Annotated in this window: 63 protein-coding genes, 5 tRNA genes and 2 pseudogenes; 40 read left to right on the top strand and 30 right to left on the bottom strand. The window is 60.4% G+C overall.

The window, feature by feature from the left end:
* Both ACIP66_RS10130 and ACIP66_RS10125 read left to right on the top strand, forming a co-directional pair.
* Positions 1-353 (top strand): hypothetical protein (locus ACIP66_RS10130; RefSeq protein ID WP_400647610.1); only part of this gene is annotated, 353 nt, incomplete at its 5' end.
* A gap of 784 nt (positions 354-1137) precedes the next feature.
* Complete coding sequence (locus ACIP66_RS10125) at positions 1138-1494, top strand: DUF6124 family protein (protein ID WP_400647607.1); 357 nt, start codon at positions 1138-1140, stop codon at positions 1492-1494.
* 71 nt (positions 1495-1565) lie between these two features.
* Here ACIP66_RS10125 and ACIP66_RS10120 read toward each other — a convergent pair whose 3' ends face one another.
* The 4 genes from ACIP66_RS10120 to inhA form a co-directional block, all read right to left on the bottom strand.
* Positions 1566-2069: a hypothetical protein gene (locus tag ACIP66_RS10120; protein WP_400647605.1), complete on the bottom strand. Its 504-nt coding sequence runs from the start codon at positions 2067-2069 to the stop codon at positions 1566-1568.
* Between the two features lie 376 nt (positions 2070-2445).
* Complete coding sequence (locus ACIP66_RS10115) at positions 2446-4011, bottom strand: methyl-accepting chemotaxis protein (protein WP_400647602.1); 1566 nt, start codon at positions 4009-4011, stop codon at positions 2446-2448.
* A gap of 102 nt (positions 4012-4113) precedes the next feature.
* Positions 4114-4905, bottom strand: a complete 792-nt coding sequence (locus ACIP66_RS10110; protein ID WP_400647599.1) for a lysostaphin resistance A-like protein — start codon at positions 4903-4905, stop codon at positions 4114-4116.
* Between the two features lie 202 nt (positions 4906-5107).
* On the bottom strand, positions 5108-5794 hold the full coding sequence (gene inhA / locus ACIP66_RS10105) for an isonitrile hydratase (protein WP_053118816.1): 687 nt from the start codon (positions 5792-5794) through the stop codon (positions 5108-5110).
* 89 nt (positions 5795-5883) lie between these two features.
* On the opposite strand from inhA, the gene ACIP66_RS10100 reads away from it, so the two are divergent.
* A complete protein-coding gene (locus tag ACIP66_RS10100; protein ID WP_400647595.1) occupies positions 5884-6867 on the top strand; it encodes a GlxA family transcriptional regulator in 984 nt (327 codons plus the stop codon).
* On the opposite strand, the gene ACIP66_RS10095 is transcribed toward ACIP66_RS10100, so the two are convergent.
* The 6 genes and pseudogenes from ACIP66_RS10095 to ACIP66_RS10070 all read right to left on the bottom strand — a co-directional run bounded on the left by ACIP66_RS10095 (position 6836) and on the right by ACIP66_RS10070 (position 12426).
* Positions 6836-7735: an alpha/beta fold hydrolase gene (locus ACIP66_RS10095; RefSeq protein ID WP_400647592.1), complete on the bottom strand. Its 900-nt coding sequence runs from the start codon at positions 7733-7735 to the stop codon at positions 6836-6838. The genes ACIP66_RS10100 and ACIP66_RS10095 overlap by 32 nt on opposite strands.
* Before the next feature lie 70 nt (positions 7736-7805).
* Positions 7806-7892 (bottom strand): annotated as a pseudogene (locus ACIP66_RS10090) (NAD-dependent DNA ligase); the annotation flags it as partial.
* Between the two features lie 12 nt (positions 7893-7904).
* Positions 7905-8294 carry a hypothetical protein gene (locus tag ACIP66_RS10085; protein ID WP_400647589.1) on the bottom strand — a complete coding sequence of 130 codons (390 nt, stop codon included), beginning with the start codon at positions 8292-8294 and terminating at the stop codon, positions 7905-7907.
* A gap of 383 nt (positions 8295-8677) precedes the next feature.
* Positions 8678-10504, bottom strand: coding sequence for a glycoside hydrolase family 15 protein (locus ACIP66_RS10080; protein ID WP_400647587.1), 1827 nt, complete (start codon positions 10502-10504; stop codon positions 8678-8680).
* Complete coding sequence (locus ACIP66_RS10075) at positions 10497-11297, bottom strand: glucose 1-dehydrogenase (protein ID WP_400647584.1); 801 nt, start codon at positions 11295-11297, stop codon at positions 10497-10499. Before ACIP66_RS10075 ends, ACIP66_RS10080 begins: the two co-directional genes overlap by 8 nt.
* Before the next feature lie 118 nt (positions 11298-11415).
* The gene (locus tag ACIP66_RS10070) at positions 11416-12426 is read right to left on the bottom strand and encodes a hypothetical protein (protein WP_400647582.1); all 1011 of its coding nucleotides are present in this window, start codon (positions 12424-12426) and stop codon (positions 11416-11418) included.
* A 243-nt stretch (positions 12427-12669) separates the two neighbouring features.
* Here ACIP66_RS10070 and ACIP66_RS10065 point away from each other — a divergent pair, with 243 nt between their 5' ends.
* On the top strand, positions 12670-13842 hold the full coding sequence (locus ACIP66_RS10065) for an MFS transporter (RefSeq protein ID WP_400647579.1): 1173 nt from the start codon (positions 12670-12672) through the stop codon (positions 13840-13842).
* 195 nt (positions 13843-14037) lie between these two features.
* Here the strand turns inward: ACIP66_RS10065 and ACIP66_RS10060 are convergent, their stop codons facing one another.
* Positions 14038-15174, bottom strand: coding sequence for a cupin-like domain-containing protein (locus ACIP66_RS10060; protein WP_400647577.1), 1137 nt, complete (start codon positions 15172-15174; stop codon positions 14038-14040).
* A 132-nt stretch (positions 15175-15306) separates the two neighbouring features.
* Between ACIP66_RS10060 and ACIP66_RS10055 the strand changes: the two genes are divergently transcribed.
* The 4 genes and pseudogenes from ACIP66_RS10055 to ACIP66_RS10040 all read left to right on the top strand — a co-directional run bounded on the left by ACIP66_RS10055 (position 15307) and on the right by ACIP66_RS10040 (position 53347).
* Positions 15307-16041: a thioesterase II family protein gene (locus tag ACIP66_RS10055; protein ID WP_400647574.1), complete on the top strand. Its 735-nt coding sequence runs from the start codon at positions 15307-15309 to the stop codon at positions 16039-16041.
* 227 nt (positions 16042-16268) lie between these two features.
* Positions 16269-28718, top strand: a complete 12450-nt coding sequence (locus ACIP66_RS10050; protein WP_400647572.1) for a non-ribosomal peptide synthase/polyketide synthase — start codon at positions 16269-16271, stop codon at positions 28716-28718.
* Positions 28719-28720: 2 nt separating this feature from the next.
* Positions 28721-52122: pseudogene (locus tag ACIP66_RS10045) on the top strand (non-ribosomal peptide synthase/polyketide synthase).
* A 262-nt stretch (positions 52123-52384) separates the two neighbouring features.
* Positions 52385-53347: an alpha/beta hydrolase gene (locus ACIP66_RS10040; protein WP_400647569.1), complete on the top strand. Its 963-nt coding sequence runs from the start codon at positions 52385-52387 to the stop codon at positions 53345-53347.
* A 146-nt stretch (positions 53348-53493) separates the two neighbouring features.
* On the opposite strand, the gene ACIP66_RS10035 is transcribed toward ACIP66_RS10040, so the two are convergent.
* From ACIP66_RS10035 to pvdM, 5 genes are all read right to left on the bottom strand, one after another.
* Entirely contained in the window at positions 53494-55956 is a 2463-nt protein-coding gene (locus tag ACIP66_RS10035) for a TonB-dependent siderophore receptor (protein WP_082341413.1), read from the bottom strand.
* 98 nt (positions 55957-56054) lie between these two features.
* The gene (locus tag ACIP66_RS10030; protein WP_400647566.1) at positions 56055-57704 is read right to left on the bottom strand and encodes a cyclic peptide export ABC transporter; all 1650 of its coding nucleotides are present in this window, start codon (positions 57702-57704) and stop codon (positions 56055-56057) included.
* Positions 57705-57848: 144 nt separating this feature from the next.
* A complete protein-coding gene (locus tag ACIP66_RS10025) occupies positions 57849-58757 on the bottom strand; it encodes a formylglycine-generating enzyme family protein (RefSeq protein ID WP_212544384.1) in 909 nt (302 codons plus the stop codon).
* A gap of 35 nt (positions 58758-58792) precedes the next feature.
* On the bottom strand, positions 58793-60073 hold the full coding sequence (locus tag ACIP66_RS10020) for an aminotransferase class V-fold PLP-dependent enzyme (RefSeq protein ID WP_400647563.1): 1281 nt from the start codon (positions 60071-60073) through the stop codon (positions 58793-58795).
* Positions 60070-61440 (bottom strand): pyoverdine-tailoring dipeptidase-like protein PvdM, encoded by a 1371-nt coding sequence (gene pvdM / locus ACIP66_RS10015; protein ID WP_400647561.1) that lies wholly within the window; start codon positions 61438-61440, stop codon positions 60070-60072. Before pvdM ends, ACIP66_RS10020 begins: the two co-directional genes overlap by 4 nt.
* Before the next feature lie 252 nt (positions 61441-61692).
* On the opposite strand from pvdM, the gene ACIP66_RS10010 reads away from it, so the two are divergent.
* Positions 61693-63303: a PvdJ/PvdD/PvdP-like protein gene (locus ACIP66_RS10010; RefSeq protein ID WP_400647559.1), complete on the top strand. Its 1611-nt coding sequence runs from the start codon at positions 61693-61695 to the stop codon at positions 63301-63303.
* Positions 63304-63380: 77 nt separating this feature from the next.
* Here the strand turns inward: ACIP66_RS10010 and ACIP66_RS10005 are convergent, their stop codons facing one another.
* Genes ACIP66_RS10005 through ACIP66_RS09995 form a run of 3 tightly spaced genes read right to left on the bottom strand, consistent with a single transcriptional unit; the run spans position 63381 to position 67929 of the window.
* A complete protein-coding gene (locus ACIP66_RS10005; RefSeq protein WP_400647556.1) occupies positions 63381-64775 on the bottom strand; it encodes an efflux transporter outer membrane subunit in 1395 nt (464 codons plus the stop codon).
* 7 nt (positions 64776-64782) lie between these two features.
* Positions 64783-66756, bottom strand: coding sequence for a MacB family efflux pump subunit (locus tag ACIP66_RS10000; RefSeq protein WP_400647553.1), 1974 nt, complete (start codon positions 66754-66756; stop codon positions 64783-64785).
* A complete protein-coding gene (locus ACIP66_RS09995) occupies positions 66757-67929 on the bottom strand; it encodes an efflux RND transporter periplasmic adaptor subunit (RefSeq protein WP_400647551.1) in 1173 nt (390 codons plus the stop codon).
* A gap of 323 nt (positions 67930-68252) precedes the next feature.
* On the opposite strand from ACIP66_RS09995, the gene ACIP66_RS09990 reads away from it, so the two are divergent.
* From ACIP66_RS09990 to ACIP66_RS09960, 7 genes are all read left to right on the top strand, one after another.
* Positions 68253-68735: a sigma-70 family RNA polymerase sigma factor gene (locus ACIP66_RS09990; protein ID WP_400647548.1), complete on the top strand. Its 483-nt coding sequence runs from the start codon at positions 68253-68255 to the stop codon at positions 68733-68735.
* Between the two features lie 134 nt (positions 68736-68869).
* Positions 68870-70204 (top strand): lysine N(6)-hydroxylase/L-ornithine N(5)-oxygenase family protein, encoded by a 1335-nt coding sequence (locus tag ACIP66_RS09985; RefSeq protein WP_053118867.1) that lies wholly within the window; start codon positions 68870-68872, stop codon positions 70202-70204.
* Between the two features lie 688 nt (positions 70205-70892).
* The gene (gene mgtA, locus ACIP66_RS09980; protein WP_400647545.1) at positions 70893-73592 is read left to right on the top strand and encodes a magnesium-translocating P-type ATPase; all 2700 of its coding nucleotides are present in this window, start codon (positions 70893-70895) and stop codon (positions 73590-73592) included.
* A gap of 162 nt (positions 73593-73754) precedes the next feature.
* Positions 73755-74471 (top strand): MgtC/SapB family protein, encoded by a 717-nt coding sequence (locus ACIP66_RS09975; RefSeq protein ID WP_400647542.1) that lies wholly within the window; start codon positions 73755-73757, stop codon positions 74469-74471.
* Between the two features lie 148 nt (positions 74472-74619).
* Positions 74620-75054 (top strand): chemotaxis protein CheY, encoded by a 435-nt coding sequence (locus tag ACIP66_RS09970; protein ID WP_400647539.1) that lies wholly within the window; start codon positions 74620-74622, stop codon positions 75052-75054.
* A 142-nt stretch (positions 75055-75196) separates the two neighbouring features.
* Positions 75197-75823, top strand: coding sequence for a response regulator transcription factor (locus ACIP66_RS09965; RefSeq protein ID WP_282356674.1), 627 nt, complete (start codon positions 75197-75199; stop codon positions 75821-75823).
* A gap of 10 nt (positions 75824-75833) precedes the next feature.
* Entirely contained in the window at positions 75834-79052 is a 3219-nt protein-coding gene (locus ACIP66_RS09960) for a transporter substrate-binding domain-containing protein (protein WP_400647536.1), read from the top strand.
* A 4-nt stretch (positions 79053-79056) separates the two neighbouring features.
* On the opposite strand, the gene dkgB is transcribed toward ACIP66_RS09960, so the two are convergent.
* Positions 79057-79860, bottom strand: a complete 804-nt coding sequence (gene dkgB / locus ACIP66_RS09955) for a 2,5-didehydrogluconate reductase DkgB (RefSeq protein ID WP_400647533.1) — start codon at positions 79858-79860, stop codon at positions 79057-79059.
* Between the two features lie 246 nt (positions 79861-80106).
* Positions 80107-81015: a LysR substrate-binding domain-containing protein gene (locus ACIP66_RS09950; RefSeq protein ID WP_400647531.1), complete on the bottom strand. Its 909-nt coding sequence runs from the start codon at positions 81013-81015 to the stop codon at positions 80107-80109.
* 105 nt (positions 81016-81120) lie between these two features.
* Between ACIP66_RS09950 and ACIP66_RS09945 the strand changes: the two genes are divergently transcribed.
* The 4 genes from ACIP66_RS09945 (at position 81121) to ACIP66_RS09930 (ending at position 85080) form a co-directional block, all read left to right on the top strand.
* Positions 81121-81987 (top strand): pirin family protein, encoded by an 867-nt coding sequence (locus ACIP66_RS09945; RefSeq protein ID WP_158834735.1) that lies wholly within the window; start codon positions 81121-81123, stop codon positions 81985-81987.
* 86 nt (positions 81988-82073) lie between these two features.
* A complete protein-coding gene (locus ACIP66_RS09940; RefSeq protein WP_008084027.1) occupies positions 82074-82757 on the top strand; it encodes an isochorismatase family protein in 684 nt (227 codons plus the stop codon).
* Between the two features lie 56 nt (positions 82758-82813).
* Complete coding sequence (gene ycaC / locus ACIP66_RS09935; protein ID WP_053118885.1) at positions 82814-83440, top strand: isochorismate family cysteine hydrolase YcaC; 627 nt, start codon at positions 82814-82816, stop codon at positions 83438-83440.
* A 197-nt stretch (positions 83441-83637) separates the two neighbouring features.
* Positions 83638-85080, top strand: coding sequence for a mechanosensitive ion channel domain-containing protein (locus ACIP66_RS09930; RefSeq protein ID WP_400647526.1), 1443 nt, complete (start codon positions 83638-83640; stop codon positions 85078-85080).
* Positions 85081-85085: 5 nt separating this feature from the next.
* Here the strand turns inward: ACIP66_RS09930 and ACIP66_RS09925 are convergent, their stop codons facing one another.
* Entirely contained in the window at positions 85086-85667 is a 582-nt protein-coding gene (locus tag ACIP66_RS09925; RefSeq protein WP_400647524.1) for a GNAT family N-acetyltransferase, read from the bottom strand.
* Between the two features lie 129 nt (positions 85668-85796).
* Here ACIP66_RS09925 and ACIP66_RS09920 point away from each other — a divergent pair, with 129 nt between their 5' ends.
* Both ACIP66_RS09920 and ACIP66_RS09915 read left to right on the top strand, forming a co-directional pair.
* Positions 85797-86591: an exodeoxyribonuclease III gene (locus ACIP66_RS09920; RefSeq protein WP_282356664.1), complete on the top strand. Its 795-nt coding sequence runs from the start codon at positions 85797-85799 to the stop codon at positions 86589-86591.
* 101 nt (positions 86592-86692) lie between these two features.
* Positions 86693-87526, top strand: a complete 834-nt coding sequence (locus tag ACIP66_RS09915; protein WP_400647521.1) for an arylamine N-acetyltransferase — start codon at positions 86693-86695, stop codon at positions 87524-87526.
* Here ACIP66_RS09915 and ACIP66_RS09910 read toward each other — a convergent pair.
* Positions 87523-87843, bottom strand: a complete 321-nt coding sequence (locus ACIP66_RS09910) for a BrnA antitoxin family protein (protein ID WP_212550448.1) — start codon at positions 87841-87843, stop codon at positions 87523-87525. The genes ACIP66_RS09915 and ACIP66_RS09910 overlap by 4 nt on opposite strands.
* A gap of 289 nt (positions 87844-88132) precedes the next feature.
* Between ACIP66_RS09910 and ACIP66_RS09905 the strand changes: the two genes are divergently transcribed.
* The gene (locus tag ACIP66_RS09905; protein ID WP_053118894.1) at positions 88133-89656 is read left to right on the top strand and encodes a nucleobase:cation symporter-2 family protein; all 1524 of its coding nucleotides are present in this window, start codon (positions 88133-88135) and stop codon (positions 89654-89656) included.
* A gap of 209 nt (positions 89657-89865) precedes the next feature.
* Here the strand turns inward: ACIP66_RS09905 and ACIP66_RS09900 are convergent.
* A tRNA-Asn gene (locus ACIP66_RS09900) sits at positions 89866-89941 on the bottom strand.
* A 10-nt stretch (positions 89942-89951) separates the two neighbouring features.
* On the opposite strand from ACIP66_RS09900, the gene ACIP66_RS09895 reads away from it, so the two are divergent.
* The gene (locus ACIP66_RS09895) at positions 89952-90173 is read left to right on the top strand and encodes a hypothetical protein (RefSeq protein ID WP_172680095.1); all 222 of its coding nucleotides are present in this window, start codon (positions 89952-89954) and stop codon (positions 90171-90173) included.
* Complete coding sequence (locus ACIP66_RS09890; RefSeq protein ID WP_028624759.1) at positions 90170-90400, top strand: hypothetical protein; 231 nt, start codon at positions 90170-90172, stop codon at positions 90398-90400. Before ACIP66_RS09895 ends, ACIP66_RS09890 begins: the two co-directional genes overlap by 4 nt.
* Here the strand turns inward: ACIP66_RS09890 and ACIP66_RS09885 are convergent.
* Together ACIP66_RS09885 and ACIP66_RS09880 are read right to left on the bottom strand one after the other, a co-directional pair.
* A complete protein-coding gene (locus ACIP66_RS09885; RefSeq protein ID WP_053118898.1) occupies positions 90397-90597 on the bottom strand; it encodes a hypothetical protein in 201 nt (66 codons plus the stop codon). The genes ACIP66_RS09890 and ACIP66_RS09885 overlap by 4 nt on opposite strands.
* 228 nt (positions 90598-90825) lie before the next feature.
* Positions 90826-92022 carry an amino acid aminotransferase gene (locus ACIP66_RS09880; RefSeq protein WP_400647515.1) on the bottom strand — a complete coding sequence of 399 codons (1197 nt, stop codon included), beginning with the start codon at positions 92020-92022 and terminating at the stop codon, positions 90826-90828.
* Positions 92023-92359: 337 nt separating this feature from the next.
* On the opposite strand from ACIP66_RS09880, the gene uvrB reads away from it, so the two are divergent.
* Positions 92360-94375: an excinuclease ABC subunit UvrB gene (gene uvrB / locus ACIP66_RS09875; protein ID WP_008083013.1), complete on the top strand. Its 2016-nt coding sequence runs from the start codon at positions 92360-92362 to the stop codon at positions 94373-94375.
* Positions 94376-94495: 120 nt separating this feature from the next.
* Here uvrB and ACIP66_RS09870 read toward each other — a convergent pair whose 3' ends face one another.
* A complete protein-coding gene (locus tag ACIP66_RS09870) occupies positions 94496-95986 on the bottom strand; it encodes an MDR family MFS transporter (RefSeq protein WP_172680097.1) in 1491 nt (496 codons plus the stop codon).
* 49 nt (positions 95987-96035) lie between these two features.
* Positions 96036-97085, bottom strand: a complete 1050-nt coding sequence (locus ACIP66_RS09865) for an HlyD family secretion protein (RefSeq protein ID WP_159812937.1) — start codon at positions 97083-97085, stop codon at positions 96036-96038.
* A 229-nt stretch (positions 97086-97314) separates the two neighbouring features.
* Here ACIP66_RS09865 and gltX point away from each other — a divergent pair, with 229 nt between their 5' ends.
* The 10 genes from gltX (at position 97315) to ACIP66_RS09815 (ending at position 103323) form a co-directional block, all read left to right on the top strand.
* Positions 97315-98796 (top strand): glutamate--tRNA ligase, encoded by a 1482-nt coding sequence (gene gltX / locus ACIP66_RS09860; protein ID WP_159812938.1) that lies wholly within the window; start codon positions 97315-97317, stop codon positions 98794-98796.
* Positions 98797-99050: 254 nt separating this feature from the next.
* Positions 99051-99126: transfer RNA gene (locus ACIP66_RS09855), tRNA-Ala, on the top strand.
* A gap of 80 nt (positions 99127-99206) precedes the next feature.
* Positions 99207-99282: transfer RNA gene (locus ACIP66_RS09850), tRNA-Glu, on the top strand.
* A 52-nt stretch (positions 99283-99334) separates the two neighbouring features.
* A tRNA-Ala gene (locus tag ACIP66_RS09845) sits at positions 99335-99410 on the top strand.
* A gap of 79 nt (positions 99411-99489) precedes the next feature.
* A tRNA-Glu gene (locus ACIP66_RS09840) sits at positions 99490-99565 on the top strand.
* Between the two features lie 181 nt (positions 99566-99746).
* Complete coding sequence (locus ACIP66_RS09835; RefSeq protein ID WP_053118906.1) at positions 99747-100286, top strand: TetR/AcrR family transcriptional regulator; 540 nt, start codon at positions 99747-99749, stop codon at positions 100284-100286.
* Between the two features lie 30 nt (positions 100287-100316).
* Positions 100317-101150, top strand: a complete 834-nt coding sequence (locus ACIP66_RS09830; RefSeq protein ID WP_212544403.1) for an alpha/beta fold hydrolase — start codon at positions 100317-100319, stop codon at positions 101148-101150.
* 46 nt (positions 101151-101196) lie between these two features.
* Entirely contained in the window at positions 101197-101634 is a 438-nt protein-coding gene (locus ACIP66_RS09825) for an acyl-CoA thioesterase (protein ID WP_400647510.1), read from the top strand.
* Positions 101635-101797: 163 nt separating this feature from the next.
* Entirely contained in the window at positions 101798-102757 is a 960-nt protein-coding gene (locus ACIP66_RS09820) for a tRNA-dihydrouridine synthase (protein WP_116031011.1), read from the top strand.
* A 122-nt stretch (positions 102758-102879) separates the two neighbouring features.
* Positions 102880-103323, top strand: a complete 444-nt coding sequence (locus ACIP66_RS09815; protein ID WP_400647508.1) for an Hsp20 family protein — start codon at positions 102880-102882, stop codon at positions 103321-103323.
* A gap of 45 nt (positions 103324-103368) precedes the next feature.
* Here ACIP66_RS09815 and ACIP66_RS09810 read toward each other — a convergent pair whose 3' ends face one another.
* On the bottom strand, positions 103369-106647 hold the full coding sequence (locus tag ACIP66_RS09810; protein WP_400647506.1) for a PAS domain S-box protein: 3279 nt from the start codon (positions 106645-106647) through the stop codon (positions 103369-103371).
* Positions 106648-106716: 69 nt separating this feature from the next.
* Entirely contained in the window at positions 106717-107607 is an 891-nt protein-coding gene (locus tag ACIP66_RS09805; RefSeq protein ID WP_053118923.1) for a LysR family transcriptional regulator, read from the bottom strand.
* 147 nt (positions 107608-107754) lie between these two features.
* Here ACIP66_RS09805 and leuC point away from each other — a divergent pair, with 147 nt between their 5' ends.
* The 4 genes from leuC to leuB all read left to right on the top strand — a co-directional run bounded on the left by leuC (position 107755) and on the right by leuB (position 111867).
* Complete coding sequence (gene leuC, locus ACIP66_RS09800; protein ID WP_053118926.1) at positions 107755-109173, top strand: 3-isopropylmalate dehydratase large subunit; 1419 nt, start codon at positions 107755-107757, stop codon at positions 109171-109173.
* A 10-nt stretch (positions 109174-109183) separates the two neighbouring features.
* Positions 109184-109828: a 3-isopropylmalate dehydratase small subunit gene (leuD, locus tag ACIP66_RS09795; RefSeq protein WP_236428489.1), complete on the top strand. Its 645-nt coding sequence runs from the start codon at positions 109184-109186 to the stop codon at positions 109826-109828.
* Positions 109829-109962: 134 nt separating this feature from the next.
* The gene (locus tag ACIP66_RS09790) at positions 109963-110730 is read left to right on the top strand and encodes a class I SAM-dependent methyltransferase (RefSeq protein WP_400647502.1); all 768 of its coding nucleotides are present in this window, start codon (positions 109963-109965) and stop codon (positions 110728-110730) included.
* A gap of 54 nt (positions 110731-110784) precedes the next feature.
* Entirely contained in the window at positions 110785-111867 is a 1083-nt protein-coding gene (gene leuB, locus ACIP66_RS09785; protein WP_159812952.1) for a 3-isopropylmalate dehydrogenase, read from the top strand.
* Positions 111868-111932: the final 65 nt, after the last annotated feature.

Genomic DNA, 111932 nt, shown 5'->3' with positions numbered 1-111932 from the left:
ACAGTCTGTACTGGGCTAACAGTCAGAAGCTGGCTTTTGGTCCCACCCACCCCTTCGAGTCCTACCATACAAGCGGGCTTGCTCGCGAAAGCGGTCTGCCTGGCACTATCAATTTCAGCCAAGCAATAAAGAACCGGAAGCCTTCGCTGTGTGGTTCTTCAAAATCAAAAAAATCGCAGCCTGCCAGTAATCACAAATTTATCGAACACTTTCTGCCCATCACGCGCGGCTTGCCGAACATCAAGGAATGTCAGTTCATCACGGACATCTTTTTTGTTGGGTTTGTCGGTTTTTCGGGTGGTGGCCATCGGAGCCTCCGAAGGATGTGTATTCATGCTGACCAGCTTATGTGAATTAATTTTGAGCGGCAAACAGTAGAACCCTGCTCAGAGATGGGCAAGTCGGCGGATTCTGATCGAGTTGTAGGACATGGAGCGCAGATGTGTAGGCACTGGAATATCGTCCTTTGATGGCTGCGATGGCGCGGGATGCATTTTCAGGTTGAGCGATTTTGTTTAATCGTTTCAGAAAACGGGTTGAACATTTTTCGGCATTTCGCATTGTTAAACATGATTGCTGACAGATGTTTAAATTACACAAACCGTTACGCCACAAGCCCTACAACGCCTTGCGCCGTTACCTACGCGTACCTCAGAATCCGCCGGCATACACGACTATAGGCCGGGTTATATGGTTTCCCTGTCACTGAAAAACAGTGATCGGGTTTGGTAGCCCGTTTTGAGTTGTGGATATTGCGACACCTCCAATGCGGTCTCTTTTTTGAGCGTCGCTTTGTATGGTGGACATGCGTGGGGCTCATTCGTGAGCGCCGGGTTTCCCAATTCGACCGGTCTACCAACCCGCGCATGGCCGCCACCCGCCGTTTGGTAGCGAGGGTGATGGCTCTCATTTTTCGAATTGGAGTTTCATCCTCAGTGAGCTCATGGTCAATCGAGTCCTGGATGGTCGCCGCTTGCCGCACTAGCGATCCCGCCACGATCCCTTGTAGGAGCTGCCGCCGCAGGCTGCGATCTTTTGATCTGCTCTTTAACAATCAAAAGCCGATCAAAAGATCGCAGCCTGCGGCAGCTCCTACACGGTGTCATTTTTTCGCAGTGCTTCGAGGAGTTTCAGCTTATGTCCGAAACCACAAAACCGCCGGTCACAGATCCGGCTTCACCGTACGAATCGTTCGATTCAAGGAAGCTCCACGCCGCCGCCGAACGCGCCCTCGACCATTACCTCGCACCCGCGCAGATCATGGCCACGCCTTATAGTCCCAGCAGCATGTTCATGGTTAATCCGCAAACCGACACCGAATCCTTATTGGCGAATGCCTGTGAGTCATTGGCCTCGGCCACGGTCATGCTCGGTGACTTCGCCGGGATGTTGGAAGGCCCCAGCCGCAATACGCTGTTGGGCATTGCGCAGGTTGTGATGCTGGGGGAGTTGGCGGTCAATCAGGCACTTGAAAACGTTGTGCCACGCGATTAACTGTCGACAATCGCTGCGCAGGAGTATGACTTCTGCGCAGCGCTGTCCTCTAAACGCATCGCGGGCATTGGTTAAGTGTCTTGCGCGCGGATGTGAAGAAATTCCGGATGCAGCAGCGTCAATTCGAAGTGGCCACTGGGTGCCAAACGGTAACCTTCAGATTTAAAGGTGGCAACGAAGTCACCTGTCACCGTTCGTTTTGCTCGATTCAGTCTGATTGTCAGTTCCGCATTATCCGCCTTGACCACCCGGACACCGGAAAACCCGGGAGGCGCCGGAATCCAGTGACTGTGGGAAACATGAAATCTGTCGTCGGCGCCCAGTTTGTAGGTGTACTCCATAAGATCCTGATCGAGGTAGGGAACGCTCAAAAGAAAACTGAAGTAGTTCTTTTCCTCGTCCGAGCCGATGCTGGCGAAGAAAACCCAGCTTTCTTCGCCCGTCACTTCATATTTGCTGTAGTGAGCCACAGCGGCCTCTGCATAGATTGGTTCTGATCCCAGGCTCCAATGGAAGTCTTCAGTGGTTGCCACAATATTTTTTTGCTTCGGAATGAAAACGCTCTGTGCGCTCATAGTGAAATCCTTCTCGTGAACATGGATGAAAGACAGGCTGTTCAGCCTGCCTGTTCATGATGTTCTTCTGGTGCAAGGCGTCTACTGTAAGACCTGACAGCTAGACAAGGTCGCGAAGGTCTGAATCAACTGCTCGCTGTCTGTCATTTTTTGGACGCTGGCCATGACAGCCTTCACCCTAACCACTCCCCGAGGGAGAGGGGACTGACCGAGGTGAATGTGCGAGGTGCGCCGACTTGAGATGCCGAGCCGTACTCAAATTCAGAAATGCACACAGATCGGCTCCCTTTTCCATCGTCCTTTGGGGGGGGGGAATTCGACACAACAAAAAACCCGGAAGCTCTCGCCATCCGGGTTTTTGTTTTCAACCAATCAATCAGCGGTTAAACCGCTCCACCAACGAGTATTGCGTATTCGCCGTCTTCGTCAGCTCTTCACTCAACAATGCCGAGTTGTGCGCCTGTTCCGACGTCTGATCCGCCAGTTCCGAAATGTTGCTGATGTTGCGGCTGATCTCTTCCGCCACCGCACTTTGCTCTTCCGTCGCCGCTGCAATCTGCGTGGTCATGTCGGTGATGTTGGCCACCGCTTCACTGATCCCGACCAATGCCTGATCCGCTTCCAATACCCGCGCCACACCTTCTTCGGCCTGGCGATGCCCGGCTTCCATGGTTTGCACGGCGCTGGACGCGGTCTGCTGCAACTTGGCGATCAGGGCGTGAATCTGCCCGGTCGATTCGCTGGTGCGTTGCGCCAGTTGACGCACTTCGTCTGCCACCACGGCAAAACCACGGCCCATCTCACCAGCACGTGCGGCTTCAATCGCGGCGTTGAGCGCCAGCAGGTTGGTCTGATCGGCGATGCCTTTGATCACATCAACCACGCCGCCGATTTCGTCGCTGTCCTTGGCCAGTTGGGTGACGGTCAGGCCGGTTTCGCCGACAACTACCGACAAGCGCTGAATGGCTTCGCGGGTTTCCCCGGCGATGTCACGACCACGACCGGTCAGGCGATTGGCTTCCTGCGTCGCGTCAGCCGTGCGCTGCACGTGGCTCGCGACTTCTTGCGTGGTCGCGGCCATTTGGTTAACGGCGGTGGCGACTTGTTCGGTTTCCACGCGTTGACGTTCCAGACCGCTGGAGCTGTTGTGCGCGAGGACGTCGGACTGTTTGGCCTGATCGGTCAGGTGTTCGGCGGTGTCCTGCAAGCGGGTCAGGCAGGTTTTCAGACGTGCTTCCTGGCTGAGGATCGACATTTCCAGACGCGCCTGCGCGCCACGGCTGTCGGTGTACATCTGTGCGATCAGCGGGTCGGACGTGGTCTGTTCGGCCAGACGCAGCAGGCGCTTGAGCCCACGCTGCTGCCATTGCAGACCCATCAGGCCCAGCGGCACCGACAAACCGGCGGCGAGGGCGAAGCCCCAGTGCGAATTGAGGGTCGCGCCGATCACGAAGCTCAGTTGGCTGATCAGAATGAACGGCAACCAGTCTTGCAGCACCGGTAGCCATTTATCGCTGGAAGGAATCGCCGACTTGCCCTGGTTGATGCGTTGATAGAGTGCTTCGGCGCGGCGGATCTGTTCGGCGGTGGGTTTGATCCGCACCGACTCGTAACCGACCACCTGATTGCCGTCGAACACCGGTGTCACGTAGGCGTTAACCCAGTAATGGTCACCGGTCTTGCAGCGATTCTTGACAATGCCCATCCATGGCAAGCCTTGTTTCAATGTGCCCCACATGTGCGAAAACACCGCGGCCGGGACGTCGGGGTGACGGACCAGGTTGTGCGGCGCACGGATCAGTTCTTCACGCGAAAACCCGCTGATTTCAACGAAAGCGTCGTTGCAGTAGGTGATCACGCCCTTGGCGTCGGTTGTGGAAATCAACCGCTGCTGAGCCGGGAACGTCCGTTCGCGTTGTGTGATGGGCTGGTTATTACGCATGGCTTTTCAATCCGCAAGGCTTTGAAAGGTTGTCGGCGGTCGCGGCGTTTTATTGAAATTATTTTTCAGATTCAAGAATGGCGTCGCAAAACGGCCATTGCTTCAACCGGCGAGCATCGGATAGGTGAACAGCGCAAAGTGCAGCAGATTCAGGCCGAAATGCGTGGCAATCGCCGCGCCCAGTCCGCCGAAACGGTAGGCCAGGCCATAACCGACACCGGCCAGACTCGCGAGCAACACCCACTGCCAACCGGCACCCACATGCACCAGGCCGAAAATCAACGAGGCGAGCAGTAGGGCGAGGTTTTCGCCGTAAGGCAGGTTTTTGAAACGACGGCTGAGACCGCCCTGTATATAGCCGCGAAACAGCGCTTCCTCGACCAGCGTCACCAGCAGCAGATTGTTCAGCACCCATAGCCAGGCCTGATCGGGCCACTTCGGCGCCCACGCGATCACGCCGAGCAATACCGCGCCGCCGAGGGCGAGGATCACGCTCAAGGTCAGGGCGACGACGGTGGCGTAGACCGTCAGTCGCAACGAGCGTCGCGCGACAATCCACGGGCAGACCAGCAATAGCCAGAAACCAATCAGCGGTTTGTCGAGATTGAGGTACATCGCGAATGGCACGGCATCATCGGTGAAGCGTTGCGGATCGATAACCCGCGCGCTGGAGAAGCCCGGCAACCAGTGCAGCGCCAGCGCTAACGCCAGCACGATGAACAGACCGTGACCGAGAAACCGCCCGACCGGCACCTGTTGCTGGCGCACAGCGAAGCCCGCGAACATCAGTAGCCCAAGCGAGATCAACGCCAACCAGCCGAGCTGGCCGTGGCTCAACGCCAAACCGTAGCCGAGGCTGAGAAGGGCCAGATAGAGCCATGGCAAAGCCTTCATCGAAAGTCCTTGTGCACATTTTGTGGAAAGGCTTTCTACACGGGGGAGGGCGTGGGGACAAGTGAAGGTGTGGCGGCAAACCGGACACACAACCTGTAGGAGCTGCCGAAGGCTGCGATCTTTTGATTTTGGCTTTTCAAGATCAAGATCAAAAGATCGCAGCCTTCGGCAGCTCCTACAGGGATTAGTGTAGGGTTAGGGATCAGCGCAAGTTGAGTTTCGCCGCCGCACGCTCGGTAATTTCCGTGCGCAATTTCAACGAAGGCGCAGCACGCAGGCGGGCCTCATCGACAACAGCGCTCGGTGCCGTCTCCGGGCTGCCCGAGTCAAACGGCGGCGCCGGCGCATATTCCAGCTGCAACTGCACCAGTTGCGCGGTATCCGCACCCACCAGTTCCGCCGCCAACACCAAGGCAAAATCGATCCCCGCCGTAATGCCGCCGCCGGTAAACAAATTACCGTCACGCACCACGCGATCCTTCACCGCAATCGCCCCCAGCGTCGGCAGCAGATCGTGATACGCCCAGTGCGTGGTCGCGCGTTTACCCTTCAACAATCCCGCCGCCCCCAGCACCAGCGACCCGGTGCACACCGACGTGACGTATTTCGCCTGAGCAGCCTGTCGCTTGATGAAATCCAGCGTCGCTTCATCCTCCATCAACACGCCGACACCGCCACCACCCGGCACACAAATCACATCCAGATCCGGGCAATCTTCAAATGTCGTGGTCGGTTTCAGCAGCAAACCGGTGCTGGCGGTGACCGGCATCAGATCCTTCCAGATCAGATGCACCTGCACGTCCGGCAGCGAGGCGAGCACGTCATAAGGCCCGGTCAGGTCGAGTTGCTGAACCTGCGGAAACAACAGAAAACCGATCTGCAGCGTCATCGTTCTTGCTCCATGAAAAGGGGTGGACGGCTTCACTGTAGGCGCGTAGGTTCTGGCGCATACGCCAATAACCCCACGAATTACGCCAAATGCCCAAATCCATCCACGTACTCGCGTTTGCCAACATGCAGATCCTCGACGTTACCGGGCCTTTGCAAGTGTTCGCCTCGGCCAACGACATCGCCCGCCAGCGCGGCTTGCCGATTCCCTATGCACCAACGGTGATCGCCAGCGGCGGCGGGGCGGTGATGTCGTCGGCGGGGCTGGCGGTGTTGGCCGAACCATTGCCGCAAGAGGCGAGCGACACGTTGATCATCGCCGGTGGCTGGGGCATTTATCCTGCGGCCGAAGACGTGCCGCTGGTGGATTGGGTGCGCGAGCATGCGGCGAAATGCCGGCGGGTTGCCTCGGTATGTACCGGCGCGTTTCTGCTGGCGGCGAGTGGCTGGCTTGACGGTCGCCGCGTGGTTACGCACTGGACTCGTTGTGAACAATTGGCCCAGCAACATCCGAAACTGCAAGTCGAGGCCAATCCGATCTTCATCAACGACGGCCCCGTTTGGACGTCCGCCGGTGTCACCGCCGGCATCGACCTGGCACTGGCAATGGTCGAAGAAGATCTCGGTAGCGACATCGCCCTGGACGTCGCCCGGCATCTGGTGGTGTTCCTCAAACGACCCGGTGGGCAATCGCAATTCAGCGTGACCTTGTCGCTGCAAAATCAGGGCAATCGTTTTGATGAAATGCACGCGTGGATCGCCGAAAACCTCACCTGCGACCTCGGCATCCCGACCCTCGCCGAGCAAGCCGGGATGAGCGAACGCAGCTTCGTCCGCCACTACCGCGCCGACACCGGCCAGACCCCGGCGCGCGCGATCGAATTGATCCGCGTCGAGACGGCGCGGCGCTTGCTCAGTGACACCGGTTTGCCGGTCAAACGCATCGCCGCCAATTGCGGGTTTGGCAGTGAAGAGACATTGCGCCGCAGTTTCCTGCGCGCCATCGGCGTGACGCCGCAGGCCTATCGCGAGCGATTTTCGGTCAGTGCTGCAACAGATCCAGTAATGCCTTAAGGGTTTGTTCGGGGGCTTCTTCGGGAATGTTATGCCCGACACCGGACAACACGCGCCGCTCATAAAAACCAGAGAAATGCTCCGCGTCTTCATCCTCTTGTGGTGCAGGGCCGACACCGTCGTCGGCACCGCACAAAGAAATGCTCGGTACGCTAATGGCCGGTTGTCGAGTCAGCAAATCTTCCATCGACTCAAGCGCCGAATCTCCCGCGACATACATAAAGCGATGGCGATAGGAGTGGATCACCACGTCAACGAAATCAGGGTTGTCGAAGGTTGGCGCACTCAGGGGATAACGCTCGGCGCTGCGCGACCAGGTCGGTGACCACAGCTTCCATAGCAATTCACAAAACTCCCGACGATTTTGCTTCAGGCCTTCAACGCCACGTGGCGTGTGAAAGTAATACTGATACCAGAGCCGATGTTCGGTCTTGGGATCCAGCGGTCGAATCGAGTTGGGGATGTCCTGCAGGTTGTAGCCATCACCGGTCACTAGGCCGCGCACCCGTTCCGGAAATAACGCCGCGACGATGCATGCCGCGCGACCACCCCAGTCATAACCGCAGAGCGTGGCTTGTTCGATGGAGAGTGCATCCATCAAATCCAGCAAATCCTGAGCGAGTGCGGCTTGCTGGCCTGAGCGCAGTGTTTTTGCATCGTTGAAGCGAGTCGGCCCGTAACCGCGCAGGTACGGAACGATGACTCGGTAACCCTGAGCGGCGAGGAGCGGCGCGATCTCGTCGTAAGCGCGAGGGGAATAGGGGAAGCCGTGAAGCAGGATCACCGGTACACCGGTTTCCGGGCCATGCACCTCATAGGCAATGGTCAGGCTGGCGGTTTTGCACAACAGAATCGCTTTTCCACTCATCCCGGGCTCCTGTTATCCGAACAGCACCTTCTGCCAATGATCTTCACTGATGATGGCGATCGGCACGCCGCCCGGCCAGCGCATCCGCCGAACGCCTGTCGATCCGCGCTTCGTGAAAGAAACGGCTGTTTTGAAATTCCTGATGTAAATCGACCATCGATGCTTCTCCTTAAGCCTCAGTTTCCGCCACCTGATTGAAATACTTCGTCCGATCCGGCGTAAACGTCACCACCATTTTCGTCCGCGAGCACGTCAGTGCGCGTTCCTCACCCAGATCAATATCCAGATCCTCCCCACGCAAGCCTTGCCACTGTGCGAGGTATTTCAGTGAGCCGAATTTTTCGAGTTTTTTCAGGCTGCGGCTGACGCCTCCTTTCCAGCCGAGTACCGGCAGTTCGTTGGCGAGGCATTTGTCGGCGAGGTCGGGGAAGCGCGTGGCGCGCTGGCGGCCGATTTCCCAGCATTTGATCAGGCCTTTGTCGGCGTCTTCCCAGAGTTGGGTGCGGGTCAGGCCGCTGCGCAGCGGCGAGCTGATGGGGCGCTGGACGTGTTGGGTCATTCCGGTTCCTTGAAATTCGGGTTTTGTTGGACAGCTCCGCTGTGCCCGTTGGGTTTGATGGTAGGGGGGGATGTAACGGCTGGCAACAGGGTATTTCAGGGTGTGAGTGCGGTGTGTGGGGGAGGCAATGTTGAACGGCTGTAGTCCGTGGGCTGGCTCAAACTGTGGCGAGGGGATTTATCCCCGATGGGCTGCGCAGCAGCCCCAAAGTCAGGCAACTCGGTACTTCTGGGGGAATGAGTTGGAGGGTTTTGGGGCTGCTTTGCAGCCCATCGGGGATAAATCCCCTCGCCACAGGGGATTTGTATTGGCTGATTAAATGTCGGTATCAGTCCTACAAATCCGTGTGCTCGTGGGGTATTTCCTACAGCCCCCGTCGAACATCACGGCTGCCACTCACTCTTTTCCCCATTCAATTTGCGATCCAGAAAACTCGCCGCACTGATCAACGCCAGATGCGTCAGCGCTTGCGGCGTGTTGCCCAGATGCCGCCCGTGGCTGTCGAATTCTTCGGCGTACAGCCCCAACGGATTGGCGTATCTCAGCAATTGTTCAAATTCCAGGTGCGCCTTTTCCACCTGCCCGGCGCGGGCGAGGCATTCGACGTACCAGAATGAGCACGCGGCGAACGCGCCTTCGGTGCCGGACAGTCCATCAATATTGGCGTCATCGTTGCGATAGCGATAAACCATGCCGTCGCGCACCAGATGTTTTTCAATCGCTTCAAGGGTCGACAACCAGCGCGGATCCTTGGCACTGACGAAACGCACCAGCGGCATCAACAGCATCGAGCCGTCGAGCGCGGTGCCGCCCTTGTATTGGACAAAATGACCGCGCTCTTCGTCCCAGAAGTTGTCCCAGATGTCGGCGTAAATCGCCTGCCGGGTCTGATCCCATTGCGCGAACGGTGCCGGCAGCGAGCGTTTCGAGGCGAGACGAATTGCCCGATCCAGCGCCACCCAGCACATCAATCGTGAATGCAGAAAGTGGTGCTGTTCGCCGCGCATTTCCCAGATGCCGACATCGGTGGTCTGCCAGGTTTCGCAGACCTGATCGACCACTTCGCGCACATGCTTCCAGCCTTCGTGGGAAATCGCGTCACCGTACTTGTTAACCAGATACACCGCGTCCATCAGCTCGCCAAAGATGTCGAGCTGGATCTGATCGTAAGCGCCATTGCCGATACGCACCGGTTTTGCGCCGCCGTGCCCGGACAGATGATCCAGTTCGGTTTCCGGCAATTCCTGTTGCCCATCGATGGCATACAAAATGTTGAGTTTCATCGGTTGCCCGTGGCAATCGCTGACCCGTCCGCGCAGCCAGCCCATGTAGGCGTTGGCTTCGCCGACGAAGCCCAGTCGCATGAACGCGTAGACCGTAAACGAAGCATCGCGGATCCACGTGTAGCGGTAGTCCCAATTGCGCTCGCCGCCCGGTGTTTCCGGCAGGCCGAAGGTCGCAGCAGCGAGGATGGCGCCGTGTTTGCGCGAGGTCAGCAGCTTGAGCGCGAGGGCCGAGCGGTTGACTATTTCTCGCCAGCGCCCGCGATAGATCGACTGGCCAAGCCAGTCGCGCCAGAACTTCAGCGTGCGCTCCATGCACAGTTGCGCGGCGCCTTCCTCGAAGCGTGGATCGTCTTCGCCACCGAGCAGGAATGCGGCGGTTTGATCTTGCTTCAAGGTGAATGAAGCGACCGCTGCATTGGTGTCTATCTGCAGCGCTTGATCCGAGGCCAGGCGCAGTGACGGCTGACCTTCGGCGCTGAAAATCACCGTTTGCTCGTCCATCCGTGCACGCGTGTCGGCCCGCGCGTAATCGTGGCGCACCGCGCAGCGCACGTGAAAAGTCGCTTCGCCGCTGACTACGCGAACCCGACGGATAAGCACCGGTAAATCATCCTCGCTGTCACCCACCGGCAGCAGGTCGGTGACTTCAACCACCGCACGTTCGCTCAGCCAACGGGTTTGCAAAACGTTGGTGTCGGGCAGGTAAATTTGCTCGCGTCGCGCATCGGGCAAGTCCGGCGTGATCTGGAAAATCCCCGCTTCCGGCGTGTCCAGCAATGAACAGAAAATCGACGGACTGTCGAACTCCGGCCAGCAGAAAAAATCCACGCTGCCGCGATCGTTAACCAGCGCTGCACTGCGCATGTCGCCGATGATGCCGTGGGCGTCGATGGGGCTTTGTCGTTCTTGGTGATGCTCAGCCATTGCCGCGAAACTCCGGATAGAGGCTCATGCCGCCGTCGATAAACAGGGTGGTGCCAACGATGTAATCGGAGGCGTCGGACGCGAGGAAAACCACCGCGTTGGCGACGTCTTCGACATCACCGATACGGCCGTAAGGAATCAGTTTAAGCAGCTCTTGTTCAGCATCGCCGGTCGTCGCGGCGGCATTGATCGGCGTGCGAATCGCCCCCGGCGCGATGCCGTTGATGCGAATGCGTTGATGGCTGACTTCCTGCGCGAGGGTTTGCATCAACTGATCGACGCCACCCTTGGACGCCGCGTAATTGACGTGGCCGGCCCAAGGAATGCGTTGGTGCACCGAACTCATGTGGATGATCTTGCCGGCGGCGCGGGAGACCCCTTCGCGGACGCCCTGACGATTGAAAATCCGCAGCGCGGCGCGGGCGCAGAGGAACTGCCCGGTGAGGTTGACGCCAATCACCGCGTTCCAGTCGTCCAGCGACATATCCACCGCCGGCGCGTCTTTCTGCATCCCGGAGTTGGCGATCAGAATGTCCAGCGAGCCGAAGGCATCGAGGGTTTGGGCGAATAGTCGTTCGACATCGGCTTCCTTGGAAACATCAGCACCGATGGCCAGCGCCTGACCGCCGTCGGCGATGATCTGCCGGGCCAGTGCTTCAGCGGGCTCTGATTGACGGTTGTAATTGATGACCACCGCAGCACCGGCAGCGGCGAGGGCTTTGGCGGCAGCGTGGCCGATGCCGGAGCTGGCGCCGGTGATCAGGGCTACTTGTCCGGTGATGGAGATGTGCATGCGATGGCGCGCCTTGAGTGAGGGCCTATTTAGCTGACTGGTCTGGGGCGTTGAGAGTTCAGAGGCGAGATCAAAAGATCGCAGCGTGCCGCAGCTCCTACAGGACTTTTGACCTTCCTCACGCCTGAATACGATACCGCGCGCTGTGTTTATGCCATTCCTGGTTGCCCGCAATCCACGTGGTCAAACCTGTCAGGTAACGCCGCACTAAAGGGTCGGCTCCTTTCAGTAGCCGTTGTTCCAGCGCCACGTATTCGCGCATGACCGCATCATGAATATCCGCAGTTTTGTCGATGGCTTCCTGCAGCGAGCAGTCATGTTTGGCCGCCAGCAAGTAGGGCAGTTTGAAATCGCCCGTTTCGTTGAGGTGTTCTTTGTAAGCCGAATACAAGTCGTTGAGCAGCGTGGTGGCGAGGGACGCCAGTGCGCAAACGCGTTGCATCTCTGGCTTGGCGTAGACATTGGCCGGCACCTCATAGCCGCCGATGGGATCGATCAGCACCTGACAAGGCCAAAAACTGTTGACCTGCCGGCTGGCCAGATATTCGGCGATGGTTGGCTTTGTGCCATAGAGACGCCACGGCCCCTCGGCCGCCATGGCGACAAACATGGCGATGGTGATTTGTCGCACGCGGGCGACCTGCGAGGGTGTGCAGAAGTGTGCAACCCGCTTCATGTACGCGAGCAATCCTCTCAACACGGGATCGTTCCTTTGCTGTTGCAGGAGTTCTTTTTTGTAGGGGGGAGGCAAGTAGACCGGGTCTATTCCGGTGACGGCAAATGACAACTTCTCGGCGACTTTTTCGGGGCAGCCACCCAACGATTGATCGTCGCAATAATGATCGTCCACCGCGAACAACGCCGCGAAACATTGCGCTGCCAGTAGCAATCTGTCGGGATCATCGGTGTCTGCATGACACAACATTGCGTAGCGCCCAAAGTCGCTCGCGCAAATTTTTTCCTGTTTGCCGGCAAAGATACCTATGCGCTTTATCCATGCCATCAGACGCTTGTTGACGTCCCGGCCCAGCGCTTCATCAATGCGTGTCGGGGGCGGGCAAACAAGTGTGCGGACAACAAAGGGCGGTACGGCGGCGCGCGATAGAGCTGTGTTCGTGGACTGATTCATGGCGAACTCCTTCGGCGGTGAAAGCGATCAGTCGTTGTCATTGAGCAGCGTTTATAAAAGCGCTTTTTGCCCGAGAAGCGCACCTGTCAGACCTGACAGGTGCGCACGATTTTGCGACGAATGGTCGAGGTGCCAACGGCGCTCGGGATGAGCTGCAAAGCCTTCACATTCCACCAACAATTCCCCACTTCCACGCCACCCGACCCTATGGCAACTTGGCGGCCCTTGATGAGGCTGTAACCGATGGCAAACCCCTACCGCGAATTGTTCAACGCCCCCGGCGCTCGAAATTTTGTCCTGGCCGGGATGATCGCGCGCATGCCGATTTCCATGACGGGCATCGGCGTGATCACCATGCTTTCGCAGTTGAAGGGTGGTTATGCGCTGGCCGGTGGCGTGGCGGCGACGTTTGCCTTGGCCACGGCGTTTTGCGCGCCGCAGGTGTCGCGGCTGGTTGACCGTTTTGGTCAGCGGCGGATCCTGCCGGTGTCGGCGTTGATCGGTGGCGGGGCGCTTTTGTTGTTGTTGCTGTGCACGCGGTTGCAGGCGCCGGTCTGGACGCTGTTTGTGTTTGCCGCGCTGGCCGGTTGCATGCCGAGCATGTCGGCGATGGTGCGGGCGCGCTGGACCGAGATCTATCGCGGTCAGCCGCAATTGCAGACGGCGTACGCGCTGGAGTCGGTGCTGGATGAGGTGTGTTTTATCGTCGGTCCGCCGCTTTCAGTTGGTCTGTGCGTCGCGGTCTTCCCCGAGGCCGGTCCTTTGGCCGCGTTGTTGGCGCTGGCGATTGGTGTCACGGCGTTCGTCGCCCAGCGCAGCACTGAACCGGCGGTGCATCCGCGTGAGTTGCAGCATCAGGGTTCGATCATTCGCTCGACCGACATTCAATTGTTGCTGGCGCTGATGATCGCCATGGGCATCATCGTCGGCGTGGTCGATGTGGTCAGCGTCGCGTTTGCCCAGCAGCAGGGGCAGCCGGCGGCGGCGAGCATTGTCTTATCGGTGTACGCGATTGGCTCGTGCATGGCCGGCATCGCGTTTGGTGCGATGCGCTCGAAACTGCCGCTGCCACGCTTGTTTTTGTACGGCGGCGTGGCGACGGCGGTGACGACATTGCCGCTGTTGTTGGCGAGCAATATCGTCGGGCTGGCCATGGCGGTGTTTGTCGCTGGTTTGTTCTTCGCGCCGACATTGATTGTGGCGATGGCTTTGGTTGAACGCATCGTGCCGCCGGCCAAGTTGACCGAAGGCCTGACGTGGCTGGTGACGGGGTTGAGTATCGGCGTGGCGATTGGTGCGGCGGGTTCTGGCGCACTGGTGGATGCCTTTGGCGCGCGCAGCGGGTTCTGGCTGGCGATTGTCGCGGGCGCAGTGGTGCTTGGCTCAGCCGTGCAAAGTTATCGCCACCTTAAATAACCCCGCGATCTCTGGATGGTTGGGGGAGCCTTTGTGGCGAGGGGATTTATCCCCGTTGGGCTGCGCAGCAGCCCCGAAGTCAGAGGGCTCGGTACTTCTGGAAAAATGAGTTGCATGGATTAGGGGCTGCTTCGCAGCCCAACGGGGATAAATCCCCTCGCCACAAGTACGGTGTAAGAGGCGTGGATTGTTGGGTTACCACCCCCGCCCCGAATTCACCCAGAAATTCACCGACAACGACGTCGATACCGACTCCACCTGATGGAACCAGCCCTCCGGCAAGAACAGCAAATCCCCAGCCTCCAGCGTCACCCGCAAAAACGTCACGTCGCGCGCCTTGGGGAAGCGCTGATAGTCCGGCGCATCCGGGTTGAAATCGCAGCCATCGAGTCCACCCTCCGGTGCTGTCGACCACGTGCCCAGGGCTTCTCGGTGATGCGGCGCAGCGAGGGTGAAAGTTTTCTGCCCCCAGACCTGCGCGAACAAATTATCGGTGTCGTCGCGGTGCAGCGGCGTCAGTGTGCCTTTGGGCCCGATCCAGATTCGCGGCGGAATAAACAGCGACGCATCGAAGTAGGCCGGGTACTTGATCTGCTGCATCAACGCCGCCGGCAAGATGTTGTTGCCCATGTAGGCGGGCGGCTCACCGTCCGCACCTTTGACCGCCGGACTGTCCAGCGAAGCGATGAAATCGGCCATCGACGTCGAACGAAAATCCCGTTCGGTGGAGAAGGTTTTCTTCACGTAATCGCCATGGCGGGTGATGCCTTGCAGCTCGGCGAAATGCACCAGCGATTCTTCGCGGCTGAGTTTGAACAGCGGCCAGTCGTGCAATGCGTTGCTGATCACCACGGGAATGCCGTGGGGCAAATAACGGCTTTTGAACTCAGTCACCGATAGCTCCTCGCGGGCACGCCGTTCGACGTTGACCTGGGGCGGCAGGCTGGCGGTGAGCTTTTCGCTGAAGCGCGGCGGTGTCGGGTAGCGCTTGTTCATGTCGACTTTTTCAGCGACCGCACCGCCACCGTTTCGAGCATGGTCGATGATCTGCGGCAGCATCGTCGCCAGCCCCATGTTGCCGCCAATCTTCAGGCGACCGCTGGCGAACAGTTCCTCGACGTTGGCCATGCCGGCCATGATCCCGAGAAAATCCTGTTCCGCGACTTCAATGGTCACGTCCGGGCTCGCATGGCGGCCAGCCTCGGTGCGGCTGCTGGCCTTGACCTCAGACCAATAAGCCTGCTGCGCGTTAAAAACGAATTGGAAAACACCTTCAATACCGACGGCGCCGGCATTGGCGAACAGTTTGCTCAGGATGCTCTGCAGATCCACGGTGAACCCTCGTTATTGGTTTTATCTGAACGGTTAACGAGCACCTGTGTGGGCGATTTAGCCGGCGTCGACTAATTTGCCCGGGCAGTCAACCGTTTCTCTCTACAGACGAATTTTTTTGAGGGAAGTGTGGTGACCCAGCTGACTTTGCTGTGCCTGCCGTATTCCGGTGCCAGTGCGATGGTCTATAGCCGCTGGCGACCGAAGTTGCCGCAATGGCTGCAGCTCAAACCGGTGGAGCTGCCGGGGCGTGGTGCGCGCTTTGACGAGCCGCTGCAGACCGATATGCGCGCCTTGGCGATGCAATTGGCCAGGGAGTTACAGCCAACATTGAAGACGCCTTATGCGTTGTTCGGTCATAGCCTCGGTGCGTTGCTGGCCTGTGAGATGGCCCATGCACTGCGGGCCCTGGGTTGCCCTGAGCCGGTGGCGTTGTTCGCGTCCGGCACGGCGGCGCCGACCCAGCGCGCCGATTACGATCGTGGCTTTGCCATCGCCAAGACCGACGCCGAACTGATCGAGCAACTGCGCACGCTCAATGGCACCAGCGAAGAAGTGCTGGCCAATGACGAGTTGATGAGCCTGACCCTGCCGATCCTGCGCGCCGATTTTCTGCTGTGCGGCAAATTCGAGCCGCAGCAACGCCCACTGCTCAACTGCCCGGTGCACGTGCTCGGCGGCAAGTCTGACCGCGCCACCACCGAGCAATTGATCGGCTGGAGCAAGGAAACCTCGGGCAGTTTCTCCGTAGACATGCTCGCCGGCGGGCACTTTTTCATTCATGAGCACGAAGCCAAAGTGCTCAAGGTGATCAAAGACCAGCTCGACATACACCATCGCCGCCACGCCATGGCCGCGACTGCCTAACCCCATTCACCGCAAAACCTGTAGGAGCAAAGCTTGCTCGCGATGAGGCCCTCAGTCGACCTCCAAGGTGACTGATACAGCGCTTTCGCGAGCAAGCTTTGCTCCTACAGTTCTGTATTGATCCCTGTCTGATAGTTGTTCTCAATCGCTAATTTTTCCGGTCTGCATTCGTTTTATAGGGACGACGTGCCTTTGTGCTGCCTGCCTACTGATCCGGATGCCAAGAAATGAATGCAGAAGACTCCCTGAAACTCGCTCGCCGGTTTATCGGGTTGCCCCTGGAAAAGCGCCAGATGTTCCTCGCTGCCTTGCAGAGGGAAGGGGTGGATTTTTCGCGGTTTCCGATTCCGGCCGGGGTCGAGGCCGAGGATCGGCAGGCGCTGTCTTATGCCCAGCAACGCATGTGGTTTCTCTGGCATCTTGATCCGCAGAGCGGCGCGTACAACCTGCCGGCGGCGGTGCGCCTGAGCGGGCGGCTGAATCAGCCGGCGCTGGAGCAAGCGTTCGCCAGCCTGATCGAGCGCCATGAAACCTTGCGCACGGTGTTCCAGCAGCAGCCCGATGACAGCCTGCTGCAAGTGCCGCTGCAACAACCGCTGGAGATCCAGCGCGTCGACCTCAGCGATTTACCCGCTGACGAACGTGAATTACGCGTAGCAGCAGCAGCCGAAGAGCAATCGCTGCTGCCGTTTGATCTGGCCAACGGCCCACTGCTGCGCGTGCGTCTGTTGCATCTGGCCGAGCAGGAACACGTGCTGCTGCTGACCCTGCACCACATCGTTTCCGATGGCTGGTCGATGAACGTGTTGATCGACGAATTCTGTCGCTTTTACGATGCCCACGATCAGGGGCAAGTGGCCGAGCTGGCGCCGATGCCGGTGCAGTACAGCGATTACGCGCTGTGGCAGCGGCGTTGGCTGGAGGCGGGAGAGCAGCAGCGTCAACTCGATTACTGGTTGGCGCAAATGGGTGACGAGCATCCGGTGCTGGAGCTGCCGCTCGACCGTCCGCGTCCGGTTCTGCCGAGCAATCGCGGCCGTCGCCATGAGCACGTAGTGGAGGCGGCGCTGGTCGAGCAATTGCGCGGCGTCGCCCGGCAGCATGGCGTCACGCTGTTCATGCTGTTGCTCGGCACCTTCAATATTCTGCTGCACCGTTACACCGGGCAGACCGACCTGCGCGTCGGTGTGCCCATCGCCAATCGCAATCGCCGCGAAATCGAAGGCCTGATCGGATTCTTCGTCAACACTCAGGTGCTGCGCGTGCAACTGGATGGCCAGACACCATTCGCGGATCTGCTCAGCGCGCTCAAGGAAGCCGCGCTCGGTGCTCAGGCGCATCAGGATCTGCCGTTCGAACGGCTGGTCGAGGCGCTGAAACTGGAGCGCAGCCTGAGTTACAACCCGCTGTTCCAGGTGATGTACAACCATCAGCCGGAAGTCGCTGACGTCACCACCCTCAAGGTCGGCAGCGGTCTGGAACTCGGCGTGATCGAATGGGAAAGTCGCAGCACCCAGTTCGACCTGAGCCTGGATACCTACGAAAAGGGCGGCCAGTTGCACGCTGCGTTCACCTACGCCAGCGACCTGTTCGACGGCACAACCATCGAACGCATGGCGCGGCACTGGACACACCTGCTGCACAGCATCGTCAGCGATCCACAGCAACGGGTCGGCGAGATCGGTTTGCTGCAAGCGCAGGAGCTTGAGCAACTGACTCAGGACTGGGGTCGTCACGACACAACATGGCCGAGCGAGCGCCCGGTGCATGAGCTGTTCGAAGCGCAGGCCGCGCAAACACCTGATGCCATCGCGCTGATTTTCGACGGTCAGCAACTCACTTATGCACAGCTCAACGCCCGCGCCAATCGTCTGTCTCGCACATTGCTGGCGCAGGGCGTCGGCCCGGAAGTGCTGGTCGGCGTTGCGGTTGATCGCGGGCTGGAGCTGATTGTCGCCATTGTCGCCGTGCTCAAGGCTGGCGGCGCGTATGTGCCGCTGGATCCGCAATACCCGCGCGACCGCTTGCTGTGCATGATCGAAGACAGCGGCAGTCGTTTGCTGCTGACGCAAAGCCATTTACTCGAACGTCTGCCGGTGCCGCATAACGTGCGCAGCCTGTGCCTCGATCAAGCCGAAGCGTGGGAATTTACCGACGACAGCAATCCGCAACGCGCGGTGTGGGCGGATAACCTCGTCTATGTGATGTTCACGTCGGGCTCCACCGGCCGCCCTAAAGGTGTCGGTATCAGCCACGGTGCACTGAGCAAACACGCCTTCGCTTCGCAGCATTACTACGCCTTGAGCGCCGCCGATTGCGCGCTGCAATTTGCCACGTTCAACTTCGATGCCTTCGGCGAGCAACTGTTTGGCCCGCTGACCTGCGGCGCCTCGGTGGTGCTGCGCGGCAACGAAGTCTGGGACAGCGAAACCCTGTACCGAAATATCGTTGCACACGGCATCACGGTCATGGACTTGACCACCGCTTACTGGAACATGATTGCCAAGGAATTCGCCGCCGCCGGCCCGCGTGATTACGCCGCGCTGCGTCAGGTTCACAGCGGTGGTGAAGCAATGCCGCCGGAAGGTGTGCAGGCCTGGCGGGTGGCCGGGCTGGAGCACGTCAAGTTGCTCAACACCTACGGCCCGACTGAGGTCACCGTCACCGCAACCACGCTGGATTGCAGCGATTACGTGTTCGGTCGTCAGCCGTTGCCGCTGACCATGCCGATAGGTCAGCCATTGCCGGGACGTCATGCCTATCTGCTGGATGCCGACGCTCAGCCGACGCCGATTGGCGTGGTTGGTGAACTGCTGATGGGCGGTGAGTTGCTGGCGCGGGGTTACTTCCAGCGCGCGGATTTGACCGCTGAACGTTTTATCCCCGATCCGTTTTCCACTAACGGCGCACGTCTTTACCGCACCGGCGACCTTGCGCGTTTTAACGCCAATGGCCAGATCGAATACGTTGGCCGCGTTGACCATCAAGTAAAAATCCGTGGCTTCCGTATCGAACTGGGCGAAGTCGAAGCACGTCTGCTAGAACTCGATGCCGTGAAAGAAGCCGTGGTGCTGGCGGTGCAGGGTGGCAGCAGCCTGCAACTGGTGGCGTACGTGGTGCCGAAAGACACCGCTGTGGTTGCCGCTTCAACCGAGGCCCAAGGTGCCGAGCGCGAAGCGATCAAAGCGCAACTCAAGGACAGCCTGCCGGATTACATGGTGCCGACGCAGCTGTTGTTCCTCGGTGCATTGCCGCTGAGTCCCAACGGCAAACTCGATCGTAAAGCACTGCCGGCGCCGGACGCCAACCAGATGCAGCAAGCGTTTGTCGCGCCGCGCAGTGCGCTGGAACAGAAAATCGCAGCCATCTGGCAGGACGTGCTCAAGCTCGAACAGGTCGGACTGACCGACAACTTTTTCGAGTTGGGCGGTGACTCGATCATCTCGATTCAAGTGGTCAGCCGTTCGCGTCAGGCCGGGATTCATTTCAGCCCGCGCGACCTGTTCCAGCACCAGACCGTGCAAGGTCTGGCCAGCGTCGCCCAGCAAGGCAATGTCGCTGTAAGCATCGATCAGGGCCCGGTCAGCGGTGAGTTGCCGCTGCTGCCGATCCAGCAGACGTTCTTCGCCGACGAGATTCCTCAGCGTCACCACTGGAACCAGGCGGTGCTGCTGCGCAGTCATCAAGTTCTGGATGCCGAGGCGCTGTTGCAAGCGCTGAATGCCTTACTGGTGCAGCACGATGCTTTGCGGTCGCGCTTCGTCGAAAGCGCTGAGGGTTGGCGTGCAGAAGTGGCGCCGGTCGCGACGGATCCTGAGCTGTTGTGGACGGCTGACCGTGTCGACGCTGATGATCTGCACGGGCTGTACGCCAAGGCCCAGCAAAGCCTGAACCTGCAAAACGGCCCGCTGTTGCGCGCGGTACTGGCGACCGTCGCCGATGGCGGTCAGCGTCTATTGCTGGCCGTGCATCACTTGGCGGTAGACGGTGTTTCGTGGCGGATTTTGCTCGAAGATTTGCAACAGGCTTATCAGCAAGCAGTGCAAGGCACGAGCATCAAACTGCCGGCCAAAACCAATTCGTACAAGGCTTGGGGCGAGCATCTGCAAGCCTATGCCGCGACTGACGCGGTGCAGGCCGAGCTGCGTTTCTGGCAGCAACAACTCGACGGCGCGGCGCTGGATCTGCCGTGCGACAACCCGCAGGGCAGCTTGCAAAGTCGCCACGCTCAGGTGCTGCACAGCCGCCTCGACAAAACCTTCACCCAACAACTGCTGCAACAGGCGCCGGCGGCGTATCGCACGCAGGTCAACGACCTGTTGCTGACGGCGCTGGCGCGGGTGATCTGCCGCTGGAGCGGTCACGCCGACACGCTGATTCAACTGGAAGGTCACGGTCGCGAAGACCTGTTCGACGACGTCGACCTGACCCGCACCGTCGGCTGGTTCACCAGCCTGTTCCCGGTGCGCCTGACCCCAGCGGATTCGCTGGCGGACGCGATCAAGCAGATCAAGGAACAACTGCGCGCGATCCCCAACAAGGGCATCGGTTTTGGCGTGCTGCGTTACCTCGGCGACGACGCGGCGCAAGCCTCGCTCAAAACGCTGCCGCTGCCGCGCATCACCTTCAACTACCTCGGCCAGTTCGACGGCAGTTTCGATGCCGAGGAGGGCGCACTGTTCAGCCCGGCCGGTGAGCGCGCCGGGCTGGAGCAAAGTCTCGATGCGCCGCTGGACAACTGGCTGGGCGTCGAAGGCCAGGTTTACGACGGTGAACTCGACCTGCGCTGGACGTTCAGCCGCGAGCAGTTCAACGAGGCGACCATCGCCCGTCTGGCCGACGAATACACTGCTGAACTGCAAGCGCTGATCAACCATTGCTGCCTGCCGGAAAGCATGGGCATCACGCCGTCGGACTTCCCGCTGGCGCACATCGCTCAGGCGCAACTGGATGCGATCGCAGTGCCAGCCGCCGGCATCGAAGACATTTATCCGCTGTCGCCGATGCAGCAGGGCATGCTGTTCCACACGTTGTACGAACAGGGCACCGGCACTTATATCAACCAGCTCTGCGTCGATGTCGACGGCCTCGACCCCGAGCGTTTTCGTGCGGCGTGGCAAGCGACCATGGACGCCCACGACATCCTGCGCAGCGGCTTTATCTGGCAGGGTGAATTGCAGGAACAACTGCAGATTATCCATCGTCGTCTCGAGTTGCCGTACACCTTGCTCGACTGGCGCGCGCGCCCTGACATCACGCAAGCACTGAAGGATTTCACGGCTGCCGATCTGGCGCAGGGCTTCGATTTGACCGCGGCCGGCCTGCTGCGCGTAACGCTGATTCAAATCGCCGATCAGCGTCATCACCTGATCTTTACCAACCACCACATTCTCATGGACGGCTGGAGCAGCGCGCAGATGCTCGGCGAAGTGCTGCAGCGTTATGCCGGCCAGCAACCGCCGCGTCCGCTGAGCCGTTACGCCGATTACATCCAGTGGCTGCAACGTCAGGACGGCGCCGTCAGCGAAGCGTTCTGGCTGGCGCAACTGGCCGACTTCCATGAGCCAACCGTGCTCGCGCAAGCCGCGGCGGGCGGCGGTGAGGTGCGTGCCGAGCGCGGGCATGCGCTCAAGCATTACGCTCTCGACGCAGCGCGTACGCAACGCCTGAACGAGTTTGCCCGGCAGCAGAAAGTCACCGCCAACACCTTGGTGCAAGCCGCGTGGTTGCTGCTGTTGCAGCGTTATACCGGCAGCGCTTGCGTGGCGTTTGGCACCACCGTCGCCGGGCGTCCGGCGGAACTGGTTGGCATCGAGCAGCAAGTCGGTTTGTTCATCAACACCTTGCCGGTGATCGCCGGTTCGCGTCCGGATCAAAGCGTAGCCGCATGGCTGGCGGCGGTGCAGGCGCAGAACCTCAGCCTGCGCGAGTTCGAACACACGCCGCTGGCGAACATTCAGCGTTGGGCCGGGCAGGGCGGCGAGTCGTTGTTCGACACGCTGCTGGTGTTCGAAAACTTCCCGATTTCCGAGGCGCTGCAACACGGCACCGCGCAAGGCGTGGTGTTCGGCGAAGTGGCCAACCAGGATCAGACGCACTACCCGCTGACCCTGGGCGTGACACTGGGCGAAACCCTCGCGCTGCACATGAGTTTTGATCAGACGCATTTCGGTGTCGCGACTGTCGAGCGTCTCAGCGCGCAACTGCTGCACCTGCTGGAGCAATTCGCCGAATCTGCCGAACGTCGTCTCGGTGAAATCGCCTTGGCAACGGCTGAGGAACACACCCGGCAGATCCTCGAAAACCAGCCGCAGGCGTACCCGGTCGAACTCGCCGTGCATCAGCGCTACGCCCGATTGGCGGCGCAACAGCCGGATCGCACCGCAGTGATTTTCGACGGCCAACACTTCAGCTACGGCGACATCGATGCTCGCGCCAACCGTCTCGCCCATGAACTGGTGGCGCGTGGCGTTGGCGCCGAGGTGCGTGTCGGTGTCGCGCTGCCGCGCAGCGAAGGTTTGATCGTCGCGCTGCTGGCGGTGCTCAAGGCGGGCGGCGCTTACGTGCCGCTGGACACCAGTTACCCACGCGAGCGGCTGGCGTATCTGATGGAGGATTCCGGTCTGGCGCTGTTGCTGACCGATTCGCGGGTGACGGCGCAATTGCCGATCGCTGACACCCTGACCGTGCTGGAACTCGATCACCTCGACCTCAGCGCTAACCCGGCGCAGGCCCCGATCGTTGCGCTGGATCCGCACAACCTTGCGTACGTGATTTACACCTCAGGTTCCACCGGCAACCCGAAAGGCGTCAGCGTCAGCCACGGCCCGCTGGCCATGCACTGTCTGGCCATCGGTGAGCGCTACGAAATGCGCGACAGCGATTGCGAATTCCACTTCATGTCGTTCGCCTTCGACGGCGCCCACGAGCGCTGGCTGACCAGCCTGACCCACGGCGGCTCGTTGCTGATTCGCGACGACAGCTTGTGGACGCCGGAGCAGACCTACAACGCGATGATCGAGCACGGCGTGACCGTGGTCGCATTCCCGCCGGTGTACTTGCAACAACTGGCCGAGCACGCCGAACGGGTCGGCAATCCGCCCAAGGTGCGTATCTACTGCTTCGGTGGCGATGCGGTGCCGAATGCCAGTTTTGAACGGGTCAAGCGTGCGCTGAATCCCGAGTACATCATCAACGGTTACGGCCCGACCGAAACCGTGGTCACGCCGCTGATCTGGAAGGCCGCTCGCGACGAACCGTGCGGCGCCGCGTACGCGCCGATTGGTAGCCGCATCGGTGATCGCAGCGCCTATGTGCTGGACGCCGATCTGAACCTGCTGCCGCAAGGCATGGCCGGTGAGTTGTATCTGGGCGGCAGTGGTGTGGCGCGGGGTTATCTGAACCGCCCGGCGATGACCGCCGAGCGTTTTGTCGCTGACCCGTTCAGCCGCAACGGCGGCGTGCTGTATCGCACCGGCGACCTGGTGCGACAGCGCGCTGACGGCACGTTCGACTATCTGGAACGTATCGACAATCAGGTGAAAATCCGTGGTTTCCGCATCGAACTCGGCGAGATCGAAGCCAGTCTGCAAGCCCTTGATGGCGTGCGCGAAGCGGTGGTTGTGGCGCAGGAAAGCGCCGGCAGCAAACGCCTGGTCGCGTACGTGGTCAGCGACTCGCCGCGCGAAGATTTCGCCGAGCAATTACGTGAGCAGCTCAAAGCAACGCTGCCGTCACACATGGTTCCAGCCTACGTTTTGCGTCTGGAGCGCATGCCGCTGACCCCGAACGGCAAACTCGATCGCAAGAACCTGCCGAAGCCGGATGTCAGCCAATTGCAGCAAGTCTATGTCGCGCCGCAAAGCGCGCTGGAGCAGCAACTGGCGACCATCTGGCAGGACGTGTTGAAGCTGGAACGCGTCGGCCTCAGCGATAACTTCTTCGAGCTGGGCGGCGATTCGATCATCTCGATTCAAGTGGTCAGCCGCGCTCGTCAGGCCGGTTTGCGCTTCACCCCGAAAGATCTGTTCCAGCATCAGACCATTCAGGCGCTGGCCGCCGTGGTGCAAACCGGCGAGCCGCTGCAACTGATCGATCAACAACCGGTGACCGGCGCAACGGCGCTGCTGCCGATTCATCAATGGTTCTTCGCGCAGCCGATTCCGGATCGTCATCACTGGAACCAATCGGTGATGCTCAAACCGACCCAGGCACTCGACGCGCAAGTGCTCGAACAAGCACTGGACGCACTGGTAGCGCATCACGACAGCCTGCGTCTGGACTTTGCCGAACAGGCGCAAGGCTGGTCGGCGCAGTACCGCGATGTCGCGACGCAAGCGGGCGAAACCGTTTTGTGGCAAGTCGAGGTCGCCGATGTCGCGGCGCTCGAAGCGCTGGGCAATCAGGCTCAGCGCAGCTTGCAACTGAGTGACGGTTCGCTGATCCGCGCGGTGCTGGCGAACCTCGCTGATGGCACTCAACGCTTGTTATTGGTGGTTCACCATCTGGTGGTCGACGGCGTGTCGTGGCGGATTCTGTTCGAAGATCTGCAGAGCGCTTATCGGCAGATTCTGGCGGGTGCGACTGCGCAACTGCCGGCCAAAACCAGTGCGGTCAAAGCCTGGGCCGAGGCGCTGCAAGACTACGCCGTGAGCGCGCCGTTGCAGGCCGAACTGGGTTTCTGGCAGCAACAGCTGCAAGGCGCTTCGACTGAGTTGCCTTGCGACAACCCGCACGCCGGTCAGCAACACAATCAGGCGCAATCGATCCGCACGCAACTGAACAAAACCCTGACCCGTCAACTGTTGCAGGAAGCTCCGGCGGCCTACCGCACGCAAGTCAACGACCTGCTGCTGACCGCGCTGGCGCGAGTGATGGTGCGCTGGACCGGCGACGACAGTGTGCTGGTGCAACTGGAAGGTCATGGTCGCGAAGACCTGTTCGACAACGTTGATCTGACCCGCACCGTTGGCTGGTTCACCAGCGTGTTCCCGGCGCGATTGGCGCCGGTCGCCGACCTCGGCGCTTCGCTGAAGCAGATCAAGGAGCAACTGCGCGCGATCCCCAACAAAGGCATCGGTTTCGGTGCCCTCGTGCACCTCGGCGACGGCGCTGCACAGCAAGCGCTGCAAGCCTTGCCGAAACCGCGCCTGACCTTCAACTACCTCGGCCAGTTCGACGGCAGCTTCGATGCCGGCGACGATGCCTTGTTCGTGCCGACCAGCGAATCCGGCGGCGAAGAAGTCAACATGGCCGGCCCGCTGGGCAGCCCGTTGGCGCTGGACGGCAAAGTCTTCGGCGGTGAGCTGGATCTGAGCTGGACGTTCAGCAGCGAGATGTTCAACCCGGCGACGATCCAGCGTCTGGCCGACGACTACCTGCAAGAACTCACCGCACTGATCGCGCATTGCTGCGACAGCGCCAATCGTGGCGTGACCCCTTCGGACTTCCCGCTGGCGACGCTGACGCAGGCGCAACTCGACGTGTTGGTGCAACAACCGCAGTCCGTCGATGACATCTACCCGCTGTCGCCGATGCAGCAGGGCATGCTGTTCCACACCTTGCTCGAACAGGGCGGTGGCGACTACATCAACCAGATGCGTCTGGACGTCGACGGCGTTGATCCGCAGCGTTTCCGCGCGGCGTGGCAAGCGGTGGTCGATGCGCACGACATTCTGCGCACCGGGTTCTTCTGGCAGGGCGATCTGGATCAACCCGTTCAAGTTGTGCAGCGTCATCTCGACGTGCCATTCCGCGTGCTCGACTGGAGCGCGCAGGCTGATCTGGACGCGGCGCTGCAAACCCTCGCCGATGACGAGCGCGCGCAAGGCCTGGATTTGAACGCTGCGCCGTTGATGCGTCTGGTCTTGGTGCGCATTGCTGCCGATCGTCATCACTTGATTTACACCAACCACCACATCCTGATGGACGGCTGGAGCAGCGCGCAGTTGCTCGGCGAGGTGTTGCAGCATTACAGCGGTGAAACGGTGGCGCGGCCGAGTGGGCGTTATCGCGATTACATTGGCTGGTTGCAAAAACAGGACGCCGGTGCCGCGCAAGCCTTCTGGCTCGAGCAATTGCGTGAACTGGATGAGCCGGTGCGTCTGGCGCAGGTGTTTGCGGCGCCGACGCAAAACGTCGAGCCTCACGCTTATGCGCAGCATCGGGTGCAGCTGGATTCGGAACAGACTCAGCGTTTGAGCGACTTTGCCCGCGATGCAAAAGTGACGGTCAACACGCTGGTGCAAGCGGCCTGGCTGCTGCTGTTGCAACGTTACAGCGGCAAATCCTGCGTGGCGTTCGGCGCGACGGTGTCGGGGCGTCCGGCGGATCTGCTCGGTGTAGAACAGCAGATCGGGCTGTTCATCAACACCTTGCCGGTCATCGCCAGCCCGCGTCCGGAGCAGCGCCTCGGCGACTGGTTGCACGGCGTGCAGGCGCAGAATCTGGCGCTACGCGAGTTCGAACACACTGCGTTGTTCGACATTCAGCGCTGGGCGGGATTGGGCGGTGAGGCGCTGTTCGACACTATTCTGGTGTTCGAGAACTACCCGATTTCCGAGGCGCTGGAACAGAGCTCGCCGCAAGGCCTGCGTTTCGGTGCCGTGGATAACCTGGAGCAAACCAACTATCCGCTGACGCTGTCGGTCAGTCTCGCTGCCGAGCTGGCGGTGCAATTCAGCTATCAATGCGCACAGTTTACGGCCGCTTCGGTCGAGCAGATGGGCCTGCACCTGCAACGCTTGTTGCTGCAAATGATCGACGGCAGCGAGCGTGCACTGGGTGAATTGAACCTGCTCGACGCCGCCGAAACCAATCAGCAACTGTTGACGTGGAATGCCAGCGCAGCGCCTTGGCCCGAGTCGCGCTGCATCCACCGATTGATCGAAACGCGCGCCAGCCAGACGCCTGACGCGACAGCGCTGGTGTTCGGTGAGCAATGCTTGACCTACGCCGAGCTGAATGCGCAGGCCAACCGTCTGGCCCATCGCCTGATTGCCCAAGGGGTTGGCCCGGATCGTCTGGTCGGCATCGCTTTGGAGCGCGGCGTGGAGATGATTGTCGGCTTGCTGGCGATCCTCAAGACCGGTGGCGCTTACGTGCCGCTGGATCCGCAATACCCGAGCGAGCGTTTGGCGCACATGATCGAAGACAGCGGTTTGCAGTTGTTGCTGACTCAAGCGTCGTTGCTGCAAGTGCTGCCAATTCCGGCCGGTGTGCAGACGCTGGTGCCGGGCTCCCTCGAAGAGCCGATCAGCGCTGCACAGGCGGCCAATCCGCAGGTGGCGGTCGACGGCGATAACCTCAGCTATGCGATCTACACCTCGGGTTCCACCGGCAAGCCAAAAGGCGTGATGGTGCGCCACGCGGCACTGGTCAATTTTGTCGCGAGCATGGCCCGTGAGCCGGGGCTTGTGGCGACTGACCGCGTGCTGTCGCTGACCACGTTCTCCTTCGATATCTTCGGGCTCGAGTTGTACGGCGCGCTGTTCAGCGGGGCTTGCGTGGTGCTGGTGGACAAGCAGAGTGCGCACGACCCGCAGGCGCTGCTGCAGATCATCGATCAACAGCAGGTCAGCGTGGTTCAGGCGACGCCGTCGACCTGGCGGATGTTGCTTGATCATCCACAGGCTGCACGGCTTGCAGGGCGCAAATGCCTGTGTGGCGGTGAAGCGCTGGCCGAGGATCTGGCCGCACGTCTGCTTGAGGTCGCCGGGCAAGTCTGGAACCTTTACGGGCCGACGGAAACGACGATCTGGTCAGCGGCTTATCAACTGACGGCCGAGCAGCGCCAGCCTTACCTTGGTGGGCCGATTGCCAACACCACGCTGCACATTCTCGGCGAACACTTTGCGCCAAACCCGGCCGGTGTGATCGGTGAATTGCTGATCGGTGGCGATGGTCTTGCGCGGGGTTATCACGAGCGGCCGGCGCTGACCGCCGAGCGCTTCCTGCCCGATCCGTTCGGCAACGGTGCGCGGCTGTACCGCACCGGTGACTTGGCGCGTTATCGCGCTGACGGGGTGATCGAGTACCTCGGGCGCGTTGACCATCAGGTGAAAATTCGTGGCTTCCGCATCGAGCTGGGTGAAATCGAAGCCTGCCTGTTGGCGCAGCCGTCGATTCGCGAAGCTGCGGTGGTGGCGCAGGAAGGGCCGGGTGGCTTGCAACTGGTGGCCTACCTGATTGCGGCGAAGCCACAGGACGCCGAGCTCGCAGCCCTGCGCGACGCGTTGAAATCGGCACTGGCTCCGTTACTGCCCGACTACATGATGCCGGCGCACTGGATGCTGCTGGAACGTTTCCCGCTGACCCCCAACGGCAAGCTCGACCGCAAGGCGCTGCCGCTGCCGGACGCCAACCAACTGCTGCGCGCCTACGTGGCGCCGGATGGGGCGCTGGAACACAGCGTCGCCGCCATCTGGCAAGACGTGCTCAAACTCGACCGGGTAGGGCGCGACGACAACTTCTTTGAACTGGGTGGACATTCACTGTTGGCGACTCAGGCCACCGCGCGCCTGCAACTGGAGCAAGGGGCGGCGGTGCCGCTGGACCTGCTGTTCCGCACCGCATCGCTGCGCGAGTACGCCGAGCAACTGGCTGTTCACCTGACCCCTCACTCCAGCGAAGACCTGAGTGAGATGCATGATTTCCTGGCAGACCTGGAGACCCTTTGAAAATGACTCAGCTCGATAACCTGTCTCTGGTTCAGCGATTCATCCGTTTGCCGCTCGCCCAACGGCAAGCGTTTCTGCAAAAAATGCAGAGCAAGAACATGAGCTTTGCGGCGTTGCCGATTCCACCGGTGCGCGATGAGTTCGAAACGATTGGCTTGTCTTTCGCGCAGGAGCGTCAGTGGTTCCTCTGGCAACTCGACCCGCACAGCGCCGCTTACCACGTGCCGACGGCGTTGCGTTTGCGCGGTGCTCTTGATCTGTCGGCATTGCAGCGCAGTTTCGATGCCTTGCTCGAACGCCATGAAGTGCTGCGCACGGTGTTTGTCGATGGCGCGGACGGCCCGATTCAGGTAGTCCAGCCGCGACTTAACCTGCCGCTGACTCCGCAGGTGCTGGACACGCCGCCCGACGATGCAGGCCTCAAGGCGTTGATCGACGCTGAAATCGCCACGCTGTTCGACCTGCAACAAGGCCCGTTGCTGCGGGTCAAACTGCTGCAAATCGCGCCGGATGATCATGTGCTGGTGCTGACCCAACATCACATTATTTGCGATGGTGCTTCGGCGCAGATCATGGTCGATGATCTGGTCAAACTCTACGCCGCGCACAGCAGTGGCCAGCCAGCCAACCTCGCGGCTTTGCCGATCCAGTACGCGGATTACGCGATCTGGCAGCGCAAGTGGATGGAGGCCGGTGAGCTTGAGCGGCAACTGGCGTACTGGACCGAGCGTCTGGGCGATGGCGGCGAAGTTCTGCCATTGCCCACGGATCATCCGCGTCCGGCGGTGCAAAGTCATCGCGGCGCGCGTCTGGATCTGAGCATTGGCAGCGAGCTGAGCGAACGTCTGAAACAGTTGGCCCAGCGCGAGGGTATGACGTTGTTCATGGTCTTGCTGGCGTCGTTCCAGGCCTTGCTGCATCGCTACAGCGGTCAGGCGGATATCCGCGTTGGCGTGCCGGTGGCCAACCGTAATCGGGTCGAGACTGAAGGCCTGATCGGCTTCTTCGTCAACACCCAGGTGCTGGACGCTCAGGTGCAGGGCAGCATGCCCTTCAAGGCATTGCTGGCCCAGGTCAAACAAGCGTCGTTGGGCGCGCAGGCGCATCAGGATCTGCCGTTCGAGCAATTGGTGCATGCCCTCGCACCAGATCGACAGTCGAGCCACAACCCGCTGTTCCAGGTGATGTTCAACCATCAGGGCGGCGCGGCGGCGCAGGCGTTGCAACTGCCGGGGCTGCAAGTCGAAAGCCTCGACTGGAGTTCGCACACCGCGCAGTTTGATTTGACCCTCGATACACATGAGGCTGACGGCGCACTGGCAGCCACCCTGAGTTACGCCACCGACCTGTTCGACGCCGCCACGGTGCAGCGCATGGCCGGGCATTGGCTGAACCTGCTGCACGGCATCGTCGCCGACCCGCAGCAACGCATCGGCGAACTTGCGTTGCTGGACGCCAGCGAGCAGCAACAGAACATCGCCGAATGGAACCCGAATCCACGCAGCTTTCCGAGCGAAGCCTGCGCGCACCAACTGATTGCCGAGCAGGCACGTCTGCGGCCTGACGCGGTCGCCGTGCGTTTCAACGAGCAGACCCTGAGCTACGGCGAACTCAACCGTCAGGCCAACCGCCGTGCTCATCAGTTGATCGCCCTCGGTGTCGGCCCGGACGTGCTGGTCGGTCTGGCTGCCGAGCGTGGTGTGGAAATGATCGTCGGCCTGCTGGCGATCCTCAAGGCTGGCGGCGCGTACGTGCCGCTCGACCCGACTTATCCGCAGGATCGTCTGGCTTACATGATCGAGGACAGCGGCATTCAACTGCTTCTGAGCCAGGCTGCGCTGGCCGGTCAACTGCCGGTGCCGGACGGCGTGCAGACCTTGCTGCTGGACAGCGATGTCAGCGCATTCGCCGACACCGATCCACAGGTGACGATGGCGTCGTCGAACCTTGCCTATGTGATTTACACCTCAGGTTCCACCGGCAAACCCAAAGGCACTTTGCTGCCGCATCAGAACATCCTGCGCCTGTTCGAAGCCACCGAACCGTGGTTCGGTTTCGGCCCGACAGACGTCTGGAGCCTGTTCCATTCCTACGCCTTTGACTTCTCGGTGTGGGAGATTTTTGGCGCGTTGCTGCACGGCGGCGAACTACTTGTGGTGCCGTACGATGTCAGCCGTTCGCCGCAGGAATTCCATGAATTGCTCTGCGACGCCGGGGTCACCGTGCTCAACCAGACGCCGTCGGCGTTCAAGCAATTGATGCACGTGGCTTGCGCTGATGCTCGGGCGAATGCCTTGCGTTACGTGGTGTTTGGCGGCGAAGCGCTGGACGTGAAATCCCTGCGCCCGTGGTTCGAACGCTTCGGCGATGCTGCTCCGCAACTGATCAACATGTACGGCATCACCGAAACCACCGTGCACGTGACGTATCGTCCATTGTCGGTGGCGGATCTTGAGCAGGGCGCCAACAGCCCGATCGGCGAGCCGATTGCTGACCTGTCGTGGTACGTGCTCGACGGCGAACTCAATCCGGTCGCCAAGGGCTGCATCGGTGAGCTGTACGTCGGCCGTGCCGGTCTGGCGCGCGGTTATCTGAACCGTGGTGACCTCACCGCACTGCGCTTTATCCCCGATCCATTCGGCGAAAGCGGGGCGCGCCTGTACCGCACCGGCGACCTCGCGCAATACCGCAGCGACGGCGTGATCGAGTACGTCGGACGTATCGACCATCAGGTGAAAATCCGCGGTTTCCGCATCGAGCTCGGCGAAATCGAAGCACGCCTGAACGCCCTCGATGCCGTGCGCGAAGCGGTGGTGTTGGCGCAAGACGGGCCGAGCGGTCAGCAACTGGTCGGCTACGTGATTGCCGCGCACAACGTCGATAACGAAGTCGATTTACGCGAACAACTGAAGGCACAACTCAAGGCCGATCTGCCGGATTACATGGTGCCGACGCACCTGTTGTTCCTCGAACAATGGCCGCTGACCGCCAACGGCAAGCTCGACCGCAAAGCCCTGCCGCCAGCGGACGCCAGCCAAGTTCAGCTGGATTACGTCGCGCCGCAAAGTGCGCTGGAACAACAGATCGCGGCGATCTGGCAGGACGTACTGAAACTTGAGCGTGTCGGCCTGACCGACAACTTCTTCGAACTCGGCGGCCATTCACTGTTGGCCACGCAAATGGTTTCGCGCATCCGCCAGACCCTCGGCCTCAACCTGCAACTGCGCCAGTTGTTCGAAAACGCCAGCCTCAAAGCCTGCGTTGCAGCGCTGGAACAAACTCAAGTGGCCAAGCCTGCGAGCATCCCTCGGGCGCCGCGTGATCAAGTACAACTACCGTTGTCGTTTGCCCAGCAGCGTCAGTGGTTCCTCTGGCAAATGGAGCCAGCGAGCGCGGCGTACCACATTCCGGCGGCGCTGCGTATTCACGGCGCGCTGGATCTGAACGCGCTGCAACGCAGTTTTGCCGAGCTGATCCAGCGCCACGAAAGCCTGCGCACGACCTTCGTACAGGTCGATGAACAAGCGTTCCAGGTGATTCATGCCGAACAGGCACCGATCCTGCTGCCGGAGATTCTTGACTGCACTTCGGGCAATGCTGCCGAGCAGACTCAGGCCTATGTGCAGCGCCAGATCAGCCAGCCGTTCGACCTGCAAAACGGTCCGCTGCTACGCGTCGGTTTGTTGCAAGTGGCGCGCGAAGAACATGTGCTGGTGTTGACCCAGCATCACATCGTCTCCGATGGCTGGTCGATGCAACTGCTGGTGCAGGAATTGATTCAGCGCTACGCCGCGTATAGCCAGGGGCACTCGGTCGAGTTGGCCGAGCTGCCGATTCAGTACGCCGATTATGCGGTCTGGCAGCGCCAACTGATGGCGGCCGGCGAGCGTGAGCGCCAGCTCGATTACTGGACTGGCGTGCTCGGCGGTGAGCAGCCTTTGCTGGAACTGCCGACTGATCGTCCGCGTCCGGCGCGGCAGAGTTTTGCCGGCGCACGTCTGGCCATCGACCTGCCGCCGCTGCTCAGCCAGCAACTGCGGCAACTGGCCCAGCGCGAGGGCAGCACGCTGTTCATGCTATTGCTAGCCTCGTTCCAGAGCCTTTTGCATCGCTACAGCAATCAGTCGGACATTCGCGTCGGCGTGCCGATTGCCAACCGCAACCGGGTCGAGACCGAAGGCCTGATCGGCTTCTTCGTCAACACTCAAGTACTCAAGGCCGAGGTCGATCCGCAGCAGCGTTTCAGTGCTCTGCTGGCGCAGGTCAAACACGCCGCCATCGGTGCCGAGGCGCATCAGGATCTGCCGTTCGAACAATTGGTCGAGGCGCTGCGCCCGGAACGCAATCTGAGTCACAGCCCACTGTTTCAGGTGTTGTACAACCATCAGAGTGCCGGGCGTCAGGCCCTGCCGGCGTTGCCGGGGCTGATCATCGAAGCGCAGGATTGGGACAGCCAGACCGCGCAGTTCGACCTGACCCTCGACACTCTTGAGGCAGATGGCCAACTCAGCGCCGCACTGACCTATGCCACCGACCTGTTCGACGCCGCCACGGTGCAGCGCATGGCCGGGCATTGGCTGAATCTGCTGCACGGCATCGTCGCCGATCCGCAGCAACGCATCGGCGAACTGGCGTTGCTGGACGCCAGCGAGCGGCAACAGAACATCGCCCAATGGAATCCGAATCCACGGAGCTTCCCGACTGAAGCCTGCGCGCATCACTTGATTGCAGAACAGGCGCGCCTGCGTCCCGATGCAATCGCCGTGCGTTTCAACGAGCAGACTTTGAGCTACGGCGAACTCAATCGTCAGGCCAACCGCCGTGCTCATCAGTTGATCGCCCTCGGTGTCGGCCCTGACGTGCTGGTCGGTCTGGCTGCCGAGCGTGGTGTGGAAATGATCGTCGGCCTGCTGGCGATCCTCAAGGCCGGTGGCGCGTACGTGCCGCTCGACCCGACTTATCCGCAGGATCGTCTGGCCTACATGATCGAGGACAGCGGCATTCAGTTGCTGCTGAGCCAGGCTGCGCTGGCCGGTCAATTGCCGGTACCGGACGGCGTGCAGACCTTGCTGCTGGACAGCGATGTCAGCGCATTTGCCGACACCGATCCGCAGGTGACGATGGCGTCGTCGAACCTCGCTTACGTGATTTACACCTCCGGTTCGACCGGCAAACCCAAAGGCACGTTGCTGCCGCACCAGAATATTTTGCGTCTGTTCGAAGCCACCGAACCGTGGTTCGGTTTCGGCCCAACAGACGTCTGGAGCCTGTTCCATTCCTATGCATTCGACTTCTCGGTGTGGGAGATTTTCGGTGCGTTGCTGCACGGCGGCGAACTACTTGTGGTGCCGTACGATGTCAGCCGTTCGCCGCAGGACTTCCATGCGCTGCTGTGCGACGCCGGGGTCACCGTGCTCAACCAGACGCCATCGGCGTTCAAGCAATTGATGCACGTGGCCTGCGCCGATACACGGGCGAATGCCTTGCGTTACGTGGTATTCGGCGGTGAAGCGCTGGACGTGAAATCCCTACGCCCTTGGTTCGAGCGCTTCGGCGATGCTGCCCCGCAACTGATCAACATGTACGGCATCACCGAAACCACCGTGCACGTGACGTATCGTCCATTGTCGGTGGCGGATCTTGAGCAGGACGCTAACAGCCCGATCGGCGAACCAATCGCCGACCTGTCGTGGTACGTGCTCGACGGCGAACTGAACCCGGTGGCCAAGGGCTGCATCGGTGAGCTGTACGTCGGCCGTGCCGGTCTGGCGCGCGGTTATCTGAACCGTGGCGACCTCACTGCACTGCGCTTTATCCCCGATCCATTCGGCGAAAGCGGGGCGCGCCTGTACCGCACCGGCGACCTCGCGCAATACCGCAGCGACGGCGTGATCGAGTACGTCGGGCGTATCGACCATCAGGTGAAAATCCGTGGTTTCCGTATCGAGCTCGGCGAAATCGAAGCACGCCTGAATGCCCTCGATGCCGTGCGCGAAGCGGTGGTGTTGGCGCAGGACGGGCCGAGCGGTCAGCAACTGGTCGGCTACGTGATTGCCGCGCACAGCGTCGACAACGAAGCCGATTTGCGCGAACAACTGAAGGCACAACTCAAGGCCGATCTGCCGGATTACATGGTGCCGACGCACCTGTTGTTCCTCGAACAATGGCCGCTGACCGCCAACGGCAAACTCGACCGCAAAGCCCTGCCGCCAGCGGACGCCAGCCAAGTTCAGCTGGATTACGTCGCGCCGCAAAGCGAGCTGGAACAACAGATCGCGGCGATCTGGCAGGACGTGCTGAAACTTGAGCGTGTCGGCCTCAGCGATAACTTCTTCGAACTCGGCGGCGACTCGATCATCTCCATTCAGGTGGTCAGTCGTGCACGCGCGGCGGGCATTCGTTTCTCGCCGAAAGATCTGTTCCAGCATCAGACCGTACAGGCGCTGGCTTCAGTGGCGCAGACCGGCACTGACCAGCAAGCAATCGATCAGGCCCCGGTTCAGGGCGCCGCGCTGCTGTTGCCGATCCAGCAAGCGTTCTTCGCCGAGGCGATTCCCGAGCGTCACCACTACAACCAGTCGGTACTGCTGAAACCGGCCAGCGCGTTGCAAGCCGGGCTTGTCGAACAAGCCTTGCAGGCCCTGGTGCAGCATCACGATGCCTTGCGTCTGTCGTTCAGCGAAAGCGCTGAAGGCTGGCGCGCCGAGTACCGTCAAGCGGCGTCGGAAAACCTGCTGTTGGTGCGCGAAGTCGCCGATGCAGCGGCGCTGGAAACCCTGGCCAATCAGGCCCAGCGCAGTCTGGATCTGCAAGCCGGGCCGTTGCTGCGCGGGGTGTTGGCGAACCTCGCCGATGGTACTCAACGGCTGTTGTTGGTGATCCATCACCTGGCGGTGGACGGCGTGTCGTGGCGGATTCTGTTCGACGATCTGCAAACCGCTTACAACCAACTGCACGCCGTGCAGGCTGTGCAACTGCCGGCCAAGACTAGCTCGGTCAAAGCCTTCGCCGAACAGTTGCAGGGCCACGCCCGCAGCGCCGAACTGCAAGAACAATTGGCCTACTGGCAGGCGCAGTTGAGCGACGTGCAGGGCGACTTGCCGTGCCTCGATCCAGAGGCCAGCGCGCTCAATAGTCAGGCTGTCACCGTCGATACGCGACTGGACAAGCAACTGACCCGACAACTGCTGCAAGAAGCCCCGGCGGCGTATCGCACGCAGGTCAACGACCTGTTGCTGACCGCGCTGGCGCGGGTGATTTGCCGCTGGAGCGGGCACGCCAGCACCTTGATCGAGCTGGAAGGCCATGGCCGCGAAGAATTGTTCACCAACATCGATCTGACCCGCACCGTCGGTTGGTTCACCAGTATGTTCCCGGTGAAATTGACCCCGGCGGCTGACCTCGCCGATTCGATCAAGTCGATCAAGCAGGGCTTGCGCGCGATTCCCGATAAAGGTGTCGGTTTCGGTGCGCTGCGTTTTCTCGGTGACGACGCCACTCGCGCGGCTTTGCAGGCGCTGCCGCAACCGCGCATCACCTTTAACTACCTCGGCCAGTTCGACGCTAGCTTCGATGAAGCGCAGGGCGCGTTGTTCAGCCCTGCCAGCGAAGGCGCCGGCGACGAGCAGAGCCCGCTGACCACGCTCGGCAACTGGCTGACCCTCAATGGTCAGGTGTTCGACGGTGCGTTGAATCTGGGCTGGACGTTCAGTCGTCAGCAGTTCGATCCGGCGCTGATCCAGCAGTTGGCCGATGACTACGCCGCTGAACTGGCGCTGCTGATCGCGCATTGCTGCGAACCGAGCAATCAGGGCATGACGCCGTCGGACTTCCCGTTGGCCGACTTCACTCAGGCGCAGCTTGATGGTCTGGCACTGCCGGCGCGTGCGGTGGATGACATCTATCCGTTGGCGCCGATGCAGCAGGGCATGTTGTTCCACAGCCTCTATGAAAACGGTAGCGGGCATTACATCAACCAGATGTGCCTGGACATCGAAGGCCTCGATCCACAACGTTTCGAAAATGCCTGGCAGGCCGCCGTCGATGCCCACGATATTCTGCGCAGCAGCTTTATCTGGCAGGGCAGCGAGCGCCCGCTGCAAGTGGTGCACAAACAGGTGCGCGTGCCCTTCACGTCGCTGGACTGGAGCGCTCGCGCCGATGTCACGTCAGCACTCGCTGAACTGGCTTCGGCAGAGCTGGCGCAGGGCTTTGATCTGGCCTGCGCACCGTTGTTGCGTCTAGTGCTGGTGCAGACCGGCGCGCAGCGTTATCACCTGATTTACACCCATCACCACATCCTGATGGATGGCTGGAGCAATTCGCAGTTGCTCGGCGAAGTGCTGCAGCGTTATGACGGCCAGGCCTTGCCGCGTCAGGCCGGGCGCTACCGCGACTACATCAGTTGGCTGCAAGGGCGCGATGCCAAGGTCAGTGAAGCGTTCTGGCTGGAGCAACTGCGCTCGTTCGAGGCGCCGACCCGTCTCGCCGAAACCCGTTTAGGTGTTGACGAAGCGGCGTTCGCCAGCAGCCACGCCAGTCACTACCACTGGTTGGACAAGGTGCAGACCCAAGCCCTGAGTGAATTTGCGCGTACGCAGAAAGTCACCCTCAACACCGTCATCCAGGCCGCCTGGCTGTTGCTGCTGCAGCACTACACCGGGCATGCCACCGTGGCTTTCGGTGCGACCGTGTCCGGACGGCCGACCGAGCTCAAAGGCATCGAGCAGCAGATCGGCCTGTTCATCAACACCTTGCCGGTCATCGCCAGCCCTCGGCCGGAGCAAACGGTGTCGGCCTTGTTGCAACAGGTGCAGGCGCAAAACGTCGCCCTGCGCGAGCACGAGCACACGCCGCTGTTCGAGATTCAGCGCTGGGCCGGGCAGGGCGGCGAGGGCTTGTTCGACACCTTGCTGGTGTTCGAAAACTACCCGTTGTCGGACGCGCTGCAAGCGCAGGCACCGTCAGGGCTGAGCTTCGGCACCGTGGACAATCAGGAACAGACTAATTTCCCGTTGACCCTGGCCGTTAATCACAATGACACCCTGAGTCTGCGCTTTACTTATGCCCACGCTGCTTTCCCTACACACACCGTCGAGCGCCTGGCTGAGCAGGTGGCACACGTGCTCGCGCAGATGGTGAGCGCGCCGGCCGTCCGCAGCCTTGGCGAGATCGACTTGCTGGGCGATGTCACGCGCACGCTGTTGTTGCGCGACTGGAACGCCACGGCTGTCGCAACGGCCGAGCGCCATCAGGTGCAGCAATGCATCGAAGCGCAGGCACGGTTGACGCCGAATGCCGTGGCGCTGGTGACCGAGCAGACCACGCTGACGTATGCGCAACTCAATGCCCAGGCCAACCGTTTGGCCCATGCCTTGATCGAGCGCGGCGTCGGCCCCGACGTATTGGTCGGTCTGGCGATGTCGCGTGGCGTGCAAATGGTGGTCGGCTTGCTGGCGATTCTCAAGGCTGGCGGCGCCTATGTGCCGCTGGATCCGGCGTATCCGCAGGATCGTCTGACCTACATGATCGAGGACAGCGGCATTGTCCTGCTGCTGACTGAAACCAGTCTGCAACCACGTTTTGCCGATGTCGCAGTGACCACGCTGTTGCTCGATCAGCCGGCGCATTGGCTGGATGCTTACAGCGAGCGCGATCCGCAGGTGCTGATCGATGAGCACAACCTCGCCTACGTGATCTACACCTCCGGCTCCACCGGCCAGCCGAAGGGCGTGACCCTGCGCCATGGCGGCCTGAGCAACCACATGCAGTGGATGCAGGAATGCCTGCAACTGACGCCTGCGGATCGCGTCCTGCAAAAAACCGCGATCAGCTTCGATGCGTCGGTCTGGGAATTCTGGCTGCCGCTGATGAACGGCGCGCAACTGGTGCTGGCCTCGGCGCAATTCAATCTCGACCTGACCACGCTGTGGGCCGACGTCGCGCGACTGCGCATCAGCGTGCTGCAAATGGCGCCGTCGCTGTTGCAGGCGCTGTTGCCGCTGGCGAGCCGTGAACAACTGACCTCGTTGCGGCTGTTGCTGTGCGGTGGCGAGGCGCTCAGTGCGCACCTTTCACGTGAAGTGATGGCGCTGTTCGACGGTGAGTTGCGCAATCTCTACGGCCCGACCGAAGCGACCATCGACACCAGCAGCCACACGGTGCCGCGCACGGTCGCAGACGACGCGCGAATCATGCCGATCGGGCGCCCGATCAACAACGTGCGCACCTACGTGCTGGACGCGGCGCTGCAACCTTGCGCCATCGGTGCGACGGGTGAGTTGTACATCGCCGGTGATTCTCTGGCCCGTGGTTATCACCAGCGCGGCGCACTGACTGCCGAACGCTTTATTCCTGATCCGTTCGCCGGTTTTGGCGGTCGTCTGTACCGCACCGGCGACCTGGCGCGTTATGCCGAAGACGGCGTGATCGAATACATCGGTCGTATCGACCATCAAGTGAAGATTCGCGGTCTGCGCATCGAACTCGGTGAAATCGAAGCGCGCTTGCAAGCGCTGCCTGAAGTGCGTGATGCGGTAGTGCTGGCGCGGGAAGAACTGAGCGGGCCGAACCTGGTCGCGTATCTGGTCAGCCACGACAACAGCCTCGACGCGGCGCCTCTGGCCGAACAACTCAAAGCGCAATTGGCCCGGCAGGTACCGGATTTCATGGTGCCGACCCACCTGATCTTCCTTGACCAATTGCCGCTGACGCCTAACGGCAAACTCGATCGCAAGGCCTTGCCAGCACCGGACACTCGCGTGCATCAGTCGGTTTATCTGGCGCCGCAGAGCGAGCTGGAATGCAAGGTCGCGGCGATCTGGCAGGACGTACTGAAAATCGACCAGGTCGGGCTGGCTGACGACTTCTTTGAACTCGGCGGGCACTCACTGCTGGTGGTCAATGTGGTCTCGCGCCTGCAACTCGAACTGGGCCTGAAGCTGACGCCCCAACTGATATTCCAATTCCCGGTGCTGGGTGCGTTTGTCGCGCAACTCGAGCAGTCCGGCGAGCAAATGAGCACGTCGAAATTGAGCAAGCTTGAAGCGCTGCTTGATGAATTTGAGGAGGTTTGATGGACACCGCTGTCGCACAACGTATTGCCAGGCGCTTCATAACGCTGCCGCTGGAAAAACGTCGCCTGTACTTGCAGAAAATGCTCGAAGAGGACGTTTCCCCGGCGAACCTGCCGATTCCGCCTGTCAGTGCCGAGTTCGACACCTTGTCGTTGTCTTTCGCCCAGGAACGCCAATGGTTCCTGTGGCAGCTGGATCCCGAAAGCGCGGCGTACCACATGCCCACGGCCCTGCGTTTGCGCGGGCCGCTGGACGTGGCTGCACTGGAGAAAAGTTTCAATGCGCTGGTGGCGCGCCACGACAGTCTGCGCACCACCTTCGTGCTCAACGGCGAGCACGCTGTGCAGCAAGTCCACGCGGTTTCGCCAGTGCAGCTGCAAGCGCAAGTGCTGGCGCAGAGGCCGGACGACACGCAACTGCGCCACTTGATCGAAGAAGAAACCCGCCAACTGTTCGACCTGCAACAAGGGCCATTGCTGCGCACACGTCTGCTGCAACTGGCACCCGACGATCATGTGCTGATCGTGACCTTGCACCACATCGTCTCCGATGGCTGGTCGATGCAGGTGATGGTTGAGGAGCTGGTCAAAGGCTACGCCGCGTTCATTCAAGGGCAGGCGCCGGTGTTGCCCGAGTTGCCGATCCAGTACGCCGACTATGCGATCTGGCAGCGGCACTGGATGGAGGCGGGCGAGCGTGAGCGTCAACTCGAATACTGGATCGCGCGCCTCGGCGGTCAGCAACCGGTGCTCGAATTGCCGAGCGATTTTGCCCGCCCGGCGGTCATGAGTTATCGCGGCGCCCGTCTGGAACTGGACATCGACGCGGCGTTGGTCAGCGGCCTCAAACAGCTGGCGCAGCGCGAAGGGGTCAGTCTGTTCATGATCCTGCTGGCCTCGTTCCAGGCTTTGCTGCATCGCTACAGCGGTCAGAACGACATCCGCGTCGGTGTGCCGACGGCCAACCGTAATCGGGTGGAAACCGAGCGCCTGATCGGCTTTTTCGTCAACACCCAAGTGCTCAAGAGCGAGGTCGACAGTCAGGACGCGTTCAGCGCATTGTTGCAGCAGGTCAAGCAGACTGCGCTGGGCGCGCAGGCGCATCAGGATCTGCCGTTCGAGCAATTGGTCGAAGCGCTGCAACCCGAGCGCAACCTCAGTCACAGTCCGCTGTTCCAAGTGATGTTCAATCACCAGACCCAAGGCCTGTCGACTGCAGCGCCGGTGGGCGGTTTGAAAGTCGAGGGTTTGCGTTGGGATAGCCACAGCGCGCAGTTCGATCTGACCCTGGAAACCGTCGAGCACAGCGACGGCCTGTCGGCGGCGCTGATCTACGCCACCGACCTGTTTGGCGCCGACACCGTTACGCGCATGGCCGGGCATTGGCAGAACCTGTTGCGCGGGATTGTCACCAACCCTGGCCAGTCCATCGGCGAGCTGCCACTGCTGAGCGCCGCCGAGTATCAAGCGCAGCTCAACGACGGTAACCGTAGCGTCGCGCCGGCACCTGAAAAAGGCTTCGTTCATCAGCTGTTTGAAGCGCAAGCGGCGCGCACCCCCGATGCCCCGGCGCTGGTGATTGATGGCGAGCGCTTGAACTACGGCCAGCTCAATGCCCGGGCCAATCAGTTGGCGCGCAAGCTGCAGACCCTTGGTGTGGCGCCGGATGTGCTGGTCGGCATTTCGGTCGAGCGCAGCACGCACATGTTGGTGGGCCTGCTGGCGATCCTCAAGGCGGGTGGTGCCTACCTGCCGCTGGATCCGGCGTTCCCGCAGGATCGTCTGGCGTACATGATCGACGACAGCGGCATCGATTTGCTGTTGACGCAGAGCTCGCTGCTCAGCCACTTGCCCGTGCCGGACTCGCTCACCACGCTGGTGCTGGATCAACAGGGCGATTGGCTCGACGGCTTTGCCGGCGAGGATCTGCCGACACGTCTGCACGGCGAACATCTGGCCTACGCGATCTATACCTCCGGCTCGACCGGCCAGCCGAAAGGGGTGATGGTTCGCCACGCTGCGTTGACCAATTTCGTCGCCAGCATGGCCAAGGCGCCGGGCATGGTGGCGCAGGATCGCGCGCTGTCGTTGACCACGTTCTCCTTCGATATTTTTGGCCTGGAAATCTATGTGCCGCTGATGGTTGGCGCCTGCATTGTCCTGACCGGGCAGGAGGTCGCGCAGGATCCGTACGCGGTGCTGGCGCTGATTGCTGCCGAGCAGGTCAACGTGGTGCAAGCAACACCGTCGACCTGGCGCATGCTGCTCGACAACGAAAACGCCGCGCAACTGCGCGGTTGCAAGTGCCTGTGCGGTGGCGAAGCACTGCCTCAGGAACTGGCGGTGCGCATGCTCGCCCTCGGCGGTGAAGTGTGGAACCTCTACGGGCCGACCGAAACCACGATCTGGTCGGCGTTGCATCCGCTGCGCTCGCAAGATGCACAACCGTGGCTGGGCGGGCCGATCGACAACACTTCGCTGTACATCGTCGGCGCCGATTTGCTGCCGGTGCCTTACGGCGTGGCCGGCGAGTTGCTGATCGGCGGTGAAGGCCTGGCGCGCGGTTACTTTCAGCGACCGGCGCTGACGGCCGAACGCTTCGTGCCGCATCCATATTCCGCGACGGGCGAGCGTCTGTACCGCACCGGCGACCTCGCACGGCAGCGTGCCGACGGCATCATCGAATACCTCGGCCGCATCGATCATCAAGTGAAAATCCGTGGCTTCCGCATTGAATTGGGCGAGATCGAAGCGCGTCTGCTCGAACAGGACGCCGTGCGCGAAGCCGCCGTGCTGGCTCAGGATGCTCCGGGTGGTCAGGCGTTGGTGGCTTACATTGTGCCGGCCGCCGACCTCAACACACTGGATGCCGACGAACAAAGCCGTTTGCGCGACAGCCTCAATGCACGCCTCAAGATCAATCTGCCGGATTACATGGTGCCGGCGCACATGGTGCTGCTGGCGCGGTTCCCGCGGACGCCGAACGGCAAGCTCGATCGCAAACAGTTGCCCAAACCCGATGCCAGTCAATGGCGCAAAACCTACGTGGCACCAGAGACGCCGGTGCAACAGACTGTAGCCGCGATCTGGGCCGAGATCCTCAAAGTCGAGCGTGTTGGCCTGAGCGACAACTTCTTCGAATTGGGCGGTCATTCGTTGCTGGCCACGCAAGTGGTGTCGCGCATCCGCCAGCAACTCGAGATTCAAGTGCCGCTGCGTCTGCTGTTCGCCCACAACAGTCTGCAAGGGTTTGTCCAAGCGATGGACCCGGCGTCGACCGAGCAGGAATCGGTGATCAGCCGCGTTCCGCGAGAACAGCCGCTGGCCTTGTCTTTCGCGCAACAGCGGCAGTGGTTCCTCTGGCAACTGGATCCGACCAGCAGCGCTTATCACATCCCGGCGGCGCTGCGCTTGCGCGGCGTACTTGATCCAGCGGCGTTGCAACAGAGTTTCGATGCGCTGGTCGAGCGTCACGAAAGTTTGCGCACCCGCTTCGTGCTGGACAACGAACGTCCGGTGCAAGTGATCGAAGATGCTGCTGCCGTGACCATTGCGCTTGCAGCGGTCGATGCCGCGCTCGACGCGCAAGGCCTGCGCGGGTTGATTGAAGCCGAAACCCGGCAACTGTTCGATTTGCAGCGTGGGCCGCTGCTGCGGGTCAAACTCCTGCAATTGGCAGATGACGACCATGTGCTGATCCTGACCCAACACCACATTGTTTCTGATGCCTGGTCGATGCAAATCATGGTCGATGATCTGATGCAGTTGTACGCCGGTTTCAGTCAGGGTCAACCGGCTGCGCTGACGCCGTTGCCGATCCAGTACGCCGATTATGGCCACTGGCAGCGGCAATGGCTGGAGGCGGGGGAGCAGCAACGGCAACTGGATTACTGGACGGCGCAGTTGGGCGGCGAACAGCCGATTCTTGAATTGGCCACCGATCATCCGCGTCCGGCGCAGCAAAGCTATCGCGGTGCGCGTCTGCCGATCAGCCTGGAACCGGCACTGGCTGAAGGCCTCAAGCGTTTGGCCAAAGAGCGCAACACCACGCTGTTCATGCTGTTGTTGGCGAGCTTCCAGACCCTGTTGCATCGCTACACCGGGCAAAACGATATTCGCGTCGGCGTACCGATCGCTAACCGTAACCGGGTCGAGACCGAGCGCCTGCTGGGCTTCTTCGTCAACACTCAAGTGCTCAAGGCTGACATCGACGGCAACCTGCGTTTCGACCAGTTGCTTGATCAGGTCAAGCAGCGCGCATTGGGTGCGCAGGCGCATCAGGATCTGCCATTCGAGCAGTTGGTGGAATTGCTCGCACCCGCTCGTAACCTGAGTCATACACCGTTGTTCCAGGTGATGTTCAACCATGCCAGCGATGCGCGTCGCGCCGTTTCGACGTTGCCAGGCCTGAGCCTCGAAGAACTGACCTGGGACGCCGGCACCGCGCAGTTCGACCTGACGCTGGACACCTTCGAGTTCGATGAAGGCATCAGTGCGGCGCTGTCGTATGCCAGCGATCTGTTCGAACCTTCGACCATCGCTCGTCTCGGCGAACATTTCCTCAACCTGCTGCGCGCTATCGTCGCGCAGCCGACCCGACGCATTGGCGAACTGCCGATGCTCGACGCGGCGCAGCGCCGAGTGATCGTCGAGGACTGGAACCACACATTTGCCGACTACCCGAACCAGCAGCCGGTGCATCATCTGATCGAAGCGCAGGTCGAGCGGGATCCGCACGCGCTGGCGCTGGTGTTCGAAGGGCAATCACTGACTTACCGTGAGCTGAACGAGCGGGCCAACCGTTTGGCCCATGCCTTGATCGCACGGGGCATCGGCGCGGATGTGCTGGTGGGTATTTCGCTGCATCGCAGTCTGGAAATGGTGATCGGCTTGTTAGCCATTCTCAAGGCTGGTGGCGCTTACGTGCCGCTGGATCCGGAGTACCCGACTGAACGTCTGGCGTACATGATCGATGACAGCGGCATTCAGTGGCTGCTGACGCAGCAGGCGCTGCTCGACACCTTGCCAATTCCCGATCGCGTGCAGACGCTGTTGCTCGACGCCGATGACGCGTGGCTGGGCGACGCTGCCTCAAGCAATCCGACGCCGGCGCTGACTTCGCACAATCTGGCGTACGTGATTTACACCTCCGGTTCTACCGGCAAACCGAAAGGCGCCGGCAACAGCCACGGCGCGCTGACTAACCGTTTATGCTGGATGCAGCAGGCCTATGAGCTGCGCGCTGGCGACAGTGTGCTGCAAAAGACGCCGTTCAGTTTTGACGTGTCGGTGTGGGAGTTTTTCTGGCCGTTGATGACCGGCGTACGTCTGGTCGTCGCGGCACCGGGCGACCATCGTGATCCGGCGAAACTGGTCAGCCTGATCGAGCGCGAAGCGATCACTACCCTGCATTTCGTGCCGTCGATGCTGCAAGCGTTTGTCCTCGATGCCAATGTCAGCCGCTGCACCAGCCTGACCCGCATCGTTTGCAGCGGTGAAGCGCTGCCGGTCGATGCGCAGCAACAGGTTTTCGCCAAGTTGCCGAATGCCGGTTTGTATAACCTCTACGGCCCGACCGAAGCGGCCATCGACGTGACCCATTGGACCTGCCGCGATGAAGGTCGCGATGCGGTGCCGATCGGCGAACCGATTGCCAACCTGATGACCTACATTCTCGACGCCGAACTCAATCCGGTGCCGAGCGGCGTCAATGGCGAGCTGTACCTCAGCGGCCTGGGCCTGGCGCGCGGCTACCACCGTCGTCCGGAATTGACCGCCGAACGCTTCGTTGCCAGTCCGTTCGTGGCCGGCGAGCGCCTGTATCGCACCGGCGATCTGGCGCGCTATCGCCCGAACGGTGTGATCGATTACATCGGTCGCATCGACCATCAGGTGAAAATCCGTGGTTTCCGTATCGAGCTGGGCGAAATCGAAGCGCGCCTGCTGGAACATGACGCCGTGCGTGAAGCGGTGGTCGTCGCGCAGGACAGCCGCAGCGGCAAAGTCCTCAGTGGTTATGTCGTCGCCACGGAATTTGACGCGACGGACTGGCCGTCGATGCGCGAAACCCTGCAGGCGCATTTACGCCAGACCCTGCCGGAACACATGGTGCCGGCGCACTTGACCTTGCTGCAGAGCATGCCGCTGAGCCCCAATGGCAAGCTCGACCGCAAGGCACTGCCGGCACCTGACGTGGCTGAAGCCCAGCAAGATTTCGTCGCGCCGATCAATGCGATCGAAACAGCGCTGGCGCAGATCTGGCAAGCGGTGCTCGGCGTGGCTCAAGTCGGTACGGCAGACAATTTCTTCGCCCTCGGTGGCGACTCGATCAACTCGATTCAAGTGGTCAGCCGCGCCCGACAGCAGGGCATAGGCCTGACGCCGAAAGACCTGTTTTTGCATCAGAACATTCAAGCGCTGGCCCGCGTGGCCACGGCGACTGAGGATGCGGTGATCGACCAAGGCCCGGTCACGGGCGACAGTCCGCTGGTGCCGATGCAGCAGTGGTTCTTCGCCAGTGATATTCCGCACCGCGAGCACTGGAACCAGTCGGTGATGCTAACGCCGCGCGAGGCGCTGAACGTCGCGCACTTGCAGCAAGCCTTCGCAAATGTAGTGGCGCATCACGATGCCTTGCGTCTGCGTTTTGTGCAGGCGAGCAATTGCGCCTGGCAGGCCAGCCATCAGGCGCTGGCCGAGCAGGTGTCGGAAATCTGGCAACGCACAGCCGAAAGCGCTGACGAAATCGTCACCATCGCCGATCAGGCCCAGCGCAGTCTCGATCTGCAAAACGGCCCGTTGTTGCGCTGCACGTTGATTGCCGTGCAGGACGGCAGCGAACGTCTGCACCTGGCGATCCATCACCTGGTGATGGACGGTGTGTCGTGGCGCGTGCTGCTGGAAGATTTGCAGAATGCTTATCGTCAACTCAGTGCCAATCAACCGGTGACGTTGCCGGCAAAATCCACGGCGTTGAAAACCTGGGCCGAGCAGTTGCAGGCTTACGCGCACAGCGAAACGCTGAACAAGGAACTCGACTACTGGAGCCGTCAACTCGATCAGGCCTTGCCGGAGTTGCCGCGTATTCGTCCTGAGGGCAGTCAGGCGTCGGTGCATGGCCGTTCGGTCAATACGCGTCTGGATGCCGAGCAGACCCATCGTCTGCTCAAGCAGGCGCCGTCGGCGTATCGCACTCAGGTCAACGACCTGTTGCTCAGCGCCCTGGCGCAAGTGATTTGCCAGTGGACGGCGCAGCCGGCGTGTCTGGTGCAGCTTGAGGGGCATGGTCGCGAAGAGCTGTTCGATGGCGTCGACCTGAGCCGCACGGTGGGCTGGTTTACCAGCCTGTTCCCGGTGTTGCTGACCCCGGCGAAACAGCCAGCCGAAGCGATCAAACGCATCAAGGAACAACTGCGCGCGGTGCCGGAAAAAGGTCTGGGCTATGGCGTGTTGCGCTACCTCGGTGCGGACGCTGTCCAGCAACGTCTGGCGCAATTGCCGCAAGCGCGGATTACCTTCAACTACCTCGGCCAGTTCGACCAGAGCTTCGATGAGCAGGCACTGTTTGTGCCGAGCGAAGAGGGCAGCGGGGCCGGGCACGGCGACGACGTCGCCTTGAGCAACTGGCTGACCATTGATGGCCGGGTGTTCAACGGACAGTTGTCGCTGGACTGGACGTTCAGCCGCGATGTCTTCGACGAAGCGGTGATTCAGCAACTGGCCGATGCCTACGCGGTAGCGCTGGAGCAATTGATTGAGCATTGCTGCACCCAGGAGCACTTGGGCCTGACGCCGTCCGACTTCCCGCTGGCGCGTCTGACCCAGCCGCAGCTGGATCGTCTGCCGGTGCCCGTGGCGCAGGTGGAGGATATTTACCCACTGTCGCCGATGCAGGACGGCATGTTGTTCCACACCTTGGCCGACGACAGTTCCGGTTTGTACATCAACCAGATCAGCCTGCCGGTGCACGGTCTGGACACCGAACGCTTTGCACAGGCGTGGCAATACGTGATCGGCCGCGAAGACATTTTGCGCACCAGTTTCCACTTCCCGGAAGGCTCGAATACCCCGGTGCAGATCGTCCATCGTCAGGTGGAGTTGCAACTGACGGTGGAAGACTGGCGCGTGCGAGACATCAATGAAGCCGCCGTCACCGAACGAGCGACCGCCGATTATCTGGCCGGTTTCGACCTCAGTCAGGCGCCATTGCAGCGCGTCTTGCTACTGCGTCTGGAAGACGATCGCTACCAGATGATCTGGACCTGCCATCACATCCTGATGGATGGCTGGAGCAGTTCGCGGTTGTTCGGCGAAGTCATGCAGTTCTACAGCCACGGCCAGGTGCAGGGCCGTAATGGTCGCTATCGTGAATTCATCGAGTGGCTGCAACGTCAGGATCAGGGTTCGCTGGAAAGTTTCTGGCGCAGTCGCCTCGAACCGCTGGAGCAGGCGACGTCGCTGAATCAGGCGATGTTCCCGCGGCATGTCGAAGAACTGCCGGGGCACGAGGCGATTTATTCACGGTGGGACGCGGCGCAAACCGCGCGTTTGCAGCAGGCTTGTCGTGCCTTGCAAATCACCCCGAACACGTTGATTCAGGGGGCGTGGTTGCTGTTGCTGCAACGCTTTACCGGGCAGAACACCGTGGTATTTGGCGCGACCGTTTCCGGTCGCCCGGCCGGTTTGGCCAACGCCGACAATATTCTTGGCCTGTTCATCAACACCTTGCCGGTGATCCAGACCTTGCGGCCGGAACAGCCGCTGGATCAGTGGCTGCAGCAACTGCAGGCATACAACACCGATATTCGCGAGTTTTCCCATGCACCGTTGGCGGACATTCAGCGCTGGTCGGGGCTGGGCGGGCAGGGCTTGTTCGACAGCATCATCGTCTTCGAAAACTACCCGATCGACGAGCGTCTTAGCGAGCAGCAGGACAGCGGTCTGAGCTTCGGTGAGTCACGCAATCATGACGTGACCAACTTCCCGATGGATCTGGCAGTCAATCTCGGCGAGCAGTTGTCCATCGAGTATCTGTTCCTGCGTAACGCATTCAGCCTTGAGGCGGTGGAGCAGATCCGTCGCACGCTGGAAGACACCCTTGAAGCGATGATCGCCGCGCCAAGCGTGTGCCTGGGCAACCTGCAGCGTTTGTCCGCGCAACAATGGCAAGCGTTTGAACAATGGAGCGCAGCGCCTGAGGCGAGTTATCAGGCGCAGTTGCTGCCCGAATTGATTGCTCGTCATGCGCAGTCGCGGCCTGAGGCCACGGCACTGGTCTGCGGTGACGCTACCCTGAGTTACGCTGAACTGGAGCGTCGCGCCAACCGTCTCGCCCATCGACTGATCGAACTGGGTGCCGGGCCGGAAGTGGTCATCGGGGTGGCGCTGGAACGTTCGGTGGAAATGGTCGTGGCATTGCTGGCGGTGATGAAAAGCGCTTCGGCGTATGTGCCGCTGGACATCGATTATCCGCCGGAGCGTCTGGCGTTCATGATCGAAGATTCGGCGATGGCGCTGCTGCTCACCCACACGCAGGTGCAGGCGCGCTTGCCGGTGGTCGAGGGGCTGGCGCGTCTGGCTATCGATGAATTCGCCGACAGTGCTTACCGCGAGACAGCGCCGGTCAGCAACTTGCTCGCGGGCAATCTGGCGTATCTGATTTACACCTCCGGCTCGACCGGAAGGCCGAAAGGCGTCGCGGTGGCGCACGGGCCGATGAGCATGCACTGCCAGGCCATTGCCGAGCTATACGACATGGACGAGCGCACCCGTGAGCTGCATTTCATGTCGTTTGCCTTCGACGGTGCCCATGAGCGCTGGCTGAGCACGCTGTTCAGCGGCGGCACGCTAGTCATTCGCGATGCCAGTTTGTGGACACCGGAGCAGACCTTCGAGGCCTTGCATCAGCACGCGATCACGATTGCCTGTTTCCCGCCGGCGTACCTTAAACAACTGGCCGAATACGCCGCGCACAGCCAATTGGCGCCGCCGCCGGTGCGCGTATATTGCTTTGGCGGCGACGCGGTGCCGGATCAAACCTTTGAGCAAGTGAAAGCCGCGTTGCGTCCGCAATTCTTCACCAACGGTTATGGCCCGACCGAAACCGTGGTCACGCCGATGCTGTGGAAGGTGCCGGTCAGCGAGCGCTGTGAAGCGGCGTACGCGCCGATCGGTCGTGCTGTCGGCGAACGTGCGTTGTACGTGCTCGACGAAGATCTCAATCCGCTGCCACCGGGTATCGCCGGCGAGCTGTACATCGGCGGCCAGGGTATCGCCCGTGGCTACTACCAGCGTCCGGATCTGAGCGCCGAGCGTTTCGTGCCGGACCCGTTCGGGCCGCCGGGCGATCGGCTGTACCGCAGCGGCGATCTGGTGCGCCAGCGTGCCGACGGTGTACTCGATTACGTCGGGCGCATCGACCATCAGATCAAGGTGCGCGGGTTCCGTATCGAACTCGGCGAAATCGAAGCCAGTCTGCGTCAGCTCGCCGACGTCAGCGATGCCTTGGTGATCGCCCGCGACAGTGCCTCGGGTAAACAACTGATCGGTTATGTGGTGACGCCGCAGGGTGTGGCCATCGGTGATCGACTCAAGTCCGAATTGCGTGCGCAACTGCCGGACTACATGGTGCCGGCGCAGGTGATCTGCCTCGCCGCGCTACCGGTCACGCCGAACGGCAAACTCGATCGCCAGGCCTTGCCGGAACCCGAGTTCAAAGGCGCGGAGTATGTGGCCGGGCGCACCCGTGACGAGCAATTGCTGGCCGAGGTCTGGGCCGATGTGTTGCAAGTCGAGCGGGTGGGCATTACCGACAATTTCTTCGAACTGGGCGGCGACTCGATCCTCAGCCTGCAAGTGGTGTCGCGGGTGCGCAACCATGCGGAGCTGAAGATGGATCTGAAACTGCGCGACCTGATGCGTGGACAGACCATCGAAGCGATTTTCGAACAGCGTTCGAGCGCAGTGGCGAGCGTGGTGGAAGACGTGACGCAGGTGGCGGCGGAAGGGCAGTTCAACCTGATTCCGATCCAGCAATGGCTGTTCGATCAACGCATGAGCGAGCCGCATCACTACAACCAGGCGCTGATGTTGCGCGCGCGGCAGGCACTGAATTTGCCGGCGCTGGAAATGGCCCTGCGCGCAATGATGCAGCAGCACGACGCCCTGCGTCTGCGCTTCAGCGATGTCGGCGGGCGTCATTATCAGCATTACCAACCGCTGGCGGAGATGCAGGCGCAATGGGCCAACGAAGCGTTGCTGTGGCAGCACGAAGTGGCCGATGAAGCCGAACTGGAACTGTATGCCGAGCAGGTGCAACGCAGCCTCGATCTGCACAATGGGCCGGTCTGGCGCACGGCGCACGTGACGTTGCCTGATGGCGAAAGCCGTGTGCTGATGGTCATTCACCACTTGGTCATCGACACGGTGTCATGGCGTTTGCTGTTGCAGGATTTGCAGGTGGCTTACGAGGCGTACAGCGCCGGTGGTTCGCCGAACCTGCCGATTCGCACCAGCAGCTATCGCGCCTGGGCCGAAGGCTTGCAAGCCTACGCGGCGGATTACCCGCCGGAGGAAAAGGCCTGGTGGCTGGCGCAGATCGACCAGCCCGGCAGCGAGTTGCCGTGCGATAACCCGCGCGGCAAGAATCAGGTGCAATACCAGTCGGTGGCGCATTTGGGCTTGTCGGAACAACACACCCAGCAACTGCTCAAGCAAGTGCCGGCTGCGTATCAGACGCAGATCAACGATGTGCTGCTGGCGGCGCTGAGCCGGGTGTTGTGCCGCTGGAGTGAGCAGTCTTCGGTGCTGATTCAGCTTGAGGGCCACGGCCGTGAAGATCTGGTCAAGGACATCGATTTGAGCCGCAGTCTGGGCTGGTTCACCAGCATGTTCCCGGTGCGCCTGATGCCGGGCGAAAACGCCGACATCGGTACCTCGGTGCGCGCCGTGCAGCGGCAATTGGCGGCGGTGCCAAATAAAGGTCTGGGCTACGGCGTGCTGCGTCACATGAGCGGCGGGGCGATGGCCGAGACCTTGAGTCAGGCACCGCAGGCACGCGTGACCTTCAACTATTTGGGGCAATTCGACCAAAGCTTTGATGACAAAGCCATGCTGGTGCCGGCGGCAGAAAGCTACGGCAGTTGCTACAGCCCGCATGCTGCGTTGGGCAACTGGCTGGAAGTGGTCGGTCAGGTGTACGACGGGTGCCTGGCCTTGCGCTGCATCTATAGCACTCGCCGTTACCGCGCCGAGACTGTCGAGCAACTGATGCGCGAGTATCAGGCGGAACTGGAGGCGCTGATCGAGCACTGTGTCGCACAAGCGGCCTAAGTATTGGCCCTGATCCATCGTTATACACAGAGGAGCCCTTGCGGCTGATGTCGAGCAGTCGGTCTGGCAAAGAATCTGTGGCGAGGGAGCTTGCTCCCGCTGGACTGCGCAGCAGTCCTTCTTTTCTCAGGTGAAGAGGGGGCCGCTTCGCGACCCAGCGGGAGCAAGCTCCCTCGCCACAGGGCTTTCGTTGCCCCGACTGTTCGGCGTCAGCCCTTGCGGCTCCTCTTTTGTCTGTGGCTTTTTCATAAGGAAACCTGCGATGTCCCTGCATCCGGAACTCAATGCCTTCCTCGACTTGGCCGAAGAAAGCCAGGCCGATGGCCCCGGCCCGTTTCATTTGTCGACGCCGGCTCAGGCCCGGGAAGCCTTCGAGCGCACCACGGTGCAGTTGCGCTGGGGCGCGCCGACGGATGTCAGTGTCGTGACGGTGCCGTACACCGCGCGTGATGGCGCCAGTCTGGAGCTGCGTTTATATCGGCCCGCCAATGCGCAGGCCGAGGCGCTGCCGGTGCTGGTGTATTTCCACGGTGGCGGTTATGTGGTCGGCAGCCTGCAATCCCATGACGGCGTGTGTCGCGAGTTCTGCGCGCGTACGCCGTGCGCGGTGTTGTCGGTGGGCTATCGCGTGGCACCGGAACACAAATTTCCAACGCCGCTTAATGATGGTGCTGATGCCTTGGCGTGGCTGGCGCAGCACGCCGTGGCTGAAGGTCTGGACATCAACCGCGTGGCGTTCGGTGGCGACAGTGTTGGCGCGACACTGGCGACAGTGTTGGCCCTGCAATCGGCGCGCGATCCGGCTTCGCTGGCAATCAAACCTTGCCTGCAACTGCTCTGCTATCCGGTAACGGACGCCTCCACCAGCAGCCCCTCGACCGAGCTGTTCGGCGAAGGTTATCTGCTGGAAAGCGAGACGCTGGAGTGGTTCTACCGGCACTACGGCAACGACGCGGCGGATCGTCTCGACTGGCGCTTCTCACCGCTGCTGGCGACGGATTACCAAGGCATGGCCCCGGCCGTAATCGCCCTGGCCGGCCACGATCCATTGCTCGACGAAGGCCGCGCTTATGCCCGGCGTCTGCAAGAGCACGGCGTGACCGTGGAGCTGATCGAATACACAGGTTTGATTCACGACTTCCTGCGTCTGCAGAGCGTGGTGCCGGACATCGATAACGTCTACACCCAACTCACCCAAAGCCTGCGCACAGCCATCTCACACTAATCACACCCCCCGTAGGAGCTGCCGAAGGCTGCGATCTGTTGATCTTCAAAAGCAAAAGATCGCAGCCTTCGGCAGCTCCTACGAAAAGCGGTTTCAGGGCATAAAAAAACCGGGCAATCGCCCGGTTTTTTTGTCGGTGGGGTGGCTTACCAGTCGTAAGACACTTCAACCGATGCCACGCGCTCCTGGCCGTAGTAGCAACCGAACGAGTAGTTGCAGTCCGAGATGTACTCGCGGTCGAAGATGTTCTGCACGTTCACGCTGGTCTGCACGCCGCGCAGGCTTGGCGAGAGTTTGCCCATGTCGTAGCTGACGGTAGTGTCGTAGACAACGTAGGACGGCACGTCGAACGAGTTGGCCGCATCACCCGGCTTGCGACCGGTGTAGCGGGCGCCGACGCCGAAGGTCAGACCGTTGAGCGAAGCCTGGGTGAAGTGATAGTTGGCCCACACCAGCGCCGAAACAGGCGACTGTGCTTCACTGCGGTTGTCTTCGTTGCCCCAAGTGTCTTTGGTGTAGAACGAGTCGAGGTAGCTGGCGGCCGCCATCACGTCGATGTTGTCGAAGGTCGATTTGACTTCCAGTTCGACACCGCGCGAGCGCACTTCACCCGACTGCGCCTGGTATTGCGGGTACTCGGTGTCGCCGGTCAGCACGTTCTTCTGTTTGATCTGGAACACCGACGCGGTGATCAGGGTCTGGTCGAACGGCTGGTATTTCACACCGATTTCGTATTGCTCGCCTTCGGTCGGCTCAAAGCCTTTGCCACCGCGCTCAGGCGCAGCAGTGCCGAGGGTCGGCAGGAACGATTCCGAGTAGCTGACGTACGGCGCGAGGCCGAAGTCGGTGACGTAGGTCAGGCCCACGCGGCTGGTGAATTTGTGGTCACGCTTTTCTTCGACGGTGCGTGCCAGCAAGTCCTTGTTTTCCACTTCGGCCCAGTCCTGGCGGCCACCGATGGTGAGGATCCACTTGTCCAGTTTGATCTGGTCTTGCAGGTACACACCGGTCTGGCGGATGGTGTTGTCCCACTTGGTGTCCAGTTGCGGCGTGACGCTGCTGGTGTCGTAGTTGTTGTTCGCGCCGTAAAGGTTGATCGGCAACACGTTGTAGGCGTTGTAGCCGTCGTACTTACGGTTGAAGTGGCGATAATCCACGCCCATCAGCGTGGTGTGTTCCAGCGCGCCGGTGTTGAATTTGTATTCCAGATTGTTATCGACGGTGTACGCGGTGTTGTGCTGTTTCCAGTTCAGCTTGACCCGGTTGGCCTGGGTGTAATCGGTCACGCCGGCGTCATCGGTGACGAAGCTGCGCAGGTAGAAACCTTTGTAGTCATCGCGCACGTCGGTGTAACGCGCGGTGGAGCGGTATTTCAAATCTTCGGTGAGGTTGTGGGTGAAGTCGTAGCCGAAGACGTACTGATCGCGTTTGTAGTCGTTGTATTTCGAGTCGCCGGAGAAGAATTCGCGGTCGATGCGCTCGCCGTTCGGGCCGCGCTTGAGCGAGCCGATCATCGGCAGCGCCTGATAGTCTTCCAAGCCGTCGTCACGCTGGATCTGCGCAAGCAGGGTCAGCGAGGTGTCGTCGTTTGGCGTCCAGGTCAGGCTTGGCGCCAGCAACATACGCTCGCTGTGCGTGTGATCGACCTGTTGGCCGCCTTTTTTGCCAACGCCAACGACGCGGTAGGTGAACTCTTTCTGATCGTCGATCGGGCCGCTGGTGTCGAATGCGCCGTTGACCCGATCGTAGCTGCCGGCACCCAGTTTGACCTGGCTGCGCTGCTCGGTGGTCGGACGCTTGGACACCATGTTGATGATGCCGCCCGGCTGGTTCTGGCCGTACAGCACCGAGGATGGGCCTTTGAGCACTTCGATGCGCTCAAGGGTGTACGGATCGATCTGCGGTGCGCCGCCGAGGCTGCCGGCATACGGCAGGTAGGCGCCGTCGAGGTACAGCGGCGTCGGTGCAAAACCACGGCTGGTGATTTCGTCGGCGATGGCGTTGCGGTCGGTGAAACCACCGACGTTAAGGCCCGGCGTGTAGCGCAGGGCCTGGGTCAGGTTGCGTGCGCCCTGGGTCTGCACTTGTTCGGCAGTGATGACGTTAATGGTCTGCGGGATTTCCAGGATCGGCGTGTCGGTCTTGGTACCGGTGGCGCTGCGAGTCGCGACATAGCCGTCAACCGGGCCATAGGCGGATTCAACCGCTCGGCCATTGATGTTGGTGGCGCCCAGCTCCAGCGAGTTACCGCTCGATCTGCCGCGCACGGTGACGGTGTTGTCCTGCACGGTGAACATGACGCCGGTCCCCACCAGCATCTTCGACAGCGCTTGCGACGGCGACAACCGGCCGCTGACCGGTTGGCTGCGCAGGCCCTGGACGTCATCAGCGCTGTACAGCACTTGCATGTTCGATTGCGTGCCCAATGCCTGCAGTGCGCTTGCCAGCGATTGCGCAGGGATATTGAAATTCACTTCTTCAGCCTGAACGTGGGCGCTGAACGGCAAGGCGAGGGCCATGCTGAAGGCGGTAGCGCTGAAGCCAGGTTGCAACATGCGACGCATGATCAGCGCCTTGGTAAAACGTGGAATCCCCGGAATTGCTGGCATTGTGTTTCACTCTTGCAGGTTTTAATTGGGTTGTAGTTGTTATCGATTCTTAATTAGACGCACGAGCCGCAGAAAACCAGAATGAGAATCGTGGCTATTTACGCCGTTTGCAGTTCCGTGATGACTTTCCCCGCTTCCATTCGCACCAATTGGTCGGCGATGTCGAAATAACGGTCATCGTGGGAAATGACGATGATGGTTTTGCCCAGACGCTTCAGGTCGGGCAGCAGCTCGGTGTAGAAAATGCGCCGGAAGGTCGGATCCTGATCCGCCGCCCACTCGTCGAACACCAGCACCGGACGCTCTTCCAGCCAGGCATTGACCAATGCCAGACGTTTGCGCTGACCGGTCGACAGGTCGGTGGTGGTGAACGAGCCGTCACGCACGCTGACCTTGTGCGCGATCTCCAGGCGTTGCAGGTATTGGTTGGCGTCTTCGGGGATGTGCGTGTCGCCCTGTACCACGTCGTCGAACAGGTAGTAGTCGGCGAAAATCGTCGTGAACAGTTGGCGGTAGTCGTCGCGGGTGAGGGCGGTGACCACTTGCTCGTTGAGGCGGATTTCACCCTGCTGCGGCGCGTAAAGTCCCAGCAGCAACTTGATCAGGGTGGTCTTGCCGCAACCGTTTTCACCGACAATGAAAACGATGTCGCCCTGTTCGATCTTCAAGTTGACCGGGCCGAGTTTGAACGGCGTGGCGCCTTCGACCGCCGGGAAGCTGTAGGCGACGTCGGTGAGTTCGAGGCTGTGCACCGGGGTTTTGCGATTGCCCTGATCGCTGAGCAACAGGTGCGGCTCTGGCGAGGAGAACTGTTCCGACAACTCGGCGATGCGGCGGAAGGCGATCTGCGCGCGGCTGACAATCGGCAGCGTGCCAATCAAATGCTCCAGCGGCCCTTTCATGTACAGCAGCACCAGCACGAAGCCGCTCATCACCGCTTTGTCCGTGCTCGGCCAAAGTGATTGCAGGGCCAGCGCCAAACCGATCACGACAAAGAACAGCATCGAACCGAAGGTTTTTGCGACCACGAAAATATTCACCGAGCGAATCTGCGTGTCGCAGATTTTGTCGGCGGTGTGCTCGATACCCGAGACGAACATGCGATGACGACGTGGGCGGTGGATGCGCAGTTCCTTGGCGCCTTCAGCGATGGCGTTGTAGTGCTTTTGCAATTCGTCTTCGGAATCGCGAGCCTCCATGAAGCCTTTGATGCCGTGGCCGCGAGCGATGTACTGAACGATGGTGCCGATGATGATCGCCACCACCATCATCAGAAACATCGGCCACGACAGCATCGCCAGGTAGCCCATGCAGCCGAGTGTCACGGTGAGGGAAATGGCCAGCGGCGCGAAGGCAAAGGCGAAATCGCTGATGGTATCGACGTCGTGGGTCAGCACCGGAATCAGCCGATGGCTGCGATAGCGCTCGATCTGTTCGATCGGTGCTGAGAGCACCTTTTCGCCCAACTCTTTGCGTAGTTTGGCGATGATTTTCTGGCCGACGTAGTTGGTGCCGATGTCGGAGAAAATCGAACTGACCAGTGCCAGCAGACACAACCCGGCGAACGCGGCGACCACGGTGTTGGTCAGGCCGCCCTCGGCATGCAGCACATTATTGATTGTCGCCAGCAGCACCGTGACGCTCAGGCCACCGACCATGCCCAGCAGGATCGAGCCGGCAACAATCAGACGAAAGGGTTTGAGCAGGGTGAACAATTCATTGATCACCCCGCGTGTTGGTTTGCTCATGGAGGTTCCCTGCTTGAAAGAACGGCGAAGGCCGGCATCGGTCGCGGGCCTCGCCTGGGTGCGTAGAGGGCGGGGGCGCGTCGCAATGGATCGCGCCCACCTGTAAAACGACTGGAGGGGTGGTTAATTTAAGGGGCGCTGCGGTTACAGATCGCGGGCGACCCGGAAGCCGATCCAGTCGCCGCGATCACCCGGCACCAGCGCGTTGCGGTTGCCGGAGCGGGAGAACACCGGCGCCTCGCCCCAGTCGTTGCCGCGAATGCGCTTGAATTCGCACTTGCCGGTCAGCCAGGCACTGCCGTCGCTCGGTGCGCCGACGTAGTTTTCGTTGTAGCAATCGGCCGTCCATTCGTAGACGTTGCCGTGCATGTCGTACACGCCAAACGCATTCGGCGCGAAGCTGCCGGCCGGGGCGGTGAAGTTGTAGCCGTCGGCGGCGCCATAGGTGTTGGCGTGTTTGGCGATGCTGTATTCCTTGCCTTCATCGAACGGGAAGGGGAACGGCCCGCTGCTGCCGCCACGGGCGGCGTATTCGCGCAGGGATTCGCTGACCAGTCGGTATTGTTTGCCGGTCTTTTTCGACAGCCACGCGACGTAGGCATTGGCCTCGGCGAAGTCCATGCACACCGCCGGGTGGCGGTCGGTGTACTGCTTGCGCGGATCGCTGCCCTGATAGTCCGGAATCCCCGCTTTGCACGCGCGGCCCGGGCGGTCGTCGCCGTCCGGCATCTGGTAACCGGTGTCCTTCAGGTAGGCGAACCATTCACCCTTGAGCACCTGAAAACGGCTGATGGCCAAGGGTTTGGCGAACGTCACCGGGTGCATCGGGCTTTCATCGGGCTCGCGGCCGACTTCGTCATCCGGGGTGCCCATGGTGAAGGTGCCGGTGGGCAGCACGACCATTTCCGGGCAGTCCTTGCAGTCCTTGAACACTTTGCCCGGCGCAGGTGGCGTGGCGGCCTGAGCGGCGCTCGGCATGAGGCCGGCGGCGAGGGCGGCGAGCACCAGAGCGGGCAGGGCTTTCAGAGAAAAACGAGGTAACTCAGTGTTCATTTCGCGTCTCGCTAAAAAGGAAAAAGAGGGCAGGCTCACAGGGCCTGGTCGAGGATGCTCAGCAGGCGGTCGATCTGCGCTTCGTTGTTGAGCAGCCCCGGTGCGGTGCGGATCACCGGGCCGACGTCACGCTCGACGGCATCGGCAACCACACGGTTGGCCATCAGGTGCGCAGCGATCTTGTCGCTGTCCTTGCCCTTGACCCGGAAGAAGGTGAAACCGGCAGAAAACTCCGGACTCAACGGCGTCACCAGTTCGATCTGCGGGCGTTGCAGCAGACGTTTTTTCAGGTAGCTGTTGAGTTCATGAATGCGCGCCTGCACCTCGGCTTTGCCCAATTGCAGATGCAACTTGAACGCCTCGGTCAGCGCCCAGCGGTGTTCGAAGGCGTGATAACCGCCCGGGGTCATCGTCGTGGAAAAGTGCTCAGCCTCGGAGAAGGTCGGGATGATCGGCGTGACGTATTTCACTTCCGGCGTGCGGCTGCAAACGATGCCAGTGCCACGTGGGCCGAACATCCATTTGTGTGTGCCGGCGATGAAGAAGTCGCAATTCATCGCCGGGAAACTCAGGTCTTCAACGCCAAATCCGTGCACGCCGTCGACCACGTAAATGATCCGGTCAGCATCGCTGCGCCCACGGTTGTGTTTGTCGACCAGCGCGCCGATCGCGCCGAGCGGCAGCTTCACGCCGCTGCCCGAATGCACCCAGCACATGCCCAGCACGCGGGTCTCGGGGCGGATGCTGCGGTCGATGTTGGCCAGCAGTTGTTTCTCGCTGATCGTTTGCGGATCGTCGAACAAGCGAATCTTGCGCACCTTGGTGCCTTCACGCTCACTGCGCAGTTCCAGAATCGTGTGGGTGGCGTAGTGCTCGTGTTCGGTGGTGAGGATTTCCTGATCGGCGCGCACGTGCACGCCGCCGTAAATCATGGTCAGGCCTTCGGTGGTGCTGCCGGTCAGGGCGATCTGCTTGGCATCGGCTTGCAGGTATTGGCCGGCCCAGACGCGCACGTCGTGTTCGCGCTGTTCGATCACGCCGACATCCCAGTCCATCGCCAGTCCCGGGTTTTTATCGAGTGCGGCGCGGTGCATTTCAATGGCGTCGCGCACCGGTTTCGGGTGGCTGGTGATGAGGAAATTGGAGAAGTGCAGGTACTCGGGATCTTGATTGAACAGCTGCTGCAACTGCGCCCATTTATCGCGCGGCAACGGTGCGATCGGCGTGGCGGCAGCAACGCTCGGCAGGCTCGCGCCGAGTGGCAGCGCCGCCGCGAGGATTCCGGCCTGCTTCAAAAAGTCACGACGATTGCTCATGGCTTGGCGGTGTCCTGAGCAGCGGCCACTGCCGGTCTTGCGGATTTCTCGACCTGATCCCAGACACGCAAAAAGTTGCCGCCCCAGAGCTTGGCGATGTCGGCTTCGGAGTAGCCGCGCGAGAGCAATTCGGCGGTGACGTTGCGGATCTCGCCGACGTTCTCCCAGCCTTTGACGCCGCCGCCTTCGTTGAAGTCGGAGCTGATGCCGACGTGATCGATGCCGATCTTGCGCACGGTGTAATCGATGGCGTCGCCCAAGTCTTTGAGGCTAGCTTTCGGTTCCTCTTCGAGAATCGCGTAGAGCTGGCCGGCGTACTCGCCAAATTTCTGCTCCGACCATGCGGCGATGATCGGGTCGCCCGGCATCAGCGCCATGGCCAGGTTTGGCAGCGGCGGCAGGTCGTAGCGTTTGCGCAGTTCGTTGAGCTTGTCCTGAGTGCCTTGGGTCAGCGGGCGCAGGTACTGCGAGAAGCCGACGATCTGCACCACGCCGCCACTGTTTTTGATCAGCTGCAATTCTTTGTCGCTGAGGTTGCGCGGGATATCCACCATCGCCCGTGGTGCCGAGTGCGACGCCACCAACGGTGTGCGGCTCAGTTGCGCGACTTGCTCGAGGGCTTTGGTCGACATCTGCGAGACGTCGATGATCACGCCCAGATCGTTGAGGCGTTTGACCGCTTGCTTGCCCAGATCCGAGAGGCCATCGAGGGCGTCCGGCGAATCGTTGAAGAACGGCAACGGCCGCGACGAATCAGCCCAGTCGTTGTTGCCGATGTAGCTGAAACCGAACATGCGCATGCCGCGCGCCGTCCACAGATCCAGCAAGTTGAGGTCGTGGCCGAGCGGGTAGGCGTTGAGCATGCTGATGAAAATCGCAAACTTGCCTTCGCCGTGCAGGCGACGGAAATCGGCGGGGGTGTAGGCGATCCCGACCTGATTGGGGAAGTCGCGCACCATGCCGGAAATGATTTTGTAGCGGATCTCTTGTTGATTGCGCGCCTCGTCGACGAAACCGGCGGTGGGTTTGTGCGGGGCGTTGGCGCCGTTCCAGATTTCCGGCCAGCCGAAAATCGTCAGGGCCGCCCCGGACAGGCGACCACGGTTGGCTTTGACCAGGTCGAACTGGCCGCTGCCGTCCTTGTCGACCTCGTTGCCGGTGGTGCCGAAATCCTGGGTGACGGTGATATGGCTGTCGAACGAGAGCATGTGCTCGTGCAGCGCTTCGGCCTGCTGCATGACTTTGTGCGGGTAGCCGGGATTGTCCTTGAACCAAATGTCCCACACCGCAAAAGCAGCGCCGGCGCTGACCGCCAGAGCCAGCGGCAGGCCGATGAAAAGAGCCTTTTTCGAACGTGGTTTTGTCATTGCCATCTCAGTCAGGTTCGCCGTCGAGGTGCAGGCGCAGAGGCCTTTGCTATCTGGGAAGAACGAGTGGATGGCCGTGGAATTTAGGTCGCCGGGTTAAAAGATCGCAGCCTTCGGCAGCTCCTACAGGGATATACATTGCATGTAGGAGCTGCCGAAGGCTGCGATCTTTTCAAACCCACATAAATTTACCCGCGCAGTAAACGTTCTAGCTTGGATAAAGCCTGCTTCAGGGCTGACACAGGTAGGGCAATGAGGATTTCTCGACGATGGTTCATGGCAGGCCTGGCGTTGACCGGCGCTGCCGTACCGGCGGCTTATTTCGGGCACCGTGAATGGACGAAGCCGGATCCGACGATCACCCCCGGTGAGGCGTCGTTCGATGTCGCCGACGTGGCCGGGCAGCGCCTGTCCAATGCCTTGCGCGGTGTCTGGAAGATTCGTTTTACCGGCACTGACGCCGGCCTCGATGGCTTGCCGGCTGAAGGGCTGGAAGTGTTTCTCGACATCGGTCAGAAGGGCCGGGGCGTCAATGGCTTCCTCGACACTGCCGAGCGTTTGCGCAGTGACGAAACACCTCGTTACCGAATTCTTGGCGATCTGGCCGGGGCAGAGGCCTCGAAACTCAGTTGGCGGTTGCTCGGCACGGACGGTCGCGTCGATTACGAACTGAACATGATCCTTGATGAAGTCTGGGCTGACTTCGGCAATGCCGGCAGCGGCACCCTCAGTGGCACGGTGCAGCGCCTCGATCGCCCGTTGGCCTTGCCCGCTCAGGACAATCGCTTTATCGCCGTCAAATGCCTGTTCCCCGAAGCCCGCCAGCGCACGCCGTTGAATGCGCCGTTGCTGGCATGGCTGGTGTCGCCGGAACATCGCCTGTTCCATCAGATCTGGCACGCCACCCGCGACAAATGGCACACGCTGCCCGAGGACAAACGCAATGCCCTGCGCGGCCTCGGCTGGCAGCCCGGGCCGCGTGACCAGGAGCGGGATGCGCGTGGCACGCACAAGGATCGCAACGGCTCCGGCATCGATTTCTTTTTCATGCACCGGCACATGCTCGGCACGGCGCGCTCGATGATGGATCTGCCGTCGTGGCAGTTTTTCCCATTGCCGCAACCGGAGCTGATCCGTGATCGCCAGGGCTTCGCGCGCTACTTCGACAACCACGATGGCACTTCGCTGCCGCCGACCTGGCTGGCGGCCGAAGATGACGAATACACCCAGTGGGTCAGCGACCTGAAAACCGCCGAGACCTATCAAAGCAATTTTGAAGTCTGGGAATCGCAGTACCGCGATCCGCAATATCTGTCGAAGCTCACTTTGGGCCAGTTTGGTTCAGAAGTAGAGCTGGGCCTGCACGACTGGTTGCACATGCGTTGGGCGTCGGTGCCGCGTGACCCTTCCAACGGTCAGCCGGTGCCGCTGGCGCGTGATCTCGATGACTTCGCCGCCCGCTGGTTCGCCGCGGAAAACGATTTCCTTGGCGACCCGTTTTCATCCCATGTGAACCCGGTGTTCTGGCATTTTCATGGCTGGATCGATGATCGCATCGAGGACTGGTATCGCGCGCACGAGCGCTTCCATCCGGGCCAGGTCACGCGCCTTGAGGTCAACGGCGTGAAGTGGTTCGCGCCAGGCCGCTGGGTGGAAATCGCTGATCCATGGCTGGGGCCGGACACTCACGGTTGCAGCACTACGCCGGGCTTGCAGATGGGCCGATCAGTGGAGATGGATCCGGAAACCATGAAACTGGCCCTGCGCATCACCTTCGGCGAAGACGAAAACAAACTCGCCAACTTGTTCCGCCGCGTGCCGCAACGGCCGTGGTATGCGCGCAATCTGAAAGCAAAGGCTTAAAGCAAAAGATCGCAGCCTTCGGCAGCTCCTACCCTGATCCCTTGTAGGAGCTGCCGAAGGCTGCGATCTTTTGAACTTCAGAGAACCCGCCACCCACCCCCAAGCGCCTTGTACAGCGCGATGCTCGCCTGCACCCGCGACAGCCGTAGGTGCACGTTCAGATCCTGCGCTGCATACAGCGTGCGCTGGGTTTCCAAAACCGTCAGCAAGTCCTCGGCCCCGGCCTGATAACGGCTTTGGGCGATGTTGAAAGCGGTCTGTGCTTGACTCAGTTCTTCGCTCTGCCATTGGCGTTGTTCGTCCAGCCCGCGAATGCTGTTGAGGGCTTTTTCGACGTCGGCGAAGCCGTTGATGATCGCGCCGCGATAGGTTTGCAGCAGCTCATCCTGACGCGCCGTGGCCTTGTCGCGCTCAGCGCTGAGACGGCCGTTATTGAAGATAGGTGCGACCAGCCCCGCAGTCAGGTTGTAGAAAGGACTGCGGATCAAGTCATCAAACTTGTCAGCGCCCGAGCCGAGCTGCGCCGTCAATGTGACAGTGGGCAACATCGCGGCGCGAGCGACTTTGACATCAGCCTCGGCGGCCGCCAATTGTGCTTCGGCGCGAGCAATGTCCGGGCGATGGGTGAGCAAATCGCTCGGCACACCGCTGGCAATCCCCGGCCATTGCAGGCGATCGAATGATTCCTGATTGGCCGCGAGTTGCTGCACCGGTTGCCCGAGCAGGGCGGCGAGGCTGATCAACGCATCCTGCGCCTGTTGTTGCACCAGCGGCAGTTGCCGTTGCTGGGCGGCGACCAGGCTTTTCTGCTGCGCCAGTTCCAGCGCTGTCGCCGAGCCGGAATCAAACCTCGTCTGCACCAGTTTCAGCACGCTTTGCGCGTTAGCCAGATTCAGTTCGGCAATGCGGCTCTGCTCACGCAACGACAAGGTTTGCGCATAAGTATTGGCAACGCCGCTGAGCAACGTCAGCTCAACCGTCGCGCGATCAAATTCGCTGGCCTGCAACGCAAATTGCGCACTGTCGCGAGACGCCTGTTTACCGCCCCAGAAATCGATCTCGTACGTCGCGCTCAAATTGGCATCGAAATAGTCCACTGCCTTGTTATTGCTGTCGGCATCCAGCTGGCTATAACCCTTGCCGCGCAACAGTTTCTGCCGATTGGCATTCAGCCCGGCCTTGACCTCCGGCAGCAACGAGCCGCCAGCAATCACTGTGCTGGCCTGCGCCTGCTGAACGCGCGCCACGGCAGCGGCAAGGTCAAAACTGCCGACGCGAGCCTGTTCGATCAGACGATCCAGCTCCGGGCTGCCAAACTGTGTCCACCATTGCGGGTTGTTGCGGGCGACGCTGGCGCTGTGCGGTGATTGCCACATAGCGGGTGCTTGCACGCCGCTGTCCGGGCGCTGAACGGGACTGCCGCAGGCGCTGAGGAGCAGGCACACGGTGAACAAACTGAGGCGCGGTTTCATAGATCGATCATTCACTGGTAAGGGCCGTGACCGGGTCGAGCCGGGCAGCTTTGCGGGCCGGCATGAAGCCGAAGACAACACCGGTCACAAGGGCGCAACCGAAGGCGCCGAGCACCGCGAGCAACGAGAACGCCACGGCGACTTCGCTGAGGATCAACACGCCGCCACCGATCAGCGCGAGGGCGATCCCGGCGATGCCGCCGACCACCGAAAGCATCACCGCTTCGGTGAGGAACTGGCGGAGGATGTCGCGTTGGCGCGCGCCGGTGGCCATGCGAATACCGATCTCGCGGGTACGTTCGCGGACGGTCATCAGCATGATGTTCATCACACCGATACCGCCGACCAGTAGCGAGATCGCGGCGATCGAGCCAAGCATCAGCGACAGGGTGTTTTGCGTGCGCGCCTCGGCCTGAATCATCGCGGCGTTGTTGGTCAGTTCGAAATCCTTTTTGCCGTTGTGCAAGCGCAGCATCAGCTGTTCGATGGCGTGTTCGGCCTCTTTGACCTTGCGCGCATCGGTGGCGGCGATGGCCACGTATTCCGGATCGTGGGTGCCGAACAGGCGCACGCTGGCCGCCGAATAGGGTACGGCGATGCGGTCGTCACTGTCGGAATCACCGGAACTGGCGCCTTTTTCCGCGAGCACGCCGACCACCTGAAACGGCACGTTTTCGATAAGGATGTATTGGCCGATCGGGTTGGCCACGTCCTTGAGTAATTTGTTGCGCACCTTATGGCCGATCACCGCGACGGCCGAGGCGTGTCGCTCGTCCTGCTCGGTGAAGTAACTGCCTTCCACCACCGGCCAATTGAAGATCGCCGGGAAGTTGGTGTCGTTGCCGCCGACGTAACTCAAGTGGTCAGCATTGCCGTAACGCACGCCAGCCTCGGTGCCGATCACCGGCATGATGCGTTGCACTTGCGGCAGGCTCGCCAGCGCGCGGACATCGTCGAGGGTGATGATGCCCGGTGGCGTGCGCGGGTTCGGCGCCGAGCCGCTCAGGTACAGAATGTTCGAACCAAACGCGCCCATTTGCGCCATGACCTGACGCTTGCTGCCTTCACCGACGGCGAGCATCACCACCACTGAAGCCACGCCGATGATGATGCCGAGCAACGTCAGCGCGGTGCGGAAGCGGTTGATCCACATCACTCGCCACGCCGCGTGCAGCGCGTCGACCAGTTCGCCTTTCCAGGCGCCAGTGGCTTCGGCGCCTTCGCTCAGACGCTTGCGCAAGTCGACCGCTTGCAAGGCGCCGGGGTTGGCGCTGGTCTGGGCGTCGGGATTGTCTTTGGCGCTGTCGCTGATGATCAGGCCGTCGCTGATTTCGATGATGCGTTTGGCCCGCGCCGCCACTTCGCGATCGTGGGTGATGAGGATCACCACGTGGCCCTGACTGGCCAGCTCGTCGAGCAGCGCCATGACTTCTTTGCCGCTGTGGCTGTCGAGGGCGCCGGTCGGTTCGTCGGCGAGAATGATGTGGCCGCCGTTCATCAAGGCGCGGGCAATCGACACCCGTTGCTGCTGACCGCCGGACAACTGATGCGGGCGGTTGCCGGTGCGTTCGGCGAGGCCTAGCCGGTCGAGCAGGGCGGCGGCGCGAGCATGCCGTTCGGTGGCCGGAGTGCCGGCATAGATCGCCGGCATCTCTACGTTTTCCTGGGCCGAGCCGGATGGAATCAGGTGATAACCCTGAAACACGAAACCGAAGGCTTCGCGGCGCAGCCAGGCCAGTTCATCGCTGTCGAGGCCGGCGACGTTTTCCCCGGCGAAACGGTATTCGCCACAGGTCGGTCGATCGAGGCAGCCAAGGATGTTCATCAGCGTCGATTTGCCGGAGCCGGACGCGCCGACAATCGCGACGAATTCGCCAGCGTGGATCGACAGGTCGATGCCACGCAGCACGTGAACTTCAGGCGCGTCGCCGCCACCGTAGGATTTGCGAATGTCCTGCAGGTCGATCAGGGGCGTTTGCATTCAACCACCGCTGCCAGTGGCCGGGCCGATCAGCAGATGATCGCCTTCATTGAGGCCATCGAGGATCTGCACCTTGAGCCGATCACTGATGCCGGTGCGCACTTCGCGCGATTCGATGTTGCCGTTGGCGGCGACGACTTGCGCGGTCTGCCGGTCAGCCTTGACGCTGCCTTGCAGGGCGGCGACTGGCGCGGTGAGCACGTCCTTGGCCTGATTGGCGACGAAGAACACCTGCGTGGTCATTTCCGCCATCAGCGCGTTGTCGGCGTTATCGACATCGAGCAGAACGGTGTAAAGCACCACGCGAGCGCTGCCGCTTTTGCTGGTGCTGGTCGGGCTGCCGCCGCCCTGACTGGTTTGATCGAGGGGTTTGGGCGGCACCGGCAGGATCTGCCGCACAGTGCTGCTCCAGCGCCGATTGCCGCCGCTGAGCGTGGTGAAGTAAGCGCTCATGCCCGGTTTGACGTGACCGATATCCGCCTCGGAAACCTCGGCCCACACGGTCATCGGCGACAGTTTGGCGATGCGCAAAATCAGTGGCGTCTGTTGCTGAGCGTTGAGGGTCTGGCCTTCGCGTGCATCGAGAGCGACCACGGTGCCGGCCATCGGCGCGTAAATGCGTGTGTAGCCGAGCTCGGCTTGATCGCTGCGCAGGCTGGCTTCGGCCTGGCGGATCTGCGCCTGGAACATGTCGATGCGCGCCTGCGTGGCCTTCAATTCGGCGCGGGCGGTTTGCACGTCTTCTTCGCGGGTCGCGCCGCCGGCAGCGAGGTTTTGCTGACGCTGATATTTCTGCTGTGCCAGCTCATGTTGCGCGCGCTGTTCCTGCAATTGCGCCTTGAGGTTTTCGATCGAAAAGCGCCCGGCGTCGAGTTTGGCCTTTTGCGTCGACGGGTCGATTTCCACCAGCAACTGGCCTTCCTTGACCACGTCACCGACTTCGACGTGGATCTTCTGAATCTGCCCGGAAGCCTGCGCACCGACATCCACATAACGTCGCGGTTGCAGGGTGCCGAGGGCGGTGACGCTGCTTTCTATATCGCCGCGCGACACTTGCACGGTGGCGAATTTATCCCGCCCCGGCGGCAACATTTGCCACGCGGCATAGCCGACGACAGGGATCAGACAAAGGACTACGAGCAGGGCGCGTCGGGCGGGGCGGGGACGTTTCATGCAGGGTTCCGGCCAGTGGAATTCGGCCCGTCATCCGGCCGCCGCGCACAGAGGGGGCAGCGCTGAACGCTGTCGCGGGGCGCGACAGACACGGGGAGCTGTCCTGTAAACGAGGAAAGAGCGGCGGAATTTAAGCGCTGACACACGAAGTAACAGCTATAGCGCAGCACTATTTATCGGGCAACGGCAAACACCACTTTAAATCTATATGAGAATTACTATAAATTACGCACCTCAAGTTGCCACTATCTTGCTACTGCGTTTCACGCCGTCGTCAATCGGTGTGCTCAAGGACAGAAACCGCACGTTTGCGGCCGGGAGTCATGTTGGAAAACTACTATCGCGAGCTGGTGTGTTTCCTCAACGCCAAGCTCGGCAATCGTCAGATTGCCGAAGATGTGGTGCATGACGCCTATCTGCGGGTGCTGGAACGTTCCAGCGATACCCCGATCGAGCAACCGCGTGCGTTTCTTTATCGCACGGCGCTGAACCTGGTCATCGACGACCATCGGCGCAACGCCTTGCGCCAGGTCGAATCACTCGATGTGCTCGACAACGAAGAGCGCTATTTCAGCCCGTCGCCCCACAGCACTCTCGATCACGGCCAGCGTCTGGAAATGCTCCAGCGCGCGTTGGCAGAACTGCCGCCGCTGTGTCGCGACAGTTTTCTGCTGCGCAAGATCGAAGGCCTGTCGCATCCGGAAATCGCCGAACAGCTGGGCATTTCCAAGGCGCTGGTGGAAAAACACATCGTCAATGCGATGAAACATTGCCGCGTGCGGATCAAACAATGGGATGCCCATTGAGCCGACTTCGTTAAATTTTATTTCACTGTCCTCGTTCCTACTCAACAGACGACCTGCTGTCCTGCTCAAGGCCGGTCAGGTCACTTAGGCTCTCCATGCCCCTTGTTGAGGGGTTCCTCCAGAGGACACTGGAAATGACTCAGGCAATTGCATCGCCCATCGTTCACGACCTGATCGGCGTCGGTTTCGGCCCTTCGAACCTGGCGCTGGCCATCGCTCTGCAAGAGCGCGGCCCGATCCATGGCGAGCTGGATGTGCTGTTCCTCGACAAGCAGGCCAATTACAGTTGGCACGGCAACACCCTGTCGACGCAAAGCGAGTTGCAGATTTCCTTCCTCAAGGATCTGGTGACCCTGCGCAATCCGACCAGCCCGTACTCGTTCGTCAACTACCTGAAGGATCACGGCCGTCTGGTCGACTTCATCAACCTCGGCACGTTTTATCCGTGCCGCATGGAGTACAACGACTACCTGCGCTGGGTCGCCGGCAAGTTCACCGAGCAGAGCCGTTACGGCGAAGAAGTGCTGACCATCGAGCCGGTGCTGCACAACCATCAGGTTGAAGCGCTGCGCGTGATTTCCCGTGGCAGCGACGGCCAGCAACATGTGCGCACCACCCGTTCGGTGGTGGTCAGCGCCGGTGGCACGCCGCGTATTCCAGAAGCGTTCAAAGCGCTGAAGGGCGACAGCCGTGTGTTCCACCATTCGCAATATTTGTCGCAAATGGCCAAGCAGCCGTGCGTGAACAATCAGCCGATGAGCATCGCAATCATCGGCGGCGGGCAGAGCGCGGCGGAAGCGTTTATCGACCTGAATGATTCGTTCCCGTCGGTGCAGGTCGACATGATCCTGCGCGGCTCGGCACTGAAGCCTGCGGACGACAGCCCGTTCGTCAACGAAGTGTTTTCGCCGGAGTTCACCGACCTGGTGTTCCAGCAGAACAGCGCCGAGCGTGAGCGTCTGGTCAACGAGTACCACAACACCAACTACTCGGTGGTCGACATCGATTTGATCGAGCGCATCTACGGCATCTTCTACCGCCAGAAGGTCTCCGGGATTGCCCGTCACGCTTTCCGCACATTGACCACTGTCGAGAGCGCTACCGCGACCGAAAACGGTATCGAACTGGCCGTGCGCAACAACGCCACCGGCGAAGTCACCGTGCGCAACTACGATGCCGTTGTTCTGGCCACCGGTTACGAGCGGCAGATGCACCGCAAACTGCTGGCGCCGCTGGAAGAGTACCTCGGTGATTTCGAGGTCGACCGTAATTACAAACTCATCACCGACGAGCGCTGCAAGGCCGGCATCTACATGCAGGGCTTCTGCCAGGCCAGCCATGGTTTGAGCGACACCTTGTTATCGGTGCTGCCGATTCGTGCGGACGAGATCGCCGGCTCGCTGTATGAGCATGGCAAGAACCGCGGACATCGGTCGATGGCGGACTTACTACTGGCGACTGCCAGCTGAATCTGCGTTGCCTGATCCACCGCTTTCGCGAGCAAGCTCGCTCCCACAATGGTTCTGTGTACGCAGGACAAAATGTGGGAGCGAGCTTGCTCGCGAAGGGGCCATCAAAAACACCGTGAAATTTGAACCAGATCGTTCCCACGCTCTGCGTGGGAATGCCTCACGGACGCTCCGCGTTCGGCCTTCGACAGGGACGCGGAGCGTCCCGGGCTGCATTTCCACGCAGAGCGTGGGAACGATCATCCTGAACCCTTCCTGAACATCCCCCACATTCCCCAACGCACTGCCTTTTGCGGGTTTACTCTCCAATCATCGGGGCGTAAGCTTCGCGCGTTTTCATCAATAGCGGAGACCCACAGTGGGTACTTGTTCGAGTGACAGTTGTCGGCCGGTCTCGGTAACCGGCAGATTCTCGGCAAGATAACGCGCAGACTTTCTCTGTCGTTGTCTCGCCGTAAAAGCGAGCAGCGGCATCCCGTGCATGACCCGTCCTGGGCCATGGCTAGACGTCCTTCTCATCGACGCTGAACAGAGCGTGGTTTCGACTTTATTGTCGTGATCGCAGCCCTATCGACACGCCTGTCTTTTCTGACCGGCGCGCCAAGCCTTGCCGTGCCGGTTTTTCCGGCGGACGAGGCGCAGCCGTACCTGCTTGACGGTTTCCCGGCTGACCACAGGGGCAACAGCCATGAAACTTACGCTCAAGGAATTTTTCGCAGGCTTCCTGCGCACTCGCCACATCGCCCGGCACTTTCGTCGCCTGGCGTTGCTGGAATCGATCAACGACACCACGGTCAGCCGTGAAGTCCCGCCGACTCTGGCCAACACTCTGGTCGATGCCGCGCATTGCGACAGCGGTGTGCTGCTGTCGTCATTGGGCACGCATTCCGATGGCCTCACCGATTTCGAAGTCGATGCGCTGCGTGCGCAATACGGCCTCAACGAAGTCGAACACGAGCAGCCACTGCCTTGGTGGACTCACCTGTGGCACTGCTACAAAAACCCGTTCAACCTGCTGCTGACCCTGTTGGCGGTGATCTCGTGGCTGACCGAAGACCTCAAGGCCGCCGTGGTGATTTTCTCCATGGTGGTGCTGTCGACGCTGCTGCGCTTCTGGCAGGAGAGCAAATCCAACCAGGCCGCCGATGCACTGAAAGCCATGGTCAGCAACACCGCCACCGTGATGCGCCGCGACGCGCCACGCAGCGAGTTGCCGATCAAACAACTGGTGCCGGGCGATCTGATCGTGCTCTCGGCCGGTGACATGATTCCTGCCGATTGCCGCGTGCTCAACGCCAAGGATCTGTTCGTCAGCCAAGCTGCAATGACCGGCGAATCGATGCCGGTGGAGAAGTTTCCGCGTCAGGCTGATCGCGACACGCGCAATCCGCTGGAGCTGGACAACATCCTGTTCATGGGCACCAACGTGGTGTCCGGCACAGCAGTGGCGGTGATCCTGACCACCGGCAACAGCACCTATTTCGGTGCGCTGGCCCAGCGAGTTGGCGCAACCGATCGCGCGGTCACTTCGTTCCAGCAAGGCGTCAACAAAGTCAGCTGGCTGTTGATCCGTTTCATGTTCGTCATGGCGCCGCTGGTGCTGTTCATCAACGGTTTCACCAAGGGTGACTGGACGGAAGCACTGCTGTTCGCGCTGTCGATTGCTGTCGGCCTGACCCCGGAAATGCTGCCGATGATCGTCACCTCGACGCTGGCCAAAGGCGCGGTGTTTCTGTCGCGCAAAAAGGTCATCGTCAAACGCCTCGATGCGATCCAGAACTTCGGCGCGATGGACGTGCTGTGCACCGACAAGACCGGCACGCTGACGCAGGACAAGATCTTCCTCGCGCGCAATGTCGACGTGTGGGGCGCTGATTCCGATGACGTGCTGGAAATGGCCTACCTCAACAGCTACTACCAGACCGGCCTGAAAAACCTGCTGGATGTCGCGGTGCTGGAACACGTGGAAATCCACCGCGAACTGAAAGTCGGCACAGCGTTTCGCAAGGTCGATGAGATCCCGTTCGACTTCAATCGTCGGCGCATGTCGGTGGTGGTCGAAGGGCGTGGCCAACCGCATCAGCTGATCTGCAAAGGCGCGGTGGAAGAAGTGCTGGCGGTGTGCAGCCGCGTGCGTCACGGCGACGTCGATGAAGCCTTGAGCGATGAATTGCTGACCAAGATTCGTCAGGTCACCGCAGCATTCAACGCTGAAGGCTTGCGCGTGGTGGCCGTGGCCGCTCGCTCGATGCCCGAAGGTCGTGAGATTTACAGCCTGGCCGATGAACAGGAACTGACGCTGATTGGTTACGTGGCGTTCCTCGATCCACCGAAAGAAAGCACTGCGCCCGCGCTGAAAGCCTTGGCCGAACATGGCGTGGCAGTGAAAGTGCTGACCGGCGACAACGAACTGGTGACCGCGAAGATCTGCCGTGAAGTCGGCCTCGCGCAACAAGGCCTGCTGCTGGGCAACGACGTCGAGCGCATGAGCGATGCCGAACTGGCGGTGGCGGTAGAGACCACCAATGTCTTCGCCAAACTGACGCCGTCGCACAAGGAGCGCATCGTGCGCATACTTAAAGGCAATGGTCACGTGGTCGGGTTCATGGGCGACGGCATCAACGATGCGCCAGCCCTGCGCACCGCCGACATCGGTATTTCCGTGGACAGCGCGGTGGACATCGCCAAGGAAGCGGCCGACATCATCCTCCTGGAAAAGAGCCTGATGGTGCTGGAGGAGGGCGTGCTCGAAGGGCGGCGCACCTTCGCCAACATGCTCAAGTACATCAAGATGACCGCCAGCTCCAACTTCGGCAACGTGTTCTCGGTGCTGGTCGCCAGTGCGTTTATTCCGTTCCTGCCAATGCTGCCGATGCACCTGTTGGTGCAGAACCTGCTCTACGACATTTCGCAGATTGCCATTCCATTCGATAACGTCGACGAGGAAATGCTGAAAAAACCGCAACGCTGGCAGCCGGGCGACGTCGGGCGCTTCATGCTGTTTTTCGGCCCGATCAGTTCGATCTTTGACATCACCACGTTCGCCTTGATGTGGTACGTCTTCGATGCCAACACCCCGGATCACCAGACCCTGTTCCAGTCCCTCTGGTTGGTGGTCCGCCCGATCACCCTCAAGCTGATCGTGCACATGATCCGCACGCCGAAGATTCCGTTCCTGCAAAGCCGTGCCGCCATGCCGCTGCTGGTGATGACCGGAATCATCATGGCGGTCGGCATCTTCCTGCCGATGGGGCCGCTGGCGCACTACTTCAAATTGCAGGCGCTGCCGTCGCTGTACTTCGTATTCCTGCCGGTGATCCTGCTGGCGTACATGGCGCTGACCCAAGCGGTGAAAGGCTTCTACATCCGCCGCTTCGGCTGGCAATAACAGCAACACCGGTTCCCCTGTAGGAGCTGCCGAAGGCTGCGATCTTTTGATCTTGTTTTCATAAGGCAACATCAAAAGATCGCAGCCTTCGGCAGCTCCTACAGGGGACTCGTTCTAAGCAGGCCCCACAAGGGGGTTTGTGTTTTTTTCAGGGAGATGACGATGCAAGCCATCAACAACCTCAACCTCGATTCACTGCTCGATACCCTCGTCAGCCTCAGCGCCGCGTTCATCCTCGGTGGCCTGATCGGTTTCGAGCGCCAGTACCGACAACGCACGGCGGGTCTGCGCACCAACGTGCTGGTGGCGGTCGGTGCGGCGATTTTCGTCGACATGGCCAACCGTCTCGCCGGCGCTGAAGGCGCGGTGCGTGTGGTCGCTTACGTGGTCTCCGGCATCGGTTTTCTCGGCGCCGGGGTGATCATGCGTGAAGAGGGCAACGTGCGCGGCCTCAACACCGCCGCCACCCTGTGGACGTCTGCGGCAGTGGGCGCCTGCGCCGGCGCCGACCTGCTCGCCGAAGCCGTGCTCGGCACGCTGTTCGTCCTCGCTGCGAACACCTTGCTGCGGCCGATCGTCAACAACATCAACCGCCAACCGCTGGACGTGGTGTCGGCGGAAGTCACCAACATCGTTTACGTCATCGCCCGGCGTTCGCAGCAAACGGCGGTGTTCGCGTTGCTCGAAGCGGAGCTGGAACGCAGCAACTACCCGGCCAGTGATGTCGACGTGCATGCCTTTGGTGCCGATGAAATTGAAATCGAAGCGACATTGGCGACAACGTCGGTGGACGGCGATGAGCTGGACGCATTGGTCGCGCGGATCTCGACGTCAGCGTTGGTGGTGCAGGCGTTCTGGAGTCCGAGTACCACCGAATAGCGGCACTTTATTGGCGCCGGCTTGGCGTGGCCGAGCGCGTGAATCAAGGAATTACCGCCAGTCTTTTTAGGACGCGTCCTACAGAATCTTCCGTTTGGCCTCCGTAGGCTTGCATTCATTTGAAGCCGTTTAACCCGTGAGGTTTACGATGAACAACAAAGCCCTGCGCATTCTGATCGCCGATCCGCAACATTTTCACCGCATGAAAATCGAGCGTGCATTCAATGGCCTCGGCTACTACCGCGTGGCACCGGTGCAGAGCCTGGTCGACCTGCTGACCCTGGTCGATTACGGCTGCGAACCCTTTGATGTCGTGGTGATCAACGCTGAAATGGCCGCAGGCTCACTGGATCTTCTGGGGTTTTTCCTCGATAACCCGCATGTTCGCCACGCCTTGATCTACAACGAACCTACTGCGCCATCACGGGCGATTCCGGGTTTTGCGCAGGATAATGTGCAGATCAGCCATTGCGTGCTGCCGAATGCGCGAATGATCGAGCAGTTGGCGGCGCTGGCCGATGCGCCAAAACCTGGAGCCTGCGCTGACATGATGCGTGTTCCAGCGTTGAAACGTCAGGCTTAGACACAAATATTCAATGGCCGCAACTGTCAAACCTGACAGGTAGATTCGCCGTCGTTCCCGTGCAACAGTCTTTGCGCAGCCACCCTGTCCGCTCAACGCGACAGCGGGGCGCCATCGTCTGGTCTTGCCATCGGGAGTGTTCATGAAGTCAGCGCTGGTCGTCGAAGATCATCCGGTGGTGTTTGCCGCCGTCAGAATCGTGCTGCAAGCCGAAGGCTTCAAAGTTATCCACGAAACCTCCAGTGGTCTTGAGGTTTTGGCATTGATCCGCCAACACCAGCCGGATCTGCTGATACTCGATCTGAATTTGCCTGGCCTGGATGGTCTCGAAGTGCTGGCGCGGATCAAGGCCAATGATCTGAACTGTCGGGTGCTGATCTTCACCTCGCGTGAAGCGCGTTTTTATCAGGAGCGCTGCCTGCGTGCTGGCGCCATGGCGTTTGTGCCCAAGACCAATCAGCTGGAGCAGTTGCACAAGGCGATTCAGGCGCTGATGTCGGGGTACACCTACTTCACGGCATTGCCTGATCAGGCACATTCATCCAACTCCCTGCAATACACCGAAAAGCAGCTGATCGATCAGCTCTCCGACCGGGAGTTGAGCATCTTCGTGCAACTGGGGCTGGGTAAATCCAACAAGTCCATCGCCGAAGACATGCACCTCAGCCACAAGACCGTCAGCACCTATAAAACCCGATTGATGACCAAACTCGGCGTCGCGTCTGCCGTTCACTTGCGTGACTTCGCCAAGCGCAATCATTTGATCTGAGGGGTCGCACATGAGGCTGGGCCGCTGGCTTCTGATCGTGTTGGCTGTTTGGGAGCTGACGGCGTGGGCTGACGTAGCACCGATGGCACTGGAGATCCTCACGCGAACCCGGCTGGAGAATGTTCACGTACGGCTCGACGGCACCGACCGACACTGGTTGCGCCAGCACCCGGTGTTGCGCATGGGCATTTCCGGGCCGGACTACCCGCCGTTCGAATTGACCCGCAACCACCATCAACTGGAAGGGCTCAGCGCCGATTACGCTGATCTGCTCGCGCAACTGCTGAATATGCGTGTCGAAGTGCTGCGTTACGCCAATCGGGAAGCGGCCATTACCGCGCTCAAACGGGGCGAGTTGGACGTACTAGGCACCTCGAACAACTTTGAACTGGCTGACCCTGAGCTGGTGCTGTCCCGCGCGTACGCCGAAGATCAGCCAATGCTGGTGACCCGGCTCGGAGACGCGCCGCTGGCCGATCTTGCCGGCAAACGCCTGGCCATGGCCGAAGACTATTTGCCACTGGCGACCGTGCAGGGTTTTTATCCACAGACCCATATTCAGCGCTACCGCTCAGCCATGGACGCACTCGGCGCGGTGGCCTTCGGCAGGAACGATGCGTACCTCGGCGACTTCATCAGCGCCAATTACCTGATCAACACCAATTACCGCAACGACGTGCAACTGGCCGGGCCGTCCGGGCTGGATGCCAACCCGTTCGGCTTCGCACTGCGCCGCACGGATGCGCGATTGAAACGGATCATCGACAAGGCGCTGGCCGCCATTCCCCTGCATCAACGGCAGATCATCGAACAACGCTGGAGCGCCGGGCGCGCGGAAATGGCCGAGCAGTCGCAAGTACGCCTGAGTGCCAAAGAACAGCGCTGGCTCGACCAGCATCCGCGCGTGCGGGTCGGCGTTATCGATGATTTTGCGCCGCTGTCGTTTTTTGATGCCGAAGGTCGCCTCAGCGGGCTTGCGGCGCCGTTGTTGAGTCTGATCAGTCAGCGCAGCGGCCTGACGTTCGAGGTGGTGCGCGGTCGCTCGCTGGATCGCCAGATCGAGCAATTGAAGGCTGGCGAGCTCGATGTGCTGCCAGTGGTGACGCCGAGCAGTGAGCGTGAAGCCGAATTGCGCTTTACCCGAGCGTATCTGAGCAATCCGTTCGTGCTGGTCACGGCTGCAGGTGTGGACAGCCCGCGCAGCCTCGATGATCTGGCCGGCAAACGCCTGGCGATTTATCGCGGGCATCCGTTGCGTGGTTATCTGCTCGAACATGCGCCGCTAGTGAAATTGGTCGAAGTGCCCAGCCCGGCGGCGGGCATGGACATGATCGGTAAAGGCCAGGCAGACGCGACCGTGAGTTCGTTGCTGGTGGCGCGCTATCTGATTGCCCGTCACTACCGTGAGCGCGTGCGCATTGTCACCACCGTCGGTGATCAACCCGCCAGAATCGCCTTGGCCACGGTGCCGCAGGCGGCTGAGCTTCAGTCGATTCTGAACAAGGCATTGCTGAGCATCGCGCCGCAGGAAATCGATGAACTGGTCGGCCGCTGGAGCCATGACATGGTGGTCGATGACAGCTATTGGCTGCGTCATCGCGGGGAGATTTTGCGCGGTTTTATCGGCGCTGCGGTGTTGCTGCTATTAGCGCTGGCCTGGATCGGTTTTCAGCGTCGGCAGATCCGTCAACGTCAGCAATGGTTGCAGCAATTGCAGGAGGCCAAGGATGCGGCCGACGATGCCAATCGCGCGAAAACCACGTTTCTGGCGACCATGAGCCATGAAATCCGCACGCCGATGAACGCCTTGATCGGCATGCTTGAACTGGCCCTGAAACGCGCGGAGGAGGGCGTGACTGATCGTCTGGCGATTCAGGTTGCATCCAGTGCCGGGCAGCAATTGCTGGCGCTGATTGGCGACATTCTTGATATTGCGCGGATTGAATCGGGGCATTTATCGCTGGCGCCCGAACGCGCGAATCTGCGTGAACTGGTGGGATCGGTGTGCCGGGTGTTTGAAGGGTTGGCGCGGCAGAAACGGTTGCTCTGGCACCTTGATCTAGAGGCTGGCAGTGACGTTGATGTGCTGATCGACCCGACGCGGTTCAAGCAGGTGCTGTCCAATCTGCTGAGCAATGCGATCAAGTTCACCGAGACCGGCGAAGTGAGTTTGCAACTGCGCATGAATGCTTTGGAGGCCGGACAACTGGCGGTCTGCGTGATTATCGAAGACAGCGGCATTGGCATCAGCCCTGAAGACAGGCAGCGTTTGTTCAGTCCATTTGTGCAGGCCGGCAATGACCCGCATGCGGCGCGCAGTGGTTCGGGGTTGGGCTTGGTCATCAGTCGCAGCCTGTGCGAAATGATGGGCGGCGAGTTGCAACTCGAGAGCAAAACCGGCGTCGGCACGCGAGTCACCGTTCGCCTTGAAGTGGCGTTGCTGGAAGCGCTCGAACAAAACCATGCGCCCACGCCAATCGCCTCCGAACCCGTGCAATCGCTGAGCATTCTGGTGGTGGACGATCACCCGGTGAACCGCTTGTTGCTGTGTTGGCAACTCAGTGAGTTGGGGCACCGGACGGTCGACACTGAAGACGGCGAGCAGGGCTTGAAACTGTGGCGCGAGCAATCTTTTGACGTGCTGATCACCGACTGCAACATGCCCCGGCGCAGCGGTTATGAACTGGCGCGCGCGATTCGTCAGGACGAAGCGCTCGCAGGTGTCGGTCGACGTTTGATTATTGGTTTTACGGCCAATGCGCTGGTCGAGGAAAGAGCTCGTTGCCTCGCAGCGGGCATGGACGATTGCCTGTTCAAACCGATTCGTTTGCACGATCTGAGTGTGGGGTTGAGCGGCGCCAGCCACATTGAGCGAGGTATCGAGCGATCAGAGAATCCGCCGCAGGCTGAGTTCGACCTCAGCGCGCTGGAGCAGTTGGCGGGGAATAACCGCGCCCTCATCGATCACCTGCGCAAAGAAGTACTGAACAGCCTGCACGCCGATTTGCTGCGCCTCGACGATCTGTTGCAAACCCCTGACCGTGGCGGCCTGCGCGATCTGGCCCATCACATCAAGGGCGGTGCACAAATGGTCGGCGCCGCGCGCGTGGTGTCGGCGTGTACCGACCTCGAACACGCCTGCCGCGATGCTGAAAGCGCTACGCTGGGGGTTAGCGCCAGCGCATTGCGCGAGGCCATGCAAGGTCTCGCGCAACGTCTTCAGGCCTGAGCGATCAGTCCCAGATTGGCGCAATCCCTTTCGGACTGGTTAAACGGTGGCCGCGATCCAGCGTGGCGATTTGCGCCATGTCGGCATCGCTCAGCTTGAGGGCGGTGGCGCCGAGGTTGCTGTGCAGGTTGGCGCGCTTGGTCGACGACGGAATCACCGCGTAACCCGATTGCATGGCCCATGCCAGCGTGACTTGTGCCGGAGTGGCTTGCAGGCGCGTGGCGATCTGCTCGATCACCGGATCCTTCAAGACTTCACCGTAAGCAAGGGTCATGTACGAGGTGATGTGAATGCCCTGGCTTTTGGCGAACTCAGCCACCGCGCGGTTTTGCAGGTACGGGTGCAGTTCGATCTGGTTGGTGGCGATATTGTCGGCGCCGACGGCTTTGATCGCTTGCTTCATCAGGTCGATGGTGAAGTTGGATACGCCGATCTGCCGGGTCAGGCCCAGACGTTTGGCTTCCAGCAGAGCTCCCATGAATTCTTCGACGGGCACTTGGTCTTCCGGCGATGGCCAGTGGATCAGCGTCAGGTCGAGGTAGTCGATCTGCAGTTTCTGCAGGCTCTCTTTGAGGCTGTCGATCAGGCGATCCTTGGCGAAGTTGGCGATCCAGATTTTGCTGGTGATGAACAGGTCTTCGCGGGGGATGCCGCTGGCGGCGATGGCCTGGCCGACGTCCGCTTCGTTTTCATAAATTTGCGCGGTGTCGATGACGCGATAGCCGAGTTCGAGGGCGGTGGTCACCGAGTCGATGACGACCTGGCCTTGCAGGCGAAAGGTACCGAGGCCGAAAGCGGGAACAGACATGAAAGACTCCAAGGGATTGCAGTGGGAATGGGGTCGAGTATCCGCGTGTGCATCCTTGAGAAAAACCGCTGCCGGGGCAAAGCAGTGTTGAGCAGAAGTCATGAATCAATCCTGGTTTTTGTGTTGTCTGGACTGGCCTCATCGCGAGCAAGCTCGCTCCCACAGGATTTGGGGGTGTACACAACATTCATTACCAACATAAATCCCTGTGGGAGCGAGCTTGCTCGCGAAGGGCGCGCCGCCGATTCACGCAATGTCGCTACGCGTAAATTCCTCGCCGAGAAAATCAATCAACGTCCGCACCGACGGCAACAACCCCCGCCGCGACGGAAAGATCGCATGCACCACCCCACACTTCGGTGCCCACCCCGGAATCAACTCCACCACGCGCCCGGCGGCAATGTCCTCGCGCACCACCACACTCGGCAAATGCGCCACGCCGACCCCGGCAATCACTGCCTGACGTAATGCAATCAAATCATCAGTAACCATGCGCGGCGTGTGCCGGATCAGCGCCGTGTTGTCATTCGGCCCGAGCAATTCCCACTGATACTCACGCTGCGCCGCGCCCCAATGCAGGCTCGGCAAACCGTTGAGGTCAGCGGGCGAGGGCGGTGATGACAGGCGTTCGACAAACTGCGGGCTACCGACCACCGACTGCATGCTGTTGCCCAGCACCTTCATCACCATGTCGGTGTTTTCCAGCGGCGGAAAGCGCACGCGCAAAGCGATATCGAAACCTTCGTGAATCAGGTCGACGCGACGATTGGTGCTCTCGATGAACAACTCAACCAGCGGATACTTGAGCATGTAGCGAGTGAGCATCGGCCCGACCCACGAGTTGAGCAGCGCCGTCGGGCAACTCAGGCGCACCAGCCCTTGCGGCTCGGAGCGGTTGCGTTCGATCAGTTCGGCGGCGCTTTCGGCTTCGATGCGCATGGCCAGACAACGCTGGTAATAGGCCTGGCCGATTTCAGTCAGCGAAGAATGGCGGCTGGTGCGGTGCAGCAGGCGTACACCGAGGCGTTCTTCCAGCTCGGCAATGCGCCGGCTGAGCTTCGATTTGGGCATGTCCAGCGCACGGCCGGCGGCGGCGAATCCGTGGTGTTCGACCACTTGGGTGAAGTAGTAAAGGGTGTTGAGGTCTTCCACCATCGTTCTCCAGATAGAACGCTAAGGCTGATTTTTGCAGTCTAGTGCATTAATGGTCATGGATTTAAGCTTAATCCATTGCATCACTCACCCCAATTGGAGACAACCATGAAAAACATCATCGGTATCTACACCAGCCCACGCGGCCATTGGGTCGGCGATGGTTTCCCGGTTCGCACGCTGTTTTCCTACGACAACCTGGGCAAACACATCAGCCCGTTCCTGCTGCTCGATCACGCCGGCCCCGCCGATTTCACGCCGACGACCGATCGTCGTGGCGTTGGTCAGCATCCGCACCGTGGTTTCGAAACAGTGACTATCGTTTATGACGGTGAAGTGCAGCACCGCGATTCGACCGGCAGTGGCGGCGTCATCGGCCCGGGCGATGTGCAATGGATGACGGCGGCGTCCGGGATCCTCCACGAGGAGTTTCACTCGGATGACTTCGCCAAAACCGGCGGCAAACTGGAAATGGTGCAGCTGTGGGTCAACCTGCCGGCCAAGGACAAAATGGCCGCGCCGGGCTACCAGACCATTCTCGACAGCGACATCCCGAGCATCGCGCTCAAGGACAACGCCGGCAGCCTGCGCCTGATCGCCGGTGAGTTCGATGGCCACACCGGCCCGTCGCGCACGTTTACGCCAATCGACGTGTGGGATCTGCGTCTGAACGCCGGCAAGTTGCTGACGCTGGATCTGCACGAAGGCCGCAACACCGCGCTGGTGGTATTGAAAGGCTCGGTGCAGGTCAACGGTGTGGAATCGGTGCGCGAAGGGCAGTTGGCGCTGTTCGAACGTGATGGCAAGCAACTGACCCTCGAAGCCAGCCAGGACGCGGTGGTGTTGTTGCTCAGCGGCGAACCGATTGACGAACCGATCGTCGGCCACGGCCCGTTCGTGATGAACACCGAGCAGGAAATTCACCAGGCCTTCGCCGACTTCCAGTCCGGCCGCTTCGGCCAGATGCACGCTTAACGCACAACCACTCCGCTCTACACAGGACGCGTAGGCCGGTTCGAAGGCCAGGGATGGCTGTTGCCTAAAGAAAAGAGGACACGCACATGAACACTGTCAATGCCGCGAACTTCGACGGCCAGAAACCAACCATCGATGCCAGCGACGCAGCCATGCTGCTGATCGACCACCAGAGCGGTCTGTTCCAGATCGTCAAGGACATGGACGTGCCGCAACTGCGCGCCAACGCCGTAGCGCTGGCGAAAGCGGCGACCCTGCTGAAGATGCCGGTGATCACCACCGCTTCCGTGCCGCAAGGGCCGAACGGGCCGTTGATTCCGGAAATTCACGAAGCCGCGCCGCATGCGCAATACGTGGCGCGCAAGGGCGAAATCAACGCGTGGGATAACCCGGAGTTTCACGCGGCAGTCAAAGCCACTGGCAAGAAAACCCTGGTGATCGCCGGCACCTTGACCAGCGTCTGCCTGGCGTTCCCGTCGATCGCTGCCGTGCACGAAGGCTACAAGGTTTTTGCCGTGGTCGATGCGTCCGGTAATCACTCCAAACTCGCCACTGATCTGACAGTTGCCCGTTTGGCCCAGGCCGGGGTGGTGCCGATCGACATCATGGCTACGCTTTCCGAGCTGCAAGGCTCGTGGAACCGTCCCGATGCCGAGCAGTGGGCGGCCGTCTACGCCCAGGCCATGCCGCATTATCAATTGCTGATCGAGAGCTACCTCAAGGCTCAGCAAGTCGCGAACGAACACGAAGTGCTGGATTCCCAACGCTGATCGAGTCTCCCGAGGCCGACCCCCGTCGGCCTCGACAACACGCGAGGATTACTGCAATGACCACTCAATACAAACGTCTGGACAAGAACAACGCTGCGGTGCTGCTGGTCGATCACCAGGCCGGGCTGCTGTCGCTGGTGCGCGATATCGATCCGGACAAATTCAAGAACAACGTGCTGGCGCTGGCCGATCTGGCCAAGTACTTCAAACTGCCGACAATCCTCACCACCAGTTTCGAAACCGGCCCCAACGGCCCGCTGGTGCCTGAGCTGAAAGCGCTGTTTCCGGATGCGCCGTACATCGCTCGTCCAGGCCAGATCAACGCTTGGGACAACGAAGATTTCGTCAAGGCGATCAAGGCGACGGGCAAGAAGCAACTGATCATTGCTGGCGTGGTGACCGAGGTCTGCGTGGCATTCCCGGCACTGTCGGCGATAGAGGAAGGTTTTGATGTGTTTGTGGTGACCGATGCCTCAGGCACGTTCAACGAATTGACCCGCGAATCGGCGTGGAATCGTATGTCCACGGCGGGAGCGCAGTTGATGACCTGGTTCGGTCTGGCCTGCGAGCTGCACCGCGACTGGCGCAACGACGTTGAAGGGCTGGGCACGCTGTTCTCCAACCACATCCCGGACTACCGCAACCTGTTCACCAGCTATAACAGCCTGTCTAACGACAAATAACCCGCGCCACTCGCAAACCCCCGCAGGCTGCGATCTTTTGACTTTGTTTTTGAAGATCAAAAGATCGCAGCCTGCGGCAGCTCCTACAGGGTTTTGTGGGTTTTTTGCGGGTGTGTTCATGCTGTGAAATCAATTACTCCTACACTCTCCCCAATCTGTGCGATCTTCTCGCGATTGGCCCCCGTCGGAGTTGTTTGATGCTGTCTCTGCTGACCGAACACCCGTTGTTTTGCGCGTTGGTCCTGATCCTCCTTGATCTCGGTCTGTGGCGCCTGATCAGTTCCCGTGGCAGCGAGTGGAAACTGCTGGTGCGCGTGCTGATTTTTACCCTGTTCAGCATCTTGCTGTTCAACGAAGGCCTCAACCCGATGGAGCCCGCGCCGTGGGTCGACAACGTGCCGCTGCACCTGGCGGCGACCGGGTTGCAGATTGGCTGGTGGCTATTCGGCGCGCGCACGCTGACGGTGTTGATCGGCGCGGTGATGATGCAGCGGGTCGGCCACACCGGGCGGTTGTTGCAGGATCTGCTCGGCGCGGTGATTTTCCTTATCGCGATTATTGCGGCGCTGGCCTACGTGCTCGATCTGCCGGTCAAAGGCGTGCTGGCAACCTCCGGCGCCTTGGCGATCATCGTCGGTCTGGCCTTGCAGAGCACGCTCAGCGATGTGTTTTCCGGGATCGTCCTCAATACCACCAAGCCTTATCAACTGGATGACTGGATTTCCATCGACGGCACCGAAGGCCGGGTCACCGATATCGATTGGCGTGCCACGCGCCTGCAAACCAGTCAGGGCAGCATGGCGGTGATTCCCAACTCGCTGGCGGCCAAGGCGAAGATCATCAACTTCAGTCGGCCGAGCAATATGTTCGGCGTCGCGGTCAGCGTGCAGGTCAGCCCGCATGCGCGGCCCAGTTCAGTGATCGAATCGCTGGAAAGGGCGATGCAGGGCTGTCGGCAGTTACTCGACAACCCGGCGCCGAATGTCGCGCTGAAAAGCTCCGGCAGCAGCGGCGCGGAATACGAGATCAGCGGTTTCGTCGCGTCGATGGGCGAGAAACGCGTGGTGCGCAATCAGCTGTTTGATCTGGCGTACCGGCACTTGCAGGCGTCCGGGGTCAATCTGCTGTCGAGCGATGAAAGCAGCGCGCCGAGCAACCTGTCGCGGCCACGGGCATTGCTCGACAGTTCGCCGATCTTCTCGACGCTGCGTCAGGAAGAGAAAGAAACCTTCAGCCAGAACATGACCCTGCAAAATTTCCGCACTGGCGAGACGATCCTGGAGGCGGGGGAGGTCAGCGATCACTTGTTCATCATCGAATCGGGCGTGGTCACAGTGACGCTGACCCGCCACGGCACGCCGTTCGAGTCAGGGCGCATGGGCCCGGGCGAAGTGATCGGCGAGGCGGGCATCCTTTCCGATTCATCGGTGCCGGCCAAGTTTGCCGCGAAAACCTTCTGCGCCCTGTACCGCATCGAGAAGACTTACCTGAAGCCGTGCCTCGATGCTCGCCACGACATCAGCGATGCGATGAAAACCTTGCTCGATTATCGCCTGCACAAGGCGCAATCGCTGACCGAGGAGGCGCCGGTGGTGGTGGCGAAAAAAGGCTTTCTGCAATGGCTGCGCAATCGCGCCTGAGTGTTTTATGCGTAGGCGGCGAGTTTCTGTTCCAGGTGCGCGCGCACTTGCGGCCATTCGTCGTCGATGATGCTGAAACGCGCCGAGTTGCGCTTGCGCCCGTCCGGCATGATCCGTTCATGACGGACGATACCTTCCTGCTGCGCGCCGAGACGCAGGATCGCCTGGCGTGACTTCTGGTTGTTCTCGTCGGTGGTGAACTGCACGCGCACGCAATCGAGCACTTCGAAGGCGTGGCGCAGCATCAGGTATTTGGCTTCGGTGTTGACGAAGGATTTCTGCCAGCTCGCCGAGATCCAGCTGCTGCCGATTTCCAGCTTGCGATTGAGCGGATCGATCTTCCAGAAGCGTGTTGAGCCGATCACCTCGCCGGTCTCCTTCAAGACGATGACAAACGGCATCACCGTGCCGGCCTCGCGGCCGTCGAGGGCCTTTTTCAGATAGCTGTCGACGGTGCTGGCTGATGGCACGACGGTCACGGTGAGGTTCCACAATTCGCCGTCGGCAGCCGCATGGAGCAGGGCGGCGGCGTCGGAATACTCAAGCGGGCGCAGAAGGATGCGCTGACCTTGCAGCGTGGTTGGCATGGGATTCAGGTCTCGGCAGAGCGGGCGAAGGGCGAGCGCCTATTACGCCGCAGCGGATGGATCCGATGCAACCGCTGCGATGTTCACGCGGTCACAATTTTCACAGCCCACGGGCAGGAGCCTCAGCCGATGAAAAACCTGCGGATCGCTACCTACAACGTCAACGGTTTACGCGCGCGTTTGCCGAATCTGCTCGATTGGCTCAAACGCGAGCAACCCGACATCGCCTGCTTGCAAGAACTCAAATCGGTCGATTCGGCATTCCCCGCCGCCGAGCTGGAAGCCGCCGGTTACGGGGCGATCTGGCAAGGTCAGGCGGCGTGGAATGGTGTGGCGATTCTTGCCCGAGATGCGCAGCCGCTGGAGAGCCGTCGCGGTTTACCGGGCGATCCCGACGACAAGCACAGTCGCTACCTGGAAGCGGCGGTGCACGGCGTGTTGGTCGGTTGCCTGTACCTGCCTAACGGCAATCCGCAGCCGGGGCCGAAATTCGATTACAAACTGGCGTGGTTCGAACGGTTGATCCGCCACGCGAAAGACCTGCAAAGCAGCGATCACCCGGTGGTGCTGGCCGGTGATTACAACGTCGTGCCCACCGACATGGACATCTACAACACCCGCTCATGGCTTAAGGACGCTTTGCTGCAACCCGAGAGCCGCGAGTGTTATCAGCGCTTGCTCGATCAAGGCTGGACGGATTCGCTGCGGCATTTGTACCCCGAAGATCGCCTCTACACTTTCTGGGATTACTTCCGCCAACACTGGCAAACCAACTCCGGTTTGCGCATCGATCATCTGCTGCTCAACCCGGCATTGAGCCCGTATCTGCACGAGGCCGGCGTAGACGCGTGGGTGCGCAATGAACCGCACGCCAGTGACCATGCGCCAACGTGGATTCGCATCGGCTCACGCAAAAAGCGCTAGCAGGCGATTGGCGAAATCAATTGTCGAACTCAGTGGCTGATCCCGTATACATGGCGACCATCAACGCAGTGAACTGCGGCCCCATGCAAAAGGATTGAGCAATGAGCGAGCCACGCCTGACGAACCTGAAGCTGTACCTGCAACGTTTGGGTTTTGATGCACCGCCAGCGCCGACGCTGGAAAACTTGCGGCTGCTGCAATGGCGCCACACCGGGGTCTTTCCTTTCGAGAATCTGGCGACGATTACTGGCGCACCGGTGCTGATCGATCTGCCGTCCATTGAAGAAAAAATCCTGCTCGGCGGTCGCGGTGGCTACTGCTATGAGCTGAATAATCTGTTCTTCACCCTGCTGCTCGAGCTGGGCTTCGACGCTCGCGCCATCAGCGGCCGTGTGGTGATGAATCAGCCGGAAGGAAGCTGGACGGCGCGCACGCACCGCTTGAGTCTGGTCACCCTCGACGGCGTGCGCTACATCACCGACGTCGGTTTCGGCGGCATGGTGCCGACCGCGCCTTTAGTTCTCGACACCGAAGATGAGCAAACCACCCCGCACGAACCCTATCGCATCGACAAACAAGCCGATGGCTACATGCTGCAAGCCAACGTCGCCGGCGAGTGGCGGCCGATGTACCTGTTCGACCTGCAGCGCCAGGAAGACATCGATTTCACCATCGGCAACTGGTACGTCTCGGCCCATCCCGACTCACCGTTTACTCAGCGCCTGATGGCGGCGCGTACCGGTGATGGCTGGCGCAAAACATTGAACAACGGCAGTTTCGCCCTTCATCGCATGGGCGCGAGCAGCGAGCGGCGCGAAATCACCGAGGTGGCGGCATTGATCGAACTGCTGGAGCAGGAATTCGGCATTCACCTGCCGGACGTGCCGCATACACGGCATTCCCTCGAACGAATGATCGTACCGGCCAAAGCCTAAGGCTTGGCATCCGGCTCCAGCACCCGGCGAATTTCCCCGGCCGCTGCCGACAATTTTTTCTCAAGACTCTTGAGATCGGCGGCGGTAATGCCTTTGCTGAATTGCAGCGGATCGTCCTGGTCGTGCTTTTCGGCATCGAGCAAAGCATGGCGCAGCGTGTTGTTAATCACCGTCTGATAACCAAACCCCTCGTTCTCCGCCACCGTGCGTGCGGCGTCGATGACGGCATCGTCGAGCATGATGGTGATCCGGGTTTTGCCCTTGGTCGACGCCACAGCGCCGCGTTTGCCTTGGGAGAAGTCATATTCGTCTTTCATTGGTTAAATCTCTTTAACAAAATACTCAAAATCATTATGCATATTTAATATGTATAAAAAAGACTGCGACCGCACCGTCGGTCGCCATGAACACTTCAGCCTAGTGGGCGTTGGCGCAGATGCAGGCAGGGATGTATTGCCGGATTTGTGGGCGTTGCGAGGCGCGGGCTAGAAGCTTGGATGGCTACCTATCCATTTTGTGACTGACAAGTTGTATACAACTCTATGGACATTTGTCCTGAGTATTGAATACAGTGTGCGCATAACAAAAACCAGGGAACCCCCCACCATGAAAACGCCCCATGTTTCACACCAACGGCCCGAGGACGAAAATCTCGGGGTCGGCGCGAATATGGCTTACGGCCTGCAACATGTTCTGACCATGTACGGCGGTATCGTTGCGGTGCCACTGATCATCGGCCAGGCGGCCGGCCTGTCGCCGGCAGACATTGGTTTGTTGATTGCTGCTTCATTGTTTGCGGGGGGGCTGGCGACGCTGCTGCAAACCCTGGGTCTACCGTTTTTTGGCTGTCAGTTGCCGCTGGTACAGGGCGTGTCGTTCTCCGGCGTAGCGACCATGGTCGCGATCGTCAGCAGTGGCGGGGAGGGCGGCTTCCAGTCGGTGCTTGGCGCCGTCATTGCGGCATCGCTGATCGGCTTGCTGATCACGCCGGTGTTCTCGCGCATCACCAAGTTTTTCCCGCCATTGGTCACCGGTATCGTGATCACCACCATCGGCTTGACGCTGATGCCCGTGGCCGCACGCTGGGCGATGGGCGGCAACAGTCATGCGCCGGACTTCGGCAGCATGCAAAACATCGGTCTGGCGGCGGTGACGCTGGTGCTGGTGTTGCTGCTGAGCAAAGTCGGCAGCTCAACCATCTCGCGTCTGTCGATCCTGTTGGCCATGGTGATCGGTACGATATTGGCGGTGTTCCTCGGTATGGCGGACTTCTCCAACGTCACCACCGGGCCGATGTTCGGCTTTCCGACGCCGTTCCACTTCGGCATGCCGACCTTCCACTTCGCCGCGATCCTGTCGATGTGCATCGTGGTCATGGTGACGCTGGTGGAAACCTCAGCGGACATTCTGGCGGTCGGTGAAATCATCGGCACCAAGGTCGACTCCAAGCGTCTGGGTAACGGTCTGCGTGCGGACATGCTGTCGAGTATGTTTGCGCCGATTTTCGGTTCGTTCACCCAGAGCGCTTTCGCCCAGAACGTTGGTCTGGTGGCGGTCACCGGGATCAAGAGCCGTTATGTGGTGGCCACCGGCGGCGTATTCCTGGTGATCCTTGGCTTGCTGCCGTTCATGGGTCGGGTTATCGCAGCGGTACCGACTTCGGTACTCGGCGGCGCCGGTATCGTGCTGTTCGGTACTGTGGCAGCGAGTGGTATTCGTACGCTGTCGAAGGTTGATTATCGCAACAACGTCAACCTGATCATCGTCGCCACCTCGATCGGTTTCGGCATGATCCCGATTGCCGCGCCGAACTTCTACGATCAGTTCCCAAGCTGGTTTGCGACCATTTTCCACTCGGGCATCAGCTCGTCGGCGATCATGGCGATCCTGCTGAACCTGGCGTTCAACCATTTCACCACCGGCAACTCCGATCAACAGTCGGTGTTTGCGGCGGCGGAAGAGCGGACTCTGCGTTATCGCGATCTGGATGCGCTGCGCGAAGGCGATTACTTCAGCGACGGCAAACTGCATGACTGCGACGGCAATGAAGTGCCGGTGATCGAGCCGGATGATCACGACCACGGCCATGGCGCGCCGAAAGTGCAGGTGAAAAGCAGCGAGCATGTCTGACGGCTTTAGCTGAATGGAAAAGGGCCGATCTGTTAATCAGATCGGCCCTTTTTGTTTGAAGATCAAAAGATCGCAGCCTTCGGCAGCTCCTACATGAAAACACCTATCCCCTGTAGGAGCTGCCGAAGGCTGCGATCTTTTGATCTTTTGATCTTTTCGAGCGCGCACAAAAAAGCCCCTGAATCTTTCGATTCAGGGGCTTTGCTATTTGGCTCCACAACCTGGACTCGAACCAGGGACCCAATGATTAACAGTCATTTGCTCTACCAACTGAGCTATTGCGGAATTGGTGCGTATGTTACTGATTCAAAAAGAGAAGTCAAGCATCGATTGTGAAATTGAACGATTTGCCGGGATGAATGGTGGTTTGTCAGCGATTGGCGGTTACCAGATTCTCGCCAGAGGTCTACCATGGCCGCCCGGAAGTGGTAACACGCGCTACCGGCCATCCGCCGAAAAGGTACGCGCCATGCATCACATGATCTGTCAGTCCCGCAACAGCGAGGTGTTCGCATGAGCATCGCGCAAATCAGCCTGCCGAAAGGCGTCGGCCCTCACGCCGAAAAACTCCTCGATGCGATCACTCAGGCCGGCACCGCTGAAGAACTGAATCGCGCTGGCGGCAAGGCCGAAGGTTTTGTCCTCGGTCTGGAAAGCGCCAAGGCGATCAAGAGCCAGATCGCCGAATCGCTGTACGTCGCGTATGACGATGCCGCCAGTCAGCGCGCCACCGAATTGGCTTAACTGCCGAAGGTAATGGTGCCGAGCATCAGTTTGGCGTAAGCCGCCGTGGCTGCCAGTTGCACCAGCCACAGCACCAGACCGCCAAGAAACACCCCGGCCGCCACTTGCAGCACCAGGCTTTTTTCGCGTTTGGCCGAGGCGCGGGGGATGAAATCATCCAGATCGTCACGGTCGGCGCGCAGGTTGTCGTTTTTCATTGGGTTTCTCACAGAATTCGCAGGTTGACTCATAACCTGTAGGAGCAGAGCTTGCTCGCGAAGGCGTCTGGTCAGTCGCCATCATCACTGGCTGAACCACCGCTATCGCGAGCAAGCTTTGCTCCTACAATTTGGATTTGTGTGCAGTTTAGAGGGAATGTTGCATTCCTTCGGACAAATAAAAAACGGGAAGCCCCAAGGCTTCCCGTTTTTCATCACGCAGCGTTATCAGATGACCTGAACGATCGCGTCCGTTACAGCCTTGATGTTGCTCTGATTCAGCGCAGCCACACAGATACGGCCGGTATCCAGTGCGTAAATGCCGAACTCGTTACGCAGGCGATGCACTTGTTCAGTGGTCAGGCCCGAGTAAGAGAACATGCCGCGCTGACGACCCACAAAGCTGAAGTCGCGGCCCGGGGCTTTCTCGGCCAGCAGGGCAACCATCTGCTCACGCATGCCGCGAATGCGCTGACGCATTTCCGCCAGTTCCGCTTCCCACTGTGCACGCAGTTCCGGGCTGTTCAACACCGCAGCGACGATGCTTGCACCGTGGGTCGGCGGGTTGGAGTAGTTGGTGCGGATCACGCGTTTGACTTGCGACAGCACGCGCGCGCTTTCTTCTTTCGATTCGCTGATGATCGACAGGGCGCCAACGCGCTCGCCGTACAGCGAGAACGACTTGGAGAACGAGCTCGAGACGAAGAAAGTCAGGCCGGATTCAGCGAACAGGCGCACAGCGGCGGCATCTTCGTCGATACCGTCGCCAAAACCCTGGTACGCCATGTCGAGGAAAGGCACGTGACCTTTGGCTTTAACCACGTCCAGCACGTTGTTCCAGTCCGCCGGGGTCAGGTCGACGCCGGTCGGGTTGTGGCAGCAAGCGTGGAGGATAACGATCGAGCCGTTCGGCAGGGCGTTGAGGTCTTCGAGCATGCCGGCACGGTTAACGTCGTGGGTGGCAGCGTCGTAGTAACGGTAGTTCTGCACCGGGAAACCGGCGGTTTCGAACAGCGCGCGGTGGTTTTCCCAGCTCGGGTCGCTGATCGCCACGACGGCGTTCGGCAGCAGTTGCTTGAGGAAGTCAGCACCGATTTTCAGGGCGCCAGTACCGCCGACGGCCTGAGTGGTGATGACGCAACCGGCGCTGATCAGCGGCGAGTCATTGCCGAACAGCAGTTTCTGCACGGCCTGGTCGTAGGCGGCGATGCCATCGATCGGCAGGTAACCCCGCGAAGCGTGTTGAGCGACGCGAATCGTCTCGGCTTCAATAACGGCGCGCAGAAGTGGAATTCGCCCCTCTTCGTTGCAGTAAACGCCAACGCCCAGGTTGACCTTGGTGGTCCGGGTATCGGCGTTGAATGCTTCGTTGAGGCCCAGGATTGGATCGCGGGGTGCCATTTCGACAGCGGAGAACAGGCTCATTATTACGGCGGCTCTGAATGGATAGTGGAGGGACGTGTGGCGCTCCAGCCGAATGCACTAGAGCGGTGCACAAACGGGGAGCTAGTATAGAGGCCATCTGCGAGCAATGGCGACAGGCGATTCGGCTTTTCAGGTAAGTTTTTGCGATTATTTCTTGACCGTTAGTCGATTGGTCGTGTCAGAGACTTTACCGGATGTAGGACGTTTGCCTTGAAAGCAGAGGCAATCGCCACCACATTGAGCACAATCCAGGTTTTTTCTTGCGCGACACCGGTCGTTTGCGGTTGTCCCCGTGGTGCTCCGCTTTGCGCGGAACGCCGCGATCCCAGAGGTGTATATGTCCGAATTCCAGCTCGTCACTCGCTTTGAGCCCGCCGGCGATCAGCCGGAAGCCATCCGCCAATTGGTCGAGGGTATCGAAGCCGGGCTGGCGCACCAGACGCTGCTCGGTGTGACCGGTTCGGGCAAGACCTTCAGCATCGCCAATGTCATCTCGCAGATTCAGCGCCCGACGCTGGTGCTGGCGCCGAACAAAACCCTCGCCGCGCAGTTGTACGGCGAATTCAAGGCGTTCTTCCCGAACAACGCCGTTGAATACTTCGTTTCCTACTACGACTACTACCAGCCCGAAGCCTATGTGCCGTCGTCCGACACCTTCATCGAGAAGGATGCGTCGATCAACGACCACATCGAGCAGATGCGCCTGTCCGCGACCAAAGCGTTGCTGGAGCGAAAAGACGCGATCATCGTCACCACGGTGTCGTGCATCTACGGTCTCGGTAGCCCGGAAACCTATTTGAAAATGGTCTTGCACGTCGATCGCGGTGACAAACTCGATCAGCGCGCATTGCTGCGCCGTTTGGCCGACCTGCAATACACCCGCAACGACATGGATTTCGCCCGCGCGACCTTCCGTGTGCGCGGCGACGTGATCGACATTTACCCGGCGGAATCCGATCTGGAAGCGATCCGCATCGAACTGTTCGATGACGAGGTCGAAAGCATTTCTGCGTTCGACCCGCTGACCGGCGAAGTCATCCGCAAGATGCCGCGCTTCACCTTCTACCCGAAGAGCCACTACGTGACGCCTCGGGAAACCCTGCTCGACGCCATCGAACACATCAAGGTCGAGTTGCAGGAACGCCTCGAATACCTGCGCAGCAACAACAAACTGGTCGAGGCTCAGCGCCTTGAACAGCGCACCCGTTTCGACCTGGAGATGATCCTCGAACTGGGTTACTGCAACGGCATCGAAAACTACTCGCGCTATCTGTCCGGACGTCCGGCCGGTGCCGCGCCGCCAACCCTTTACGATTATCTGCCGGCGGATGCCTTGCTGGTGATCGACGAATCCCACGTCAGCGTGCCGCAGGTTGGCGCGATGTATAAGGGCGACCGTTCGCGTAAGGAAACCCTCGTCGAATATGGTTTCCGCCTACCGTCCGCACTGGATAACCGGCCGATGCGTTTCGATGAGTGGGAAGGGGTGAGCCCGCAGACCATTTTCGTTTCGGCGACGCCAGGCAACTACGAAGCCGAGCACGCCGGGCGCGTGGTCGAGCAACTGGTGCGTCCGACCGGGCTGGTCGATCCGCAGATTGAAGTGCGTCCGGCGCTGACGCAGGTCGACGATCTGCTATCGGAAATCTCCAAGCGCGTAGCGATCGAAGAGCGCGTGCTGGTCACTACGCTGACCAAACGCATGGCCGAAGACCTCACTGATTACCTTGCCGATCACGGCGTGCGCGTGCGTTATTTGCACTCGGACATCGACACCGTTGAGCGCGTCGAGATCATCCGCGACCTGCGCCTCGGCACGTTCGATGTGCTGGTCGGCATCAACCTGCTGCGTGAAGGTCTGGACATGCCGGAAGTGTCGTTGGTGGCGATTCTCGATGCGGACAAGGAAGGTTTCCTGCGTTCCGAACGTTCGTTGATCCAGACCATCGGCCGTGCGGCGCGTAACCTCAATGGCCGTGCGATTCTTTACGCCGATCGCATGACCGGTTCGATGGAGCGGGCGATTGGCGAGACCGAGCGTCGTCGCGATAAGCAAATCGCCTTCAACCTGGAAAACGGCATCACCCCGAAAGGCGTATTCAAGGACGTCGCCGACATCATGGAAGGCGCCACCGTGCCGGGCTCGCGCAGCAAGAAGCGCAAAGGCATGGCCAAGGCTGCCGAAGAAAACGCCAAGTACGAAGCCGAATTGCGTTCGCCGAGCGAAATCACCAAGCGCATTCGCGCGCTGGAAGAGAAGATGTATCAATTGGCGCGGGATCTGGAGTTTGAAGCGGCGGCGCAGATGCGCGATGAGATTGCCAAACTGCGCGAGCGGCTTTTGGCTGTTTGATCAATACGCCCTGACTTCAAACCTGTAGGAGCTGCCGAAGGCTGCGATCTTTTGATCTTGTTTTTACAATCAAAGTCAAAAGATCGCAGCCTTCGGCAGCTCCTACAGGATTGAGTCGGATCAGTGAGACTCCCCGGCCTTCAACCCCTCCGGCAATTTTTTGGTCAGTAGAATCGCCAACATACTGACCCCCAGCGCAATCCCGACAAAGTGAAACGCATCGTTGTAAGCCATGATCGCCGCCTGCTGATGGACGATCTCACTCAACTTGCCCAACGCCGCCGTGTCACTGCCAAACCGATCCGTCATCGACGCCAACCGCTCGGCCACCTGCGGATTGGTCGGCACCACCGCCTCGCGCAAATAATCGAAGTAGGTCTTGGTGCGCGCATCCAAAAGCGTCGCCAGCAAGGCAATGCCGATCGCACCGCCAAGGTTGCGCAGAATGTTGAACAGGCTCGACGCCGACCCCGCGTCCTGCGGCAGGATGTACGCCGTGGCGATCAGGGAGATGGTCACCATGATCAACGGCTGCCCCAGCGCCCGGACAATCTGAATCTGATTGAACTGCGGCCCGGCAAAATCCGGGTTGAGCACTCCCGACGAAAAACTCGCCAGACCAAACAGTCCAAACCCCAGCGTGCACAGCCATTTCGGCGAAATGATCTTCATCAGTTTCGGTACCAGCGGAATCAGAAACAGCTGCGGCACGCCCATCCACATGATTACTTCGCCGATCTGCAGGGCGTTGTAGTTCTGGATCTGCGCCAGGTACAGCGGCAACAGATAAATCGAGCCGTACAACCCGACACCCATGCCCAGGCTGGAAATACTCGATAAACCGAAATTGCGATTACGCAGAATGCCAAGGTTGATCAGCGGATTGGGTTTGGAAATCTGCACGATGACAAAGGTGATCAAACTCACCAACGCAATGCTGCCCAGCGTCACGATCAAGCTCGATTCCAGCCAGTCCTTGCGATGGCCTTCCTCGAGAAAAACCTGCAAGCAACCGAGGCCGATGCCCAGCGTGAGGATGCCGGTGTAGTCGGTGCTCTTGAGCAATTCCCAGTGCGCTTCTTTCTTTTCCAGCCCGTACATCAACCCGGCGATCATGATCAGGCCCGGCGGGATGTTGATATAGAAGATGTATTCCCAGCCCCAGTTTTCCGTGAGCCAGCCGCCCAGCGTCGGGCCGATTGACGGCGCAAACGTCGCGGTCATGGCGAACATCGCCATGCCTTTGGCACGGTGGTGTTCGGGGAGTTTGATCAGGGTCAGGGTGAACGCCAGCGGGATCAGTGCGCCGCCGGTGAAGCCCTGCATCGCGCGGAAGACGATCATGCTCTCCAGGCTCCAGGCCATCGAGCACAGCAGCGAAGACACCAGAAAACCCAGTGACACCCACACAGCCAATCGCCGCGCCGAGAGCAACTGCACCAGCCACGCGGTCAGCGGGATCATGATGATTTCCGCGACCAGATAGGAGGTGGAAATCCACGAGCCTTCTTCCAGCGTCGCCGACAGCGCGCCCTGAATGTCTTTCAGCGAAGAGTTGGTGATCTGGATGTCGAGCACGGCCATAAAGGCGCCGAGCATTACGCTCATCACCGCGATCCAATCGCGCCGGGTCGGTTCGCCGACCGGGCGGATCAGCGAATCACCGGCCATCTTCAGGGGCATCTTTGATGTTTACGGTCGCGGTGACCGACATGCCCGGACGGATTTTGCCATGCAGCGGGTTATCGGCTTTGAAGGTTAGTTTTACCGGGATCCGTTGCACGACTTTGGTGAAGTTGCCGGTGGCGTTGTCCGGTGGCAACAGGCTGAACTGCGCGCCAGATGCAGCGAACAGGCTTTCGACCCGCGCTTCGATCGGCGTGTCGCCGTACGCATCGAAGGTCAGCTCGGCTTTTTGACCGGGCTGCATATGGCCGATCTGGGTTTCCTTGAAGTTGGCCTGCACCCAGATGTCTTCGTCCGGAACGATCGACAACAGATAGGCGCCGGCCTGCACCACTTGGCCGTTGCGCGCGGCACGCTGGCCAACGAGGCCGCTGATCGGCGCGTGGATTTCGCTGCGGGTCAGGTTGAGTTCGGCTTGCGCAATATCGGCGTGGGCGTTGGCGATCTGTGCGTCGAGGCGTTTGATTTCAGCGTTCAGGGCGTTGACCTGTTGGCGCTGACCTTGCGCGTCGGCCTGTGCTTTAGCCACTTGCGAACGAGCAATGTGGGCGTCGGCGGAGAGGGTGGTCACGCGTTCTTCGGAAACGTAACCGGGTTTGCGCAAGGTTTCAGCGCGCGACAAATCCATCTGCGAGCGGCCAAGCGTCGCTTGGGTGGTTGCCACTTGCGCATCGCTGGCGGCGATCAGGCTCGATTGCTGGGTCAATTTGCTTTGCGCTTGCAGGCGTTCGGCTTCGCGGGTGGCGAGGGCGGCATTGGCGCGGTCTACCGCGAGGCGGAAATCATTCGGTTCGAGGCGTACCAGCAACTGGCCTTTTTCCACGTGCTGATTGTCCTGCACCAGCACTTCATCGATGCGCGCGCCCAATTGGCTCGAGACACGAGTGATCTCACCCTGTACATAGGCGTTGTCGGTGCTTTCATAAAAGCGTCCTTTGAAGAACCAGTGGGCGAAGAAGCCCCCGGCAATCAGCAGGACGAGCAGCAGGAAAATAAACAGGCGACGCTTGAGTTGGGCAGGCATGGGGCAAACTGTAGTCGAGAAATTGTAAGGAAAGTTATCAGCAGGCAAATTTGGCATACAGCCGATAAACGGTAAATGCCATCTGCTGATATTCCGCTATTCATCACGGCTTACGGGCCTTACAGACGCAAACTTGGCTTAAATGCCCTGCCCGCTGGAGCGGGGCGGGTGTCGCCTGTTACCATTCGCCGCTTGATTGTTTTGCTTTTCATTATTTTCGAGACATGCCATGACCACCGTCCGCACTCGCATCGCGCCATCGCCTACCGGGGATCCCCACGTAGGTACCGCTTACATCGCATTGTTCAACTACTGCTTTGCCAAGCAGCACGGCGGTGAGTTCATCCTGCGGATCGAAGACACCGACCAGTTGCGTTCGACCCGCGAGTCCGAACAGCAGATCTTCGACGCTCTGCGCTGGTTGGGCATCGACTGGAGCGAAGGCCCGGACGTTGGCGGCCCGCACGGCCCGTATCGCCAGAGCGAACGCGGCGACATTTACCAGAAGTATTGCCAGCAACTGGTCGAAATGGGCCACGCGTTCCCATGCTTCTGCACCGCTGAAGAGCTGGATCAGATGCGCGCCGAGCAAATGGCTCGCGGTGAAACCCCGCGCTACGACGGCCGCGCGCTGCTGCTGTCGAAAGAAGAAGTCGCAGCCCGTCTGGCCGCTGGCGAACCCCACGTGATCCGCATGAAAGTGCCGAGCGAAGGCGTTTGCGTGGTGCCGGACATGCTCCGTGGCGACGTCGAGATCCCATGGGATCGCATGGACATGCAAGTGCTGATGAAGACCGACGGCCTGCCGACGTACTTCCTCGCCAACGTGGTCGACGATCACCTGATGGGCATCACCCACGTGCTGCGCGGCGAAGAGTGGCTGCCATCGGCACCAAAACTGATTCTGTTGTACGAATACTTCGGCTGGGAACAACCGGAGCTGTGCTACATGCCGCTGTTGCGTAACCCGGACAAGAGCAAGCTGTCCAAGCGCAAGAACCCGACCTCGGTGACGTTCTACGAGCGCATGGGCTTCATGCCGGAAGCGATGCTCAACTACCTCGGCCGCATGGGCTGGTCGATGCCGGACGAGCGCGAGAAGTTCTCGCTGCAGGAAATGGTCGACAACTTCGACCTCAAGCGTGTCTCACTGGGCGGGCCGATCTTCGACATCGAGAAGCTGTCGTGGCTCAACGGCCAGTGGCTGCGTGATCTGCCGGTGGAAGAGTTCGCCAGCCGCTTGCAGACCTGGGCGTTGAACCCGGAATACATGATGAAGATCGCACCGCTGGTGCAGGGTCGCGTTGAAACCTTCAGCCAGGTTGCACCGCTGGGCGGATTCTTCTTCGCTGGTGGCGTCAATCCGGATGCCAAACTGTTCGAATCGAAAAAGCTCTCGGGCGATCAGGTTCGTCAGTTGATGCAGTTGATCCTGTGGAAGCTGGAAAGCCTGCGTCAGTGGGAGAAAGACAACATCACCGCAACGATTCAGGCAGTGGTTGAATCGCTGGAATTGAAACTGCGTGACGCGATGCCGCTGATGTTTGCTGCAATCACTGGTCAGGCGAGCTCGGTGTCGGTGCTCGATGCGATGGAAATCATTGGCCCGGATCTGACCCGCTTCCGTCTGCGTCAGGCGATTGACCTGCTGGGCGGTGTGTCGAAGAAAGAAAACAAAGAGTGGGAAAAGCTCCTGGCCGCTATCGCCTAAACGCTTCGCCTCCTGTAGGAGCTGCCGAAGGCTGCGATCTTTTGATCTTGTTTTCAAAAGATAAAGTCAAAAGATCGCAGCCTGCGGCAGCTCCTACAGGTCTCTGCGACATCCCGAGTCCCGAATTTACGGGGGAGGGCGGTAAGTGATTGTTATGCCGACGAAAAACTTTGAAATTTTTCAAAAATAAGTTTGACAGGCTTTCGATACGCCCTTAAGATTCGCCCCGTCCTCAGCGATGACATCAACGATGAGGGGCTATAGCTCAGCTGGGAGAGCGCCTGCATGGCATGCAGGAGGTCAACGGTTCGATCCCGTTTAGCTCCACCAATTTTACACTTCGAGGTCTGGCCACACCGGCCTTGAAGCGATCACCACTCAGTGTTGGTCTGTTGTATAGAAGGGTTTGCGTCCCCTTCGTCTAGTGGCCTAGGACACCGCCCTTTCACGGCGGTAACAGGGGTTCGAGTCCCCTAGGGGACGCCAGTTTTACAGAAGTGATGTTGCAAGATGTCACTCCGCCGTGAGGCGATAAATCGGGGCTTTAGCTCAGCTGGGAGAGCGCCTGCATGGCATGCAGGAGGTCAGCGGTTCGATCCCGCTAAGCTCCACCAATTTTACAGTTCAAGGTCTGGCCACACCGGCCTTGAATCGATCAGCACTCAGCACTGATCAGTTGTATAGAAGGTTTGTGTCCCCTTCGTCTAGTGGCCTAGGACACCGCCCTTTCACGGCGGTAACAGGGGTTCGAGTCCCCTAGGGGACGCCACGATTACCCGCTCTGCGGGATTTTATAAGGGTCATTCAATTATTGAATGGCCCTTTTGTTTGTCTGGCGTTTGGCCAATTCTCCTATTTCCTAAACTGTGCTTCAGACCAGCGGTCATATCCTTGACTTGCAGAATATTATTATGCGAATAATATTCTAGTCGTAATATTCGGAGGCAACGATGAACGATAAAAAAGCTCAAACCCGCGAACGCATCCTCAAGGCTGCCAGCGCTGCACTGATCCAGCGCGGCCCGGCAGACCCTAGCGTGGGCGAAGTGATGGGCGCAGCCGGCCTGACGGTTGGCGGCTTCTACGCGCACTTCGAAAGCAAGGACGCGATGATGCTCGAAGCGTTCAAACAGCTGCTTGGCCGCCGCCGTGACCTGATTGCCGACATGGATGCCGAACTGACCGGTGAAGAACGCCGCGCGCTGGTTGCTGCGTTCTACCTGTCGCGCAAGCACCGTGACTCCAGCGAAGCGGCCTGCCCGATTCCGGCGTCGATCGGTGAGCTGGGGCGTCTGCCGGAATCGTTCCGCATCGCGCTGAACGAACACCTGGAATTGATGATTGCGCAGTTGGCGTCCAGCCCTGAGGACACCGACAAAGCCCTGGCTGATGTGGCCTTGATGGTGGGAGGTCTGGCCCTCGCAAGAGCGCTCGGCCCTGGAGATTTATCCGATCGATTGCTGCGCGCTGCCAAGTCGGCGGTGCGTTGACCTGAAGGCAACACGCCTGAGGAGAGAGCGATGAGCACGTTGAAATGGGTTCGTGGCGTTAATGGCACCTTAGGCTGGTTTGCACCGAAATTAGTGGCGAGCAAAATGCGCCTGGCGTTCATGACGCCGCGCGCGCTGCCACTGCGTGATTGGGAACTGCCGATGTTGGCCAGTGCCGAGCGCATCACCCTTCGCTTCGGACTCTCGGCATTGCGCTGGGGCCAAGGCCCTGCGGTGCTGTTGATGCACGGTTGGGAAGGGCGGCCCACCCAGTTCGCCGCGCTGATCACGGCGCTCGTCGATGCCGGTTACACCGTCGTTGCGCTCGATGGACCGGCACACGGCCGCTCACCGGGGCGTGAAGCCAACGTCGTCCTGTTCGCCCGCGCCATGCTCGAAGCTGCCGCCGAATTGCCGCCGCTGCAAGCCGTCATCGGTCACTCCATGGGCGGCGCCAGCGCGATGCTCGCAGTGCAATTGGGCTTGCGCACCGAAACCCTCGTCAGCATCGCTGCGCCGGCGCGAATTCTTGGTGTGTTACGCGGGTTCGCTCGCTACATGGGCATGCCACCGCGAGCGCGTTCGGCATTCATCCGTCAGGTCGAGCAGGACGTCGGCATGCGCGCCGCGACCCTTGACGTTGCCCACTATCAACTGGATATGCCCGGCCTGATCGTGCACGCCGAGGACGATAACTTCGTCTCGGTCAAGGAGTCGCAGCTGATCCATGAATCCTGGTTCGACAGCCGTCTGCTGCGCCTTGAGGGCGGTGGTCATCAGCGCGTGCTCGCCGACCCGCGCGTGATTGATGGCGTGTTATCACTGCTCGCCGGCCGTAGCCTTCAGGCGCGCCAATCGGCGTGAGCTCCGTTACACTGCCCCGGTTGAATAAACTGACCGGGAGTGGGGCATGGGCTGGGATCGGGCAACGCCGTTTACCGTTGATCTGCAAGTAGGCGCCGAGGACATCGACGGGCTGGGCCACGCGAATAACGCGGTCTACGTGACTTGGCTCGAGCGCTGTGCCTGGCGCCACTCGCAGCGTCTGGGGCTGGATCTGGTTGAATATCGGCGACTGGATCGGGCGATGGCCGTGGTGCGCCACGAAATCGATTATCTGGCAGCGGCTTATGAAGGCGATGAGTTGCAATTGGCGACGTGGATCGTCGATTGGGATCAGCGCTTGAAGATGACCCGTCACTTTCAGTTGATCCGCCCGAGCGACAACACCACGCTGCTGCGCGCGCAAACCACGTTTGTCTGCATCGAACTGTCGACCGGCAAACCCAAGCGCATGCCGGCCGAGTTCATCGAAGGCTATGGCCCTGCGATCCTGACCCCGGCCTGACACAATCCCTGTAGGAGCTGCCGCAGGCTGCGATCTTTTGATCTTGATTATAAAAAACAACATCAAAAGATCGCAGCCTTCGGCAGCTCCTACAAGGGATCTGCGATTTCCCGCGATATCCAGTAAACTGCCGCACGTTTTTTCCTTAAGTAGTGTTTTCCCCATGCAAATTGCTCTGGCGCCCATGGAGGGGTTGGTCGACGACATCCTCCGCGACGTGCTGACCCGCGTTGGCGGCATCGACTGGTGCGTGACCGAATTCATTCGGGTCAACGATCAGTTGCTCACCCCGGCGTACTTCCACAAGTTCGGCCCCGAGCTGCTCAACGGCGCCCGCACCGCTTCCGGTGTGCCGCTGCGCGTGCAGTTGCTCGGTTCCGACCCGGTGTGCCTGGCGGAAAACGCTGCGCTGGCCTGCGAACTCGGCTCCGAAGTGATCGACCTCAACTTCGGCTGCCCGGCCAAGACCGTGAACAAATCCCGTGGCGGCGCGGTACTGCTGAAAGAGCCCGAGTTGCTCAACCAGATCGTCGAACACGTGCGCCGTGCCGTGCCTGCGCACATTCCGGTGACCGCGAAAATGCGCCTCGGCTTCGACAGCCCCGACGGCTCGCTGGTCTGCGCCACCGCATTGGCCGAAGGCGGCGCCGAACACATCGTGGTTCACGCGCGAACCAAAATGGATGGCTACAAACCGCCGGCGCATTGGGAGTGGATCCCGCGCGTGCAGGACGTGGTCAAGGTGCCGGTGTTCGCCAATGGCGATATCTGGAGCGTCGAAGACTGGCGTCGTTGCCGCGAAATCAGCGGCGTCGAAGACATCATGCTTGGTCGCGGTCTGGTGTCGCGCCCCGATCTGGCCAAACAAATCGCCGCTGCCCGTGCCGGTGAAGAAGTCGTCGAGATGACTTGGGCGGAACTGATGCCGCTGATTCAGGACTTCTGGTTGCAAGCCAAAGCACAGATGACCGCTCGCCAATCACCGGGCCGTTTGAAGCAATGGCTGGCGATGCTGACGCGCAATTATCCTGAGGCGACCGAACTGTTTACCGTGCTGCGCCGTGAGACCGAGCCGGATCATGTTTCGCGTTTGCTGGGTTTGCCGGTTGCCGAAGCCGCCTGAAAAAAAATCTGCAAATAGTCTCTTGAAAACAAATCAGCGGTTCCTATCTAGGGGTTACGCGATGCCGAATTCGGGTCGCGGAGTCAAAAAAACTTGCTGATTGTTTTCAGGAGATTTGAACCATGAGTACTGCATTTTCCCTCGCGCCACTGTTCCGTTCCTCGGTGGGCTTCGACCGTTTCAACGACCTGTTCGAAACAGCCCTGCGCAATGAGCCAGGCAGCAGCTACCCACCTTACAACGTAGAAAAACACGGTGACGACCAATACCGCATCGTCGTAGCGGCAGCCGGTTTCCAGGAAGAAGACCTGGAACTGCAAGTCGAGAAAGGTGTGCTGACCATCAGTGGCGGCAAGCGTGATGCCAACGAAGGCGTGACCTTCCTGCATCAGGGCATTGCCCAGCGTGCTTTCAAGCTGTCCTTCCGCCTCGCCGATCACATCGAGATCAAGGCAGCGGATCTTAGCAACGGCCTGCTGAGCATCGACCTGCTGCGCGTGATTCCGGAAGAAGCGAAAGCCAAACGCATCCCGATCAATGGGGTGCAGAAGCCGGCGTTGCAGTAAGCCGAGCAATGAAAAGGGTGCCAATGGCACCCTTTTTTGTGCCCGCTATTCCAGCAACACCTTCAAATCATCCAGTGCCACCGGCCGGCTGTGCAGATAACCCTGATACAAATGGCAACCTAATCCCTGCAAAAACGCCAACTGCTCCGGCGTCTCCACCCCTTCGGCGATCACTTCCAGCTCCAGACTGCGCGCCATTGCGACGATTGCGCGGATGATCTCGGCATCGTTCGGATCCGTTGTCGCATCACGGATAAACGACTGGTCGATTTTCAGCGTGTCGACCGGCAAGCGCTTGAGGTACGTCAGCGACGAATAACCAGTGCCGAAATCGTCCATGGCGAAGCTCACACCGAGTTTTTTCAGTCGGCGCATTTTGCTGATGGTGTCTTCCAGGTTCTGGATGACGATGCCTTCGGTGATTTCCAGTTTCAGCAGCGAGCAGGGCAAGCCGTGGCTGATCATGCTGTGTTCGATGCGTTCGACGAAGTCGTTCTGGCGGAACTGCCGCGGGCTGATGTTCACGCACAGGCTGAAGTTGAGCGGGTCGACCAGTTTCAGTCCGATCAGCTGTTTGAAGGCGTCGCAGGCTTCGTCGAGGATCCACGTGCCGACTTCGAGAATCAGGCCGCTGTCTTCCAGAACCTTGATGAATTCGGTGGGTGATTGCGCACCGAGTTCCGGGTGGTTCCAGCGCACCAGTGCTTCGGCGCCGATGATCTGGTTGTTGCGGGCATCGATCTGCGGCTGGAAGTGCACGTTGAATTCACCGCGCGACAGCGCCAGACGCAAATCGGTCTCCATGCGCAGCCGCTCGCTGGCGGCTTTCTGCATGGTGTTGTGGTACATCTGCGTGGTGTTGCGCCCGGAATCCTTGGCCCTGTACAGCGCGATGTCGGCGCGTTTGAGCAGGTCGGTCGGGGTTGAACCGTGATCGGGAATCAACGCCACACCGATGCTCGGCGTCACTTGCAGGCGCTGGCCATCGAGGAACATCGGTTCCGAAAGCAATTCGCGGATGGTGTCGGCCAGTTCGCGCACTTGCGTACTGACTTCGTTGCGCGAACCTTCCAGACCGCTGAGCAGCACCACAAACTCATCACCGCCGAGGCGCGCGACGGTGTCTTCCATGCGCACGCTGGCTTCAAGGCGCGCGGTGATAATCTTCAACACCGTGTCGCCGACCGGATGGCCGAGGGAATCGTTGATGTGCTTGAAGTGATCGAGATCGAGAAACAGCAAGGCGCCGCGCAGGTTGTGGCGCTTGAGCAGGGCGATCTGCTGGCTCAGGCGATCCATCAGCAAGGCGCGGTTGGGCAGGTTGGTCAGTGGGTCGTGATAAGCCAGATGGCGAATTTGTGCTTCGGCATTTTTCAGCAGACTGACGTCGCGGGCGGTCAGCAGCAGGCACGCGGTTTCATTGAGGGTGATCGGCTCGACCGAGACTTCGACCGTGAGCATTTCCCCGCGCTTGTTGCGCCCAAGCATTTCCTGATGGTGGACGCGGCCCTTGATTTGTAACTCGGCGAGTAGCGCCGAGCGCTGTTTCTCCTCGGCCCAGATGCCGACCTGATACACGGTTTTACCGACGACCTCTTCAGCGCGATAACCGGTGAGGCGGCAGAAACCGTCGTTAACTTCCAGATAGCGCCCGGAATCACGTTCGGTGATGGTGATCGCGTCGGGGCTTGAGTGAAACGCCTTGGCGAATTTCTCTTCGCTGGCCTTCAGTGCGGCTTCCGAGCGTTGCTGCTGAGTAATGTCGCGCAGGGTGGTGACGATGCACGGTTGATCGCCGACGCTGATCTGCCGACTAGAAATCACGCAGGTCAGCGACTGGCCGTCCTTATGCTGAACGATGATCGCGACGTTGCTCAGGCCCTGTTCGCGGATCACCCGCTCGATGCGTTGCAGACTTTTTGCCGAAGCGTCCCACAGGCCGATTTCTTCGGCGGTGTGGCCAATTACGTCGCCGGCACTCCAGCCGAAAGTCTGGGTAAAGCTGTTATTGATCTCGATGAACTCGCCGCTGTCCTGGCGCGTGACGCAGATCGGGTCGGGGCTGACCTGAAACAGCGTGGCGAATTTTTCTTCTGAGGCGACCAGGCGCTGCTCTCGCTCAACCTGATCGGTGATGTCCAGCAACGTGCCGGCCATGCGCAGCGGCGCGCCGTTGTCGTCGCGGTAGAGGCGGGCGCGGCTTTCCAGATAGCGCGAGCTGCCGTCCGGCAGTTGCACGCGATAGGTCAGTTGATAGTTGCCTGCGGGGCCTTCGCGCAGGCTGCGGTAGGCGTCGCGCATGCTGTCGCGTTCTTCGCCGGGCACGCCTTCGAAAAACTCGTCAAACGATTCATGGAACGGTTTCGCTTCCAGCCCGTGTAACTGCGCGGCGCGTGCCGAGCCGTAAAGCATGCCGCTGGGGATGTGCCAGTCCCACGTGCCGAGTTGCGCCGAGTCCAGCGCGAGGTCGAGACGTTCTTGGCTGTCCTTCAGCGCATGTTCGGCAGCTTTGCGTTCGGTGGTGTCGAGGAAGGTGCTGAGCAGATAGGGTTGGCCTTCCAGTTCGACCTTCTGCGCGCTGAGAATGCCGTCGTGAATCTGCCCGTTGCTGGCGCGGAACTGCACTTCCATGGCGATCAGTTCGCCTTTGGTGTTGGTCTTTTTGACCAGTTCGGCGCGTTGTTCGGGATGCACCCACAAACCGAGTTCCAGCGTGGTGCGGCCGATGGCGCTCTGCACCGGCCAGCCGAACAGGCTTTCAAAATACTGATTGGCCTCGCTGATCAGTCCGTCTTCCTGACGGGTGAGCAAAACCATGTTGGGACATAGGTGAAATAGTGTGGCGAAACGTTTCTCCGAGCTGCTCAGCGCTTGCTCGCGTTGGCGCTGGTGGGTGATTTCGCGAATCACCCCGATCATTCGGGGGCGGCCGTTTTTGTCCGGCAGCAGACTCCCGCTGATCTCCAGCCAGTGCAGGCTGCCGTCAGGCCATTGGATGCGGTGGTGCATCGCTTGCTCCAGCGGCGCACCGGCAATCACCGCGTGGAAGGCGCGCACGGTTTTCGCGCGATCTTCCGGAGGCAATAAATCGAGGTATTCAAGGTCGGCCGGCAGCGGCTGGCGTGGATCGAAGCCGAACAATGCCTGCGTGCCCCGCGACCAACTGATCTGCCCGCGCTCAATGTCCCAATACCAAGCGCCGAGCCGGGCGCCGTTGAGCGCCGCGAGCAATTGCGGCGCACTTTCCCAGCTCTGCTCGGAATGCCGTGGATCAATTGCCTGAATGCGCGGCATCGGCGGGATACGGTCAACAGATTTCGGCATTGGTTACGGGCCTTGAGCTGGTTTATGCGTTAGGCACAGGGAAACGCGGCTCTATAGGAGTAGCACAAGTCAGCCGAGAGTCCCTGGCAGATCGATTTGTGCGTCCAGCAAGGCCATAAAGGCGCGAGCCGCGTTCGATAGCGTCCGTTCAGTGTGCAAGATATAGCCTAGCTGGCGCCGCAGCTGTATGCCCGGCAAAGCGATGCTTGCCACCTGATCATCGAGCATCGTGCGCGGCAGCACGCTCCAGGCCAGGCCGATCGAGACCATCATCTTGATGGTTTCCAGATAGTTGGTGCTCATGGCGATGTTCGGCGTCAGGCCCTGAGCCTCGAACAGTCGTTGGACAATATGGTGAGTAAATGTGTTGCCACCGGGGAAAACCGCCGGATGGCCGGCAATGTCCGCCAGGCTGACGGCGCCGTTGCTGATCAGCGAATGCTCCGGGGCGACCACGAAATCCAGCGGGTCGTCCCACACCGGCGTGGCTTTGACCAGCGCGTGCGGCTCCGGCGCCAGGGTGATCACCGCCAACTCGGCGCGGCCATGGAGAATTTCTTCGTAGGCCACTTCCGAATCGAGGAACTGAATATCCAGCGCGACCTGTGGGTAACGGCGGGTGAACTCCCTTAATAGCGGCGGCAAACGGTGCAGGCCGATGTGGTGACTGGTCGCCAGGGTCAGCCGGCCGCTGACTTCGCCGGTCAGGTTGGTCAGCGCGCGGCGGGTGTCATCGAGCACGTTGAGAATCTGGTAGGCCCGTGGCAGCAGGGCGCGGCCGGCTTCGGTCAGGCCGACTTCACGGCCGAGGCGATCAAACAGACGCACCTTTAATTGCTGCTCCAAACCGGCGATACGTTTGCTGATGGCAGGCTGCGTCAGGTGCAACCGTTCGCCGGCGCCGGAGAAGCTGCCGGTCTCGGCGATGGCAATAAAAGCGTTGAGGTTGGCCAGATCCATGGTGGTATTCCAGTTGGTTATCCAAAGCATAAAAAATATGAATTTGAGTTATTTAATGTAACCCCATAGGATCGACCTCACAAGCCAAAGGGTTATTGAAACGTTCAAGGCCCGGGGCATAGAAACAAGCTGATGAGGAACCGTCTGATGGCCGGCAAAACGCTCTACGACAAGCTCTGGGATTCGCATTTGGTCAAGCAGCGCGACGATGGCTCGGCGCTGATCTACATCGATCGTCACATCATTCACGAAGTGACTTCGCCGCAAGCCTTTGAAGGTCTGCGTCTGGCCGGGCGCAAGCCTTGGCGCATCGATGCCAACATTGCGACCCCGGATCACAACGTACCGACGACGCCAGAGCGCAAGGGCGGCATCGAAGCCATTGCCGATCAGGTCTCGCGTTTGCAGGTTCAGACCCTCGACGACAACTGCGATGAATACGGCATCGTCGAGTTCAAGATGAACGACGTCCGCCAAGGCATCGTCCACGTGATCAGCCCGGAGCAGGGCGCGACCTTGCCGGGCATGACCGTGGTCTGCGGCGATTCGCACACCTCGACCCACGGCGCATTCGGCGCTTTGGCTCACGGTATTGGTACTTCCGAGGTTGAGCACGTGCTCGCCACGCAGTGCCTGGTCGCCAAGAAAATGAAAAACATGCTGGTGCGCGTTGAAGGGCAATTGCCGTTCGGTGTGACCGCCAAGGACATCGTCCTCGCAGTGATTGGCAAGATCGGCACCGCCGGCGGTAACGGCCACGCCATCGAATTCGCTGGCAGCGCGATCCGCGATTTGTCCGTTGAAGGCCGCATGACCATCTGCAACATGTCCATCGAAGCCGGCGCCCGCGTAGGTTTGGTGGCAGCGGATCAGAAGACTGTCGACTACGTGAAGGGCCGTCCATTTGCTCCGAAAGGCGCGGAATGGGACATGGCCGTCGAGTCCTGGAAAGATCTGGTCTCCGACGCCGACGCCAGGTTCGACACCGTGGTTGAGCTCGACGCTACGCAGATCAAGCCGCAAGTCAGCTGGGGCACTTCGCCTGAGATGGTTTTGGCCGTTGATCAGAACGTGCCGGATCCAGCCAAAGAGATGGATCTGGTCAAACGCGACTCGATCGTCCGTGCCCTGAAATACATGGGTTTGACCGCCAATCAGGCGATCACCGACATTCAGCTGGATCGCGTGTTTATCGGCTCCTGCACCAACTCGCGGATCGAAGATTTGCGCGCTGCGGCGGTGATCGCCAAGGGCCGTAAAGTCGCTTCGACCATCAAGCAAGCGATCGTGGTGCCGGGTTCGGGTCTGGTTAAGGCGCAGGCAGAGGCCGAAGGTCTCGACAAGATTTTCCTCGAAGCCGGTTTCGAATGGCGTGAGCCGGGTTGCTCGATGTGCCTGGCGATGAACCCGGATCGTTTGGAGTCCGGCGAGCATTGCGCCTCGACCTCCAACCGTAACTTCGAAGGCCGTCAGGGCGCCGGTGGCCGTACCCACCTCGTCAGCCCGGCCATGGCGGCGGCGGCAGCGGTGAACGGTCGTTTCATCGACGTTCGCGAATTGATTTAAGGAGCGCAGCATGAAAGCTTTTACCCAGCACACTGGTCTTGTCGCGCCTTTGGATCGTGCCAACGTCGACACTGACCAAATCATTCCGAAACAGTTTTTGAAGTCGATCAAGCGCACCGGTTTCGGCCCGAACCTGTTCGATGAATGGCGTTACCTCGATGTCGGGCAACCGTATCAGGACAACTCCAAGCGTCCGCTGAACAAGGACTTCGTCCTCAACGCCGAGCGTTATCAAGGTGCCAGCGTCTTGTTGGCCCGTGAGAACTTCGGTTGCGGTTCCAGCCGTGAACACGCGCCGTGGGCGCTGGAAGAATACGGGTTCCGCAGCATCATCGCGCCGAGCTATGCCGACATTTTCTTCAACAACAGCTTCAAGAACGGCTTGTTGCCGATCATCTTGAGCGACGCTGAGGTTGATGAGTTGTTCAAGCAGGTCGAGGCTGAGCCGGGTTATCAATTGCAGGTCGATCTGCAAGCGCAGACCGTGACCAGCCCGAATGGCAAGGTGTACAGCTTTGAGATTGATGCGTTCCGTAAGCATTGCCTGTTGAACGGTCTGGACGATATCGGGCTGACCTTGCAGGACGGTGATGCGATTGCGACGTTTGAAGCGAAGCACCGCGTAAGCCAGCCGTGGTTGTTCCGCGACGCATGATTTGCGTATGGCGAATGGAGCCATCGCGAGCAGGCGAAGGCCTACATTTGAAATGCGTTCCCCTGTAGGAGTGAGCCTGCTCGCGATGAGGCCCTCAAAAGCACCACAAGACTCACCCTAAAAAGGAAGTCCCCATGACCAGCACCGCCCAACACACCCAGGTCGTACAAAAGCAATTCGGTGAGCAGGCCGCCGCCTACCTGAGCAGCGCCGTTCACGCTCAAGGCACCGAATTCGCGCTGCTACAGGCTCAACTGGCCGGGCAGGGCGAGGCTCGTGTGCTGGACTTGGGTTGCGGCGCCGGTCACGTCAGTTTTCACGTGGCATCGCTGGTCAAGGAAGTGGTCGCTTACGACCTGTCGCAGCAAATGCTCGACGTGGTCGCCGCCGCTGCGATTGATCGCGGTATCGGCAACATTGCCACGGTCAACGGTGCCGCCGAGCGTCTGCCGTTTGCCGATGGCGAGTTCGACTTCGTGTTCAGCCGTTATTCGGCGCATCACTGGAGCGATCTCGGTGTGGCCCTGCGCGAAGTGCGTCGGGTGCTGAAGCCGGGCGGTGTGGCGGCGTTCGTTGACGTGTTGTCACCGGGCAGTCCGTTGTTCGACACTTACCTGCAAAGCGTCGAAGTGCTCCGCGACACCAGCCATGTGCGCGATTATTCTGCTGCTGAATGGCTGCGCCAGGTCAGCGAGGCCGGTTTGCATGTGCGTAGCACTGCGCGTCAGCGCCTGCGTCTGGAGTACACCACCTGGGTTGAGCGCATGCGCACACCCGAAGTGATGCGCGCCGCGATCCGCCAGTTGCAGCAGTCGATGGGCAACGAAGTGCGCGAATATTTTGAGATTGATGCCGACGGCTCGTTCAGTACAGATGTAATCGTATTGATGGCTGAGCGCTAAGAATTTTTCCGGGCGCGCCTCAGATGGCGCACCGACTGAAGACACGAGGAAAGCATGAGCAAGCAGATTCTGATTCTCCCAGGTGACGGTATTGGTCCGGAAATCATGGCCGAAGCGGTCAAGGTGCTGGAACTGGCCAACGACAAATACAGCCTGGGCTTCGAGCTGAGCCATGACCTGATCGGTGGCGCGGCCATCGACAAGCACGGCGTGCCATTGGCCGACGAAACCCTCGACCGTGCCCGCGCTGCCGATGCCGTACTGCTGGGCGCCGTCGGTGGCCCGAAATGGGACACCATCGAACGTGATATCCGCCCTGAGCGCGGCCTGCTGAAAATCCGTGCGCAACTGGGCCTGTTCGGCAACCTGCGTCCGGCGATTCTGTACCCGCAACTGGCCGAGGCTTCGAGCCTGAAGCCGGAAATCGTTGCCGGTCTGGACATCCTCATCGTTCGCGAGCTGACCGGTGGCATCTACTTCGGCGCGCCACGCGGCACCCGCACTTTGGAAAACGGCGAGCGTCAGTCCTACGACACGCTGCCGTATAGCGAAAGCGAAATCCGCCGCATCGCCCGCGTCGGTTTCGACATGGCCATGGTGCGTGGCAAAAAGCTCTGCTCGGTGGACAAGGCCAACGTGCTGGCGTCCAGCCAACTGTGGCGTGAAATCGTTGAAGAAGTGGCCAAGGATTATCCAGAAGTCGAACTGAGCCACATGTACGTCGACAACGCCGCGATGCAACTGGTGCGCGCACCGAAGCAGTTCGACGTGATCGTCACCGACAACATGTTCGGCGACATCCTGTCCGATCAGGCGTCGATGCTCACTGGTTCCATCGGCATGCTGCCGTCGGCGTCGCTGGACACCAACAACAAGGGCATGTACGAGCCTTGCCACGGTTCCGCTCCGGACATCGCTGGCAAAGGCATTGCCAACCCGTTGGCGACCATTCTGTCGGTGTCGATGATGCTGCGTTACAGCTTCAATCTGCAGGATGCCGCTGATGCCATCGAAAAAGCCGTCAGCGTCGTGCTCGACCAGGGTCTGCGCACGGGCGACATCTATTCGGCCGGTTGCACCAAAGTCGGTACGCAGGAAATGGGCGACGCAGTAGTCGCCGCGTTGCGGAATCTGTAATCTATCTGTAGCGATGAGTAATACAATTCTAACCAGCTGTAGTCTTTTCACGACGGTGTTGTCGC

This window comes from Pseudomonas sp. NPDC088429, from assembly GCF_044753305.1.
Taxonomy (GTDB): domain Bacteria; phylum Pseudomonadota; class Gammaproteobacteria; order Pseudomonadales; family Pseudomonadaceae; genus Aquipseudomonas; species Aquipseudomonas rustica.
The sequence above is the reverse complement of the archived record's forward strand: the minus strand, read 5'-3'. Positions and strand labels throughout refer to the sequence as shown.

Bases quoted from the DNA above. Each gene is read 5' to 3' on its own strand.
- ACIP66_RS09880 (WP_400647515.1), bottom strand. From the start codon at position 92,022: ATGAGCCTGTTCTCCGCTGTCGAAATGGCACCCCGCGATCCAATCCTG.
- ACIP66_RS09950 (WP_400647531.1), bottom strand. From the start codon at position 81,015: ATGGTGGAAGACCTCAACACCCTTTACTACTTCACCCAAGTGGTCGAA.
- ACIP66_RS09940 (WP_008084027.1), top strand. From the start codon at position 82,074: ATGAACACTGTCAATGCCGCGAACTTCGACGGCCAGAAACCAACCATC.
- leuB (WP_159812952.1), top strand. From the start codon at position 110,785: ATGAGCAAGCAGATTCTGATTCTCCCAGGTGACGGTATTGGTCCGGAA.
- ACIP66_RS09830 (WP_212544403.1), top strand. From the start codon at position 100,317: ATGAGCACGTTGAAATGGGTTCGTGGCGTTAATGGCACCTTAGGCTGG.
- ACIP66_RS09945 (WP_158834735.1), top strand. From the start codon at position 81,121: ATGAAAAACATCATCGGTATCTACACCAGCCCACGCGGCCATTGGGTC.
- ACIP66_RS10035 (WP_082341413.1), bottom strand. From the start codon at position 55,956: ATGCCAGCAATTCCGGGGATTCCACGTTTTACCAAGGCGCTGATCATG.
- ACIP66_RS09815 (WP_400647508.1), top strand. From the start codon at position 102,880: ATGAGTACTGCATTTTCCCTCGCGCCACTGTTCCGTTCCTCGGTGGGC.
- ACIP66_RS10030 (WP_400647566.1), bottom strand. From the start codon at position 57,704: ATGAGCAAACCAACACGCGGGGTGATCAATGAATTGTTCACCCTGCTC.
- ACIP66_RS10020 (WP_400647563.1), bottom strand. From the start codon at position 60,073: ATGAGCAATCGTCGTGACTTTTTGAAGCAGGCCGGAATCCTCGCGGCG.
- ACIP66_RS10115 (WP_400647602.1), bottom strand. From the start codon at position 4,011: ATGCGTAATAACCAGCCCATCACACAACGCGAACGGACGTTCCCGGCT.
- ACIP66_RS09930 (WP_400647526.1), top strand. From the start codon at position 83,638: ATGCTGTCTCTGCTGACCGAACACCCGTTGTTTTGCGCGTTGGTCCTG.
- ACIP66_RS10025 (WP_212544384.1), bottom strand. From the start codon at position 58,757: ATGAACACTGAGTTACCTCGTTTTTCTCTGAAAGCCCTGCCCGCTCTG.
- ACIP66_RS10095 (WP_400647592.1), bottom strand. From the start codon at position 7,735: ATGAGTGGAAAAGCGATTCTGTTGTGCAAAACCGCCAGCCTGACCATT.
- ACIP66_RS10120 (WP_400647605.1), bottom strand. From the start codon at position 2,069: ATGAGCGCACAGAGCGTTTTCATTCCGAAGCAAAAAAATATTGTGGCA.
- ACIP66_RS10080 (WP_400647587.1), bottom strand. From the start codon at position 10,504: ATGGCTGAGCATCACCAAGAACGACAAAGCCCCATCGACGCCCACGGC.
- ACIP66_RS09895 (WP_172680095.1), top strand. From the start codon at position 89,952: ATGTTACTGATTCAAAAAGAGAAGTCAAGCATCGATTGTGAAATTGAA.
- ACIP66_RS10050 (WP_400647572.1), top strand. From the start codon at position 16,269: ATGAATGCAGAAGACTCCCTGAAACTCGCTCGCCGGTTTATCGGGTTG.
- ycaC (WP_053118885.1), top strand. From the start codon at position 82,814: ATGACCACTCAATACAAACGTCTGGACAAGAACAACGCTGCGGTGCTG.
- ACIP66_RS09995 (WP_400647551.1), bottom strand. From the start codon at position 67,929: ATGAAACGTCCCCGCCCCGCCCGACGCGCCCTGCTCGTAGTCCTTTGT.
- ACIP66_RS10010 (WP_400647559.1), top strand. From the start codon at position 61,693: ATGAGGATTTCTCGACGATGGTTCATGGCAGGCCTGGCGTTGACCGGC.
- ACIP66_RS09890 (WP_028624759.1), top strand. From the start codon at position 90,170: ATGAGCATCGCGCAAATCAGCCTGCCGAAAGGCGTCGGCCCTCACGCC.
- ACIP66_RS10000 (WP_400647553.1), bottom strand. From the start codon at position 66,756: ATGCAAACGCCCCTGATCGACCTGCAGGACATTCGCAAATCCTACGGT.
- inhA (WP_053118816.1), bottom strand. From the start codon at position 5,794: ATGACGCTGCAGATCGGTTTTCTGTTGTTTCCGCAGGTTCAGCAACTC.
- ACIP66_RS10110 (WP_400647599.1), bottom strand. From the start codon at position 4,905: ATGAAGGCTTTGCCATGGCTCTATCTGGCCCTTCTCAGCCTCGGCTAC.
- pvdM (WP_400647561.1), bottom strand. From the start codon at position 61,440: ATGACAAAACCACGTTCGAAAAAGGCTCTTTTCATCGGCCTGCCGCTG.
- ACIP66_RS09905 (WP_053118894.1), top strand. From the start codon at position 88,133: ATGAAAACGCCCCATGTTTCACACCAACGGCCCGAGGACGAAAATCTC.
- gltX (WP_159812938.1), top strand. From the start codon at position 97,315: ATGACCACCGTCCGCACTCGCATCGCGCCATCGCCTACCGGGGATCCC.
- ACIP66_RS09960 (WP_400647536.1), top strand. From the start codon at position 75,834: ATGAGGCTGGGCCGCTGGCTTCTGATCGTGTTGGCTGTTTGGGAGCTG.
- ACIP66_RS09920 (WP_282356664.1), top strand. From the start codon at position 85,797: ATGAAAAACCTGCGGATCGCTACCTACAACGTCAACGGTTTACGCGCG.
- ACIP66_RS09790 (WP_400647502.1), top strand. From the start codon at position 109,963: ATGACCAGCACCGCCCAACACACCCAGGTCGTACAAAAGCAATTCGGT.
- uvrB (WP_008083013.1), top strand. From the start codon at position 92,360: ATGTCCGAATTCCAGCTCGTCACTCGCTTTGAGCCCGCCGGCGATCAG.
- ACIP66_RS10040 (WP_400647569.1), top strand. From the start codon at position 52,385: ATGTCCCTGCATCCGGAACTCAATGCCTTCCTCGACTTGGCCGAAGAA.
- leuD (WP_236428489.1), top strand. From the start codon at position 109,184: ATGAAAGCTTTTACCCAGCACACTGGTCTTGTCGCGCCTTTGGATCGT.
- ACIP66_RS09985 (WP_053118867.1), top strand. From the start codon at position 68,870: ATGACTCAGGCAATTGCATCGCCCATCGTTCACGACCTGATCGGCGTC.
- ACIP66_RS09925 (WP_400647524.1), bottom strand. From the start codon at position 85,667: ATGCCAACCACGCTGCAAGGTCAGCGCATCCTTCTGCGCCCGCTTGAG.
- ACIP66_RS09820 (WP_116031011.1), top strand. From the start codon at position 101,798: ATGCAAATTGCTCTGGCGCCCATGGAGGGGTTGGTCGACGACATCCTC.
- ACIP66_RS09835 (WP_053118906.1), top strand. From the start codon at position 99,747: ATGAACGATAAAAAAGCTCAAACCCGCGAACGCATCCTCAAGGCTGCC.
- dkgB (WP_400647533.1), bottom strand. From the start codon at position 79,860: ATGTCTGTTCCCGCTTTCGGCCTCGGTACCTTTCGCCTGCAAGGCCAG.
- ACIP66_RS09810 (WP_400647506.1), bottom strand. From the start codon at position 106,647: ATGCCGAAATCTGTTGACCGTATCCCGCCGATGCCGCGCATTCAGGCA.
- mgtA (WP_400647545.1), top strand. From the start codon at position 70,893: ATGAAACTTACGCTCAAGGAATTTTTCGCAGGCTTCCTGCGCACTCGC.
- ACIP66_RS10085 (WP_400647589.1), bottom strand. From the start codon at position 8,294: ATGACCCAACACGTCCAGCGCCCCATCAGCTCGCCGCTGCGCAGCGGC.
- ACIP66_RS10100 (WP_400647595.1), top strand. From the start codon at position 5,884: ATGCCCAAATCCATCCACGTACTCGCGTTTGCCAACATGCAGATCCTC.
- ACIP66_RS09915 (WP_400647521.1), top strand. From the start codon at position 86,693: ATGAGCGAGCCACGCCTGACGAACCTGAAGCTGTACCTGCAACGTTTG.
- ACIP66_RS10005 (WP_400647556.1), bottom strand. From the start codon at position 64,775: ATGAAACCGCGCCTCAGTTTGTTCACCGTGTGCCTGCTCCTCAGCGCC.
- ACIP66_RS09805 (WP_053118923.1), bottom strand. From the start codon at position 107,607: ATGGATCTGGCCAACCTCAACGCTTTTATTGCCATCGCCGAGACCGGC.
- ACIP66_RS09865 (WP_159812937.1), bottom strand. From the start codon at position 97,085: ATGCCTGCCCAACTCAAGCGTCGCCTGTTTATTTTCCTGCTGCTCGTC.
- ACIP66_RS10070 (WP_400647582.1), bottom strand. From the start codon at position 12,426: ATGAATCAGTCCACGAACACAGCTCTATCGCGCGCCGCCGTACCGCCC.
- ACIP66_RS09885 (WP_053118898.1), bottom strand. From the start codon at position 90,597: ATGAAAAACGACAACCTGCGCGCCGACCGTGACGATCTGGATGATTTC.
- ACIP66_RS10075 (WP_400647584.1), bottom strand. From the start codon at position 11,297: ATGCACATCTCCATCACCGGACAAGTAGCCCTGATCACCGGCGCCAGC.
- ACIP66_RS10125 (WP_400647607.1), top strand. From the start codon at position 1,138: ATGTCCGAAACCACAAAACCGCCGGTCACAGATCCGGCTTCACCGTAC.
- leuC (WP_053118926.1), top strand. From the start codon at position 107,755: ATGGCCGGCAAAACGCTCTACGACAAGCTCTGGGATTCGCATTTGGTC.
- ACIP66_RS09825 (WP_400647510.1), top strand. From the start codon at position 101,197: ATGGGCTGGGATCGGGCAACGCCGTTTACCGTTGATCTGCAAGTAGGC.
- ACIP66_RS09990 (WP_400647548.1), top strand. From the start codon at position 68,253: ATGTTGGAAAACTACTATCGCGAGCTGGTGTGTTTCCTCAACGCCAAG.
- ACIP66_RS09910 (WP_212550448.1), bottom strand. From the start codon at position 87,843: ATGAAAGACGAATATGACTTCTCCCAAGGCAAACGCGGCGCTGTGGCG.
- ACIP66_RS09965 (WP_282356674.1), top strand. From the start codon at position 75,197: ATGAAGTCAGCGCTGGTCGTCGAAGATCATCCGGTGGTGTTTGCCGCC.
- ACIP66_RS10065 (WP_400647579.1), top strand. From the start codon at position 12,670: ATGGCAAACCCCTACCGCGAATTGTTCAACGCCCCCGGCGCTCGAAAT.
- ACIP66_RS09975 (WP_400647542.1), top strand. From the start codon at position 73,755: ATGCAAGCCATCAACAACCTCAACCTCGATTCACTGCTCGATACCCTC.
- ACIP66_RS09970 (WP_400647539.1), top strand. From the start codon at position 74,620: ATGAACAACAAAGCCCTGCGCATTCTGATCGCCGATCCGCAACATTTT.